Genomic DNA, 82,847 nt, shown 5'->3' on the forward strand with positions numbered 1-82,847 from the left:
TGAGGTGCTGCGGTAGCAGCCTCGAAGCACGCCGCGACGCTTCTCCCGCGGGCCTGTGCCATGGGATCGACCGTTCCGGCGTGCTTCGAGGCCGAGCTGGCGCTCGGCGCCTCAGCATGAGGAGCGATGGCGCGGCCTCAAACCTCCCTTAGGCAAGCACCGAGGCCGGCGTTATTCTCTCACCCAACCTTTGCCGAGAACGCCGCCGCCTTCGCGCGGATCACTTCGGCGGCCCGGTCGATGCCGGCGCGGTCCACGTCGAGATTGGCGGTCGCGCGGATCTGGTGCGTTCCGATCGCCCGGACGCGGACATCCTCCTCCAGGCAGGCGGCGGCGAAGGTCGAGGCGGTGATGCCCAGGCCTTCCACCGTGAAGCACAGGATGTTCGACTGCCCTGCGGTCGGGTCGAAGGCGAGGCCCGGCACGTCGGCGATCGACCGATGCAGGTGGCCCGCATTGGCGTTGTCCTCGGCGAGCTGCGTCATGTGGTGGTCGAGGGCGTAGAGCCCCGCCGCCGCCAGCACGCCCGACTGGCGCATGGCGCCGCCGAGCCGGTACTTCCACTGCCACGCCTGCTCGACGAAATCCCGCGTTCCGGCGAGGACCGCCCCGACCGGGCAGCCGAGGCCCTTGCTGAGATCGATCCAGGCGCTGTCGAAGCCGGCCGCGTATTCCGCCGCCGAGAGGCCGGTGGCGACCACCGCGTTGAGCAGGCGCGCCCCGTCGATATGCGCCTTCAGGCCGCGGGCCTGGGCATAATCCCGGATCAGGCGCATCTCGCCGATGTCCCAGACCGTTCCGCCGGAAAAGCTCGTCGTCTGCTCGATCGAGACCAGCCGCGAGCGCGGGGCCGTGCGCTGCGGAACCCGGATCGCCGCCTCGACCTGGGCGAGGGTGAACAGCCCGACCCGGGTCGGGAGCGCCTTCACCGAGACGCCGCCGATCGCGGCCGCGCCCGCGGCCTCCGTGTTGTAGATATGGGACTGGTCATCGACGATGATCTCGTCGCCCGCCCGGCAATGCACCAGGATCGAGGCGAGGTTGCACATCGTGCCCGACGGCATGAACACGGCCGCCTCCTGGCCCATCATCGCGGCGACGCGCTCGCACAGGGCGTTGGTGGTCGGATCGGAGTTCGACTGCTCGTCGCCGACCTCGGCCCGCGCCATCGCCTCGCGCATGCCCGGCGTCGGACGCGTCTGGGTGTCGCTGAACAGGTCGATCATGGCGCGTCCATTCTTTGCTGGGTCTCGGCCCGCCGGCCCGTGGCAGCCCTCGCAGCCCGGCCCATGAATGCATGAAAAATTCAATCGGCTGCAAGCCGGCCGGGTCCCCGATCGACGATCGTCTCCGGAGGCGCAGCACTTTCCACGGAACTCACGAAGCTGGGAACGGCTACGTATCTCGACAGGCGGTAGCAGCAAGTCTAGGAATTGAGACGCGAAAAATCGCATGTAAAATTCTTTGAGAGCTCGATGAATAGAATTGAGCCCAGTATCGGGATCAGCCGCCGCTACCTTCACGATGAGGTGGCGGACCGGATGCGCGAATTGATCAACGAGGGCGAGCTGGAACCGCGGGCGCGCGTCAACGAGAGCGAGCTGACCGAACGGTTCGGGATCTCACGCACGCCCCTGCGCGAGGCGATCAAGATCCTCGCGACGGAAGGGCTGCTGGAGCTGCTGCCCAACCGCGGCGCCCGCGTCGCGAGCATCTCGCGCACCGAACTCGAGGAGATGATCGAGGTCGTCGCCGGGCTGGAGGCGACCGCCTGCGAGCTCGCCTGCCGGTCGATCTCCGAGGACGAGCTGGGCACGGTCGAGGCGATGCACCGGGAGATGGTGGCGGCGTGGCAGGCCCGCGACGAGGCGAACTACTTCCGCCTCAACCGCGAGATCCACGAGGCCATCATGCTGGCGAGCCGCAACGCCAAGCTGCGCAGCCTCTATCTCGGCCTGACCGGCCGGATCCAGCGCTCCCGCTACAGCGCCCACCAGACCGAGGCGCAGTGGGCGCAGGCGGTGGAGGAGCACGAGCAGATGGTCGTGCTGCTGCGCGCCCGCGACGGCGACGGCCTCGCCGCGCTGATGCGCCGGCACATCCGCTCGAAGAAACCGGTCATCGCGGCGATGTACGGCGAGGAGGAAGACGGAGGAGCGCGCCTCACCGCCCCTTGAAGTTCGGCGGGCGCTTTCCGAGGAAGGCTTCCATCCCCTCGCGAAAATCCTCGCTCATGTAGGTCATCAGGATCAGGTCGTCGCCGGGCCGCTCGCCCTCGGCGGCCTCCGTGGCGCCCTCCTCGGCGATGCGGCGCAGGCCCTCCTTGGTCGCCCGGAGGGTGAGCGGCGCGTGGGTCGCGAGCAGGGCGGCGAGCGCCTCGGCGCGGGCCGCGACGGCGGCGGCATCCTCGGCCACCTCGTTGACGAGACCGATGGCAAGAGCCTCGTCGGCCTCGACGAGGCGGGCGGTGAACAGGATGTCCTTCACCCGCGGACCGCCGATGAGGTTCGCGAGCCGCCTCAACGTGTTCTGCGAGAGGCAGTTGCCGAGGGTGCGGGCGATGGGGAAGCCGAACCGGGCGTCGCGGCTGGCGATGCGCATGTCGCAGGCGGCGGCGATCGCCGCGCCGCCGCCGGTGCAGGCCCCGGCGATCGCCGCGATGGTCGGCACCCGAAGCCGCTCCAGGCCCCCGAGCACCCGGTCCATGAAGCGCTCGTAGCCGAGCGCGTCCTCGGGCTTCGTGAAGCTGCGGAACTGGGCGATGTCGGTGCCCGCCGCGAACGCCTTGTCGCCCGCACCGGTGATGATCACGGCCTTGATCGCAGGATCGGCCTCGATCCGCTCGCACAGCTCGACCAGCCCGCGATACATGGCGAAGGTGAGCGCGTTGCGCGCCTTCGGCCGGTTCAGGGTGATGCGGGCGATGCCCGCCGCGTCCACCGCGAAGAGCAGTTCGTCGGTCGGAGCGGTCTCGGCTTCAGCACGGGCGTCGGCACTGTCGGCACTCATGGGGCGGTTCCTCGTCAAGCGTCTCGGGCCGTCGTCTCGCGCACGACGCCTCGGGCGATGAGATCGTCGATCGCCGCCCCGTCATAGCCGGCCTGGGTCAGGATGGCGCGGCTGTGTTCGCCCAGCAGCGGCGCCGGCCCGTGCACCCGCCCCGGCGTCGCCGAGAACTTGACCGGCAGGCCGAGCGTGCTCATCCGCCCGGCGCGGGGATGCTCGACCTCGACCACCATCTCGCGGGCGCGCGCCTGCGGGTCGGCCTGCATGGCGAGCACGTCGAGGACGGGGCCGGCCGGCACGCCGCCGGCCTCCAGCCGCGCGAGCCAGTCGGCCGAGGATGCGGTGCGGAAAGGCGGGGCCAGCGCCGCGGCCAGGGCCGCGCGGTTCGCCATGCGGTCGCGGTTGGCCGCGAAGCGCGGGTCTTCGGCGAGAGCCTCGGCACCGAGCACCGCGAGCAGGCGCAGCCAGTTGGTCTGGTTGGCGGCGCCGATGGTGATCCAGCCGTCCGCCGTCTCGAACGCCTCGTAGGGAGCGTTGAGCGGATGGGCCGAGCCCATCGGCCCTGGGGCGACGCCGGTGGCCATGGCGATGGCCGATTGCCAGTAGGTGAGGGTGATGCCGGCCTCGAACAGCGAGGTATCGACCACCTGCCCCTCGCCGGTCCTCAGCTTGTGGACATGGGCGGCGAGCACGCCCATCGCCGCCAGGATCCCGGCGGTGATGTCGGTGACCGGCGGTCCGCACTTCATCGGCGGCCGGCCCGGCCCCTCGCCGGTGATGCTCATCAGCCCGCTCATCCCCTGCGCCACGAGGTCGAACCCCGCCCGCTCGGCGTAGGGACCCGAACGGCCGAAGCCCGAGAGCGAGCAATAGATCAGCCCGGGAAACTCCTGCCGGAGCACCTCGTAGCCGAGGCCGAGGCGCTCCATCGTGCCGGCGCGGTAGTTCTCGATCAGCACGTCCGCGTCGGCGAGCAGGCGGCGCAGGATCGCCTTGCCCTGCGCGCTCTTGAGGTCGAGGGCGATGCCGCGCTTGCCGCGGTTCATCATCATGTAGGCCGCGCTCTCGCCCTCGATCGCGGGCGGGACCGAGCGGCGGGTGTCGTCGCCGCCCTCGATCTTCTCGACCTTGATGACCTCGGCACCCATGTCGCCGAGCATCAGCCCGCAGACCGGCCCGGCCATGATGTGGGCGAGTTCGACCACCTTCACCCCGGCCAGCGGACCGGACTTTCGCGCCTCCGTCATGGCCTAGCCATGCTCCGCAGCGGGCCGGTACGCGGACGGCACGTCGAACGGCCCATCGGATGCCTGCCACCGATCCATCGGACGAATCTCCCTTCGCGGCGAGCGCTTCGCGGCGGCGGTCCGGCGGAGACCGGCCTCGTTCGCGCGCACTCGCATTTTGAATCCGTTTTACGGGCCGTCCGGCCGGATAGGCAACCAATTTTGAATGCGATCGTCTCGGCCGGTTCCGAGGCGTGGGGCGTATCCGATGCACGATGGAACGTGCGGGCGCGCTCCCGGTTGTCGGCGTAAGCGTGGCCGTCGCGGATTGTTCCTCGACGGTTCTCGCGGGCGGATCTTGGCGAGCGGAGGGATCGATGCGCGGGTTGAGCACGGCACTCGGACTGGTGGCGGCGCTTGCCGTGACGGCGGCGGGCATCGCCCCCGCGGACGCGTCCTGCGCCCGCCGCATCGTCAACAAGTCCGGCTACGTCGCCCTCGTCAGCCGCGACGGCGGACCCTGGGTCGCGGTGCGGCCGGGCCGCTCGCAGACGATCAACTACTACCAGTCCGGGCGCATCGACGTGGCCCTGACCTGCGGACCCGGAGCCCTGCCGGAGCAGGCCGCCTTCCGGGCGAGCTACGACACGGTGGCGGTGATCGACCGCTGCTACATCCGCTTCGGCGACGGCTTCTTCGAGGAGCAGCTCGGCGGCGGCTTCACCGGCCGCAAGGAGACGGGCCCGCTCGCCCTCAACAACCCGCGCCAGGGCGACCTCGTCGTCGGCCCGCAGGCCGGCGCCTGCCCGGCGACGGAGCGCGCCGCGCTCAGCGCCCGCTATTAGGCTTCGTTCCCGGGGCGTGCTAACCCGCGTGCCCCGTCGTCAGCGACGACGTGCCGAGATCCGAGACAGAATTCATGCGCTCGATCCTTCCCATCGCCGGAGCCATCGTCCTCGCCATGACCAGTGCCGCATCCGCCGCCCAGCCCGTGACGCTGCCCTCGGGCCTCAGCTACACCGACGAGGTGGTCGGAACCGGCCCCGAGCCGAAGACCGGCCAGCAGGTCACCGTCCACTACACCGGCTGGCTCGACGAGGGCGGCGGCAAGCGGGGCAAGAAGTTCGACTCCTCGCGTGACCGCGGCCAGCCCTTCTCCTTCACCATCGGCGCCGGTCAGGTGATCCGCGGCTGGGACGAGGGCGTGGCGACGATGAAGGCCGGCGGCCGCCGCATCCTGACGATCCCGCCGGCGCTCGGCTACGGCGCCCGCGGCGCCGGCGGCGTGATCCCGCCCAACGCCACGCTGATCTTCGACGTGGAGCTGATCGGCTCGCGCTGATCGCCTAGAACCTCGTCCTGGATCCGATATCCAGGACGAGGTTCCAGATCCTTGTTTTCGCATCATCTTTTTCCGAAAGCCGGCAACCACCTTTCGGGACGATGCTCCGAGTCCGGCGCCCGCGCGGGCGCCGGATCGCATCCGCGGACGGCTTCAGATGAGCCGGTGCTCGCGGGCGAGCGCCAGGAGATCCCGCTGCGGCCGGGCGCCGATATGCTCGATGACCTCGGCCGCCGCGAGCGCACCGAGACGGGCCGAGGCCACGTAGTCGATGCCGCGGGTGTAGCCGGCCAGGAAGCCCGCCGCGAACAGGTCGCCGGCGCCCGTGGTGTCGACCACCTCGCGCGCCGGGAAGGCGTCCACCGCCCGCACCTCGCCGCCGCGCACCACCAGCGCGCCTTGCGCCGAGCGGGTCACGAGGCCGAGCAGGTGCGTCCCCTTCACGCCCCGTTCCTCGCGCAGGGCCGCGACCGCGGCGTCCGGATCGTCGGTCTGGTAGAGGCTCTGCAGCTCGCCGATATTGGCGAACAGGATGTCGATGCTGCCGTTGCGGATGAGTTCGAGGAACTCCTCGCGGTAGCGGCCGACGCAGAAGGCGTCCGACAGGGTCAGCGCGACGGCGTTGCCGGCAGAATGCGCGACCTTCACCGCCTTGCGGAACGCGTCCTTGGCGGCGGGCGGATCCCACAGATAGCCTTCGAGATAGGTGACGCGGGCCGAGCGGACGGTGGCCTCGTCCACGTCGTCGGGGGAGAGGCCCTGGCAGGCGCCGAGATAGGTGTTCATGGTGCGCTCGCCGTCGGGCGTCACCAGGATGAAGCAGCGGGCGGTCGCCGGCCCCTCGGTCGCCGGCGGCACGTCGAAGCGCACGCCGGTCGCCTTCAGGTCGTGGCTGAACAGCCGGCCGAGCTCATCCTCGTGCACCTTGCCGACGAAGCCGGTCTTGGCGCCGAGAAGCGCCGCGCCGACGGCGGTGTTGGCGCCCGAGCCGCCGGAGACGACGGTCGCCGGCCCCATGACCTCGAAGAGGTTCTCGGCCCGCGGCTCGTCGATGAGCTGCATCGCGCCCTTCGCCACGCCCTGCTCGACGAGGAACGCCTCCTCGGCATGGGCGATGAGATCGACGATGGCGTTGCCGAGGACAAGAAGGTCGAGGGATTGGGACATCGGGCCGTCCGGTCTCGCGTGACAGATGGGCCGGGCCTGTCGCACCCCGTTCGGCAAGCGTCAAGCAAGGGGGGCGTCAGGGCTCCGCGAACAGGGCCGCCACGGCGAGCGTGAGGCCGGGCGGATCGAGCGAGAGATCGCCGGAGGCGGCGATGCGGGTCTCGATCAGGTCGCCCGTGCTGCGGCGATGGTGAATCACCGTGCGCCGCTCGGTGTCGAGGATGAGGTAGTGCTGCACGCTCGACAATTGGAAGTAGCCCATGAGCTTGGCGCCGGTGTCGATGTGCCGCGTGCTCGGCGAGACGACCTCGATCACGATCACCGGGGCGTCGGCCTCGACGGCGCTGTCCGCGAGACGGTCACCGCACCGCACGAGCGCATCCGGTTCGAACGACGTCTCGGCATCCACGCGAACGACCATTCCGTCCGGAAACATCTCGCAGGGGACACCAGCCGCTAAAATCGCTCGGTCGAGAGCGCGATGAACCCGATACTTGACGCGAGCATGAACCGCCCGCTGGGGCGACATGGCGAAAACTTCGCCATTGAGGAGTTCATGCCGGCCCGGCTGACCTTCAGTCCAGGCCAGAAACTCGTCGACGGTCATGCGGGCCGTCGGCCCGGTCCTGGGCTGCGCGCTCATAGACTCAAACTTATCATCATTGCCGATGCCCGCGAAGACGCGGCTACTGCTGCAGCGCCTTCACCTCGCACTGCGCATAATCTGAACTCGCCTTCACGTAGGCGTTGAGCTTCTGGACGTAAGCTCCTGCGATCGGCTGGAAAGCCTGGGCCTGGGCGTTGTAGGCCTTGATCGCGTCGTTGTAGCTGTAGGCTTCCCAGCCGGGGCAGCCCTCCTTCTTGTCGAGGCAGGCAGGCTTTTCGGGAAGCTTCGGCTTCTCCGGCCGCGCCTCCGCCGGCGGGGGCGTCGGCGGGGTGCAGGGGGCGGCGATGGCCGGTCCTGCGAGGCCGGCGAGCGCCAGCGCCGTGATGATGCGTCCTGCCATGATCCGTCCCCAAGCCGTTGCCGCCACGCTTGTGTCCGTCGAGTTGTGGCGGGAATGGGGTGGGCACGGCACAGCGACGACACGGCCCAGCGTTAACGCTCCGTCGCGTTCGATCGGGTAAAAGGCCGCGCATGCCGCGCACGCAAGATTCCACCGCCGTCGAAACCCTCAGCGAGGACGCCGCCCAGGCGCGCCACGCCGCGCTGTCGCGGGACATCGAGCGGGCGAACCACCTCTACTACAACGAGGACGCGCCCGAGCTGTCGGATGCCGAGTACGACGCCCTGCGCCGGGAGCTGGAGGCGATCGAGGCGCGCTTTCCCGCTTTGACCGGCACCACCGAGGCGAGCGCGGGCGTCGGCGCCAAGCCGACGGAAAAATTCGCCAAGGTCCGGCACGCGGTGCCGATGCTGTCGCTTGGCAACGCCTTCGCCGACGAGGATGTGGAGGAATTCGTCGCCCGGGTGCGCCGCTTCCTCAATCTGACGGCGGAGGAGCCGGTCGCCTTCACCGCCGAGCCGAAGATCGACGGGCTGTCGCTGTCGCTGCGCTACGAGGGAGGAAAGCTCGTCACGGCGGCGACGCGCGGCGACGGCGAGGTCGGCGAGAACGTCACCGCCAACGCCAGGACCGTGGACGACATCCCGGAAACGCTCTCCGACGAGGGTTTTCCGGACGTGCTGGAGGTGCGCGGCGAGATCTACCTGTCGCACCAGGACTTCGCCGACATCAACGCGCGCCAGGAGGCGGCGGGCAAGCCGCTCTTCGCCAATCCGCGCAACGCCGCCGCCGGCTCGCTGCGCCAGCTCGATCCGGCGATCACCGCCTCGCGGCCCCTGCGCTTCTTCGCCTATGCCTGGGGCGAGGTATCGGAGCCCTTCACCGACACGCAATCGGCGGTGCTGGAGCGGTTCCGGGGATGGTGCCTGCCGGTCAATCCGCGGACCAAGCTGTGCCGCTCGCCGCAGGAGATGCTCGCGCATTACCGCGCCATCGAGGCGGAGCGGGCCGGGCTCGGCTACGACATCGACGGCGTCGTCTACAAGGTCGATGACCTCGGCTTCCAGCGGCGGCTCGGCTTCGTCAGCCGGGCGCCCCGCTGGGCGCTGGCGCACAAGTTCGCGGCGCAGGAGGCGATCACCGAACTCCTCGCCATCGACATCAATGTCGGCCGCACCGGCTCGCTAAACCCGCTGGCGCGCCTCAAGCCCGTCACCGTCGGCGGCGTCGTGGTCTCGAACGCGACACTGCACAACGAGGGCTACGTCCAGGGCGTCGGCGCCGACGGCGAGCCGATCCGCGAGGGCCGGGACATCCGCGTCGGCGACACCGTGATCGTGGTGCGCGCGGGCGACGTGATCCCCAAGGTGATGGACGTGGTGCTCGACAAGCGCCCGCCTGAGGCCGTGCCGTACGTCTTCCCCGAGACCTGCCCGGCCTGCGGCAGCCGGGCGGTGCGCGAACTCAACCCGCGCACCAAGAAGCTCGACGCGATCCGCCGCTGCACCGGCGGCCTGATCTGCCCGGCGCAAGGGGTGGAGCGGCTGAAGCACTTCGTCTCGCGCAACGGCTTCGACCTCGAAGGCTTTGGTCAGACCTATATCGAGGTGCTGTTCGAGGCCGGCCTCGTGAAGCAGCCCGCCGACCTGTTCCGCCTTCAATTCGAGCCGCTGAAGGCGGCGATCGTCGCCCGGCGCGAGGCCCTCTCGGCCCAGCGCCGCGCGGAGGGCGAGGCGGCGCCGAAGAAGCCGACCAAGAAGAAGGGCGAGGAGGAGGACAAGGCGATCAAGAACCTCCTCGCCTCGCTCGACGCGCGCCGGACAATCCCGCTCAACCGCTTCCTGTTCGCCCTCGGCATCCCGCAAATCGGCGAGTCGACGGCCAAGGCGCTCGCGAAGCGGTTTCCGGATATGGACGCGCTGATGGCGGCGCTCGCGGCAGCGACCAAGGAGCAGGCGGGCCGCGACTGGCTCGAACTCTCGGCGCTCCCGCGGATCGGCCCCGGCACCCGCGACCGGCTGTTCGAGACCCTCGACCCACTGCCCGGCGAGGCGATGACGGATCAGAGCCTCGGCGCGCGCCTGCGCGGCCGGCTCACGCCCTCGCAGCGCGAGGCGGTGCTCGCCCATTACGGCAGCGAGGCGGAAACGGATGCGGCGCTGGAGCGGGCCGCCTCGCAGCGGCCCGGCGACGCCTACCGGCTCTTCGCCGACGACGGCGAGATCGGGCCCGTCGCAACGGATTCGCTGATCCAGTTCTTCTCCGAACCGCACAACGACGCGGCGGTGCGGGCGCTGCTCGAAGAGGTCAAAACCGAGCCGCTCGCGGCCCCGACCTCCTCGGCGGCGGCTTTTTCCGGCAAGACCGTCGTCTTCACCGGCACCCTCGAGAAGATGACCCGCAGCGAGGCCAAGGCCACCGCCGAGCGCCTGGGCGCCAAGGTCTCCGGCTCCGTCTCGGCCAAGACCGACCTCGTGGTCGCCGGACCCGGCGCCGGCTCGAAGCTCAAGGACGCCGAGCGCCACGGGGTGAGGGTGGTCTCGGAGGACGCGTGGCTGGAGATGCTGGCGGAGTCCTAAATTCGCCATCGAGCCTTGACCCCGCGCCCCCCGCGGCGCAAGCGGGGCGCCGGATCAGCCGGCCGGGCGGCCGCTCCGTCGTCAGACGGGGAGGAAAGTCCGGGCTCCATGGAGAGGCGGTGCCGGATAACCTCCGGCGGGGGCGACCCCAGGGACAGTGCCACAGAGAGCAGACCGCCTTACCGAGGCTCGTCCTCCGTAAGGTCAGGGTGAAAGGGTGCGGTAAGAGCGCACCGCGGACGCGGCAACGCGGACGGCACGGCAAACCCCACCGGGAGCAAGACCGAATAGGGGCGACACGCTCCTCTCCGCGAGGGGAGGGCAGGCCCGCTCTCCAGGCTCGTCGCCCGGGTTGGTTGCTCGAGGCGGCCGGCAACGGCCGTCCCAGAGGAATGGCTGCCACGTCCGTAGGTTCATCTCACGGGCCCTACAGAACCCGGCTTACAGGCCGGCTGATCCACCCGATCTTCGCGAAGAGTGCATTCCATCGTCGGCGCGGCGAAGAGCCGTCCGATCGCGGCGATCCCCGCCTCGCGCGTCCGACGCCGGAAGCATGAGTTGCCGGTGCGCCCGCTGGTCAACCTCAAGAGACCGCGGCCCTCATTGACGCTCGGTTAACCTTGATGCGGTCAGATCACAGCAGCCTGCACGGTCAAGTTCGTTGACGCGTTTCGAGGGCCCATGTTACCCCGAGCCATCCCGTTGACGCCCTGTTCTGGATCGGCCAACACTCGCTCAGGTTGCCGCGCGGGACTGCGTGCGCGTGGCCCGAGCCGCTCGCGGATCGGCGTCGCCACATCCGACAGGACCGCGGTGCGGTCCGCCCACTCAGCAGGCCCTCATGACCCCTCCCTCGCCGGATGGCGCCCGAGCCTTTTCCGGATTCCGCGAGATCGCTGCGGAGGGGTGCCGATGAGCCGGTCGCCGCGCACGACGAAAGCCGAAACCGCGAAGGCCGAGCCCGTCCGCCACATTCCCGTTCTCCTCGCCGAGGTTCTCGCCGGGCTCGCCCTCGACCGGCCGGGCCTGGCCGTGGACGGCACCTTCGGTGCCGGCGGCTACACCCGCGCGCTCCTCGACGCCGCGCCCGAGATCCGGGTGATCGCCATCGACCGCGATCCCTCGGCGATCCGGGCCGGCGCCGCTCTCGTGGACGCGTCCGGAGGCCGCCTGCGGCTGGTGCAGGGCCGCTTCGGCGATCTCGACACGCTCATCGCCGACCAGGACGAGGCGCAGGCCGACTGGGTCGTGCTCGACATCGGCGTGTCCTCGATGCAGCTCGACGAAGCGCATCGCGGCTTCTCGTTCCGCCAGGACGGGCCGCTCGACATGCGCATGGGCGGCGACGGCCCGAGCGCGGCCGACCTCGTGAACGGCGAGGAGGAGGGCACGCTCGCCGACATCCTCTACCATTTCGGCGAGGAGCGCCGCTCGCGGGCGGTGGCCCGCGCCATCGTCGAGGCGCGCCGCCGCGCTCCCATCACGACGACGGCGCAGCTCGCCGAGCTCATCGCCGGCGTGGTGCGCCCCGAACCCGGCAGCCCGATCCATCCGGCGACCCGCAGCTTCCAGGGCTTGCGGATCGCGGTGAACGACGAGCTCGGCGAGCTGGTGCGCGGCCTGCACGCCGCCGAGCGGGTGCTCAAGCCCGGCGGCCGGCTCGCCGTGGTGACGTTCCACTCGCTGGAAGACCGCATCGTGAAGCAGTTCTTCTCCGCCCGCAGCGGCCGGGCGGCTCAGGCCTCCCGCCACCTGCCGGGCGTCGAGCGGCCGGCCCCCAAGAGCTTCCGGCTCGTGACCAAGGGGCCGATCCTGCCCTCGGAGGCGGAGACGGAGGTCAACCCGCGGGCGCGCTCGGCCAAGCTGCGCGCCGGCGAGCGGACCGATGCGCCGCCGCCGCCGCCGTTGAACGCCATCGAGACGCTGGCGAGCCTGCCGGCTCCGCAGGGACGGGGGGCACGGCGGTGATCCGGCTTCTCAACGTGCTGGCGATCGTAGGCCTGATCGGCTCGGCGGTCTACGCCTACTCGATCAAGTACGACACGCTCTATCAGGCGGGTCAGGTCTCCAAGCTGAAGACCGCCCTGCACAAGGAGCGGCAGGCCATCGCGGTGCTGCGCGCCGAGTGGCAGCTCCTGACCCGGCCCGACCGGCTCCAGGCGGCGGTCGAGCGGCATCTCAGCCTCGAACCCATCGGCGACGGGCATCTCGCCCGTCTCTCCGACCTGCCGAACCGGCCCGACCGGGGCGACGAGATCGGCCGGCTCCTGGCCTCCACGGCGACCCCGACCGGCACGCCCAAGGACAAGCCGTCGAGCGCCCGCGACGAGCCGCGCACCACGGGCTCCGTCACCAGCCGCACCGTCTCCACCCGTCCGCCGACGGCTTCGAGGTAGCGTTTCCGTGTCCCAAGACTCGTTCCGCGACTCTTCCCGAGACCCGTCGCTAGATCCGACGCCAGATTCGTCGCAAGACCTCCCGCACGGTCACGCGCCGGAGGGATTGGAGGCGCCTGCGCACGATGCGGCGATGTCCGCGTCGGTCGCGGCGCCGGAGCCGCTCCCGGAGCGGGTGGTGGCGAGCGAGCCGCCGGCCTCGGCGCTGACCCGGCTCGCCCGGATGATGTTCCGCCTCGCGATCGAGCGCTCGCACGCCCGCGTGGCGCTGGTCGGCCTCGCCTTCACGGCGGTGTTCGTCACGATCGGCGTGCGGCTGATCGTGATGGCGGCGACGCCCGCCAGCACCAGCGACGAGCACCGGGTGGCGGCCGTCGCCACCACCACCATCCGCCCGGACATCATCGACCGCAACGGCGAGATCCTGGCCGCCGACATCCGCACCGTCTCGGTCTTCGCCGAGCCGAAGCGGATGGCGCGCACCTTCGACACCGACGAGGCGGTCGAGCTGCTGACCGCGGTGCTGCCCGAGCTGAACGCGGCCGAGCTGCGCGCCAAGCTGTCGTCGAAGAAGGGCTTCGTCTGGATCAAGCGCGAGATCACGCCGAAGCAGCAGCTCGAAGTCCACCGCCTCGGCATTCCGGGCGTCGGCTTCCTGCCCGATCACAAGCGCGTCTATCCGAACGGCGTCGCGGCCGCGCACATCATCGGCGCGACGAACCTCGACAATATCGGCATCGCGGGGATCGAGAAGTACATCGACAACCGGGGCAACAAGGCGCTCAACGAGTTCGGACTCGTCGCCAAGCAGACCGACCTCTCGCCGATCCAGCTCTCCCTCGACCTTCGCGCCCAGTTCGCCGTGCGCGACGAGCTCGTGAAGGGCGTCGAGAAGTTCAAGGCGAAGGCCGGCGCCTCGATGATCCTCGACGTGACGACGGGCGAGGTCGTCGCGCTCGCCTCCTACCCGGATTTCGACCCGAACGAGCCGAAGGACGCGCTCTCGGACGACCGCATCAACCGGATGAATGTCGGCGTCTACGAGATGGGCTCGACCTTCAAGGCGATGACGCTCGCCATGGCGCTCGATTCCGGCAAGTACAATGTGAACTCGACCTTCGACACCCGCGGCGGCGTGCTGCACTGGGGCCGGCAGAAGATCCACGACTACCATGCCACCGGCCGGGTGCTGACCATGCCGGAGGTGTTCACCCACTCCTCCAACATCGGTTCGGCCAAGATGGCGCTCGGCGTCGGCGTGCCCGGCCACCGCGCCTTCCTCAAGAAGATGGGCCTGCTCGACCGGATGCGAACCGAGCTGCCGGAATCGGCCGCACCGATCCTTCCGCCGCGCTGGGCCGAGATCAACACCATCACCATCGCCTTCGGCCACGGCATCGCGGTGGCGCCGATCCAGGCGGCGGCGGCGGTGGCGGCAATCGTCAACGGCGGCGACCTGATGACGCCGACCTTCCTCAAGACCGACGAGCCGACCGCGCGGGCCAAGGCCAGCCACGTGCTCAAGCCGGAGGCGAGCGAGGCGATGCGCTTCATCATGCGCCTCAACGCCACCGAGGGCTCGGCCAAGAAGGCCTCGATCCCGCTCTACTACGTCGGCGGCAAGACCGGCACGGCGGAGAAGGTCATCAACGGGCGCTACGCCAAGAACCGCCTGTTCACGACCTTTATGGCCGCGGCCCCCATGGACAAGCCGAAATACCTGTTCCTGACGATCATGGACGAGCCGCAGGGCCTGCCCGAGACCGGCGGCTACGCCACGGCGGCGTACAATTCCGGCACGGTGACGGGCAAGATCATCGAGCGGGCCGCGCCGATCCTCGGCCTGGCGCCGCGCTTCGACCCGCCGGTGAAGCCGTTCCCGCTGATGGTGAAGCTCGGCGCCTACCACGCGACCATGGTGGACGGGCAGTGACGGCCTCCTGTACCCGGTCGGCCTGACCCGCACGGACTCTTCCGAGGCTTCTTCCCGATGAGCCAGCCGACGCTCGCCGATCTGTTCCCGGAGGCGGATGCGGCGATTGCCGCCCGCCCCGTCGCCGGCCTCACCGCCGACAGCCGCAGGGTCGTGCCCGGCGGCGTGTTCGTGGCGGTGCCCGGCACCGCCGCCGACGGCCGCCTCTTCGCCGCCGCCGCGGCGGCGGCCGGCGCGGTCGCCGTGGCCGGGGAGGGAGCCCGCCCGGCCGACCTGCCCGAGGCGACGGCCTGGATCGCAGTGGCGGAAGCCCGCCGGGCGCTTGCGCTCGCCGCCGCCCGCCTGTCCGGGCGCCAGCCGGAGACCGTGGTGGCGGTCACCGGCACCAGCGGCAAGAGCTCGGTCGCCGACTTCGTGCGCCAGATCCTGTCGCGCCTCGGCCGCGAATCCGCGAGCCTCGGCACCGTCGGCATCGTCACCAATCGCGGCGCGGAATACGGCTCGCTGACGACGCCCGATCCCGTCACGCTCCACCAGACCCTGGCGCGACTGGCGGAGGAAGGCATCACCGATCTCGCCATGGAAGCCTCCTCCCACGGCATCGAGCAGCGCCGCCTCGACGGGGTCGAGCTGACGGCCGCCGCCTTCACCAATCTCGGCCGCGACCACCTCGATTATCACCCGACCATCGAGGACTACCTCGACGCCAAGCTCCGGCTGTTCACCACCCTGCTGCCGAAGGGCCGCCCGGCGATCGTGAACGCCGACGGCGCCTATGCCGAGCGCGTCGTCGGTGCGGCGGACGCGGCCGGCCACGCCATCCGGACGACGGGGCGCGGCGGCGACTTCATCCGCCTGACCGAGGCCGGCACCGAAGGGTTTTCGCAGGCGCTGACGCTGGTCCATGGCGGCCGGGAATACCGCGTGCGCCTGCCGCTCGTCGGCGGCTTCCAGGTCGAGAACGCCCTGGTCGCGGCGGGCCTCGCCCTGGCGACCCCCGCCGGCGCGGCCGATCCGGCCGGCGTCTTCGCCGCGCTCGAAGGGCTCACCGGCGTGCCGGGACGCATGGAGCGGATCGGCGAGGCGAACGGCGGCCTGTGCCTCGTCGATTACGCCCACAAGCCGGAGGCGCTGGAACACGTGCTGGCGGCGCTCCGCCCCTTCGCCAGCGGGCGCCTCGTCGTGGTGTTCGGCTGCGGCGGCAACCGCGACGCCGGCAAGCGTCCGATCATGGGGGCCATCGCCGAACGCCTCGCCGACCGGGTGATCGTCACCGACGACAACCCCCGCAACGAGGAGCCCGCCGCGATCCGCGCCGCGATCCTCGCCGCCGCACCGGGAGCGGAGGAGATCGGCGACCGGGCGGAGGCGATCCGCGCGGGCGTGCGGGATCTGAAGCCCGGCGACGTGCTGGTGGTGGCCGGCAAAGGTCATGAAACCGGCCAGATCGTGGGGCCACGCGTGCTCCCGTTCTCGGATCACGACACGGTACGCGCCGCGATCGCGGAGTTGAACGGATGACCGACGCCTCCCTCTGGACTCCCGCCGCCCTCGAAGCCGCGACCGGCGGCTCGTTGCGCGGCGAACCGCGCCCGATCGCCGGCGCCTCGATCGACACCCGCAGCCTGGAACCCGGCGACCTGTTCTTCGCCATCCGCGGCGAGGCGCGGGACGGGCACGACTTCGTGACGGCCGCCCTGGACAAGGGTGCGGGCGCCGCCGTGGTCGCCGCCTCGCGCGCTGGCGAGTTCGAAAAGATTGGCCCGGTGCTCGCCGTGCCGGAGGAGGGCGACGACCCGGTGCTGGAGGCGATGCGCCGCCTCGGGCTGGCCGCCCGCGCCCGAACCGGCGCAGCGATCGTCGCGGTGACCGGCTCCGTCGGCAAGACCGGCACCAAGGAGGCCCTGCGTCACGTGCTCTCGGCGCAAGGCGCGACCCATGCCTCCGTCGCCTCCTACAACAACCATTGGGGCGTGCCGCTGACGCTCGCGCGGATGCCGGCGGAGAGCCGCTTCGGCGTGTTCGAGATCGGCATGAACCACGGCGCCGAGATCCTGCCGCTCACCGCGATGGTGCGGCCGGACGTGGCGCTGATCACCACGGTCGAGCCGGTCCATATCGAGCATTTCCGCTCGCTCTCGGCGATCGCCGACGCGAAGGGCGAGATCTTTTCCGGGCTCAAGCCCGGCGGCGTCGCGGTGATCAACCGCGACAACCCGAACTACGAGCGGCTGCTGGCCCATGCCCACGCCTCGCGGGCCGGGCGCGTCATCACCTTCGGCGAGCACGCCTCCGCGGATGTGCGGGCGCAGCGCATCCTGACCCGCCCCGATGTCTCGGTGGTCGACGCCACGGTGATGGGCATCCCCGTCACCTACCAGCTCGGCACGCCCGGACGGCACGTGGCGATGAACTCGCTCGGCGTGCTGGCCTGCATCCACGCGCTGGGCGCCGACCTCGCCCGCGCCGCCCTGTCGCTGGCGGCCCTGAAGCCGCCGGTCGGGCGCGGCGAGCGCACGGCGCTGCGGATCGAGCAAGGAGCTGGGGAAGCCGAGGCCTTCCTCATCGACGAGAGTTACAACGCCAACCCGGCCTCCATCCGCGCCGCCCTGGCGACGCTCGCCAGCATCGAGACCGGGCCCAAGGGCCGGCGCATCGCCGTGCTCGGCGACATGAAGGAGCTCGGTGCGGCCGGCGAGACGCTCCACCGCGAGTTGGCGGATGCGGTCGCGGCCAACGGCATCGATCGCGTCTTCGCCGTCGGCCCGCTCATGGCGCACCTGTTCGAGGCGCTGCCGATGCCGGTGCGGGGTGCAGCCGGCCTCACCGCCGCCGACGTCACCGACGCCGTCCTCGCGACCCTGCGGCCGGGCGATGCGGTGATGGTGAAGGGCTCCAACTCCATGCGCATGGTCCGCATTGTCGAAGCGGTCAAAGCCCGCTACGCGGTCGCGCCGGACCCGCGCGAAGCCTCGCTGAACGCGGTCCGCTGAGCTTACCCCACCGGCCGAGCCATCGCGCCCGGCCGTTCCTTCCGGCCGCGCGCGACGCCGTGCCGGGCGTGTCGACAAAGAACCTGCCGCGGACGGACGAACGCATGCTCTATCTGCTGTCGGAACTGAGCGGCACGCTCACGCCCCTCAACGTGTTCCGCTACATCACCTTCCGCACCGGCGGCGCGCTGTTCACGGCGGGCTTCTTCGTGTTCTGGTTCGGACCCTGGATCATCTCGCTGCTGCGCCTGCGCCAGGGCAAGGGCCAGCCGATCCGCGAGGACGGCCCGGCGACCCACCTGACCAAGCGCGGCACCCCGACCATGGGCGGCCTGATGATCCTGGCCGGCGCGGTCGTCTCGATCCTGCTCTGGACCAACCCGCACAACCACTACGTCTGGGTGACGCTCGCCGTGACTCTCGGCTTCGGTGCGATCGGCTTCTACGACGACTACCTCAAGGTGACGAAGCAGTCGCACAAGGGCTTTTCCGGCCGCTTCCGGCTGCTGCTCGAATTCGCGATCGCGGGCGCGGCCTGCCTGCTGATCGCGATCTACTCGCCGCCCGCCCTGCAGAACCAGCTCGCCTTCCCCGTCTTCAAGGACGCGCTGCTGAACCTCGGCTGGTTCTGGGTGCCGTTCGCCGCCTTCGTGATCGTCGGCGCGGGCAACGCGGTCAACATCACCGACGGGCTCGACGGCCTCGCCATCGTGCCGGTGATGATCGCCTGCGCCACCTTCGGCGTGATCGCCTACCTCGTCGGCAACGTCATCTATTCCAGCTACCTGCAGGTGAACTACGTGCGCGACACCGGCGAGCTCGCCGTGGTCTGCGGCGCGGTGATCGGGGCGGGTCTCGGCTTCCTCTGGTTCAACGCGCCGCCCGCGCAGATCTTCATGGGCGATACCGGCTCGCTGGCGCTCGGCGGCCTGCTCGGCTCGATCGCGGTGGCGGCCAAGCACGAGATCGTGCTCGCCATCGTCGGCGGCCTGTTCGTGCTGGAGATCATGTCGGTGATCATCCAGGTGCTGTCGTTCAAGCTGACCGGCAAGCGCGTCTTCCGCATGGCGCCGATCCACCACCATTTCGAGCAGAAGGGCTGGAAGGAGCCGCAGGTCGTGATCCGGTTCTGGATCATCGCCGTCATCCTGGCGCTGATCGGGCTGGCCACGCTGAAGCTGCGCTGAGCGGCCGAGCGAGCGGCAAATCGAGCGGCAACGTGAGCGGCAAGGCACGAGAGACAGATCCATGACGCCAGCCACCACCTTCGCCGGCCGGAAGGTCGCCCTGTTCGGCCTCGGCGGGTCCGGACTCGCCACCGTCCGCTCGCTGCTCGCCGGCGGCGCCGACGTGCTGGCCTGGGACGACAACGCGGGCAGCCGCGACCGCGCCCGCGAGCAGGGCATCACCGTCACCGACCTCAACGAGGCCGACTGGTCGGGCTTCACCGCCCTGGTGCTGGCGCCCGGCGTGCCGCTGACCCATCCCGAGCCGCACTGGACCGTGGGGCTGGCGCAGGCGGCCGGCATCCCGATCATCGGCGACATCGAGATCTTCTGCCGCGAGCGCGCGGCGCTGGCGCCGGACGCGCCCTTCGTCGCCATCACCGGCACCAACGGCAAGTCCACCACCACCGCGCTCACGGCGCACCTGCTGCGCCATGCCGGCCGCGACGTGCAGATGGGCGGCAATATCGGCACCGCGATCCTGTCGCTCGAGCCGCCCGCGGCAAACCGCGTCCACGTGGTCGAGCTGTCCTCGTTCCAGATCGACCTGACGCCCTCGCTCAAGCCCGGCGTCGGCATCCTGCTCAACCTGACGCCGGACCATCTCGACCGTCACGGCACCATGGAGAACTACGCCGCGATCAAGGAGCGGCTGGTCATGGGCGCGGACCTCGCGGTGATCGGCGTCGACGACGCCTACTGCGCGGCCATCGCCGGACGCCGGGCGGGGGAGCGCATCCGCCTCCACGTCGAGGGCCACGGCGACGCGGCGGGCGACTACGTCTGCAGCGCCGGCACGGTGCGCGGACCGGACGGCGCCGTGATCGCGGAGGTCTCCGGCATCCCATCGCTGCTCGGCGACCACAACCTCCAGAACGCCGCCGCCGCGGTCGCCGCCGCGATCCGGCTCGGCCTCACCGGCGAGGAGATCGCGGCGGGCCTCAGGAGCTTCCCCGGCCTCGCCCACCGGATGGAGCCCCTGCGCCGGATCGGCAAGACGCTGTTCGTCAACGATTCCAAGGCGACCAACGCCGATTCCACCGAGAAGGCGCTGCTGGCCTTCCGCGACATCCACTGGATCGTCGGCGGCAAGGCGAAGGAGGGCGGCATCGAGCCGCTTGCGCCGCTGTTCGACCGCGTCGCCCACGCCTACCTGATCGGCGCGTCGAGCGACGCCTTCGCCGCGACCCTGGAGGGACGCGTGCCCTTCACCCGCTGCGGCACGCTGGAGGCCGCGACCGAGGCGGCGGCCCAGGCCGCCGGCGCGGCCGGCACGGAATCCCCCGTCGTGCTGCTGTCGCCGGCCTGCGCCTCCTACGACCAGTTCCCGAACTTCGAGGTCCGCGGCGACCGATTTCGCGCGCTGGTCGCCGCGCTGCCTGGGCAGGCCGAGGCTTGAGGCCCGAACCCGACCGGTCGGACGCGACGGCGATCCGATTGGGACGCGATCACCGGGCCGTTGGCGTCCTTCTGGCCCGCCGTTAAGACGCGTGCGGTGGCCAGGCCCCCCAAACACGGCCTGCAGCCGCAACGAGGTGCCGCCGGATGACCTTGCAAACGTGGTGGCTCTTCGTCGTCGCCGTCTTCGTGCTCTCCGGGACCCCGGGGCCGAACATGCTCCACGTCATGAAGCGGAGCACGGAGGTCGGCTTTCGACGCTCGATACCGACGATGCTCGGCTGCCTGTCGGCGATCCTTCTCGCCCTGCTGCTCTCGGCGATCGGGCTGGCGGCCGTCCTGACGGCACTTCCCGCCGTGTTCGAAGTCCTGCGCTATCTCGGCATCGCCTATCTCGTCTATCTCGGCGTGAGGGCCTGGCGGGAGGACCCGGCTCCCCTCGTTCTCGCCGAAGGCGCGCCTGACCGGGGGAACCCGCTTCCCCTCTGGAAGCTGTACCGGGACGGGTTCCTGATCGGCATCACGAACCCGAAGCTGCTGCTGTTCGCGACGGCGTTCCTGCCGCAGTTCGTCGACAATGCCGCGCCGCAGGCTCCGCAATACGGGATCCTGCTGGCAACCTTCGGAGTGATCGAACTGGGCTGGTACGCCGTCTACGCCTTCGGCGGCCATTCGCTGGCGCGCCACATCCAGCGCCCGCGCTGGAAGCGCCTGTTCAATCGGATCAGCGGCACCGTGTTCATCGGGTTCGGACTGGCGCTCTTCCAGGCGCGGACCGTATAGGCCGGTCCGCGCCGGACCCGTCACCGGCCTGATCGCGGCGCCTCGGCGAGCGCTCCGTCAGGCGCTCTTGCCCACCGGCCGTTTCTCGGCCGGCGGCTCGGCGGGTTTGGCCTCGGGCGCAGGTTCCCTCCCTTTGCCGACGGTACGGCGGGCGCGGAAGGCCGGCCGGGTCTCCGCCTCCTTCCGCTTCAGCATGGTGCGGAACTCGTCGCGCCGCTCGTGGATCGAGGCGATGACGTGGCCCATCGGCACGCCGACATCGACCAGCACCGCCTCCGAGAGCTGGAGCGAGGCCTCGATCGTCTCCGGCACCGCGTCGTCGACGCCCATCTCGTAGAGCTGCGTGGCGTGGCGCGCGTCGCGGGCGCGGGCGACGATGGTGAGGTCTGGCCGCTCGGCGCGGGCGGCCTGGACCACCGCCTCCACCGCGCGGGGGTTGTCGAGGGTCACCACGAGGGCGCGGGCCGTGGCGATGTCGCAGCGGCGCAGCATCTCGGTGTTGGCGGAATCGCCGAAATAGACCGGGCTGCCGAGCCGGCGCTGCTCGGCGACGCGGGCGGGATCGGAATCGAGCCCGATATAGGGGATGGCGTGGCGCTTGAGCATCTCGCCGACGAGCCGCCCGACCCGGCCGTAGCCCGCGACGATCACCCGGTTCTGCTGCGGGTCCGGCACCGGCTCGGCCCGCGCCCGGCCGAGTTGCTCCCTGGATACCCGCCTGCCGATCCGCCGGCCGATCGCCGCGAGGCCGGGGATCGCGATCATGGTCACGGTGGTGACGATGAGGGCGGCCCCGCCCACCGGCTCCGGCACGAGACCGGCGACCATGGCGCCGCCGATCAGCACGAAGGCGAACTCGCCGCCGGGGCCGATCAGCAGCGCCGTCTCCAGGGCGACCGCGCGGGAGATCCCCATGATGCGGGCCCCCGCCAGCACCACGGCGCCCTTGATCAGGAGCAGCGCCAGCGACAGGCCGAGGATCGCGCCCGGTGCGGCGACGAGCTGGGCCGGATCGAGGTTCATGCCGACCGAGACGAAGAACACGCCGAGCAACAGGCCCTTGAACGGGTCGATCGTCGCCTCGATCGCCCGGCGATACTCCGTCTCGGCGAGAAGCAGCCCGGCAACGAAAGCGCCCAGCGTCATCGACAGGCCGCTGCCCGCCGCGACCAGCGCCGTCGCCACGATGACGAGCAGGCAGGCCGCCATGAACAGTTCGGGCGAGCGGGTGCGCGCCACGAGCTGGAACAGCGGGCGAAGCGCCAAGCGGCCGGCCACCACGATCACCACCAGGGCGACCGCCGCCTGACCGAGCGCCAGGGCGAGCGCGCCGCCGAGATCGCCGCCGTCCTTCCGGCCGAGCACGGCGATGGCGAACAGGATCGGGGCCACCGCCAGATCCTGGAACAGCAGGATCGCGAAGCTCGTGCGCCCGGCCGGGGTGCCGAGCCGCTTCTGCTCGGCGAGCACCGGCAGCACCACCGCGGTGGAGGAGAGGGCGAGCGCCAGCCCCACCAGCACCGCCCCGGCCACCGGCTGGGCGAGCGCGACGAGGATCGCGGCGATCACGGCGGCGGAGGCCGCCACCTGGATCGCGCCGAGGCCGAAGACGAGCCGGCGCAGCACCCGCAGGCGTTCCCAGGACAGCTCGATCCCGATCATGAACATCAGGAAGATGACGCCGAATTCGGCGAGATGCGCGATCTCCGACCGGTTGCCGATGGTGAAGGGGGCAAGCCACGGATGCGCGTCGGCGAAGCGCCCGAGGCCGAACGGCCCGAGCAGCGCGCCCGCGCCGATGAAGCCGAGCACCGGGCTGATCCGCAGCCGGTGGAACAGCGGCACGACGATGCCGGCGGTGACGAGGAAGAGGATCGCCTCCCGGTAGCCGCCAGCAAATGCACCCGTCTGCGCGCCCGCTTGCGCGGCGATCTGGGTTCCGGCCTGCACGGGGTCGGTCATCGGGGCTGTACGCTGACACCTGAAAAGGAGGAGGGCGGTCCGGCGCCCTGCAGCGTCGATGCCGCGGGAGGGTCCGGCCGCATCATGGTCGGCGAGCCGGTGGCGGAGCAACCGTTTTCCGTGGCCCGCCGACGGTTTTCGCGTCCCGGCCTCGGCCCGGGCGAACACGCTCCCCCGCCATCCACCGCTCATCGCCTTGGCCGGCACAACTTCGGCACAATACGCGCTTACGCTCGGGTAACGCGATGTTAGGAGGTGGCGGGTCCGCCGCCTCCGGAGGCCCGCAGCAGTCCAAGAAGCGCATGAATTTCCTCCGCAGACAGCCTCCGAACCGGGACGTGCAGCGCGAGCGGCGCGACTGGGTGCTCGACCAGCAGCGCTGGAAGCACGAGCGCGACATCGAGCGCGGCTACCGCATCAAGTGGGGCTACGTCGCCATCGCCTATCTCGTCGAGTTCATGGTGATCGGCGCCTCGCTCGCCGGCGCGTGGCTGTTCGCGGGCTATTACAGCGACGGCGACGACCGGGCGTTCTACTTCATGCTGCTCGCGCCGCTGGTCTACGCCGCCGTGGAGCTGTGCCGCGTGCCGCTCGGCATCCTGGCGCGCACGCAGCGCTCGTGGTTCGTGAAGGGCTTGGCGATCATCGGCATCGTCTTCGCCGCGGGCGTGACCACCAAGTCGGTGTCGCAGCTCGGCGAGATGATGTTCCATCCGCGCCTGATGGATGCGGCCAAGGCCAAGACCGCGCTCAAGGACGCGCAGGCCGACCGCGACAGCATCGACACGCGCATCGCGGCCGCCAATGCCCGCGTCGAGCAGTACACGACCGAGCTGGAGCAGATCGAGCGGCGCTCGGCCGAGAATTCCTCGCAGCTCGCCGGCCTTCCGGCGCAGCGCTGCGAGCGCGTCTACGGCACCAACAGCCGGGGCGTGCGCTACTCCAACCTGAAATGCGTCACCGACCCGCGCACGGCGACCCTCAACGCCGCGGTGTCGAAGGCGGGCGCCGACCGCAGCGCCATCGTCAAGGAGCTGGAGGAGGCGCGCAAGGCGCGGGGCCTCCTCGACCGGGGCGCCGCCGACCGCAAGGTCGCCGATGCCGAGCAGGCCTACCGCAATTCGGTCAACCGCTCGCAGCTCCACTCCTTCACCGCCATGGTCTACGGCGTCGATCCGATCGACGTGAGCGACGCGCAGGTCCACGCCTTCCTGCGCATCTTCGTGTTCGTGCCCGCGCTCTGCGCCGCCTTCGCCTCGACGATCCTGGCGCTCTCGGCGGTCTCGGTGCGCAAGACCTTCATGGACGAGGACGACCTCGGCGCCGCCGTGAACCCGGAGGCCACGCCCTACCTACTCGCCTCCATCGCCGAGGGCGTGCGCCAGGAGATGGCGCTGGCCCAGCCGAGACCGGTGACGCGCGACGCCTCGGTGATCCCGCTGGAGCGGCGCACGGCCCCGGTGGTACCGCCGCCCCCGCCGCCCGCCAACACCTCCGGCAACGCCCCGACCGGCGTGACCGCGTAAGTTCATAAGTCGAGCGCCCGGCCATGAGCATCCACACCGAGGGCACGCACGAGAACATCGTGCTCGCGCAACACGTCAACGGCCGCCTGCGGGCGGAGGCGCGGATGCACTTCGCCCGCGCCTTCCTGCTGCGGTCGATCGGGGCCGGCGCCTTCTCGGCGCTCGCCGGGATCGGGATCGGCGCCGCCTGCTACGGCTACGCCTACATGAACCAGTTCGACTCGGCGGCGGAAAAGATCGCCAGGGCGATGCAGACGGCCCTCGCCGACGTGACCCTCAAGACCAAGGGCGAGGTCACGCTGACCGACAACACCCTGAAGATCGAGGCTCTACCGGCCCAGAAGGCCAACGCCGTCCCGACGCCGACCAAGGCGCAGCTCGGCACCGACGCGGCCCCGGCCTCGCAGGCCCCGGTGAACACGACCTTCACGGTGTTCAAGCAGGTGCCCTATCTCGACGGGCAGATCGTGACGGGCTGGAACTTCAAGGCCAACGAGGAGCGGCCGTTCCAGCAATATTGCTACTTCTCCCGCCGCTCGAACGAGTCGAAGGGCCAGGTCGAGATCAAGATCGACCTCGCCATGGACGGCAAGACCCTGCCGCAGCCGCAGAAGTCGGACGTGAACCTGGGAATCCTGGCCACCAACTGCGTGTGGCATGACGGGAAGACGCTGTAGGCGGAAGGCACCGGAGCTGCCTCTCCGACCTGTTGCCGAGACACTTCGCGTCGGGTTAGTCCGGCCCAAATCCCTCCCCGACGCGAGGCCCCATGCGCTTCACCGGAACCGAGTCCTACGTCGCGCCGCCCGACCTCACCACGGCGGTCAACGCCGCGATCGTGCTCGAGCGCCCGCTTCTGGTGAAGGGCGAGCCCGGCACCGGCAAGACGGTGCTGGCCGAGGAGATCGCCCGGGGCTTGAACGCGCCGCTGCTGACCTGGAACATCAAATCGACAACGAAGGCGCAGCAGGGCCTCTACGAGTACGACGCGGTCTCGCGACTGCGCGACTCCCAGCTCGGCGACCCGCGGGTCTCGGACATTTCGAACTACATCCGCCGCGGCAAGCTGTGGGAGGCGTTCACCGCCCCGGCCCGGCCGGTGCTGCTCATCGACGAGATCGACAAGGCCGACATCGAGTTCCCCAACGACCTGCTGACCGAACTCGACCGGATGGAGTTCCACGTCTACGAGACCGGCGAGACGATCCGCGCGGAAAACCGCCCGATCGTCATCATCACCTCGAACAACGAGAAGGAGCTGCCGGACGCCTTCCTGCGCCGCTGCTTCTTCCACTACATCCGGTTCCCCGACGCCGAGACGCTGAAGGCCATCGTCGAGGTGCATTATCCGGGCATCAAGCACCGCCTCGTCGAGGAGGCGTTGCGGGTGTTCCTCGAAACCCGCGAGGTGCCGGGCCTCAGGAAGAAGCCCTCGACCTCGGAACTGCTCGACTGGCTCAAGCTCCTCGTCGCCGAGGACGTCGCCCCGGAGACCCTGCGCGAGCGGGATGGCCGTAAGCTGATCCCGCCGCTGCACGGGGCACTGCTGAAGAACGAGCAGGACGTGAGCCTGTTCGAGAAGCTCGCCTTCATGATGCGCCGGGAGGGGCGGGGCGGCTGAACCGCCCCGTCCGCCGCCGGTCAGTTCGTCCGGCGCGAGAGCGAGACCGCGTAGGCGGGCGAGCGGATCGCGAACATCGGGTCGTCGGCCGGGCCGGCGATGCCCTCCGGCAGTTCCACCACCGGGTCGAAGGTCCGCGCGTCGCAGGTGGCGTCCGGCTCGATCGCCGTGATCGCGAGCGTGCCGAGCGCCTCGGTCTTCCGCTGCTCCTCCGGCCACTGGGCGGTCGAATCGCCCGTCGGGTCACCCGGCTCGGCCAGGATCGCGACGAGGTCGAAGCGGGCCGGTCCGCGGCCCAGGCGCTCCTTCAGCTCGTCGGCGTAGAAGCTGTCGGGCTTGGCCCTCAGCTCGTCGTCGCTGAGGCCGGCCTTGTCGGCGGACACGAATTTCAACCGCGCGATCGTCGCCTCGCCCTTCGCGTTCGTGAGCGTGTAGGCGTGGACGCCCCAGTAATCGACGCCCGCGAAGCTCGCCGGCACCGGCCGGGCGTTGAGCCAGGCCGCCTGCCGCGTCGCCTCCGGGTTCGCCGCCGCGAAGGCCTTGATCTTCTCGGCATCCGGCTTGCCGTCCGGCCCCGGCGCGCGGGCCTGGAGGGCGGCCAGAAGCTGCTCCGGCGTGCGCGTCGAGAAGACCGGCGCGGAGATCACCACGAAGACCATGTCGCCGGACGGGTCGCTCATCCGCATGGCGAAGCCGCGGGTGACGGGCTTGGCCTTGTCCGAGACCTTCGGGTTGCTGCCGCCCATGGAGAAGCGGGCCGTCACCGGCACCGCCTTCTGGAAATGGGGCGCCTTGGAGAGGGCGGCGGCCCCGGCAGCGGGGGTGAACTCCCCCTTGAGGCAGACGCCCTTGGCGCCGCTGGCGCGCACGCCGGTATGGTTGCCGCCGGCGGCGAACAGCCCGGCGACGATGGCGGCGGGATCGGCCTCCTCGGCCGCGGCCGGGCCGAGAAGTCCGCCGATCGCGGCGGTGCAACCGAGGAGCATGCGAAGCGGGATCATGGGACACTCTCTCGCTCGAGAATCGCGCGGGGCAGGACGCCCCTCTTCATGAGTTGCGCACAATCTTTTTGCAAGCGTGGTGTCCGTCACGGTGTCGTCATAGGGTCTTCGACGCCCGTCATCGCGATGCGCCCGATCCTGCGGTGACGATCCGGGCCGCCGCCCCATGTAAGGGCGCGTCGCCCACCCGCGTGATGCTCTGCCATGAAGACGAAGAAACTCGGCCGCACCGGCCTCGACATCTCGCCGCTCTGCCTCGGCTGCATGACCTACGGCGTGCCGGAGCGGGGGCCGCATCCGTGGACCATGCCGGAAGAGGAGAGCCGGCCGCTGATCAAGCGGGCGCTCGATCTCGGGATCAACTTCTTCGACACCGCCAACTACTATTCCGACGGCACGTCGGAGGAGATCGTCGGCCGCGCGCTGAAGGACTACGCCGACCGCGATGCCATCGTGCTCGCCACCAAGGTCTACTATCCCCTCAGCGATCAGCCCAATGCCGGCGGGCTCTCGCGCAAGGCGATTTTTTCCGCGATCGACGCTTCCCTCAAGCGGCTGGGCACCGATTACGTCGATCTCTACCAGATCCACCGCTGGGACTACGCCACGCCGATCGAGGTGACGCTGGAGGCGCTCCACGACGTCGTGAAGGCCGGCAAGGCCCGCTATATCGGCGCCTCCTCCATGTTCGCGTGGCAATTCGCCAAGGCGCTCTACACCGCCGACCGCAACGGCTGGACGCGGTTTTCCACGATGCAGAACCACCTCAACCTGCTCCACCGCGAGGAGGAGCGGGAGATGATCCCGCTCTGCGCCGACCAGGGCATCCCGCTGCTGCCCTGGAGCCCGCTCGCCCGCGGCCGGCTGACCCGCGACTTCGACGCCGGGAGCGCCCGGCAGGAGAGCGATCTCGTCGGAAAGCGGCTCTACGACGCCACGGTCGAGGCCGACCGGCAGGTGGTCGAGGCGGTGGCCGAGGTGGCGCGGGACCGCGGCGTGCCGCGGGCGCAGGTGGCGCTCGCCTGGGTCGTCCAGAAGCCCGGCGTGGCCGCCCCGATCATCGGCGCCTCGAAGCCGCAGCATCTCGACGACGCCGTCGCCGCCCTCGACCTCGCGCTGACGCCGGACGAAATCGCGCGGCTCGAAGCCGCTTACGTTCCCCATGCCGTAGTCGGGTTCCAATGATGCGCCGCCTGCTCCTCCTGCGCCACGCCAAATCCGCCTACCCGCAGGGCGTGGGCGACATCGACCGGCCGCTCAATCCGCGCGGGCGCGAGGCCGCGCCGCTGATGGGCGCCTACATCGCCCGCGAGTCGCTGACGCCCGACCATGCCATGGTCTCGCCGGCCCGGCGCACGCAGGAGACCTGGGAGGCGGTGCGGGAGGAGCTTCCCGAGACGTCGATGGAGACGGTGCCCTCGATCTACGAGGCGCCGGCCGGGCGCATCCTCGACGCCATCCGCTCCGCCCCGGCGGAGGCGACGAGCCTGCTCGTGATCGGCCACAATCCCGGCCTCGGCGATCTCGCCCTGCGGCTCGTCGGGGAGGGGCCGAAGGCGTTGCGGAACGATCTGCGTGAAAAGTTTCCGACCGCGGCGCTCGCCGTGCTGGAGTTCGACGCGGACGGCTGGGAGTCCATCGCCGAGGGCGGCGGGCGCCTCACCCGCTTCGTGCGCCCGCGCCAGCTCGCGGCGGAGATGGACGACGATTGACGGGTTTCGGCGAGCCCCGCCGAACCCTTCGCCGCCCCGCGCCGTTCCTTGCTGGAACGGCCGAGCTGACACCGCGTGAGGGAAGACCGGCGTGCTCCTCGAAACGCTCCTCGCCCTGACGATCCTGGCGCCGCGGATCGAGCCCGCGATCGACGCCGCGCGGGCGCGCCTGCCGGCCCTTCCCCGCGGGGCGGCGGCGGAACCCGCGCCCGCGCCGAGCTTCAGCCAGGTGGCGCGGGCCGTCTCCAACTGGCGGGATCAGGCCGGCGAGAACCTCGCGCCGGGCTCGCTCGCCTTCGTCGTCCGGCACGCGGCGAGCGAGCCGGGCTTCGTCGCCCGCTGCGTGCGGCTCAACAATTACTGGTGCATCAAGCAGGCGGGCTGGAGCGGCGAACTCGGCGGCGACGCGGAGGGCCATACGGGCTTCGCCACCGCGGCGGACGGAGCGGATGCGGCGGCGCAGCTCCTTCGCCGCTACCAGCGCGATTTCGGACGGCGCTCGGCGCTCGCCATCGTCCGCCGCTGGGCGCCCGCGGAGTGCGGCCTGCCCCGCCCGGCCGCGGCTCCGGCGGCACGGTCGGCACGGCGGGCGACGGGTGCGGTCTCGAAGACGGTCGCACCGCAGGGCATCGGCGGCACGCTGCGCGCCCGCTTCCTCGCGCGGCACGGGCGGGGCGGGGTGGCACGGGCGGCGCCCTCCGCCGCGGGGGGCTTGCGGGTGCAACCCTGGTCGGCCCGGGCGCGGCTCGCCGGACATCCCGGCCGCGCATCCCGTGCCGTGGCGAGACCGGTTGTGGCGAGACCGGCCGTGTCGGTTCCGAAGCCGGCCGCCGACATCGCGACCGGCATCACCGGGACGACCCGCGACGCCGCCGCGACGCCGAAGGTCGCGCATATGGCGGCGGCCACGTCCGCGCCGCCGGCTTCCGCGTTCCGCTCGTCCGCCTCCCCCGGCGCCGCCAACCCCGCCGCCCTGCTCGCGCCCGACCGGCTGGCGGCGGAAGCGGCAGCCTTGCCCTCGATCGCGGCCTCGCTGCCGAAGGGCAGCCTGCTGGATCTCAGCCTGCCGGCCCCGGTCTGCTCCAACGACGAGACCCGCATCCGCAACTACGCCGCGCGGATCGCCGGCAGCGTCGGCCTCAAGCCCGACGACGACCTGCGCCTGTTCCACGACGACGGCCGGCCGACCGCCAACCTTCTGCCGGTGATGCTGGCCATGTCCTCGGTCGAGCTCGGCACGCTGCACGCCTCGAAGGCGCTGGTGAGCGCGGCGATCGCGCGGCTCGAGGCACGCCTCTCCGGCACCGCCTCGTCGGACGCCCGGCCGAACCCCGCCCTCTAGACCCTCACCCCGCGGCGCGCGGCCGTGTCCCGACGCGGAGCGACCAAGGTTAGGGGAGAAGCACTACTCCCAAGGAGGCAGATGATCGGCTTCGTCCCGCTGATATGGTCGCGACATCGTCTGTCGGGAGCTTGAGGGAAACCGGCCGCAAGACCGGCCCGCGCACTCCCGGCGACGCGATGACTCTCCTGCTCGTCGCTCGAAGGCAGGTGTGCCTCATCGGACGCCCGATCGCGCAGAGCGCCCGGTTCGAGCCCGGCGGTGCGGCGGGAGTCCTGTGGGGGATGCCCGGCGGATCGTGCATCCGCCCCGGCCCTCGCCGACGCGCCGCACGGCCAGACGAGGATTCGGGATGTCCTGCATCGACGGCGAGGCTGTCTTCCAGTCGACGGCGATCCGAAGCGCTGCACCCGGTGCGGCCGGGGAGGGGCGGCAATCCGTGCCGCCGGCGACGCTGACGCCGGAGGAGTTGCAGGAGGTCTTCCGGCATCAGCTCGACGCCGTGTGCCGGGTCGTGGAGGAGCAGCTCCGGACGCTCACGCGGACCTTCGCGGCGGAGCGGGCGCCGCGGCCCGAGCCGCGGCCGTCTCCGGCCCTGCCGGCGGCCGATCTCGGTGCGCCGCGGTCCCTCACCGACGGCGAGGCGGAGATCTGGCTCGCCGCGCAGTTCGGCGCGGACGCCAACGCCGCGATGACCGAGATCGTCACCCTGCGACTCGACGGGCCTCTCGACGCCGGTCGCTTCCTGTCCGCGGTGCGGTCGGTCATCGCTCGCCACGGCGCCCTGCGCAGTCGCTTCTCCCCGAGCGGCGAGACGGTGCGGGTCGATCCCGCAGGGTTCGTGCCGGTGCACCGGGCCGACCTGTCGCGCGAGGCCGAGCCGGAGGCCGCACTCTCCGCGCAGCTCCACGCGCTGGCGGGCCTGTCGTTCGACCCCGTCGCCGGTCCGGTGGCGCGGGCCGACTTCGTCCGCCTCGGCGAGCGGCGGCACGTCCTCGTCCTCTCGGCCCACCACATCGCCTGCGACGGCTGGTCCTTCGCGGTCCTGGCCGAGGAGATCGCGAGCGCCTACCGCGCCGGTCCGGAGCGGCTGGCGCCGGCCCCGCGGGCGGAGGGCCGTGCGCCGTCGGAGGCGGGTCGGGCCCTGGCCTACTGGTCCGACGTCTTCGCGCGCCTGCCCGATCCGCTCGACCTGCCGGCCGACCATCCGCGGCCGAAGCTGCGCGGCTTCGCCGGCGACACGCGCAGCGCCGTCCTGCCGCCGCCGCTCGTCGCCGCCCTGAAGGGGCTCGCGTCCCGGCAGGGGCAGACGCTGACCGCCACGCTCCTCGCCGCCTTCCAGGTGCTGCTCGCGCGCCTCTCGGGGCAGGACGACCTCGTCGTCGGCGTGCCGGTGGCCGGGCAGCCGCGCCTCGGCGAGCCCGGCCTCGTCGGGCACCATGCCGACCTGCTGCCGCTGCGGGCCCGGCTCGACCCGGACGAGCCCTTCGCCGCCCATCTCGCCCGCACCGGCGCCGCCCTGGCCGAGGCCGCCGTCCAGGCCGACTGCACCCTCGGGCGTCTGCTGCGCCACCTCGACCGGCCGCACGATCCCGCCCGCCCGCCGCTGGCGCAGGTGCAGTTCAACCTCCAGCGCTTCACGGACGGGCTCGATTTCGGGGCGGGCCTGCACGGCAACCTCGCGCCGGCGCCGAAGCGCTTCTCGACCTTCGAGCTGACGTTCAGCCTCAGCGAGACGGCGGACGGCCTGACCCTCGACGCCACCTACAACCGCGCCCTGTTCGAGGCCGCCACGATCGAGCGCTGGATCGGGCACTACATCACCTTGCTCGGGCATCTGGCTCAGGATCCCGCCGAGGATCCCGCGCAGCCGGTCGGACGCGTCCCGCTGCTTGATGCGGCCGGGCGGCGGACCATGCTGGTCGAGTGGAACGCCACAGAGAAGGCGCATCCGCTCGAAGTCGGGGCGATGCGCGCCTTCCGGCTTCACGCCCGGCGCCACCCGGACCGGATCGCGATCCGCTTCGGCGACGAGACCCTTTCTTACGGCGCCCTCGACCGCTGGGCCGACCGCGTCGCCGCGTCCCTGCAGCGCGGCGCACTGCCCGAGGGCGCCCGCGTCGGCCTCCTCATGCGCCGCTCGCCCGGCCTCGTCGCGGCGATGCTCGGCGCCCTCCGCGCTGGCATTCCCTACGTCCCCCTCGACCCGGCCATGCCGTCCGCCCGCCGCGCGGGGATCGTCGCCGATGCCGGGATCGGCGCGATGCTTACCCTCGCGGCCGACCGCCCGCTCCTGCCGGAGGGCGGCCCGCGGGTGATCGAGGTCGACCGGCTCGACGGGCCGGTGCCGGCACGCTTCCCGCGGGTTCCGGCGGACCGGGCCGCCTACCTGATCTACACGTCGAGCACGACCGGCGCGCCGAAGGGCGTCGAGGTGCTCCATCGCGGTCTCTCGAACCTGCTGTTCGCGATGGCGCGGACGCCGGGGCTCGGCCGCGACGACCGCCTCCTGGCGGTGACGACGGTGACCTTCGACATCGCCGGTCTCGAATTGCTGCTGCCGCTGATCCGCGGCGCCGAGATCGTGCTCGCCTCCGCCGAGGAGGCGCGCGACGGCCACGCGCTCCTCGACCGGCTCGAACAGAGCGCGGCCACCGTGCTCCAGGCGACGCCGATGACGTGGCGGCTCCTGCTGGAGGCGGGCTTCCGCTCCCGCCCGGGCTTCAAGATGCTGTGCGGCGGCGAGGCCCTGCCCCTCGATCTCGCCCGGCGCCTCACCGAGGGCGGCGGCGAGTTGTGGAACCTCTACGGGCCGACGGAGACGACGATCTGGTCGTCGGCCGCGCGGATCGATCCGGGCGAGGGGACGGTCACGGTCGGGCGGCCGATCGACAACACCAGCCTCTACATCCTCGACGGGCAGGGCGGGCCGGTGCCGGTCGGCGTCACCGGCGAGTTGCTGATCGGCGGCGCCGGGCTCGCCCGCGGCTATCTCGGGCGGCCGGACCTGACGCAGCGCAGCTTCATCGCGAGCCCCCTGCCGGAATGCGCCGGGGCGCGGCTCTACCGGACCGGCGACCGTGCCCGCTTCCGGCCGGACGGGCGGGTCGAGATCCTGGGACGGGCCGACCACCAGATCAAGCTGCGCGGCTACAGGATCGAACCGGGCGAGATCGAGGCGGTGCTGCTGCGCCAGGCCGGGCTGCACGCGGTCGTGGTGCTGCGGCCCGACGCGTCGGGCGAGGATCGCCTCGTCTGCTACTTCGTGCGACCGGAGGGCGAGGCGGCCCCGACCCTGCGAAACCTGCGCGCCGTGCTCGCCCGCGAGCTTCCGGACTACATGATCCCCTCGCAATGGGTCCGCCTGTCGGAACTGCCGCTGACGGCGAGCGGCAAGATCGACCGCAAGGCGTTGCCCGCCCCGGAGGCGCGCCCTCACGGCTTGGCCGCCGATGCGGCCGCGGAGCCGGCGGCGGCGGCACCGCTTGCCCTCAAGCCCGCGCCGGAGCCGGTCCGGATGACGGAGGACGGCGTCGAGGCCAAGCTGACGGCGATCTGGCAGGAGGTGCTGGGCCTCGCCGCCGTCGCGCGGGACGACGACCTGATCGGCCTGGGGGCGGATTCGCTCAGCGTGTTCCGCATCGTCGCGCGAGCCCGGCGGGAGAACCTCCCGGTCGGGGCGGGCGACCTGTTCCAGGAGCGCACCATCGCCCGGATCGCGGCCCTGCTCCGCGGACGCCTCGGGGAGGGCGGGGAATCGCCGGATGCCCCGCGCGCACCGATCGCGCCGATCCGGCGCCCCCGGCCCGCGGATGCCGAGCGCGCCGCGGTGGGTCAGGCGTGAGGGCGGACGGAATGCGGCATTTCACCCAGGAGACGCCCGCCGTGGCGGGCGAGGCCCATGGCGGCGAGGCCTTCACCGCCCGCTGCTCCCACAGCCAGACCCGGTTCTGGCTCCTCGACCAGTTGCGGCCGGGCGACCCGAGCCTGCACGTCGCCGCCCGCTGGCGCATCGCCGGGCGGCTCGATGCCGAGATCCTCGTCCGCAGCTTCCGCATCCTTCTCGACCGGCACGAAGCCCTGCGCACCTCGATCGTCGGGGAGGGCGGGCGGCCGGTGCAACGGATCGCCGCGACGGTCGCGCTGCCCTTCTCCGAGATCGACCTCTCGGGCCTGCCCGGCGACCGCCTGGACGAAGCGCGGACCATCGCCGATTCGGAAGCCGGGAAGCCGTTCGAACTGGCGCGCGCGCCGCTCCTGCGGCTGACGCTGCTGCGGCTCGGGCGCGGCGATTCGCTTCTGCTTGTCACCGCCCATCACAGCGTCTGCGACGGCTGGTCGATGGTGGTGCTGGCACGGGAATTCGTCGCGATCTACGGCGCGCTGATCCGCGGGCAGGCTCCGGCTCCGGCGCCGTCGGCCCTGCACTACGCCGACTTCGCCGAGTGGGAGACCGCGCCAACGACCGCCGCAGCAGCGGAGCGCGACCTCGCTTTCTGGGCGCGGTCGCTGCGCGACCTCACGCCGTTCGAACTGCCGCCGGACCATCCCCGCCGCCCCGGCCGCGAGCGCCGCTTCGCCGCCGAGACCCGCCTGCTTCCCGCCGCGCTCGGGTCGCGCCTGGAGGCCTATGCGCGGGAGCACGGCGCCACCCCCTTCGTCCTCGCCTGCACGATCCTGTTCGGGCTCCTGAGCGCGCGCACCGGGCGCGGCGACGTCGCCATCGGCACGCAGGTGCTCGGACGCGACGAGATCGAGTTGGAAGGGGTCGTCGGCAGCTTCGTCAACACGCTGGTCCTCCGGGCCGTTCTCGGGCCGGGGCAGAGCTTCGCCGAGCGGCTCGCGGCGACGCGGCGGACGATCCTCGAAGCCTGCGACCACGCCCTCGCCCCGTTCGACCGGGTGGTGCAGGCTCTGGCGCCCAGTCGCGACGGCCTGCGGCCGCCGCTGATCTCGGTCAACATCCGGCTGCGCCCGGCCCCCGGGCCGCCGCGGCCCCCGGTCGAGGGGACCGCCCCGATCCGCCTCGTCGATCTCGACTTTGCCGCGAGCGGCAGCTTCTTCGATCTCGATCTCGAGCTTGCACCGTCCGAAGCGGGCTGGCGCCTGATCTGCGAGTACGATGCCGGCCTCTACGAGGCGCGGACCGTGGCCGGCCTGCTCGCGGATTTCGAGCGCGCCGCCTGCGCGGCGGTCGGCGCGCGCCTGCCGGATCCGGCCCCCTTCGCGAGCGGTGCCTCGGGGGGTGCGGCGAGGGAAGTCTCCGAGGGTGCCTCTCCGGATCGCCCCGCGGAGGCCGCCCCCTCCGTTGAACGCCGAACCGGAGGGTCTCCGGAAACGGGCGGCGGGTCCGCCGACCTTCTGCCCGGGATACGGGCGATCTGGCGCGAGATGCTGGACCGCCCGGACCTCTCCGACGACGACGATTTCTTCGCCTCCGGCGGCCACTCGCTGCTGGCGGCTCGCGTCGTCGCCCGGATCGAGGCGGAGACGGGCCGTTCCGTTCCGCTCTGGTCCTTCTTCGAGGCGGGCACGGTCGCCCGCCTCTGCGCCCTGCTCGCCGGCGAGGCGACGGCGGGGGTGCGGCACCGCTCGCTCCAGGAGGCGAAGGCCGCGGAACGGCCCGGCTTCACCGCGATCCACCACGCCGCGGCCGACCAGGAGCTCTACCGGCCCCTGGCCGACGCCCTGGGCGCGGACCAGCCCTTCGCGACGCTGCAACTGGAGAGCCGGCTTCCGCCGCACGAGGAGACGCTGGAGCGCCTCGCGAGCGCCTACCGCGACGCCATCGAGGCCGCGCAGCCGCGGGGGCCGATCCGCCTCGTCGGGTTCTGCCGCTCCGGCGTCCTCGCCTTCGAGATCGCCCGGCAATTCGCGGAGGCGGGCCGCGACGTCGCCCTCGTCGTCCTGATCGATTGCTGGGAGCCCGGCTATTTCCGGCGCCTCCCGCCGCGCGAGCGGGGCCGGGCCGTGTCCGCCTACCGGCGCGGGCGGCTCGCCGCGCTCCTCCGCCACCTGCGCCGTGAGGGCGCTGGCTACCTCGTCTCGCGGGCGCATCTCCGGCTGCGCTCGAGCCGGACCTGGCGCCGGGTGCGACGCATCCTGCAACGCGCCGGGCTCGCATCCCCCAATCCGGAGGAGGCGTTCTGGCGGCTGACCGACGATCTCGACGCGCTCGCCCTGGCCTACGAGCCGCGCCCGCATTCCGGGCCTGTGCTGATCGTGCGCAGCGAGAGCATCCCGGTCGGCCCGGCCCTCGACCCGATGCTGGGCTGGCGCGCCTTCGCCGAGAACGGCGAGACCGTCAGCGTCCCGGGCTTCGGCCACGAAGGCGCCTTCTCCACCGCCGGGTGCCGGGTGATGGCCGCCAAGATCAGCCTGATGGCCTTGCGGTGATGCCGGCCGTTGCAGGACGACGCGCCGCTTGCATTCCGCCCATCGCCGTGAGTAGCTTTGGTTAACGAATAGCCAACAAATGGGTGGGGGGCGATGACCGGCGTGTCGCTTGTGCTCTGGGGAGCGGCCGGCATCGGCCTGCTGGCGGTGCTGTTTCTTCTCCGCGAACTCAGGAATGCTCCCTACGACGACGAACCCCAACGGCAGCAGGCGTTCTCGGAAGTCGAGAAGCAGAGGTTGCGCTACCTGTCGCTGGATTAGCGAGGCGGGCCGGGGGGTCGCGCCGCGCGGTCATCGCGGGGCGGAGCCGAAGCGATCCAGGGGTCCGCATTATCCGGAGAGGTCGCGATCTGGATCGCTTTCGCTGAGCCTTGCGAGGACGCAGGAGAGGCCGAAGCAATCAGCCGGACCGCATCAAAGCCGTCTCACCGCTCCTTAAGCGCTCTCGCGCTGAGCCCGCAGGCGCGCGGCGAGCGCCGTGCGATAGATCGACAGCAGCGCGGCGGTCGTCGCCGCCTCGGTCCAGTCGCGCAGATAGGCGGCGCGGGCGGCCCGACCCATCCGCCGGGCCTCCTCCGGCCGGGCGCGCAGCCGTTCGATGGCGTCGGCGAGGGCGGCGGGATCGCCCGGCGCCACCAGGAGGCCGGTCACGCCGTCCTCGATGAGGCCGGCGAGCGCGCCGATCCGCGAGGCGATGACCGGCGTGCCCGCGGCGAAGGACTCGGCCACGACCATCGGCAGTCCCTCGTACCAGAGGGAGGGGACGACGAGGGCGACGGCCCGGCCCATCCGGTCCCGCATCTCCGGGCGGGGCAGGGCGCCGAGAAGGGTGAGCCCCGGCGCGCCCTCCAGCATCGCCCGCAGCGGCCCCTCGCCCGCGACGTCGACCGGTGCGGCGAGCCGCGCGGCGGCCTCCTTCAGGACCTCGACGCCCTTCTCCGGGCTGAGCCGGCCGGCATAGAGGATGCCGTCGCGCGGGCCGTCGTGCGGCGGGCCGGGGTCGGGCAGACCGTTCGGCTTCACGAAGATGCGGTGCGCGGGCAGCCCCGCCGCGACGAAGCGGCCGCGGGCGAATTCGGTGAGTGCGACGAAGGCATCGACGTCCCGCGTCCAGGTGCCGGCCCGGCGGTGCCGGTCGATCATCCGCGCCACGGCGAACGTGCCGATCCGCGAGCCGCGGTAGCAGGCGTGACGCACGGCCGCGTAGGAGGAGCCGGTGAGGCAGGTCTCGCAGGGGGCGCCGTCGCGCATCAGCATGGCGCCGGCGCAGGCGAGGCGGAAATTGTGCAGCGTCTGCACCGTCACCGGCCCGAGCGCCCGCACCGCCCCGTGCATGGCCGGCGAGACCAGGGGGAAGGTGTTGTGGGCGTGGACCACGTCCGGCCGGAAGCGCTCCACCGCCGCGACGACGCGGGCCACGCCGCGGGGCGCGTGCGGCGCCTCGAACGCCGTGCGCAGGCGATCGAGCGGGGTGCGGATGTCGTCGTTGTGGAAGGCCAGCGTCTCGACCGTGCAGCCGGCCGCGGCGAGTGCGGCGGCCTCGTGCTCCACCACCGCGTCCTCGCCGCCCCGGATCTGGTAGTGGTTGTGGACGATGAGGACGCGCACCCCTCCGCTCCCTACGACCGGCGCGGCGCGGGCTGCCGCACCATCTTCCAGAGGAACACAGGGGCCATCACGAGGTAGCGCCGCCACAGCCGCCGGGGCTCGCTGGCGAGCCGGTGCAGCCATTCGAGGGCGAGCACCTGCATGATCTTCGGCGCCCGCTTGACCGCCCCGGAATGGAAATCGAAGGCGGCGCCGACGCCGATCAGGACCATGCCGGGCAGGCGGTCGAGATGGTCGTTCATCCAGATGTCCTGCTTGGGCGTCGACATGCCGACCCAGACGATGTGGGGCTCGGCGGCCCTGATCGCATCGGTGAGTTCCGCGTCGCGCTCCGGCGAGACGGCGCCGAAGGGCGGGCAGGCGAGCCCGCAGACCTGCGTGCCGGGATATTTGCGGGCGAAGTTGGCCGCGACCTGCTCGGCCACCCCCTCCTTGCCGCCGTAGAGGTAGTGGCGGATGCCCGTGTTCTGGGTCGCGGCAAACATCTCTTCCATGAGCGAGGGACCCGGCACGCGGCCGGTGCCGTGGGCGCGGAAGCGGCTGACGATGGTGAGCGGCGCCCCGTCCGGGGTGATCATGCTCGCCCGCTCGTGGGCGGCCCGCAGGTCGGGCTGGTCCTGGGCACACATGATCCCGTGCACGTCGCGCACGCAGACCATGCTGGTGCGCCCCCCCCGCGCCCAGCCGATCAGGGTGCGGACCGCGAACGGCATGTCGATGACGCTCACCGGCACGCCGAGGATGCGGGTCGCCGGCAGGCGGTGCCCCGCCCCGTCGGCGGGGACGAAGTGGGGATCGTTCCGGTTGATCCGCAGCGCGTAGGGGTCCGGCGCCGGGACGGAGGCGGCGTCGCGCATCGGCAGGCTTCCGTCGAACTCAGGCACGATCTCACGCATCGGCGACATGCTCCCGGAACCACGCGTAGGTCGCGGCGATGCCGTCCCGCAGCGGCATCTTCGGCGCCCAGCCGAGCCCTCGCAGCTTGTCCGCGGACATCAGCTTGCGCGGCGTGCCGTCGGGCTTCGTCGGATCGCGGACGATCTCGCCCTCGAACCCGACGACGTCGCAGACGAGGCGGGTGAGGTCGTAGATCGGGATGTCCTCGCCCGAGCCGACATTGACGTGCTCGGCGTCCGAATAGGTCCTCATCAGGTAGACGCAGGCGTCGGCGCAGTCGTCGACGTGCAGGAACTCCCGGCGGGGCGATCCGGTGCCCCAGATCACCATCTCCTTCGCCCCGTCGCGCTTGGCCTCGTGCGCCTTGCGGATCAGGGCCGGCAGGACGTGGCTCGAGGTGAGGTCGAAGTTGTCGCCCGGCCCGTAGAGGTTGGTCGGCATGGCCGAGATGAAGTCGCGCCCGTGCTGCTGGCGATAGGCCTGGGCGAGCTTGATCCCGGCGATCTTGGCGACCGCGTACCACTCGTTGGTCGGTTCGAGCGAACCGGTCAGCAGGCTCGACTCGACGATCGGCTGCTCGGCGAATTTCGGGTAGATGCAGCTCGAACCGAGGAACAGCAGCTTGGCCACATCCTCGCGGAAGGCCGCCTCGATGACGTTGGCCTCGATCATCAGGTTTTCGTAGAGGAAATCGGCCGGGTAGGTCGCGTTGGCGAGGATGCCGCCGACCTTGGCCGCCGCCAGGAACACCGCGTCCGGCCGCCGGTCCCGCATCCAGGCGCGCACGGCGGCCTGGTCGCGCAGGTCGAGTTCCGCGCGCGTCGCGGTGAGGATCTCGCAATCCTCGTCGCGAAGGCGGCGCTTCAGGGCGCTGCCGACGAGGCCGCGATGTCCGGCCACGAAGACGGTCTTGCCCGCCAGGCTGTTCATCGGTTCGGCCCTCACAGAAGCGGGTTGGAATCGGTCGGCGCCGGGTTCTCGCGGTACCACGCGACCGTGCGCTCGATGCCCTGGACCAGGGAGACGGAGGGCGCGTAGCCGATCGCCCGCATCTTGCCGATGTCGGGGCAGCGGCGCGGCGTCGCCCCGGCGGCGGCCGGTCCGGCGACGAGCTCGACGCGGACCCCGAGCGCCTCCGCGGTGATCCGGGCGAGGTCGCGGATCGCCACCTCCTCCATCGAGCCGATGTGGTAGACGTTCATGCTCTCGCCCGAACGCCACATCCGGACGATGCCGTCCACGACGTCGTCGACGTAGCAGAAGGCCCGCGTCTCGCTGCCGTCGCCCTGGAGCGTGATCGACCCGCCATCGCCGGCCGCGACGATCTTCTCGATCAGCTGCGGCACGACGTGCTTCCAGCCCATGTCGGGGCCGTAGACGTTGTGCGGCCGGAAGACCTGGACCTTGCGCAGCTTGTCGCGGCAGTAGTTGAAGGCGATCAGCTCCGAGATCAGCTTCGACCCGCCGTAGGAGTAGCGCGGGTTGAGCGAGTCGGGGATCACCATCTCGATGTCCTCGTCCGTCGGCACCACGCGCGGGGTCTGGTAGACCTCCGCCGAGGAGGCGACGACGAGATCGGGCACGCCGGCCTCGATGCAGGCCTCCGACACGGCGAGCGCGCCGCGCACGCCGACATCGAGCACGAGCTGCGGCTGCTTGTAGAAGTTCTCGGTGCCGTTGACGGCAGCGAGGTGGAACACGCACGTGACGCCCTTCAGCGCCGCGACCAGCGCATCCTTGTCACGCACGTCGAGGGTGGCGCGCTCGATCGCGCCCTGCGCGTCGGCCAGGCGCGAGGCCTGACCGCGGATGTAGTTGTCGATCGCGACGACCTCGTGCCCCTCGGCCAGAAGCGCGCGGGTGAGGTGGGCGCCGATGAATCCGCCCGCCCCGGTGACAGCCAGCCTGCTCATTGAAACTTACCCACGAGGTTGCCCACGGTGACGTAGCGATTTTCCAGAACCTCCGCCGGCATCTCGCTGAGGTTGTTCCAGTAGTCGTAGACGAAGGCGTCGTCCGACATCGTCGCGATGATCTTTTCCAGATCGATCTTCGAATATTCCGGATGGTTGTTGGCGATCACCAGCACGTCGGCGCCCTCGCAGGCGGCGGCGAGGCTGTCGTAGGGCGTCAGCCCAGACGAGATCGCCCGGACATGCTCCATTGGCACGACGCCGTCATAGACGCGGATCTCGGAGAACTGCTCGCTCGCCATCATCTCGCGGATGACGTGGAGCGACATCGATCCGCGCAGGTCGTCGGTCTCCGGGCGGCCCTTGAAGGCAAGCCCCGCGACCACCGCCTTGAACGGCCCGGCGCGGCGCGACCGCAGCCGCTCGACGAGGCTTCCCACGGTCTCCGCCGGCTGGCGCTCGTTGACGAGCCGCGAGGCCGCGGTGATCTCGAGGTTCACCCCCTTGCCGGAAACCGACGAGAGGAGGATGTGCGGGTCCTTCTCCAGGCAGGGCCCGCCGACGAGGCCGGGGGCGGCGACGTTGGTGCGGGTGTAGCCGAGCTTGCCGTAGCGGATCACGTCGTTGGCGTTGATGCCGAGCGCGTCGCAGGCTCGCGCCACCTCGTTGGCGAAGGCGAAGTGCACGTCGCGCGAGGTGTTGTCGACGAGCTTGATCATCTCCGCCGTCTCCGGGCTCGCGACCCGGACGATGGTGTGGGTCAGGCGGCTGAACAGGGCGGCGGCGGCGTCCGAGGCGTCCGGCGTCTCGCCGCCGACGATCTGCGGCAGGTTGATGAGCTCGCGCATGGCGTCGCCCTCGAGCGTCCGCTCGGGGCACATGGCGAGGTGATAGTCGATGCCGGTGCGGTCGAGGATCGGCTTCACCACGCCCGTCGTCGTGCCGATCCGCACCGTCGAGCGCAGGATCACCGTCGCGCCGTCAGAGAAATGCTCGGCCACCTCGCGGGTCGCCTCTTCGATCATGTCGAGGCGCGGCTCGTGCGAGCCGGGATAGAGCGGCGTGCCGACGGTGATGATGTAGTACTCGGCCTGCGGCACGTCCCGCGTCGTGGTGCTGGCGACGAAGCGGCCCTTCTTCACCACGTCGGCGAGCGCCGCCTGGAGCCCCACCTCGGCGAAGTGCGGGACGCCGGCATTGGTCTTCTCCACGACGTCCGGCCGCTTCTCGATGCCGTAGACCTGGACACCGCGGCGCGCGAGGGCGACGGACAGGGTGAGGCCGACGTAACCGAGACCAATGATGACGACGTTGGGAGCTTTTCTCGCGTCCATGATGGGGTCCCGTCTGTGATCGATCTTCGAAATCTCTGACCTGACCTGAAATCCGGCGCGGGGCAGGCGCGGTGTCATCCCCCGGTCCTCGGGCGGCCGGAACCGCCGACGACTGAGTTGTGTCGGTTCAGCAAAGTGCGTGCCTCAGGAAAGTCGTATCAAAACGGGATCGACGGCCCGTTCGCGGACACTCTGATCGCGTCCTGTGAAGATTTTGGGACTTCGAACGGTAAACGATCGGCGTTTGTCGGCCGGAGCATTTGCCCTTTTTTCAATGGAAGCGCGTGAGCGGCCCTGCGCCCCCTCATTCAATCCCGCCATTCCTGCGCGGCCCATAGCCTCAGCCCTGCCTCGCCCCGGCGAGGCAACGCTTCGCCCCGAGCCTCGTTCGTCCTGCCGGAGAGGGCAGGGCGCAGCGGGCGCCGCCCGCACGCGGAGGGAGATGCGGATGCCGGTTCGGATGACCCAGGAAGCGCAGGACGTGATCGACGGCCGGCGGCAGGTGGTGGTGCGGGTTCATTTCGGCCGGCCGGAGGAGGGCCGCGAGGTCGTCGAGGTCGCGGCGACGGTCCGGGTGCCCGCCATCGAGTCGGAGGCTCAGACCGAGGCCGCCGCGCGGCAGATGGCGCGGCGGGCGCTCGAACAGGCGCTGGCGGCCTTCCCGCTCTGAGGACCGCTTCCGGGACGGCGGGCGGGCCTCCCGTCGGAATCGGGCGACAGGCGACGTGTGGTTTCTCACGCCGCGCAACCATCGGGTCGATTTCGCCTTTTCTCGCGCTTCACTTGCGGTCCGACCTTCGGGCATGCCTTAGATGCAAGCATGAGTGCCGCGGCCCCGAGGGCGGACGGCCTCGCTCGCACACGCCGCCCCTTCTCGTCCTTCAGGCCGCTCCCGAGCCTGCATCTCGCCCGGGTTGATGTCGTCCAACGCCCTTCTCGCCGCCGCCGCGATCCTCCCCTTCGCGGGCTCCGTGCTCGCAGGCGCCCTGCCGAGCCATGCGCGCACCGCCGCCGCATTGCTCGCCGGGCTCGTGACGCTGACGAGCCTCGGCTGCATCCTCGCGCTCACGCCGCAGCTGGCCGGCGGCAGCACCGTCGTCCACGCGGTCGAGTGGCTGCCGAGCCTCGGCGTCAACCTCGTCCTGCGGCTCGACGGGCTCGCCTGGCTGTTCTGCGTGCTGGTGCTCGCCATCGGCGCGCTGGTGGTGCTCTACGCGCGCTACTACATGGCCGCCGCCGACCCGGTGCCGCGGCTGTTCTCCTACTTCCTCGCCTTCGTCGGCGCGATGCTCGGCATCGTTCTCTCCGGCAACCTGATCCAGCTCGTCCTGTTCTGGGAACTGACGAGCATCGTCTCGTTCCTGCTCATCGGCTACTGGTACGACAACGCCGCGGCGCGTGACGGGGCGCGGATGTCGCTGACGATCACCGCCGCGGGCGGCCTCTGCCTCCTGGTCGGCACGATCCTGATCGGACGCATTGTCGGCAGCTACGACCTCGCCACGGTGCTGGCCTCGGGCGACGCGATCCGCAACAGCCCGCTCTACCTGCCGGCCCTGGTGCTGGTGCTCATGGGCGCGCTCACCAAGTCGGCGCAGTTCCCGTTCCACATCTGGCTGCCCCGCGCCATGGCGGCGCCGACGCCGATCAGCGCCTACCTCCACTCGGCCACGATGGTGAAGGCCGGCATCTTCCTGATGATCCGCCTGTGGCCGGTGCTGTCGGGCACCGAGCAATGGTACTGGATCGTCGGCAGCGCCGGCATGGCGACCCTGCTCGTCGGCTCGTGGAGCGCGATCTTCCAGCACGACCTCAAGGGTCTGCTCGCCTACTCGACCATCAGCCATCTCGGGCTGATCACGCTGCTGCTCGGCCTGAACTCGCCGCTCGCCGTGGTTGCGGCGATCTTCCACACGGTGAACCACGCGACCTTCAAGGCGTCGCTGTTCATGGCGGTGGGCATCATCGACCACGAGACGGGGACGCGCGACATGCGCCGCCTCTCCGGCCTGTGGCGGGCGATGCCCTATACCGGCACCCTCGCCATGGTCGCCGCCGCGGCGATGGCCGGCGTGCCGCTGCTCAACGGCTTTCTCTCCAAGGAGATGTTCCTCTCGGAGGCGGTCGACAACATGGGCGACCACCCGATCCACATCGCCCTGCCGGTACTGGCGACGCTCGCCAGCGCCTTCACCATGCTCTACTCGCTGCGCTTCATCCGCCAGACCTTCTTCGGCCCGCCCCCGCACGACCTGCCGGAGACGCCGCACGAGCCGGTCCGCTGGATGCGCATCCCGATCGAGCTCTTGGTCCTGACCTGCATCGCCATCGGTCTCGTCCCGAACCTGACCATCGGCCCGGCGCTGGCGCGGGCCGTGAGCGCGGTGTTCGGCGCGGACGCCCCGACCTACAGCCTGGCGATCTGGCACGGCTTCAACCTGCCGCTGGTGCTCAGCCTGACCGCCCTGTTCGGCGGCGTGCTGCTCTACGTCCTGTTCGGCAAGCGCATCGACACCAATCCCCGCGGCGGTCCCTGGCTGATGGACCGGCTCGACGGCGGCCGACTGTTCGAGCGGGCGATGACCGGGCTGACCAAGGGCGCCCGCGCGCTGGAGTTGTGGTTCGGCGCCGAGCGGCTCCAGCCGCAGCTGCGCATCCTGTTCCTCGCCGCCCTGCTGGCCGCGCTGGCGGCGGGCACCGCCCGCGGGCTCGACCTGTCGGCGCCGGGCCGGCTCACCCCCTTCGATCCCGCCTTCGCGCTGATGTGGGTCGTCGGTGCGGCCTGCGCGGTCGGCGCGGCGGAGCGGGCGAAGTATCATCGCCTCTCGGCCACGATCTTCGTCGGCGGGGCGGGTCTGGTGAGCAGCCTGACCTTTCTCTGGCTCTCGGCGCCGGATCTCGCCGTGACGCAGATCCTCGTCGAGATCGTCACCACCGTGATGCTGCTGCTCGGCCTGCGCTGGCTGCCGAAGCGCGACGCGGCGATCCCCGCTCCCCCCTCGGAGCGGGCGCGGGCGCGCCGCCGCCGCATCGTCGACCTCTGCATCGCCGCCTTCGCCGGGCTCGGTCTCGCCGGGCTCGCCTACGCCGTCATGACCCGCCCGGCGGGCGACGGCATCGCGCGCTGGTTCATCGAGGAGGCCTATCCGCAGGCCGGCGGGCGCAACGTCGTCAACGTGCTGCTGGTGGATTTCCGCGCCTTCGACACGCTGGGCGAGATCTCGGTGCTCGGCATCGTCGGGCTCACGGTGTTCGCCCTGCTGCGCCGCTTCCGCCCGGCGCCGGACAGCCTCGAGCGGCCGAAGCAGCAGCACAGTCACGACGCCTACGACCGCGCCCGCGAGGGCCGCAAGCCCGGCGACACCGCCGCCGACGCGCTTCTCGTGCCGCGGGTGGTGATGACGTGGCTGTTTCCCTTCATCATCCTCCTGTCGCTGCACCTGTTCCTGCGCGGGCACGACCTGCCCGGCGGCGGCTTCGCGGCGGGCATCGCGCTCACCATCGCCTTCATCCTGCAATACATGGCCTGCGGCGCGCAGTGGGTGGAGGAGCGCCTGCGGATCCAGCCGATCGCCTGGATCGGTCTCGGCCTGCTGATCGCGGTCGCGGCGGGCGCGGCCTCGTGGGTGTTCGGGCGGCCCTTCCTCACCGCCTACTTCGCCTATTGGGAGCTTCCTCTGCTCGGAAAGGTGCCGGCGGCGAGCGCCCTGGTGTTCGATCTCGGGATCATGGTGCTGGTGGTGGGCGCGAGCGCCCTGATGCTGGTGGCGCTCGCCCACCAATCCCTGCGCCGCACCCGCAGCAGCGAGGCGGAAACGGAACAGGCCGGCGAGGAGACGGCGTAATGGAGATCGTGCTGTCGGCGGGAATCGGCATCCTGGCCGCCTCCGGCGTGTGGCTGATGCTGCGCCCGCGCACCTTCCAGGTGGCGCTCGGGCTGTCGCTGCTGAGCTACGCCGTCAACCTGTTCATCTTCGCCATGGGCCGGCTCACCGTCGGCGCGCCGCCGGTGCTGGGGAAGGGCGCCGAGGTCGTCTCGGTCGACGATCCGGTGCCGCAGGCGCTGGTGCTCACCGCGCTGGTGATCAGCTTCGCGCTCACCGCCCTGTTCCTCGTCGTCCTGCTCGCCGCCCGCGGCGTCACCGGCAATGACCACGTCGACGGCCGCGAGCCGCATCACGCCGAGCCGACCCCGGAGAACCCGCATCCATGACCGCGCCTCTCCTGAGCGGCCCCGGCGCGGTCCTGTGGTCCGACCATCTCATCGTCCTGCCGATCGTGCTGCCGATCGCGGTCGCCGGGGCGATGTTCCTGATGGACGAGCGACGCCACCGGCTGAAGGCGGCGCTCAGCCTCGGCACGGTGCTGGCGATGCTCGCCACCGCCCTCGTCCTCGTCGCCCGGGTGACCGCGGCGCCGGAGGTCTACCGCCTCGGCGACTGGGCGGCGCCCTACGGCATCGTGCTAGTGGCCGACCGGCTCTCGGCCATGATGCTGACGCTGGCGGGCGTGCTCGGGCTGTCCGCCCTCGTCTTCTCCTTCGCCCGCTGGGGCCGGGCGGGGCCGCGCTTCCACGGCCTGTTCCTGCTGCTGCTGATGGGGGTGAACGGCGCCTTCCTCACCGGCGACGTGTTCAACCTGTTCGTGTTCTTCGAGGTGATGCTGGCCGCCTCCTACGGGCTCGTCCTGCACGGCTCGGGCGAGAGCCGCATCCGCGCGGGGCTCGGCTACATCGCGGTCAACCTCGTCGCCTCGCTGTTCTTCCTCGTCGGCGTCAGCCTGATCTACGGCACCATGGGCACGCTCAACATGGCCGACCTCGCCCGGCGGCTCGCCAGCCCGCCGGCGGAAGCCGGCCTGTTCGAGGTCGGCTGCTCCGTGCTCGGCATCGCCTTCCTGATCAAGTGCAGCGCCTGGCCCCTCGGCTTCTGGCTGCCGACCACCTACGCCGCCGCGACCGCCCCGGCGGCGGCAATCCTGGCGATCCTCAGCAAGGTCGGCGTCTACGTCGTGATCCGCCTGAGCCTGCTCCTGTTCGGGGCCGGCAGCTCGGAGGGCTTCGGCCAGGGCTGGATCCTCGCCACCGGGCTCGCGACGATCGCCTTCGGCACGGTCGGCATCCTCGCCGCGCGCGACCTGACGCGGGCGGCGGGCTACGCGGTGATGATCTCCTCGGGCACCGTGCTGGCCGCCCTCGGCACCGGCAGCGCCGGAGCGCTCTCGGGGGCGCTCTACTACCTCGTCGGCTCGACCTTCGCCGCCGCCGCCCTGTTCCTGCTGGCCGAGATCCTCCAGCGCGGCCGCGACCCGGCGGACGCGGCCCAGCCCGTCTTCGCCGACGAGTACCGCGATCCCTTCGACGATGCCGGCGCCACCGAGATCGGCCGGGCGATCCCCGCCACGGTGGCGATCCTCGGCGGCGGCTTCCTCGTCTGCACGCTGATGCTCGCCGGCATTCCGCCGCTCGCGGGCTTCGTCGGCAAGCTGGCGATGTTCTCGGGCCTCGCCTCCGGCACGATGACCGCGCCGGCCTGGTGGCTCATCGCCGTGCTCACCCTGTCGAGCCTCGGCACCCTGATTCCCCTGGTCCGGCTCGGCATCTTCAGCCTCTGGGTGCCCCACGACGACCCGCAGCCGGTGCTGCGCACGCCGGAACTCGCGAGCCTCGGCGTCCTGCTCGCGGCCTGCCTCGCGCTCGCCCTGTGGGGCGGGCCGGCGCTCGCCTATACCGAGGCCACCGTGCGCTGGCTGTCGCAGCCGCAGGACTACGTCCGCGCCGTGCTCGACGCGGGCGTGGGCAAAGGGGCGAGCAAGGGCGCGCCGCAGAGCAAAGCAGGAGCGGGGTCATGAGCGCGCTCCTGCCCCACCCCTTCCTCTCGGCCGGCCTCACCCTGATGTGGCTCGTGCTGAACGCGCCGCCGAGCCCCGGCAACATCGTGCTGGCGCTCCTCATTGGGTTGACCGTCCCGGCCGTGATGCGGGCGCTGCGCCCGACGCCGGTCCGGGTGCGCCGCCCCGGTCTCGCCGTCCGGCTGCTGTTCACCGTCCTCACCGACATGCTGCGCTCGAACATCGACGTGGCGAAGATCATCCTCGGCCTGCACCGCGGCGAGCGGCGCACCGGCTTCGTCTCGATCCCCCTCGACATGACGTCGTCCTTCGGCCTCTCGGTGCTGTCGATCATCCTGACCGCGACGCCCGGCACCCTGTGGGTCCAGTACGATTCCCATAGCGGGCGCCTGCTCATGCACCTCCTCGACGCCGCCGACGGCGAGGACTGGGTCCGCCGCGTGAAGGACCGCTACGAGCGCCCCCTGATAGAGATCTTCGCGTGAGCGCCGCCACCGTCCTCGACTGGGGCCTCGGCCTCGCCCAAGGCATGCTGGTGCTGGCGATGGCGCTGGCCGCGTGGCGGATGCTGCGCGGCCCCCGCGCCCAGGACCGCATCCTCGGCCTCGACACGCTCTACCTCAACGGCATGCTGGCGATCGTCGTCCACGGCATGCGCACCGGCAGCGGGCTCTATTTCGAGGCGGCGCTGATCCTCGGCATGATCGGCTTCACCGCCACCGTGGCGCTCGCCAAGTTCCTGATGCAGGGCGAGGTGATCCGGTGAACGGACCCGACCTGCCCGCCTGGGCGGCCTGGATCGTCGTGGGGCTGGCGCTCGCCGGCGCCGGCTTTTCCCTCACCGGGGCGCTGGGGCTGATCCGCCTGAAGACCTTCTACGAGCGCGTCCACGCCCCGACGCTCGGGGCCACGCTCGGCGCGTTCCTGATCCTGACCGGCTCGATGCTGCTGCTGTCGCTGGTCGAGGGCCACATCGTCCTGCGCGACGTGCTGATCGGCCTGTTCATCACCCTCACCACGCCGGTGACGATGCTGCTGCTCGCCCGCGCCGCCGCGCACCGCGACCGCACTGAGAAGAACCCGAAGGCGCCGCCCGAGCCGTGATGTCTTCGGTTCGCGCCTGACGATCCGGTCCGGGGATCGCGAGGCCCGGCGTCGCGTGCCGATTTGGAGCCTGCCGCGTCGTGGAGCGGGGCGTGTCCGGTCTCGGAAGCGGGCATTAGCGCCGGCTTCGTTCGAGCGATACACTGGTCCAGTCTCAGCAGCACATTGCCCCTTGAGCCATTATACTGTCTTTACGTCGCAAAATTTCGCTTTCATTAATCGGTGTGCATTAGGCTTCCAACGTTCCCTGAAAAGACTGCTAGTCTCCGTGCGGCACGATTGCAGAGGCTGACCATGTTGAAGATCAACAACCTCAAGATCATCATCAAGCTGGCTATTCCAGCACTGATTTTGGCCCTTGCCGCCGGCAGCGTCGTATTCGTCGCGCGCGTCAATCTCACGACGCTTGAGGAGAACACGCGGCACATCATCGACGTGGATTCGACACGCGCCATCGTCGCGCTGCAACTGGAAGCCGCCGTCGATGAGGCGGTCATTCAGGAGAAGAACATCATCATCGAGACCGATGCGGCCGTCATGGCGGAGCATCTCGCGCTGTTCAAGGCGAGCAAGGAGCGCGCTCTCGCGGCCATCGATCGACTCATCGCCCTGGCCGACACCGAGACGCGCCGGACGACGAACATGGGCATCAAAGCGAGCCTGCTCGACTTCTTCACAGTGGCGGAGCGTTCCGTCGCCCTTGGGCTGAAGAACGAAACCGACGCGGCGACGAAGGTGTCCAACCTCGAAGTCCGTCCCGCGCGGACGAAGATCGCCGCTGTGATGAACAAGCGGGTCGAGGCCAACCTCGACGACCTCAAGGCTGCGAAGGCCAGGGCGACGGAGACGGCCGAAGGTGCGCGGCGGATTCTCACGCTCGGCGCGGCGATCGGATTGGTGATCGCGTTCGGCCTGCTCGCCGCGATCGTCATCCTGGGCATCACCCGTCCGCTCGGCAATCTCGTCGCCGTCCTGCAGCGCATGGCTGAGGGCGAGATCGACTCGGAAATCAGAGAGGCCGCGCGGGGTGACGAGATCGGTGCGGTCGGTCGCGCCGTGGAGGGCATCAAGGCCATGGTGGCCCGCAAGGCTGCCGAGGAGGCCGAGGTCAAGCGCCGCGCGGATGCCGCCGCCGCGGCCGAGCGGCGGCGCACGATGATCGAGCTGGCGGACGGCTTCGAGCGCGCCGTCGGCGGCATCGTCGGCACGGTGTCGTCCTCGGCCACCGAGCTGCAGGCCACGGCTCAGCAGATGACGGCGAGCGCCACCGAGACGGCCTCGCAATCCACCACCGTTGCGGCGGCGGCCGAGGAAGCCGCCTCCAACGTCAACACGGTCGCGGCGGCCGCCGAGGAACTCGGCACCTCCGTTGAGGAGATCGGCCGCCAAGTGCACGGTTCGGCGGGCCTCGCACAGGCCGCGGTCGGTGAGGCCGACCAGACCACGCATCTCGTCCAGGCCCTGAAGACGACCTCGGCCCGGATCGGCGACATGGTTGGTCTCATCTCGAACATCGCCTCGCAGACCAATCTCCTGGCGCTGAACGCCACGATCGAGGCGGCGCGCGCCGGCGACGCCGGCCGGGGTTTCGCGGTCGTGGCCACCGAGGTGAAGGAATTGGCCGGCCAGACGGCCCGGGCCACGGAGGAGATCAGCGGGCAGATCGGCGAGATCCAGGGCGTGACGGACCAGGCCGTCTCCGCGATCGGGGCGATCTCGAGCCGGATCCGGGAGATCAACAGCGTGGCGGCCAGCATCGCCGCCGCGGTGGAGCAGCAGGGAGCGGCCACGCAGGAAATCGTGCGCAACGTGTCGCAAGCCTCGGTCGGCACCGCCGAAGTGACGCGCAACATCACCGGCGTCGCGCAGGCCTCGGAGGAAACGGGGGCCGCGGCGAACCACCTGCTCTCGTCGGCTTCGCAACTGTCGCAACAGTCCGAACACCTGTCGGCGGAGGTACAACGCTTCCTCGCCACCGTGCGCGCCGCCTAGAGCCCGCGCTCCGAAACGGCGGACAGGGACGGGTGTCCGACCTGTCCGCACCAAGCTCGGACACATTGCATTTCGTCATCGATCGAAGTGCTTCGGTCTGTCCGCAGACCGGACGCGGCTTCGCCGCGGCGCGCTCTAACCCCGTAGACGCGCCACCGCCGCCTTCCGCACCCGGCTCGCGTAGAACGAGAGAAAGCCGCGCTGGGCGTGGTCGCCGGGGGTGCGCAGGACGAGGCCGGGATCGACCAGCATCCGCCGGCCGGTGGCGGCGGCGACGCGGCGGTTGAAGGTGAGGTGCTCGCAGCGGGCGTAGGCCTCGTCGCGATAGGAGCCGAGGCGGTAATCGGCGCCGCGGTAGAGCGTCAGCCCGTTGAAGGCCGAGCGGCAGGTCGTCTCGCGCTCGCGGGTCAGGGCGCTCTGGGCCGGGTAGATCGTGCCGGAGAAGAAGCGGTAGTAGCCGAGCGCCCCGCGGCGGTGGCGGGCGATGTCGTCGAGGAGATATTCGTAGCTCACCGCCTCGTCCTCGTAGGCGAGCAGGTCGTAATAGTGCGGCTGCGACGCCGCCGAGACCGCGAACAGGTCCGGCCGCTCCAGCTTGGCCAGCGCCGCCAGGACGGCCCCCGCCTCGGGCGGGCGGGCCATGACGTTGTCGATGTCGGCGACGCAGACGAAGGCCGGCGGCGGCCCCTGCGCGTCGAGGACCTGCTTGAGGTGCTCGCGCCCGAGCGCCATCCGGGCCAGCCGGCCGCGGGTTTCGGCCATGAAGCCGGTGGGGACGTGGCGCAGTTCGCCCCGTGCCTGCGCCGCCGCGAGCAGGGCCCCGGTGCCGTCGCGGGAATCGTTCTCGCCGACGAAGGCGCGGCAATCGAGGCCCTCCGCCCGCAGCGAGGCCAGGAAGCACAGGAAGGCCGGCAGCGTGGCGGCGCAGTTGCGCGCCAGCGCCAGGACCGCGATGTCGGGGCGCTCGTCGTCGACCGGGTGATTCATCGCGCAGCTTCCTTCGGGGTGGTGAGCGGGGGCCGGGACTCGGCGGTCCGCCCCGCGATCCGGCAGGCGCAGGCCGGTTGGGCCGCGACCTCGCGCTGCGGATCGAGCGGAAGCGTCCGGTTGAGGGACCAGAGCGTGCCGGGGCAGTTCTTGGCGTCCCACCACGGGTTGGCCCGGCCGGTGCGGGCGCGCCAATCGACGCTGTTCCCGCTCACCGTCACCGTGTGGCAGGGCTCCGCGTACTGGTTCCAGACCGAGATGCCGACATTGGTGAAGGGTTGCGGCCGGGCGATCACCACGTTGCCGGCGATCGTCATGTGATGGCCGCTCGCCACCGCGATCCCGTACTGGCCCGGATCGATCAGCAGGTTGTCGCGGGCCTCCAGATAGGCGCCGCCGCCGTCGCCGAGCATGATCCCGCCGCCGGATTGGCTCGGCCCGCCGCCGACGAGGCGGTTGCGGCTGACCAGGATCGGCTCACCCGGCTCGCCGCGCGACTGGAACAGGCTGATCGCGTCCTCGGGCACGCCGCGGCCGGGATCGTTCTCGCCGATGTTGCAACTGATGCCGTTGCCGGCCCCCGTCACCTTGTCGAACTGCACGAACTGCCCGGCGGGAATCGGCCCGCGCACGTTGCGCACGCTGTTGCAGCGGACCTCGACGCCGGTGGAGGACAGGGCGCGGATGCCCGAGAGGACGTTCTCGATCCGGTTCTCCTCGATTCGAACGCCCTCGCTTCCCTCGACATAGATGCCGACATCCCCGGTCTCGCGGATCGTGAGGTTGCGGATCGTCACGTTGCGCGAGCGTTCCACCCGCACGCCCTCGCCGCCGCAGGGTCCGAGGTCGAGGTTCTCGATGATGCGGTCGGAGGCGTCGCGCAGGACGAGGCAGGGACCGGACGGATCGCTCACGGCGCGGCGAGCCTGATCCGGGCCTGCCCCTTCCGCACGGGCCGGGGCGGCGGGCCACGGGACGAGGAGCGCGAGGCCGGCCAGCGCGCCGAGCGACGCGCCCCGCAGGCGTCCGGGCCGGAGCGGCGGGTCCGGCGGGATGGGAGCGGCCTGCGCCCGGAAGATCATCGCGGCGCCGATGCCGATGCCGATCAGCGTCCAGAACGGCACCGCCAGCATCGGCCCTTCGAGGGCGACGTCGAAGCTCGCATCGATGATGATCGAGGCGACGTAGCAGGCGATGAACAGGAAGAATCCCTCCCATTTCCGCTCGCCGGCGCGGCGCGCCCGCCAGAAGGCGGCGATCATCGCCGCCAGCCAGACCACGCAGGTCAGGACCCACAGGGCGAGGCCCGGCACGCCGCCGCGGGCGAGATAGGTCATGTGGATGCTGTGCGGGCTGCGCAGGGTCGGCCCGCCATTCTCCAGCCCGACCACGTAGCCGTCGGTCTCGGCGAGGTTCGGCCCGAAGCCCTTGCCGGTCCAGAAATACGGGCCGTGCACCGTGTAGCCGACGATGCTGTTCCACCAGCGCAGCCGCCACTGCTTGGTGTCGTCGAGGTTGCCGCCGCTGCTCGGGGCGACGATGCTGACGATGTTGTTGACCACCGCCGCGGCGCTGACGGGCCGGTCGCTGTTGGGCAGTTCGACCTCGAGGTCGAGGGCGGCCGCGGCCCCGAGGAGGCCGGCGCCGAGGATGAGCGCCGCCGCGAGCCGCTTCCACTGGCCGACCGCCACGAGGGCGAGGCAGACCGGCACCGCGATCGCCAGCATCGAGCCGCGGTTCTGCGCGGCGGCGAGCATCGCGCCGAGGCCGACGAAGGCGAACCAGCCCGGCCCGACCCGGACGAGGCCGACCAGGGCGAGGACGACGGCGCCGGTCAGGTGGGTCGCGAGTTCGCCCGCCCGCGCCGCGAAGAAGGGTACGTCGCCGAGGATGAAGGCGATGATCGCGAGCGGGATCGCGTAGCGCGCCAGCCAACCGAACATCCGCATGAGCGCGCCGAGCCGCCGCGGATCGTCGAGGAGGAGGGCGATCAGGACGAAGGCGTAGCCGCCGTAGAGCGCCACCGCGCCGTCGCGCAGGGCATCGACCCGGTATTCCCGCAGGCCGGCGAGCGTCCGCAGCAGCACCCAGCCCATCAGCGCGGCGACGCAAAGCGCGGGCGCGGTGGCGAGCCCGGCCCGGAGGTTGAGGCCCGTCCGCGCCCGGAACACCGCGAGCAGCCCGAGCAGGAACAGCAGCTCGCCGGCATAGAGCGGCGGCAGCCCGAGATAGGCGAAGCTCTTGCCGAAGATCATGTAGCCGGCAAACGCGAACCCGAGCGCGGCCAGGAACAGTTCGGCGAGGCGGCTCTCCCGCGGCAGGGCGTGGGCGGTCGTCGTCGTTGCCATCGTCATCCGCCCATCGACCGTCGCTCGCCGGCCTGATCGGGCGGAAGTCTTGCGGGCGCGGCGGGTCCTGACAATCGAGGCGGCCAGCGCATCGGGAGCGGGCCGGCCCGTACTTCCGACGTACCCCGAACGATCGAGGAATCGGGCCAGCCCCTCCCGATGTCCGCGTGGTGCCCGCGACCGCCTCGTCTAGGGTCGCCGGGCCATCCTTCCGGCCGCCTTCCCGTCACCCGGACACAGCATGCCCGCCCTTCCGCGCGACCTCCCTGCCCTGGCCGGCGCCTGCCGCGCCGCCGTCGGGAGGGGCGCTGCCGGACCGGCCCTCTCGGTGGCCGATCAGGCGCTGGTGAGCGCGTGCAACTTCGCCACCACCATCGTTCTGGCGCACGCGCTCGGTCTGGAAGCGTTCGGCCTGTTCTCGACGGCCTGGATCGCCGTGCTGCTCACCGTCAGCCTGCAGCTCGGCCTCGTCGTCTGCCCGATGATCAGCATCGGCCCGGGACTGGGGGACGAGGCGCGGCCGGCCTATTACGCCATCGTCCTCGTCCACGAGGCCGCCTTCCTGGCGCTCGCCGGCAGCGCCGTCGCGATCGGGCTCGCCCTGGCCTTCGGCGACCGGGCGCTCGCGCTCGCGGCGGGCGCCGCCTGCGCCGCCCATCTCGCCCAGGATTTTACGCGACGCTACCTGTTCGCCCGCGGCCGGCCGCCCGTCGTGCTGGGGATCGACGCGCTCAACCAGGGGGTCAAACTCGCGGGCCTGATCCTGCTCGGCCGGATGGAGATGCTGACGCCGGCCGTGGCCCTCGAGGTCGTCGCCGCCTCGGCCGTCCTGTCCTGCCTCGGCGCGATCCCGTTCCGGGGACGGCTGGCGTGGCGGGCCGGCGCATTCCGCGCGGCGACCCGCCGGCAATTTCATTCCGGCCGCTGGCTGGTGCTGACCGGGCTGATGCAGTGGCTCAGCGGCTATGCCGGCCTGCTCGTCGCCGGAGCGCTGCTCGGCGTGACGCTGATCGGCGTGCTGCGGGCGGCGCAGAGCATCCTCGGCGTCCTCAACCTGATCCGCGACGCCCTGGAGAACATCGTCCCGCCCATCGCCGGCCGGGCCCTGGCCGCGCGCGGCCTCGACGGGTTGCGGCCGGTCATCGGCGTCACCGCCGCCATCGGCTTCGCCGGGGGCCTGAGCTTCACGGCGCTGCTGGCGCTGACCGGACAGAGCCTGCTCGCGACGGCCTTCGGCCCCGACATGGCGGCCTATGCCTGGGTGGTGGCGTGGTACTCGCTGCTGTTTCCGGTCTCGCTCGTGTCCTTCGCGCAGATCTGCGCGTTCCGCGCACTGGAGCGGACCGGCGCGGTCTTCGCCGCCACGGCGGCGGCGGCGGCGCTGAACCTCGCCCTCGTCTACCCGGCGGTGCGCTGGTTCGGCATCGAGGGCCTGCTCGCCGTGGCGATCACCGCGGAAATGCTGGTCTGCCTCGTCCTCGCCGCGCTGCTGCGGCGCGCGCTGAGAGCCCCGTCAACGCCGCTCGGCCGGCTCCAGCCGGCTTGACGATCGGGATTCCAAAGGGGTCACCCCTTTGGCGGGGCGCCGGGGCAGCGCCCCGGCTTCCCTTCACCAGGGCTCTGCCCTGGACCCGCGAAAGGACTCGTCCTTTCGAAACCTGAACTCAGGCGCGCAGCACAGGGTCACAGGCGAAGCCTGCCCCCGGCGATCTCCGCGTACAGGGTCGCGTCGATCCGGCGGTAGGCGCCGTCGCGGTCGATGTAGAGCGGGTCGTCGGTCCGATCCGGGTCGAAGCCGTCCTCGGCCAGAGCGCCCTTCTTCTGCTTGAAGGTCTCGGTATGGCCGAGCTCCGGGCTCAGGCGCAGGAACAGCGGCCGGGCATAGGCAGGAAGGCGGGTCGCCATCTCGGCGTGAAGATGCGCGAGATCGAAACCGGGTCCGACCGCGAGCGCCGCCATGCCGGCGCGGCCCTCCGCCCCCGGCACGGCCACGCCGTAGACGTTGGCCTCGCGCACGCCCGCGACCCGGTGAAGCGCCTCGGCGACCTCGGTGGTGGCGACGTTCTCGCCCTTCCAGCGGAAGGTGTCGCCGATCCGGTCGACGAAGAAGAAGAAGCCCTGCGCGTCGCGGCGCATCAGGTCGCCGGTGCGCATCCAGGCGTCGCCCGGTTCGAGCACGTCGCGCAGCACCTTGCGCGCGCTCTCCTCGGCGCTGGTATAGCCCTCGAAGGTGTATTCGGCCTTGTCCGAGAGCCGGCCGAGCAGCTCGCCCGCCTCGCCGAACTCGGCCGGGATGCAGCGTCCCCGCGCGTCGCGGGCGGGCAGGCCGGTGGCCGCGTCGTGGCGCACGATCAGGGCCGGGGAGCGCCGGGCCATGAAGGAGGGCACGCGCCCCACCGCGCCGACCTTGCCTTCGACGTTGTAGAGCGAGAGCGTGCCCTCGGTCGCGGCGTAGAATTCGAGGATGCGGGGGATCGCGAAGCGGTCCTGGAACGCCTCCCAGACCTCGGGGCGCATCCCGTTGCCGGTGCAGAGCCGCAGGCGGTGCCTCCGCTCGGCCGGGTCGGGTTCGGCGAGGGTCAGGTAGCGGCACAACTCGCCGATATACTGGAACAGGGTCGCGCCGGTCCCGGTCACGTCCGCCCAGAACCGGCTGGCGGAGAATTTTTCGCGGATGACGACCGACCCGCCGCCGAGGAGCACCGAGCCCGGCGCCACCACGCCGCCGACGCTGTGGTAGAGCGGCAGGCAATCGTACATCCGGTCGTCCGGCGTCGGGTCGATCAGGCCGGCGAACCAGTGGGTCCACATCATCACCCGGTGGTGGCTCACCCGCGCAGCCTTGGGCAGGCCGGTGGTGCCGGAGGTGTAGATCAGCAGCGCCGGGTCGCGCAGCGTGACGGGCGGCGCCTCGCCGGGCCCGAGCGGTCCTTCGCGAAAGCCCGCCGAGGCCGCGGCGAGCGAGTCCTGCGCGTCCGGTCCCTGCCACACGATGTGCGGCCGCTCGCTGAGATGGGGCAGGGCGCCGTCGAGCGCCTCGGCGAGGTCGGCCGCGGCGATGACGAGGCGCGGTGCGGCGACCGTGATGCAGTGGGCGAGGCCGGCCCCGCGCAGGTTGGTGTTGAGCAGCGCCACGCAGACGCCGACACGGGTCAGCCCGAGCCAGACCGCGAGATAGTCCGGGCAGTTCCGCATCAGCAGGGCGACGGTGTCGCCCTTGGTGAGGCCCCGCGCCAGCGCCCAGCGGGCGTAGCGGTTGCGGCGGGCGGCGAGTTCCGAATGGCTCAGGATCTCGCCATCGCCGATCAGGGCCGGCGCGTGGGGGCGCTCGACGGCGATGGCGTCCAGCACATGGGGGAAGATGCGCTCCGGGCTCGCATCGATCCGCGCCGTCCGGGCGAGCGCCCCGAGCCAGCCGGCGGTGGAGGAGGCACGCGGCGGGGCCGAACGGTCCGGCTCCGGGCTCCCGGCGAGCGGGTCGGAGGCGGGCATCGCTGGGAAGGACTGGTCCACGGCCGACATCCTCACGCGGCGTGCGCGGCGCTGGCCGCGACCAGAGCGAGCCAGTTGCGGAACAGCCCGGCGGCCCCCTCCTGCCAGCCGGCGGGCCGGGGCGGGGTCTCGGCCATGGTCGGGAAGTCGGCGTGCAGGGCGGGCACGCGGTAGGCGCGCGCCACCGCGGCGAAGGCGTCGAGCCGCCGGGCCGATTCGTCGGTGTAGTAGTTCTCGGGCATCGCTGGGCAGGCGTCGCGCTCGCCGTCGAGGAAGCGGCCGATATCCCGGCGGTACTCGCGGGCCAGCGTGTCGCCGTCATATTCCGGGTGGCCCTGGAGGAAGACCATCGGGGCGCCGCCGCGCCCGTCGCGGACGAACAGGTCGGCCCCGACCGCGTCCGAGCGGCGCAGGATCCGGTAGCCGCGGGCCGTCAGCGCCGCCTCGGGCAGGTCGTTCCAGCGCGAATGCGGCACCGGCACGCTCGTCGGCAGACCCGCCAGCAGCGGGTGGTCGGCGACCACCGTGCAGACATAGACGCCGGAACGCTTGGCCGGCAGCGGCCGGCGCTCGATCCGATCGAGGTGCAGCACGGCCGCGTGGGCGGCCAGGCACGAGAACAGGGTCGGGACCCCGCCCGCGTCCGCCCAATCCACCACCGCCGCGAGCGCCGGGAAGAAGGGTTCGTCGGACAGGTGCCTGGCCTTCGGCTCGGCGCCGGTGACGACGAGGGCGTCGAGCCCGGCCCCGGCCAGCGCCGCTTGCGTCGCGTAGAAGCGGTCGAGATGGGCGCGGGCCAGCGGACCGCGCCGCACCGTATCGAGGCTGAAGAGCTGTAGGTCGATGCCGGGGCCGATCAGCCGGCGGAACTGCCGCTCCGTCTGCACCAGCGCCGAATCGGGCATGTTGTTGAGGAGGCCGATGCGCAGGCCGGGCGCGGGGCGGGCCGGCTCGGACCAGGAAACGCCGTGCTGGCCGAGATCCAGGTCCGCCGCGGGCGAGATCGAGGGGCCGTAATCCAGCATGGCGTGTCTCCTCCGGGAATCGTTGCGGAAGGGTCAGGCCGCGAGCGCGGCGGGAGCGGCCGCCGCGAGCGCCTGGTCGAGGTCTTCGAGGATGTCGTCGATGTGCTCGATGCCGACGCTGAGCCGGATCGTCTCCGGCAGCACGCCCGCGACCCGCTGCTCGTCGCGGGTCATCTGCCGGTGCGTGGTCGAGGCCGGGTGGCAGGCGAGCGACTTGGCGTCGCCGATGTTGACGAGGCGCTTCACCAGCCTGAGCGCGTCGTAGAACGCCTTGCCGCCCTCGAACCCGCCTGCGACGCCGAAGGTCAGGAGTGAGGAGCCCTCGCCGCGCAGATACTTGCGGGCCATCGGATGGTTCGGGCTGTCGGGGAAGCCGGCATAGTTCACCCAGGCGATCTGCGGGTGCGCCCGCAGGTGCTCGGCGACCTTGCGCGCGTTCTCGACATGGCGCTCGACCCGCAGGGCCACCGTCTCGATGCCCTGGAGAAGCAGGAAGGCGGACATCGCCGGCAGCACCGCGCCGGTGGTGCGCTGGTAGACGCTGCGCGCCCGCGCGGCGAAGGCGCCGGGGCCGAAATGGTCGGCGTAGACGAGGCCGTGATAGGAGACGTCCGGCCGCGTGAACATCGGGAAGCGGTCGGCCTGCGCCATCCAGTCGAAGCGCCCGGAATCGACGATGATGCCGCCGAGCGTGGTGCCGTGGCCGCCCATGAACTTGGTGAGCGAGGCGATGACGATGTCGGCGCCGTAATCGATCGGCCGCATCAGGATCGGGGTCGGCACGGTGTTGTCGACGACCAGCGGCACGCCGTGGGCGTGGGCCACCGCCGCCAGCGCCTCGATATCGCAGATGTTGCCGGCGGGATTGCCGATCGATTCGCAGTAGACGGCGCGCGTATCGCCATCGATCAGCGCGGCGATGTCCTCGGCCCGGTCGCTCGCGGCAAACCGGCAAGAGATGCCCTGGCGCGGCAGGACGTGGGCGAGCAGCGTGTGGGTCGTGCCGTAGAGTTGCGGCACGGAGACGATGTTGCCGCCATGGTCTGCGAGGGTGGCGATGGCGTAGTGCAGGGCCGCCTGCCCCGAGGCGACGGCGAGCGCCGAATGGCCGCCTTCCAGCTCCGCTACGCGCCGCTCCAGCACCGCGACGGTCGGGTTGGCGATCCGGCTGTAGCGGAAGCCTTCCTCCTCGAGGTTGAAGAGGGCGGCGCCGTGGTCGGCGCTGTCGAAGGCGTAGGCCACGCTCTGGTAGATCGGCACGGCGACCGCGTGCGTCGTCGGGTCGTGCTCGAAGCCGGCATGAAGGGCGATCGTTTCGCTGCGCATGTCTTGAAGCCGTCCCGAAACCGTAGGGTCGACGCCTTGAGCGCAAGGCCGGGACCAGTCCTCCCCGTGCCGGAACGGGATGGCCGCATGCGAGGATGGGTGCGCGCCGATCCCCGACACGTCGTGGTTGACGCCCCGGAACGTCAGGGGATTGGCGGTTCGAGGACAGGTCGGGCCGCCGCGGCCGGATGGTTCCGGCAGAATCGCCGCCGCCCGCGCCGTGTCTCGAAATGGACCAAGCGTGCCAAATCGAGCCTAGACTTCATACGATGCCAGGTGACGGCGACTTCGACAGTCGTCGCGCGTCCCCGCGTTAGTCATAACGGCAGGATCGACTTGCGATCTGTTCTCCGCCATGCCTTGTGATAGGCCGGGTGCTTCCGGAATGGTCTTGGAGGCCTGCTCCTTCGAACGAGGATGATGTGTCGACCACAGCGATGATTCCGTCCGTGACTTCGGGCGCGCTGCGCTCCGCGCCGATCGAGCCGAGCTGGATCCACGAGGGTCGGCCGGTGGCCCGCAACACCATGCTCTCGCGCAGCGACGACGGCATGGCCTGGACCCTCGTCTGGGACTGCACCGCCGGCCGCTTCGAGTGGCACTACGACATCGACGAGACGATCCATTTCATCGAGGGCTCGGCCACGATCAGCGACGGCGTCTCGCCGCCGAAGACCTTCAAGGCCGGCGACGTGCTGTTCATCCCCCGCGGCGCGGTCTGCCACTGGCATGTCGAGAGCTACGTGCGGAAGGTCGCCTTCTGCCGCAAGACGCAGCCGAAGGTCGTGGCGCTCGCCCTGCGCGCCGCCGGCAAGGCCAAGCGGATGCTGAACCGCCGCGCCGCCTCGGGCGGCCAGCTCGAAGCCGCTTGAGGCAGGCTCCTTCCAGAGGATCGGACGCGATGACGACGCCGGACCACGACACCTGGACCTTCTTCGAGGACGCGTGGCACCCCGGCAATGTCCGGATCATGGGGCCGCGCACCCACGGCGCGTGGCTCGGCTCGACGGTGTTCGACGGCGCCCGCGCCTTCGAGGGGGTCACCCCCGACCTCGACCTGCACCTCGCCCGGGTCAACCGCTCGGCCACCGCGCTGGGCCTCACGCCGAAGGTCGCGGTCGCGGAATGGGCCCGCCTCGTCGCCGAGGGGCTGACGCGTTTCGCGCCCGACGCCGAACTCTACATCCGGCCGATGTACTGGGCCGAGAGCGGGTTCGCCGGCGGCGTGCGCTTCGATCCCGCCTCCACCAACTGGTGCCTGTCGCTCTACACGGCGCCGATGCCGCTGCCGACGGGCATCAAGGCGACGCTCTCGCCCTTCCGCCGCCCGTCGATCGAGGTGGCGCCGGTCGACGCCAAGGCGGGCTGCCTCTACCCCAACGGGGCGCGGGCGCTGACCGAGGCGCTGTCGCGCGGCTTCGGCAACTGCCTGATGCTCGACGGCCTCGGCAACGTCGCGGAATTCGCCAACGCCAACGCCTTCTTCGCGAAGGACGGCGCGGTCTACACCCCGGTCCCGAACGGCACGTTCCTGGCCGGCATCACCCGCGCCCGCGTCCTCGCGCTGCTGCGCGGGGCCGGGCTTACCGTGGTCGAGAAGACGCTGCGCTACGAGGATTTCCTGGGTGCCGACGAGGTCTTCACCGCCGGCAACTTCGCCAAGGTCGCCCCGGTCACCGGGCTCGACGACGTGCGCTTCGAGCCGGGTCCGGTGTTTCGCCTCGCGCGCCAGCTCTACTGGGATTTCGCGCACGGTCGGCTGTCCTAGCGCTCCCGATCCGACGCCGGAACGCGCCGGCAGGCGAGCCCCTCACCCGCGAGACCTGTCCTCGCCCGGCGACGGCGTCTCGTCCCGCGGCGGGTGCCCGAACATGGCCTTGTAGGCCCGGCTGAAGGCCGCCTCGGACTCGTAGCCGACCCGCAGCGCGATCGCGCCGACGCGGGCGTCACGGGCGGCGAGCATGTCCCGGGCGAGGTTGAGCCGCCACTCGTTCTGGTAGCGCAGGGGCGAGCGGCCGACGAGGGCGGCGAAGCGTTCGCAGAAGCTCGACCGCGACATGCCGGCCGCCTCGGCCAGAGCATCGATGCTCCAGCGCTGCAGCGGCCGCTCGTGCACGACCTTCAGCGCACGGGCGATGCGCGGGTCGGACAGCGCGCCCAGCCATCCGGTGGTGTGCCCGCGCTTCACCCAGGTCCGCAGGGTACGGATGACGATCACGTCGATGATCCGTGAGATCATCAGGGCGGCGCCGGGCTCGTCGTCGGTCACCTCGACCATCAGGAAGGGCACGATACCCTCCAGCCATCCCGCTCCCTCCGCGCGCCGGATGTGGATGCGCTCGGGCAGGGCCGCGATCATGCCGCGCAGGCTGTGCGGATCGAACCAGAACCGGCAGACGATCGCCGAGGCCGGCGCCTGCGACGCGACCAGCCGCGCCCCTCCCGGCCCGCGGGGCAGAAGCACGAGGTCGCCGGTGTCGATCACGGCCGCCTCCGCGCTCGCCTCCTCGACTTGAAGCGCGCCCTCGGCGACCACCAGCACGTGGGCCGCCCCGGCCTCCAGATCGAGGCTCTCCGACCGCGCCACGTCCCAGGAGCGGACATGGTCCCCGGTCAGCCGGATCTGCGCCAGCACGTGCGACAGGAGATCGCCGGAGGCGCCGCCGCGCGGCCCGCCATCCGGAAGATCGGTCAAGTTTTCCAGCGATCCGGTCATGGGCGTCGTCGGCTCCCGGCTGTACACAGGCCTCATCGAGCGGCGCCTATCCCTCTGGGAAGACGCGGCTTTCACGCAAGCCGTCCATCCGGCTGGCGGAGCTGTCCCGTGACCGCCCGCTCTTCCGATCCTCCGCCCTCGCCACCCATGAAGGGAACCTCGATGACGAGCGTCCAGCAACCTGACCGCGCGGCTTCGCGCCGCCTGAGTTCCTACTACTTCCTCCGCGCCGCCGTCTCCGCCGGCTGGGTCGCCGCCGCGCTGACGGTCGGAAAGACGATGCCGCCGGCCGCGGCGGTGCTCCTCGTCGCCTATCCCGCCTGGGACGCCGTCGCCAACCTCCTCGACGCGCGGCGCAGCGGCGGCCTGACAGCCAATCCCCCCCAGGCGCTCAACGCGGCGGCGAGCAGCGTCGTCGCCCTCGCGGTCGCCCTCGCGCTCGGCTGGAGCCTGAACGCGGTGCTGGCGGTGTTCGGCGTCTGGGCGGTGCTCTCGGGCCTGCTGCAGCTCGCCACCGGCATCCGCCGCTGGAGCGCGGGCGCCCAGTGGGCGATGGTGCTGAGCGGGGCTCAGTCGGCTCTGGCCGGCGGCTTCTTCGTCAAGCTCGCCGCCGGTGCCGCAATCCCCGGCATCGCCGACGTCGCGCCGTACGCCGCGTTCGGCGCCTTCTACTTCCTGATCTCGGCGGTGTGGCTGAGGGTGGCGCTGTTCCGCAAAACCTCGGCCGAACGTCTCGCGTGACCCGCGTGATCGCGCGCCCGTGAGGCCGGGGCGGTCGAAATCTGCCCTTCCTGTCGTCCGACGCCACGCTTGGTCGGTACCGGCCGGCCAGGGGGCGTGCTCGAACGCACGCGACGCCGGCCCGGGCCGCTCGACAGACCGGGACTTCCGTGGCGAGGTACGGCACCCGATCCGGAACGGCCGGCGCGGGAGGAGGCTGGTCGGCGGGTGCGCGCCAAGACCCGCGAGCGCCCGTCGGTCGTGTTCGCCCCGCGCCCCGTTCCGACGCCGAAATCCGGTCAGGCAGGCGCGCGACGTTATCGATTCCGTGATGAGGACATCAGGCATGTTGAACCGGCGAACCCTGACCCGCTCCCTCGCGGTCGCCACAGCGGCGGCACTGCTGCCCGGCTCGGCCAGAGCCCAGGAGGTGCCCCGCGCCCGCAACGTCGTGCTCGTGCACGGGCTCTTCGCCGACGGGTCGTGCTGGACGGAAGTGATTCCCCGGCTTCAGGCGGCGGGCCTCAACGTCACCTCGGTGCAGAACCCGCTGACCACCTTCGACGAGGCGGTGGCCTCCGCGCAGCGCGTGCTGGCGCGACAGGAGGGGCCGACGGTCCTCGTCGGGCATTCCTTCTCCGGAATGATCGTCACCGAGGCCGGCGCCGATCCGAAGGTCACGGCCCTCGTCTACGTCGCGGCGCGGGCGCCCGATGCCGGCGAGGATTACGCGGCGCTGGCCAAGTCCTACCCGACGCCGCCGGCCTCGGCCGGCATCGTATTCGACGGCGACGAGGGACGCCTCTCGGAGGCCGCCTTCCTGAGGGACTTCGCGGGCGACCTGCCGCCGGAACGGGCGAAGGTGCTGTTTGCCGTCCAGCAGCCGTTTCGCAAGGCGCTGCTCACCGCGCGGACCACGCAGGCGGCGTGGCATTCGAAGCCGAGTTTCTACGCGGTGTCGGCGGAGGATCGGACGATCAACCCTGACCTCCAGCGCTTCATGGCCAGTCGGATGAAGGCGCGGACGATCGAGCTGGCGGCGAGCCACCTGGCGCTGATCTCGCAGCCGCAGGCGATCTCGGACCTCATCCTCGAAGCGGCCGGACAGCCGCAGCGCCGCCCGTGACGCCGCGCATCACGGGTCGATTACACGCCTGCGGGTTCGCCCGAGGCGCCCCGGCGGAGGGGGAAGGTCTCTTATCTCATACGGCGTTCGGCTGATTGGTTCGGTCCAGACCCCACCGCCGTCAGTCCGGGGCGCTGACAAGCGAACCCGGACCCGAAGGGGCGCGCCGGAGGCGTGCAATCCACGACGGGCCTGGACGCCATGTTCCAGCCGCGCATCACAGGTGGATCCCGGGTTCCGCTGCGCGGCCCCGGGATGACGGGAAGCGGCACCGAAGCGGTCAAACGAAAACGGTATCATACGGTTCCTAGCTGATCGCCTCAGGCCCTGCCCACTCCCGTCATCGCGAGGCGGAGCCGAAGCGATCCAGGGCGCGACCTCTCCGGAAAGGTTGCGGACTGGATTGCCACGGCTTCGCCTCGCAAGGACGGGGGAGAAACCGACGCCATCTAGCGGACGCCGTATCACCCGCCCGCCAGCGCCTTCTCGCGGATCGCCGTGAGGCTGGTGCCCGGCGCGATCGCGTCGACCGACATCTTCACGTGGATGATCGCCGGGCGCCGCGCCGCCAGGGCCTCCTCCAGAGCCGCCGGAAAATCCTCCGTCCGCTCCACGGTGAAGCCGACGCCGCCGAAGGCGCGGGCATAGGCGGCGAAGTCCGGGTTCACGAGGTCCGTGGCGCAGACGCGGCCGGGGAAGTCGCGCTCCTGATGCATGCGGATCGTGCCGTAGCTCGCGTTGTCGGCGACGATGCAGACGACGTTCAGGCCGTATTGCACGGCGGTCGCGAATTCCTGGCCGTTCATCAGGAAGTCGCCGTCGCCGTTGATCGAGATCACCGTGCGGTCGGGAAAGACCCGCTTCATCGCCACCGCCGCCGGCACGCCGTAGCCCATCGAGCCCGAGGTCGGCGCCATGTGCGTGGCGAGCCGGCGGAAGCGGTAGAAGCGGTGGATCCAGGCGGCGTAGTTGCCGGCGCCGTTGCACAGGATCGCGTCCTCCGGCAGCGCCTCGCGCAGGTGGACCATCACCTGCCCGAGATTGACCGGGCCCGGCTGCGGCGTCGGGGTCTCGGACCATTCCAGATACGCGGCATGGGCCGCGCGCGTCGCCTCCGCCCAGGGGACGGAGGCCGGCGCGTCGAGCCGGGCGAGCGCCGCCGCCATCCGGGAGGGCGCGGCGGTGATGCCGAGATGCGGCGCGTAGACCCGGCCGATCTCCTCCGCGCCGGGGTGGATGTGCACGAGCCGGGTCCGGGGCGCGGGGATGTCGAGGAGCGCGTAGGTCTGGCTCGCGACCTCGCCGAGGCGGCCGCCGAGCACGATCATCAGGTCGACGGCCTTGGCCCGCGCCACCAGCTTCGGGTTGGCGGCGAGCCCCAGATCGCCCGCGTAGTTCGGGTGGAGCGGATCGAACAGCGGCAGCCGGCGATAGCTGGTCGCGACCGGCAGGTCGAACCGTTCCGCGAAGCGGCGGATGTCGTCGTAGGCCGACTCGCTCCAGCGGCTGCCGCCGAGCAGGAGGAAGGGATTTTCGGCCTCCGCCAGCAGGGCGGCGAGGCGCTCCAGATCCTCCGCGCCCGGCGCCGCCTCGACGGGCGCGAAGGGCGGGGCGAGGGGGCCCTCGGAGGCGTCCTTCAGCATGTCCTTCGGCAGCGCCATCACCACTGGGCCCGGCCGGCCGCCGGTGGCGGTGTGGAAGGCGCGCGAGACGTATTCCGGCACCCGCGCGCCGGTCTCGATCTCGGTCGCCCATTTCGCGATCGGCCCGAAGGCGGCGCGGTAATCGACCTCCTGCCACGCCTCGCGGTCGCGCAAGCCCCGCTCGATCTGGCCGACGAACAGGATCATCGGCGTCGAATCCTGCTGGGCGATGTGGATGCCAGCGGAGGCGTTGGTGGCGCCGGGCCCGCGGGTGACGAAGCAGATGCCGGGCCGGCCCGTCGCCTTGCCGTGGGCCTCCGCCATCATCGCCGCGCCGCCCTCCTGGCGGCAGACGGTGAGCGCGATGCCCGATTCGTAGAGCGCGTCGAGCACCGGCAGGTAGCTCTCGCCGGGCACCGCGAAGACGTGGGTGACGCCGTTGGCCGCGAGCTGGTCCACCAGCGCCTGGGCGGCGTTCCGCCCGCTGCGGCGGGCGGGGAGGGCGGGCTCGGCGCTTCGGGACATCGCTCGGATCTCGCTTGACGGCAGGACGCGTCCCGGTTCGGGACCGGTCCTCGGCACATCCTGCGGTTCGTACCGGAACTGAACAGTTTACGGCCCGTCCGACCGGGCCCTGGACTTGCACAGACACGCCGCGAGGACAGGCAACGACATAGCGATGAACCGATAACGTCCGGTTTCGACCGGACCGGAACGGACCGGTTTCACCAAGCCCCATTCGAGACCGTCGGACGGACTGCGAACCATGATCGCGCACCGGAGATCCCAGGCATCCCGCTCACCCGCCGGTCGACGGGTCGCGTCCGCCCGCGTCGCGGGACGGAGCGCGTGATGGCCGCCGCCGCCCTGCTCCCCGCGCCGTCCGCCGACGGCACGCTGCTCAGGCAGGCGATGCGCCGCCTCGTCGGCGGGGTCGTCGTGGTCACCGCCGGGATCGGCGAGGACCGGGTCGGGCTCACCGCGACCTCGGCCGTCTCCCTCTCCGTCGATCCGCCGACCATGCTGGTCTGCGTCAACCGCGCCTCCTCGACCTGGCCGGTCATCGCCCGGCGGCGGCATTTCTGCGTCAGCATCCTCGGCGCCGGGCAGCAGGCGATCGCCGAGCGCTTCGCCGGCATCGGCGGCCTGCGCGGCGCCGCCCGCTACCTCGGCGCGGATTGGACGATCATGGAATCGGGCGCCTCCGGCCTGACCGAGGCGCAGGCCATCGTCGATTGCACGCTGGACGAGGTGATCGAGCGGCACAGCCACGCCATCCTCCTCGGCGCGGTGCGCGAAGTGCGGCTGAGCGAGAGCGAGCGGCCCGCCCTGACCTATGGCGGAGGGCGCTTCATCGCGCTCGCACCGGCCTGAGGGACGGGCCGGCGGCCGTTTCGACAGTGTCCGGAAAGAATACAATTAACCAATGACATACTTAACACCAAGAAACGCTTTTTCCGCATTCCCGATAAGAGTATTGATAAAACAAGAATTGTATTTCATTCGCAACGATCACTGATCAATCCAGTCGACGACAGCCGAGGGGAACGGAAAACCATGTCACAAGCGGTCACAGCCAGCGTCGCGGATCGCACCATGGGCCTCGCCTGCGCGATCGCCGCCCGCCACGCGATCAAGCCGGAATTCGGCCGGGCGGATGCCCTCGTCGATGTCGGGCTCTCCTCGCTCGATCTCGTCAACCTGATGGTCGCGGTCGAGGCGGAGTTCGACATCATGATCCCGCCGGCGAGCCTCACGCCGAAGAACTTCTACTCGATCGAGACCATCGCGCGGATGGTCGAGAGCGTGCGCGGCCCGAGCGCCTGACCGGTCCGAGCCCCCCAAATCCGCCGCGAGCCCTCCACGAACACCTCTAACGTGCCGCCGGCCCGGCCGGCTTCAGTCCAGCGGAGCCCCGCCATGACCATGCAGCCCACGCCGCAGCCGGACGGTCGCCTCGGCGATGCCGCCGACCTCCCGACCCGCGCCGCCACCGCCGCTTCGATCGCCGCCGCCCATGCCGAGGCGGTGGACCGCGACGGGCGCTTCCCCGAGGAGGCCGTCGCCGCGTTCCGGTCGCAGCGCCTGCTCGGCGCGGCGGTGCCGATCGCGCTCGGCGGGGAGGGCGCCTCGGTCCGGATGCTGGCCGAGGTCGCCTACGTGCTGGGCCGCGCCTGCGCCTCCTCGGCGATGATCTTCGCCATGCACCAGACTAAGGTCGCCTGCCTGATCCGGCACGGACGCGGCGAGCCCTGGCTGGACGGCCTCCTGCGCCGCATCGCCGACGAACAGCTCCTGATGGCCTCCTCCACCACGGAGGGCCAGGGCGGCGGCAATGTCCGCTCCTCCTCCGCGGCGATCGAGTCCGACGGCGAGGGGGTCACCCTGGAGCGGGCGGCCACCGTGATCTCCTACGGCGCCCAGGCCGACGGCGTCGTCACCGTCGCCCGCCGCTCGGCCGAGGCCGGGGCCTCCGACCAGGTGCTCTGCGTCTTCCTGCGTGAGGATTACAGCCTGGAGCGCCTGAGCGGCTGGGAGACCCTCGGCATGCGCGGCACCTGCAGCAGCGGTTTCCGCCTCAAGGCCCGCGGGCTTCCCCAGCAGGTGCTCGCCGCCCGCTACGGCGACATCCACAACCAGACCATGACGCCGGTCTCCCACCTCCTCTGGTCGAGCGCCTGGGCCGGCATCGCGGCCTCCGCCGTCGACCGGGCGCAGGCGTTCACCCGCACGGCGATGCGCGGCGCCGGCGGGGTCGCCCCGCCCGGCGCGCTGCACTACGCCCGCGCCGTCTCCAGCCTGAAGCAGGCCCGCGCCCTCATCACGCAAGCCCTCGACACCTTCGAGGGGGCCGACGGCGATCCGGCCGCGCTCGCCGGCCTCGACGTGCAGACGGCGCTCACCATGCTCAAGGTCGAGGTCTCGGAGCTCGCCGTCGCCACCGTGTCGAGCGCGCTGCGGGCCAACGGGCTCGCCGGCTACCGCCAGGACGGCGACTTCAGCGTCGGCCGGGCGCTGCGCGACATCCTCTCGGCGCCGATCATGATCCACAACGACCGGATCGTGGCCAACCTCGCCACCGCGACGCTGATGTCGCCGGTCGCCGCCTCGCTGAGCGCCTGACCCGAGCGCGCCGCGCTCACCCGTCTCTGCCGAAGGACTTGCCCGCCATGAACATGCCCGTGATGAACGCGCCGGCCTCGCCGCCCGCGACCGACCCCCTCGACGCCCTGTTCGACGCGATGTTCAAGCCGATGAACGCGCAAGGCGTCTACGCCCGCACCGGCGCCTACGAGTCGGTGGTGGAGGCGCTGGCCGCCTTCATCTCGGCCCGGCGCGAGGCCGGCACCGAGGTGTTCCGCTTCCCGCCGGTGATGAGCCGGGCGCATCTGGAGCGGCACGGCTACCTCAAGAGCTTCCCGAACCTCCTGGGCTGCGTCTCCTGCCTCGACGGGAACGAGACGGAGATCCGCGCCTCGGCCGACAAGCACCTCGCGGGCGGCGACTGGACCGAGGACCTGCAGACCGCCGACCTCGTTCTGACGCCGGCCGCCTGCTACCCGGTCTACCCGATCGCCGCCGCCCGCGGCGCGGTGCCGTCGTCCGGCTACCGCTTCGACGTCGCCTGCGACTGCTTCCGCCGCGAGCCCTCGCGCCATCTCGACCGGCTGCAATCCTTCCGGATGCGCGAATACGTCCGCATCGGCACGCCGGAGCAGATCGTCGCCTTCCGCGAGAGCTGGATCGAGACCGCCACCGCCATGGCCGACGAACTGGGCCTGCCCTACACGGTCGAGACCGCGAGCGACCCGTTCTTCGGCCGGCTCGGCCAGATCATGGCCTTCAGCCAGCTCGAACAGGCGCTGAAGTTCGAGCTGCTGATCCCGCTCCGGGGCGCGGCCGCCGGCACCGCCTGCATGAGCTTCAACTACCATCGCGAGCATTTCGGCACGACCTGGGGCCTGAACCTGGAAGACGGCGAGCCCGCCCATACCGGCTGCGTCGCCTTCGGCATGGACCGCCTCGCGGTGGCGCTGTTCGCCACCCACGGCGAGCGCATCGACGCGTGGCCGGACGCGGTCCGCGCGGCGCTGAAGCTCTGACGCGATCGCGCCGGGAGCCGCCGATGCCCCTCGATCCGCATGTCAGCCGCTTCCTCGACATGATGGCGCTCGGGGGCTCGCACGGCATCACCCTCGACGCCCGCCGGGAGGGATTGCGCGGGCTCGCGCGCCTCGCAGGGCTGAGCGCCGAGGGCGTCGAGACTCGCGATCTCGTCCTGCCGGGTCCGGTCGGGCCGATCCCCGCGCGGCTCTACGCGCCGGAGGAGAACGAGGGCGGCCCCGGCCTGGTCTACCTGCACGGCGGCGGGCTGGTGACCGGCGGTCTCGACACCCATGACGGGATCTGCCGGGTGCTCGCCGAAGCCGGCGGCCTCCGGGTCGTCGCGGTCGATTACCGGCTCGCCCCCGAGCACCCGTTCCCGGCGGCTCTGGAGGATGCCCTCGCGGCAACGGCGTGGATCGCCGCGCATGCGAAAAAGCTCGGGATCGATCCGGCCCGGCTCGGGATCGGCGGCGATTCCGCCGGCGCGGGGCTCGCGGCGCGGGTCTGCCAGGAGCGGCGCGACGGAACGATCCGGGCGCAGCTCCTGATCTGCCCGGTGCTCGACGGGCACGGCGCGTCGGCCTCGCGCCGCGACTTCGCCCGCGGCTACTTTCTCGACGAGGCGACGATCCGGCGCGACCTCGCCGCCTGCGGCCCCGCGGCGACCGCGCCGTCGCCCCGTCTCTCGCCCCTGCGGGAGGCGGCGCTCGCCGGCCTGCCGCCGGCCCGCATCCACACCGCGGAGTATGACCCCGTCCGCGACGAGGGCGCGGCCTATGCCGAGCGGCTGGAGAGGGCCGGCATCGAGGCCGCGCACAGGTGCCACGCCGGCATGATCCACTTCTTCTACGGCCTCGGGCGGCTGGTGCCGCGCGGCCGGCCGATCCTGTCGGCAATCGCCCGCGACTTCGCCGAGTGCCTCGCGGGGCACCCCCAGCAACCTGTCCTGAAGGAGAGCCCCCATGTCCCTGCGTGAGACCGTCTTCGCCGAGATCGCCGCCATCGCCGCCGAGCAGGAGAAGGCGATGCCGCCGATCACCGACGACCTCGTGATGCTCGACACCGAGTTCGACTCGCTCTGCTTCGCCCTGCTGGTGGCGCGGATGGAGGATCTCACCGGCGCCGACCCGTTCGGCGAGATGGACGCCTCCGACCTGCCGGTGACGGTGGGCGACCTCGTCGCCCTCTACGAGCGCGCCGCGACCCGGCAGGCGGCCTGACCCCGATGGTCCTGCGCGAGAGACTTCTGGCGGCGGGCGGACTCGAGGGCCTGTTCCTGTCCGACCACCGCAGCCGACACGATCTCGCCGGGATGGTCTCCGGCGAGCGCGACGCCGCCGCGACGGCGGCGCTCGCCGGCCGCCGGGTGCTGCTCGCCGTCGGCGGGCAGATGGCGGCCGCGCGCGCCATGATCGCGCTGGACGGCCTCGCCGCCCGGATCGCCCTCGTCCCGCCGAAGCTCGCGCCGGAGCACATCGCCCGGATCGCGACGGATGCCGAGGCCGAGATCTGCGTCGCCGACGCCGAGGGGCTGGCGCCCGAGGCGCTGCCGGGCCTGCCCCGCATCGACGCCGCCGACGTCTTTTTCCGCGCGGGCTCCGGGATGAAGCGGGAGACCGAGTGGGCGCTGGCCACCTCCGGCACCACCGGCGCGCCGAAGCTCGTCGCCCACACCCTCGACGGGCTGGCCGGCGGCATCAACACCGCCGCGGCCCCGGAGCCCGGCACGGTGTGGAGCACCTTCTACGACATCCGCCGCTACGGCGGCCTGCAGGTCTTCCTGCGGGCGATGCTCGGACCGTCCTCGCTCGTGCTCTCCGACGCGGGCGAGCCGGTGCGCGACTATCTCGTCCGCGTCGGGGCCGAGAACGTCACCCACATCCTCGGCACGCCCTCGCACTGGCGCCTGGCCCTGATGAGCGCGGCGCTCGACCGGCTGAGCCCCCGCTACGTGCGGCTCTCGGGCGAGATCGCCGACCAGACCATCCTCGACGCCCTGCGCGCCGCCTTTCCGCAGGCGCGCATCGCCCACGCCTACGCCTCGACCGAGGGCGGCGTCGGCTTCACCGTCGAGGACGGGCAGGAGGGCTTTCCCGCCTCCCTGATCGGGACGCGCGCCGGGATCGAGATCGCCGTGCGCGAGGACAGCCTGTTCGTGCGCTCACGCCGCACCGGCCGACGCTATCTGGGGGCCACGCCCGAGGCGCTGATCGCCGAGGACGGCTTCGTCGACACCGGCGACCTCGTGGAGCGCCGCGGCGAGCGCTACCACTTCCTCGGCCGGCGCAGCGGCGTGATCAATGTCGGCGGTGCCAAGGTGCAGCCGGAAGAGGTCGAGACGGTCATCAACGTGTTTCCGGCCGTGTCGATGTCCCGCGTGCGGGCGCGCCCGAACCCGATCCTCGGCGCGGTGGTCGAGGCGGAGGTCGTCCTGCGCGCCGATGCCGACGCGGACCGCCCCGCGCTCAAGAAGGCGATCATCGCCCATTGCCGCCCGCGGCTGGCCGGCCACAAGGTGCCGGCGAGCGTGACGTTCGTGGACGCGCTGCCGATCACCTCGGGCGGCAAGCTGGTGCGGAGGGGCGCGTGAACGACGATCTCAAGACCGGGCGCCTCGTCGTCGTCACGGGGGCGAGCCGTGGGCTCGGCCTCGCCATGGCCGAAACGCTCGCCGCCGACGGATTCCGCGTGGTGGCGCTGGCGCGACGCCCGAGCGAGGCCCTGGAGGCGGCGCAGGAGACCGCCGGCCCCGGCCGGATCGCCTTCATGGCCGCCGATCTCGGCGCGATCGACGCGCTCCAGCCGCTCGCCCAGAAGATCCGGGCGGAGCACGGGCCGGTCTACGGCCTCGTCAACAACGCCGCGCTCGGCACGCCGGGCCTGCTCACGACGATGCCAGCGGCGAAGATCGCCGAACTCGTCCACCTCAACACACTGGCGCCGATGGTGCTGACCAAGTACCTCGCCCGCGGGATGATGAGCGCGGGGGCGGGCCGGATCGTCAACGTCAGCTCGATCATCGCGTTCACCGGCTACAACGCGCTCTCGGTCTACGCCGCCACCAAGGCCTCGATGATCGGCTTCACCAAGTCGCTGGCCCGCGAGGTCGGGCGGCTCGGGGTCACGGTGAACGCGGTGGCGCCGGGCTTCATCGAGACGGCGATGACCGGCGAGATGGACGAGGCCGAGCGCGGGCGGGTGGCCAACCGCAGCGCCCTCAAGCGGCTGGCCGAGCCGCAGGACGTGGCCGACGCCGTCGCCTACCTGATGTCGGACCGGGCCCGGAACGTCACCGGCACGGTGCTGACCATCGACGCCGGCAGCACCGCCTGATTCCGTTTTCAATCGATTCCGCCGGTGCCGCCCCGGTTCCATTCCCATTGGCCGCGGTCCCACGTGGCGGCCGAGGCGGATCAATCAGTATTAGCCCGACCTTCTTCCCCGTATAGGAATCCGTTACACCGATCGCATGACGGAAAGAGCAGTCTCCGTCCGGCACGAAGCGGCCGGCATTAATTTCGCTTTATTGTAAGCTCGTCCCGGTGCGGGACGAGAATGCGCCGTTCTCCATGGTTCGATCGCGCGGAGCCGTGGAGCACTTGGGTGCGGGGGAGCGCGACGAGCTTGAGGGGCCACCGATGGTTGGGGTGAACGACGCCGTGGAAGATCTCCCGTCCGCGGGGGAGGGGGGCCGGGCCGCGCGGGCCAAGGTCCGCTGCCGGACGATCGAGGACGACGACCTCGACGCCGTGGTGCGCCTGCTGCGGGTCGGCTTTCCCGATCGGTCGGAAGCCTACTGGCGGACCGGGCTCGAACGGCACCGCAGCCAGCCCCTGCCCGACGACGTGCCGCGCTACGGCTATGTCCTGGAACGGGACGGCGCCATCGTCGGCGTCCTGCTCGCCCTCTACCGCACGGTGACGGACGAGGCCGGCACGCATCTGCGCTGCAACCTGTCGAGCTGGTACGTGCTGCCGGAGTTCCGCGCGCTGGGCACCCTGCTCGACGGCTTCGCCATGCGCGACCGGCGCGTCACCTACACCAACGTCTCGCCCGCTCCGCAGACCTGGCGGATGCACGAGGCGCGCGGCTTCAAGCCGGTCTGCTCGGGCCAGATGCTCGTCATGCCGCTGCTCGCCGGCCTCGGCCGCGGCCGGCGCGTCCGGGCGGCCACGCCCGAATCCCTGCGCCTGCTGCCGGAGCCGGAGGCCCGTCTCGTCGCCGACCACATCGCCTTTGGCTGCATCGGCCTCGTCTGCTCGGAGGGGGACAAGGCCTGGGCCGTCCTGTTCCAGCGGCGCGCCATCAAGCTGCGGCCGGGGGAGACCCGGTGGCCGCGCCTGCCTTGCCTCCAGCTCGTCTACCGCTCGACCGCCCTCGACCTGCCCGCCTTCCTCGGCGCGATCGGCCGGCATCTCATCCTGCGCCACGCCATGCCGTGGTTCGTGCTCGACGCGGTGGGCAAGCTGCCGGGCCTGGCCGGACATTTCTTCGACGGCCGCGCCCCGAAATACGCCCGCGGCCCCAACCCGCCGGCCACCGGCGATCTCACCTACACCGAGGTGGTCCTGTTCGGGTCTTAGAAAGCATTCCGACACTTCGGCGGACGGCTTTACCGAAAAAATCGGCGTGGAGCGGCAGAGTCATAGGGTCGCGCACGGTCCTCACGGCCCGAAAGACGCCATAAACTAAGATTCCACGGAGTCTTGGCGGGCACGGGATCGGCGCGGCACGAGATCGGCTTCCTTCCCATCCGGCCAAGCTCAGGAGACGTCCGGAGGAAACGACCCAAGGACACGCCCTATGGAACCGCCGGAATGCTGAACCTGCTCTTGGTCGTCGCCGTCGCGGTCTGGTTCGCGCTGCTCTACCCGCTGGCGCGCCACCGCCTCGAGACCCGGATGGGACCGCTGAACGGTCCCGTGGCGGTTCCGTTCGCCCTGATGTCGATCTTCGCGCTGCTGCCGCTCGTCTTCAACGTCCCGCGGGACGACGGCAACGCCGTGCTGGATCAGGGGCTCACGGCCTCCAACATCGCCCTCGTCGTCATGACCGGCCTGACCGGGCTCTACCTCGCCGTCCGCATCGCGGTCGACCGGCGCGTTCTGCTGGTGGCCTTCGCGATGCCCTACCTGCCGTTCACGCTGATGATCCTCGTGAACGGCGTCAGCACCGCGTGGTCGGTCGTGCCGACCTACACGGCCTACCGGACGGTCGAGCTCGCGATCTTCACGCTGGCCTCGATCCTGATCTTCGACCGCAGCGACATCGAGCGGCGGCTGCCCAACCTCTTCGCGCTGTTCGTCGTCGTCTGGCTGGTCGCCACGACGCCGATCATCCTCGACAGCCTCGCGCACGGGATCGTCTTCTCCTCGGCGAAGCACAACCTGGTCCCCTATCTCTGCGCCACCTACGCCTTCGTCGTCCTCTTCGACGACCGCATCCCGCACCGGGGCGCCCACCTCTTGCTCGCCTTCGCCGGCTTCGTCATCGCCGGCTCGGCCGCGAGCACCGCCGCGCTCGTCGCGGCGGCACCCGGCATGATGGTGGCGTCGCGGCACCGCCGGCTGCGCCTGCTCGGCTACGCGTCCTTCACCGTCTACCTCGCCCTGTTCGTCCTGCTGATGGGCGCCCTGTCGGCCTTCCCGGCCCTGCTCGACGCCCTATCGGTGGTGCTGCAGAAGCCGCCGGAGGAGCTCGCCGACGCCACGGGGCGCGGCACCTTCTGGCCGGTCTTCATCGAGGCGACCAAGGACCGCTTCGTCGGCGCCGGCTACGCGGCCGGCGACCGCTTCATCCAGCTCCTCATCCCGACCACGGCGCTGGCGGAGACGCTGGCCCGCGACGCGGTGTTCATCTCCAGCTCGCACAACATGCTGCTGAGCGCCTGGGCCGGCACCGGCCTGATCGGGATCGGCTTCTGCGCGATGGTGCTGGGGGCCGCGATGCGCTGGGGGATGAAGCTCGACCGCACCGGGCGGCGCCTCGTCGCCACGAGCGTGTTCTTCCTGATCCTCAACGGCATGACCACGCCGGGCATCTTCCAGGACTGGAACATCCACGTCCTGACCTTCGTGGCCGTGCTGGCCTATGCCCGCGTCGGCGCCCTGCGCCGTGAACCGGTGGAGGCGGTCGCGCCGGCGCCGGAGGTTGCGCCCTTCGACCTGCGCCGGGCGGCGCCCGCATGGCGCGCATCTTGAAGCATGAGCCCGAACCGACACCCGGCCCGCGGCCGATGTCCCGAGACGGGACGGATCATCCCCGCATGATCCGCTCCGGGACGGACGCGACGCACCGGATCGGTTGCAGCGGGTCGGTCGAACCCGCACACGACCTTTGTTCGAAAGTCTTTCGATGACGATGATCGAGCGGATGCCTTCGCGATTCTTCGTCGGCGCCGAGCCGGGCAAGCCCGACGTGACGCCGGAACCGTGGTTCCTCGACCCGCGGGAGATCGGGCGGGCGCTGCGCGCGCGCTGGGCGCTCGTGCTGGCTCCGATGGTCCTGCTGCTGGTGGCCGCGGTGGCGTGGCTCGCCCTGGTGCCGCCGCTCTACGCCGCCGTGACGCAGATCCTGATCGACCCGCGCGGCATCCAGGTGGTCAAGGACGGCGTGACGCCCGCGGATCAGGCGAGCGATGCCAGCCTGCTCCTCGTGGACAGCCAGATCCGCGTCCTGATCTCCGACGACGTGCTGCGGCAGGTCGTGCAGCGGTACAAGCTCGATCAGGACCCGGAATTCGTCCGCTCCGCGTCGCTGCTGGAAACGGTCAAGGGCAGCCTCTCCTCCCTGCTCGGCGCCTCGGGCGCGCCCGCCGACGACGCGCTCACCGCCCTGCGCACCCTGCGCGACCGCACCGCCGCGCGCCGCCTGGAGCGCAGCTTCGTCGTCGAACTCGCCGTCACCACCGACGACCGCCGGAAATCGGCCGACCTCGCCCAGGCGATCGCCGAGACCTACCTCTCTACCGTCTCGCAGGCGCAGGCGCAGGTGACCCGCAAGGCCGGCGAGGCGGTGGCGAGCCGGCTCGGCGAGTTGCAGGACGACCTCCGCGAGGCCGAGGACAAGGCGCAGAAGTTCCGCGCCGCCAACAATCTCGTCGGCACCCGCGGCCAGCTCGTCAGCGAGCAGGCCCTGACCCAGCTCAACCAGCAGCTCGGCGCCGCCCGCGCGCGGGCCGGCGAGCTGCGCGGGCGCCTCGCCCAGATCGAGGCGGTGGCCAACGGGCGGGCCGACCTCAACTCGGTGACCGAGATCGTCCAGTCCACGACCATCGCGCAGCTGCGCAGCCAGCTCGCCCAGATCGAGGCGGCCCGGGCCGACACGGTGTCCAATCTCGGGCCGCGCCACCCCACCCTGCGCACCAGCGAGCTGCAGGTGCAGACCCTGCGCAACGACATCAACGCGGAGATCCGACGCATCGCCGCGGCCACCCGCAACGACTACCGCTCGGCGGTCGCCAACGAGGCGTCCCTCGCCGCGACCCTGGAGAGCCGCAAGAAGGAGGCTCTGGCCGTCGACAAGAGCTTCGTGCGCCTGCGCGAGCTGGAGCGGCAGGTCGAGGCGAGCCGGGCGGTCTACGAGGCCTTCCTCGTCCGCGCCCGCGAGCTTCAGGAGCAGCAGCGCCTCGACACCTCGGCCTCGCGCATCATCTCGCCCGCCTCGCTGCCGGCGCGCCGTCTCGGTCCGCCGATCCCGGCGATCCTCGCGGTGGCGGCGGCGGCCGGCCTCGGCCTCGGCGTCGGGCTCGCCCTCCTCGCCGTTCCGGTCGCGGGGCGGATCGGCTCGCGCCACCGGCTGCAGCAGATCGCGGGGCTTCCGGTCGTCGCGGTGCTGCCGGCCAAGGCGCGGACCCGGACGCGGGGCAAGGCCGGCGGCGAGGCCCTTCGCGCCGACACCGCCTACGACGTGGCCGTGGCGCGGCTCGGCGGCCGACTCCAGCGCGACGTCTCGACCACGCGGCCGACGCTCGTCCTCATCACCTCGGCGGACGACCGCACCGGCAAGTCGGAGCTGGCGCGCAGCCTCGCCGCCTCGGCGGCCCTCGACGGCCAGCGGGTGCTCCTCGTCGATGCCGATCCCGAAGCGATGATCTCCCGCGACCTGCGGACGGCGCCGAAGCGCGGCGTCGCCGAGGCGCTGCGGGCGCGTTCGGGGCTCGGCGACGCGCTGGTCGACGGGCCGACCGGGGTCAAGATCCTGCCCTTCGACGACGCGGCCCTGAGCCTCGGCACCGGGGCCTATACCGGCGCGATCCTGACCGCGGCGGCATCCTTCGACACGGTCTTCATCGATATCGGGCTGATCGGCACCGACATCGCCGCCGAGCGCCTCGCGCAGGATCAGCGCTTTCCCACCCTCCTGCTGACGGCGAGCGCCACCCGCAGCGGCGTCGCCCGGCTGCGCCGGTCCCTCGATGCCCTGGGCCGTGATCCGCGGGTGCATCTCGTCATGACCGACGCGGACGCCGAGGCGTGAGCCTCGGGCCGCGCCGGCCCGGCGCCGCGCGCCTCGCCGTCGTCGCGGGCCTGCTCGCCTTCGCCCTGGCCGGTCCGGTCCAGGGCGGCGATGCGCGGGCGCCGCTGGTGCTGCGGGTCGCTCCCACCGGGGCGACCGGCGCCGGCCAGAAAGACCGCTTCGCCGACCTGCCCCTGGCTCTCGCCCGCGTCGCGGCCCTGCGCCGCCAGGGAGAGGGCCGCGCGATCGTCGTGGAGCTGGAGCCCGGCACGCACCGGATCGCCGCGCCCGTGCGGATCGGCCCCGAACAGTCCGGCAGGGCCGGGGCGCCCCTGATCCTGCGCGGCGCGGCCGACGGGTCGAGCCGGCTCGTCGGCAGCGTGCCCCTGGCGCCCGCGTCGCTGCCGCCGCGCCTGCGCGATCGCCTGCCCGCGGCGGCGCGCGGGGCGGTGCGGGCCTATCGCCTGCCCGAGGCGCTGCGCCGGGAAGCGGCCTTCCGCGCGCCGCGGCGGCTGCGCGAGACCCACCCGCGCGTCACCGAGATCTTCGATGCCGGCGGCGCCCTGCGCCCGGCGCAATGGCCGAACCCTGGGTGGGCGACGGTCGCCGGCGTCGAGGCCGGCGGCCTGGACTTCACCCTGAAGGACGCGCCGGGCCTGCCCGACCTGTCGCAGGAGCGCGACCTGTGGGTCGAGGGCTTCTGGCGCTGGGACTGGCTCCTGGAAACGCTCCCCGTTGCGCAGGTCGATCCGCGCCGCCGCCGGCTCGAACTGGATGCCCCGCCCTACGAGGGCATCCGCGAGGGCGCGCGGATGCGGGTCGTCCACGCGCTCGCCGCCCTCGACGAGGCCGGCGAGTGGTGGAGCGACCGCCAGAGCGGCCTTCTGCTGGCCTGGCCGTCCCCCGGCGCGGCCGAGCTGGAAGCGAGCCTCGCCGAGACGCTGATCCAGGTGGACGGCGCGCGGCACCTGCGCCTCGAGCGGCTTCGGCTGGAGCGCGCGCGCGGCGACCTCGTGACCGTGCGCGGCGGCGAGGATATCGAGATCCGGGCGAGCGACCTGGGCTGGGCGGCGGGCCGCGCGGCGGTGTTCGAGGGCGTGACCGGCGGCGGCGTCTCCGGCAGCGCGATCCACGATATCGGCGCGAGCGCGGTCCGCCTCGTCGGCGGCGACCGCGCCACCCTCCGGCCCGGCGGCCTGTTCGTGCGCGATTCCCGCTTCACCCGCTTCTCGCGGCTGAGCCGCACGCAGAGTTCGGCGATCGAACTCGACGGCGTCGGCGCGGAGGCGAGCGGGAACCTCATCACCGACGCGGTCGGCTACGCGGTCTACCTGCGCGGCAACGATCACCTGTTCCGCCGCAACGAGGTCGCCCGCCTCATCCACGGCCTGAGCGACACCGGCGCGATCTATGCCGGCCGCGACGTCACCGCCCGCGGCTCGATCATCGAGGACAACTACGTCCACGACATCCGCACCGATCCGGGGAGAGAGGTGAAGGGCGTCTACCTCGACGACATGGCGAGCGGCTTCACCATCCGGCGCAACCTGTTCGTCGATGTCCAGCAGCCGGTCTTCATCGGCGGCGGCAGCGACAACATCGTCACCCGCAACGTCCTCGTCGCCTCGAGCCCGATGGTCGCCCTCGACGCGCGGGGGCTGACCTGGATGAAGCCGTCGCTCAACGAGGCGGATTCGGAGCTCCGCGCCGCCTTCGCCGCGATGCCGCTCGATTCACCGCCCTGGCGGATGCGCTACCCGAAGCTCGCCGAGGCGCTGTCCGACGATCCGGGCCGGGCACGCAACAACCAGATCATCGACAACGTGGTGATCGGCGGCGGCGACCTCTTCGCCTTCACCGAGAAGGCCGAGGCGGGTCGGCAGATCATTTTGTACAACACCCGCCTCGACGGGCCGCCCCCGCCATCCGGCGACCTCGCCGCGCTCGCCCGCTTCGCCGCCTCGCGCGGCGTCACGCTCGGGCTCGATCCGCCGACCCTGCGGCGGGACGGGTTGCCGGCCTCGCCGTTCACGGATGCGCGCCGCTGACGCGCCTCCCGCTAGGACGCCTCAGGCGCCCTTCCTCACGCAACCTTGGACGGCATCTCGGTGAGGACCGAAAACTCGCTGACGATGGCCTCGTGCACCTGCTTCAGCCAGTCCTCGGCGATGCGTGCCCGCTCCTCGGCCGCCTCCGCCCGCTCTTCCGCCGCGCGGATCCGCTGCTCGGCCTGAGCCTGCACGTTGGCCGCCCTGGTCTCGGCCGCCCGGACCCGCTCGCTCGCCAGCTTGATGTCGTCGCGGACGCGCTCCAGGAGCTCGTGCACCCGCTGCTCCTGCTCCTGGGCCTGCGCTTCGACCTCGCGGGTCCGGTGAGCGGCGGCGCGCACGCGCTCGATCAGGTTCGCCCAATCCTGCGAAGATGAGGGCGGCGCCATCACGGACACGCTCGCATCGGCATCCGTTTGAACGAGGCGCAGGATACTGGTCAGGCTATCGGTCGGCTTCGGAGCGTCTTGAGATACGACAGGCATATTTTGAGACTCGGAGAGATCAAAATCAAGCGGACGCTCCCAGCGCATCTTCTTGACAATGTCCATCTTGAAAAGCTTCCAGCGAGACATGGAGGCACGGCGGATACATGCGGGCGAGGTATGATCCGCAAAAACACGATCATTCAAAACAATCGTCTGAAGCAAGACAAATTTTTAACAATGAAATTGCCAAGTTTGCCTTCCGGATCGATGTTGTAAAAATATCACAACATGGTTTATGCATACTTTCATACATAAGCCCTGTCGATTTCTTCGTCTTGGCCGCTCGGATGTCGTGGTGCGGCAACCAGAGGCGATCGACTGCATCGCAATTCTGGCGCGACCCGTCGCATCAACGATTGACTTCGCTGAAGTCGGGTCTCTCGACTGTTTGCGAGACCGGCAGATCGGTTTCTCGTGTCTTCGGCGGCCTTGGGCGAGGCGAGGCCCGCGTTCCGCACACCGCCGCCGAACCGGCATCGCGGTCAGGCGCGGTCTGCCAGAAGCGGTTCGAGGGCGTCGAGGTAGCCCGCGACGGCCGCCTCCACGGTGAAGTGCGGAAGAGCGCGCGCCGCCGCGCGCCGCAAGTCCTGCCGGCGGCTCTCGTCGTCGAGGAGATGCAGGGACGCCGCGGCCCACTCCGCCACGATCATCGGCCGCACCTCGCCGCAGCCATAGGCTTCGAGCAGGCCGCGGGCCGCGCCGGAATGGGGCGAGGCCAGCACCGGCGTCCCGCTCTGGAGCGCCTCCTGCACCACGATCCCCCAGACGTCGCCGCGGCTCGGGAACAGGAAGAGCCGCGCCGAGGCGTAGACGTCGGGCAGCGCCTCCTGGGCGAGGAAGCCGTCGAAGCGGGCGACGATTCCGGCCTGCGCGAAACGCGCCTCCATCTCCGCCCGCAGCGGTCCGTCGCCCGCGACCCGGACCGACAGGCGCCGGCCGCGGTCGCGGCAGGCGAGCACGACGTCGGTGAAGAAGCGGGCGCCCTTCACCTCCTCGTTCAGCATGCCGCAGAACAGGAGGTCGTAGGGACGGGCGGCGTCGGGCGGGGGC

The 82,847-nt window shown here is 71.4% G+C and carries 68 protein-coding genes and 1 other RNA gene; 47 read left to right on the forward strand and 22 right to left on the reverse strand.

What is annotated here, in order from left to right; all coding sequences use genetic code 11:
* Positions 1-179 precede the first annotated feature (179 nt).
* The gene (locus ABS772_RS16690) at positions 180-1,226 is read right to left on the reverse strand and encodes a threonine aldolase family protein (RefSeq protein WP_350395929.1); all 1,047 of its coding nucleotides are present in this window, start codon (positions 1,224-1,226) and stop codon (positions 180-182) included.
* Positions 1,227-1,475: 249 nt separating this feature from the next.
* Between ABS772_RS16690 and ABS772_RS16695 the strand changes: the two genes are divergently transcribed.
* Complete coding sequence (locus ABS772_RS16695) at positions 1,476-2,177, forward strand: GntR family transcriptional regulator (RefSeq protein ID WP_350395930.1); 702 nt, start codon at positions 1,476-1,478, stop codon at positions 2,175-2,177.
* Here ABS772_RS16695 and ABS772_RS16700 read toward each other — a convergent pair.
* Together ABS772_RS16700 and ABS772_RS16705 are read right to left on the reverse strand one after the other, a co-directional pair.
* Positions 2,164-3,009 (reverse strand): enoyl-CoA hydratase, encoded by an 846-nt coding sequence (locus ABS772_RS16700; RefSeq protein WP_350395931.1) that lies wholly within the window; start codon positions 3,007-3,009, stop codon positions 2,164-2,166. The two genes, ABS772_RS16695 and ABS772_RS16700, sit on opposite strands and share 14 nt — an antisense overlap.
* Positions 3,010-3,023: 14 nt before the next feature.
* Positions 3,024-4,253 (reverse strand): CaiB/BaiF CoA transferase family protein, encoded by a 1,230-nt coding sequence (locus ABS772_RS16705; RefSeq protein WP_350395932.1) that lies wholly within the window; start codon positions 4,251-4,253, stop codon positions 3,024-3,026.
* Positions 4,254-4,609: 356 nt separating this feature from the next.
* Between ABS772_RS16705 and ABS772_RS16710 the strand changes: the two genes are divergently transcribed.
* Together ABS772_RS16710 and ABS772_RS16715 are read left to right on the forward strand one after the other, a co-directional pair.
* Entirely contained in the window at positions 4,610-5,077 is a 468-nt protein-coding gene (locus ABS772_RS16710) for a hypothetical protein (protein ID WP_350395933.1), read from the forward strand.
* A gap of 74 nt (positions 5,078-5,151) precedes the next feature.
* Entirely contained in the window at positions 5,152-5,574 is a 423-nt protein-coding gene (locus ABS772_RS16715) for an FKBP-type peptidyl-prolyl cis-trans isomerase (RefSeq protein ID WP_350395934.1), read from the forward strand.
* A gap of 153 nt (positions 5,575-5,727) precedes the next feature.
* On the opposite strand, the gene ABS772_RS16720 is transcribed toward ABS772_RS16715, so the two are convergent.
* From ABS772_RS16720 to ABS772_RS16730, 3 genes are all read right to left on the reverse strand, one after another.
* Complete coding sequence (locus ABS772_RS16720) at positions 5,728-6,741, reverse strand: adenosine kinase (protein ID WP_350395935.1); 1,014 nt, start codon at positions 6,739-6,741, stop codon at positions 5,728-5,730.
* 76 nt (positions 6,742-6,817) lie between these two features.
* The gene (locus ABS772_RS16725) at positions 6,818-7,384 is read right to left on the reverse strand and encodes a Uma2 family endonuclease (protein WP_350395936.1); all 567 of its coding nucleotides are present in this window, start codon (positions 7,382-7,384) and stop codon (positions 6,818-6,820) included.
* A gap of 43 nt (positions 7,385-7,427) precedes the next feature.
* The gene (locus ABS772_RS16730) at positions 7,428-7,748 is read right to left on the reverse strand and encodes a hypothetical protein (RefSeq protein ID WP_350395937.1); all 321 of its coding nucleotides are present in this window, start codon (positions 7,746-7,748) and stop codon (positions 7,428-7,430) included.
* Between the two features lie 131 nt (positions 7,749-7,879).
* Between ABS772_RS16730 and ligA the strand changes: the two genes are divergently transcribed.
* The 10 genes from ligA (at position 7,880) to ABS772_RS16780 (ending at position 21,056) form a co-directional block, all read left to right on the forward strand.
* Positions 7,880-10,327 (forward strand): NAD-dependent DNA ligase LigA, encoded by a 2,448-nt coding sequence (gene ligA / locus ABS772_RS16735; protein WP_350395938.1) that lies wholly within the window; start codon positions 7,880-7,882, stop codon positions 10,325-10,327.
* Positions 10,328-10,381: 54 nt separating this feature from the next.
* Positions 10,382-10,787: RNase P RNA component class A (gene rnpB, locus ABS772_RS16740), an RNA gene on the forward strand.
* Positions 10,788-11,239: 452 nt separating this feature from the next.
* Positions 11,240-12,295 (forward strand): 16S rRNA (cytosine(1402)-N(4))-methyltransferase RsmH, encoded by a 1,056-nt coding sequence (gene rsmH / locus ABS772_RS16745; RefSeq protein WP_350395939.1) that lies wholly within the window; start codon positions 11,240-11,242, stop codon positions 12,293-12,295.
* The gene (ftsL, locus tag ABS772_RS16750; RefSeq protein WP_350395940.1) at positions 12,292-12,723 is read left to right on the forward strand and encodes a cell division protein FtsL; all 432 of its coding nucleotides are present in this window, start codon (positions 12,292-12,294) and stop codon (positions 12,721-12,723) included. The genes rsmH and ftsL overlap by 4 nt, the downstream gene beginning before the upstream one ends.
* Before the next feature lie 133 nt (positions 12,724-12,856).
* The gene (locus ABS772_RS16755; RefSeq protein ID WP_350395941.1) at positions 12,857-14,656 is read left to right on the forward strand and encodes a peptidoglycan D,D-transpeptidase FtsI family protein; all 1,800 of its coding nucleotides are present in this window, start codon (positions 12,857-12,859) and stop codon (positions 14,654-14,656) included.
* A gap of 57 nt (positions 14,657-14,713) precedes the next feature.
* Positions 14,714-16,177, forward strand: coding sequence for a UDP-N-acetylmuramoyl-L-alanyl-D-glutamate--2,6-diaminopimelate ligase (locus ABS772_RS16760; protein ID WP_350395942.1), 1,464 nt, complete (start codon positions 14,714-14,716; stop codon positions 16,175-16,177).
* Complete coding sequence (locus ABS772_RS16765) at positions 16,174-17,649, forward strand: UDP-N-acetylmuramoylalanyl-D-glutamyl-2,6-diaminopimelate--D-alanyl-D-alanine ligase (protein ID WP_350395943.1); 1,476 nt, start codon at positions 16,174-16,176, stop codon at positions 17,647-17,649. The genes ABS772_RS16760 and ABS772_RS16765 overlap by 4 nt, the downstream gene beginning before the upstream one ends.
* Before the next feature lie 104 nt (positions 17,650-17,753).
* On the forward strand, positions 17,754-18,836 hold the full coding sequence (gene mraY / locus ABS772_RS16770; protein WP_238257989.1) for a phospho-N-acetylmuramoyl-pentapeptide-transferase: 1,083 nt from the start codon (positions 17,754-17,756) through the stop codon (positions 18,834-18,836).
* A 61-nt stretch (positions 18,837-18,897) separates the two neighbouring features.
* Positions 18,898-20,274: a UDP-N-acetylmuramoyl-L-alanine--D-glutamate ligase gene (gene murD, locus ABS772_RS16775; protein ID WP_350395944.1), complete on the forward strand. Its 1,377-nt coding sequence runs from the start codon at positions 18,898-18,900 to the stop codon at positions 20,272-20,274.
* Positions 20,275-20,420: 146 nt separating this feature from the next.
* Positions 20,421-21,056 carry a LysE family translocator gene (locus tag ABS772_RS16780; RefSeq protein WP_350395945.1) on the forward strand — a complete coding sequence of 212 codons (636 nt, stop codon included), beginning with the start codon at positions 20,421-20,423 and terminating at the stop codon, positions 21,054-21,056.
* A 57-nt stretch (positions 21,057-21,113) separates the two neighbouring features.
* Here ABS772_RS16780 and ABS772_RS16785 read toward each other — a convergent pair whose 3' ends face one another.
* Positions 21,114-23,018 (reverse strand): cation:proton antiporter domain-containing protein, encoded by a 1,905-nt coding sequence (locus ABS772_RS16785; RefSeq protein WP_350395946.1) that lies wholly within the window; start codon positions 23,016-23,018, stop codon positions 21,114-21,116.
* A gap of 302 nt (positions 23,019-23,320) precedes the next feature.
* Between ABS772_RS16785 and ABS772_RS16790 the strand changes: the two genes are divergently transcribed.
* The 3 genes from ABS772_RS16790 (at position 23,321) to ABS772_RS16800 (ending at position 26,165) form a co-directional block, all read left to right on the forward strand.
* Complete coding sequence (locus ABS772_RS16790) at positions 23,321-24,544, forward strand: ATPase (RefSeq protein WP_238253860.1); 1,224 nt, start codon at positions 23,321-23,323, stop codon at positions 24,542-24,544.
* Between the two features lie 23 nt (positions 24,545-24,567).
* Positions 24,568-25,221, forward strand: a complete 654-nt coding sequence (locus ABS772_RS16795; RefSeq protein ID WP_350395947.1) for a glycoside hydrolase family 25 domain-containing protein — start codon at positions 24,568-24,570, stop codon at positions 25,219-25,221.
* Between the two features lie 92 nt (positions 25,222-25,313).
* The gene (locus tag ABS772_RS16800) at positions 25,314-26,165 is read left to right on the forward strand and encodes an AAA family ATPase (RefSeq protein ID WP_350395948.1); all 852 of its coding nucleotides are present in this window, start codon (positions 25,314-25,316) and stop codon (positions 26,163-26,165) included.
* A gap of 20 nt (positions 26,166-26,185) precedes the next feature.
* Here the strand turns inward: ABS772_RS16800 and ABS772_RS16805 are convergent, their stop codons facing one another.
* Positions 26,186-27,166, reverse strand: coding sequence for a catalase family peroxidase (locus tag ABS772_RS16805; RefSeq protein ID WP_350395949.1), 981 nt, complete (start codon positions 27,164-27,166; stop codon positions 26,186-26,188).
* Positions 27,167-27,370: 204 nt separating this feature from the next.
* On the opposite strand from ABS772_RS16805, the gene ABS772_RS16810 reads away from it, so the two are divergent.
* The 6 genes from ABS772_RS16810 (at position 27,371) to ABS772_RS16835 (ending at position 36,877) form a co-directional block, all read left to right on the forward strand.
* The gene (locus tag ABS772_RS16810) at positions 27,371-28,351 is read left to right on the forward strand and encodes an aldo/keto reductase (RefSeq protein WP_350395950.1); all 981 of its coding nucleotides are present in this window, start codon (positions 27,371-27,373) and stop codon (positions 28,349-28,351) included.
* The gene (locus tag ABS772_RS16815) at positions 28,348-28,878 is read left to right on the forward strand and encodes a SixA phosphatase family protein (RefSeq protein WP_350395951.1); all 531 of its coding nucleotides are present in this window, start codon (positions 28,348-28,350) and stop codon (positions 28,876-28,878) included. Before ABS772_RS16810 ends, ABS772_RS16815 begins: the two co-directional genes overlap by 4 nt.
* 91 nt (positions 28,879-28,969) lie before the next feature.
* Positions 28,970-30,220: a hypothetical protein gene (locus ABS772_RS16820; protein ID WP_350395952.1), complete on the forward strand. Its 1,251-nt coding sequence runs from the start codon at positions 28,970-28,972 to the stop codon at positions 30,218-30,220.
* A gap of 352 nt (positions 30,221-30,572) precedes the next feature.
* Positions 30,573-34,064 carry a non-ribosomal peptide synthetase gene (locus ABS772_RS16825; RefSeq protein WP_350395953.1) on the forward strand — a complete coding sequence of 1,164 codons (3,492 nt, stop codon included), beginning with the start codon at positions 30,573-30,575 and terminating at the stop codon, positions 34,062-34,064.
* 11 nt (positions 34,065-34,075) lie between these two features.
* Complete coding sequence (locus ABS772_RS16830; protein WP_350395954.1) at positions 34,076-36,616, forward strand: condensation domain-containing protein; 2,541 nt, start codon at positions 34,076-34,078, stop codon at positions 36,614-36,616.
* Between the two features lie 93 nt (positions 36,617-36,709).
* Positions 36,710-36,877 carry a hypothetical protein gene (locus ABS772_RS16835; RefSeq protein ID WP_238256768.1) on the forward strand — a complete coding sequence of 56 codons (168 nt, stop codon included), beginning with the start codon at positions 36,710-36,712 and terminating at the stop codon, positions 36,875-36,877.
* Between the two features lie 174 nt (positions 36,878-37,051).
* Here ABS772_RS16835 and ABS772_RS16840 read toward each other — a convergent pair whose 3' ends face one another.
* Genes ABS772_RS16840 through ABS772_RS16860 form a run of 5 tightly spaced genes read right to left on the reverse strand, consistent with a single transcriptional unit; the run spans position 37,052 to position 42,368 of the window.
* The gene (locus ABS772_RS16840; RefSeq protein ID WP_350395955.1) at positions 37,052-38,224 is read right to left on the reverse strand and encodes a glycosyltransferase; all 1,173 of its coding nucleotides are present in this window, start codon (positions 38,222-38,224) and stop codon (positions 37,052-37,054) included.
* Positions 38,225-38,235: 11 nt separating this feature from the next.
* Positions 38,236-39,120 carry a WecB/TagA/CpsF family glycosyltransferase gene (locus tag ABS772_RS16845; RefSeq protein WP_350395956.1) on the reverse strand — a complete coding sequence of 295 codons (885 nt, stop codon included), beginning with the start codon at positions 39,118-39,120 and terminating at the stop codon, positions 38,236-38,238.
* Positions 39,113-40,051: a GDP-L-fucose synthase gene (gene fcl / locus ABS772_RS16850; protein ID WP_350395957.1), complete on the reverse strand. Its 939-nt coding sequence runs from the start codon at positions 40,049-40,051 to the stop codon at positions 39,113-39,115. Before fcl ends, ABS772_RS16845 begins: the two co-directional genes overlap by 8 nt.
* Positions 40,052-40,062: 11 nt before the next feature.
* Complete coding sequence (locus tag ABS772_RS16855) at positions 40,063-41,034, reverse strand: NAD-dependent epimerase/dehydratase family protein (protein ID WP_350395958.1); 972 nt, start codon at positions 41,032-41,034, stop codon at positions 40,063-40,065.
* Entirely contained in the window at positions 41,031-42,368 is a 1,338-nt protein-coding gene (locus ABS772_RS16860) for a nucleotide sugar dehydrogenase (RefSeq protein WP_350395959.1), read from the reverse strand. The genes ABS772_RS16855 and ABS772_RS16860 overlap by 4 nt, the downstream gene beginning before the upstream one ends.
* A gap of 448 nt (positions 42,369-42,816) precedes the next feature.
* Here ABS772_RS16860 and ABS772_RS16865 point away from each other — a divergent pair, with 448 nt between their 5' ends.
* From ABS772_RS16865 to ABS772_RS16900, 8 genes are all read left to right on the forward strand, one after another.
* Positions 42,817-43,038, forward strand: a complete 222-nt coding sequence (locus ABS772_RS16865; protein ID WP_350395960.1) for a hypothetical protein — start codon at positions 42,817-42,819, stop codon at positions 43,036-43,038.
* A 247-nt stretch (positions 43,039-43,285) separates the two neighbouring features.
* The gene (locus ABS772_RS16870) at positions 43,286-46,213 is read left to right on the forward strand and encodes a monovalent cation/H+ antiporter subunit A (RefSeq protein ID WP_350395961.1); all 2,928 of its coding nucleotides are present in this window, start codon (positions 43,286-43,288) and stop codon (positions 46,211-46,213) included.
* Positions 46,213-46,581: a Na+/H+ antiporter subunit C gene (locus ABS772_RS16875; RefSeq protein ID WP_096487404.1), complete on the forward strand. Its 369-nt coding sequence runs from the start codon at positions 46,213-46,215 to the stop codon at positions 46,579-46,581. The genes ABS772_RS16870 and ABS772_RS16875 overlap by 1 nt, the downstream gene beginning before the upstream one ends.
* On the forward strand, positions 46,578-48,218 hold the full coding sequence (locus ABS772_RS16880) for a monovalent cation/H+ antiporter subunit D (protein WP_350395962.1): 1,641 nt from the start codon (positions 46,578-46,580) through the stop codon (positions 48,216-48,218). Before ABS772_RS16875 ends, ABS772_RS16880 begins: the two co-directional genes overlap by 4 nt.
* Positions 48,215-48,703, forward strand: a complete 489-nt coding sequence (locus tag ABS772_RS16885) for a Na+/H+ antiporter subunit E (protein WP_350395963.1) — start codon at positions 48,215-48,217, stop codon at positions 48,701-48,703. Before ABS772_RS16880 ends, ABS772_RS16885 begins: the two co-directional genes overlap by 4 nt.
* Positions 48,700-48,984: a K+/H+ antiporter subunit F gene (locus tag ABS772_RS16890; protein ID WP_238257158.1), complete on the forward strand. Its 285-nt coding sequence runs from the start codon at positions 48,700-48,702 to the stop codon at positions 48,982-48,984. The genes ABS772_RS16885 and ABS772_RS16890 overlap by 4 nt, the downstream gene beginning before the upstream one ends.
* Positions 48,981-49,322: a monovalent cation/H(+) antiporter subunit G gene (mnhG, locus tag ABS772_RS16895; RefSeq protein WP_238257159.1), complete on the forward strand. Its 342-nt coding sequence runs from the start codon at positions 48,981-48,983 to the stop codon at positions 49,320-49,322. Before ABS772_RS16890 ends, mnhG begins: the two co-directional genes overlap by 4 nt.
* A gap of 294 nt (positions 49,323-49,616) precedes the next feature.
* Positions 49,617-51,314, forward strand: a complete 1,698-nt coding sequence (locus ABS772_RS16900; protein WP_350395964.1) for a methyl-accepting chemotaxis protein — start codon at positions 49,617-49,619, stop codon at positions 51,312-51,314.
* A 135-nt stretch (positions 51,315-51,449) separates the two neighbouring features.
* On the opposite strand, the gene ABS772_RS16905 is transcribed toward ABS772_RS16900, so the two are convergent.
* Both ABS772_RS16905 and ABS772_RS16910 read right to left on the reverse strand, forming a co-directional pair.
* Positions 51,450-52,301 (reverse strand): glycosyltransferase family 2 protein, encoded by an 852-nt coding sequence (locus ABS772_RS16905; RefSeq protein ID WP_350395965.1) that lies wholly within the window; start codon positions 52,299-52,301, stop codon positions 51,450-51,452.
* Complete coding sequence (locus ABS772_RS16910) at positions 52,298-54,649, reverse strand: right-handed parallel beta-helix repeat-containing protein (protein WP_350395966.1); 2,352 nt, start codon at positions 54,647-54,649, stop codon at positions 52,298-52,300. The genes ABS772_RS16905 and ABS772_RS16910 overlap by 4 nt, the downstream gene beginning before the upstream one ends.
* Positions 54,650-54,890: 241 nt before the next feature.
* On the opposite strand from ABS772_RS16910, the gene ABS772_RS16915 reads away from it, so the two are divergent.
* On the forward strand, positions 54,891-56,195 hold the full coding sequence (locus ABS772_RS16915; protein WP_350395967.1) for a lipopolysaccharide biosynthesis protein: 1,305 nt from the start codon (positions 54,891-54,893) through the stop codon (positions 56,193-56,195).
* Positions 56,196-56,332: 137 nt separating this feature from the next.
* Here ABS772_RS16915 and ABS772_RS16920 read toward each other — a convergent pair whose 3' ends face one another.
* The 3 genes from ABS772_RS16920 to ABS772_RS16930 are packed head-to-tail and all read right to left on the reverse strand — an operon-like array spanning position 56,333 to position 60,492.
* Positions 56,333-58,141, reverse strand: coding sequence for a long-chain-acyl-CoA synthetase (locus ABS772_RS16920; RefSeq protein ID WP_407942998.1), 1,809 nt, complete (start codon positions 58,139-58,141; stop codon positions 56,333-56,335).
* Between the two features lie 32 nt (positions 58,142-58,173).
* The gene (gene metA, locus ABS772_RS16925) at positions 58,174-59,166 is read right to left on the reverse strand and encodes a homoserine O-succinyltransferase MetA (RefSeq protein ID WP_350395969.1); all 993 of its coding nucleotides are present in this window, start codon (positions 59,164-59,166) and stop codon (positions 58,174-58,176) included.
* A 33-nt stretch (positions 59,167-59,199) separates the two neighbouring features.
* Positions 59,200-60,492: an O-acetylhomoserine aminocarboxypropyltransferase/cysteine synthase family protein gene (locus tag ABS772_RS16930; RefSeq protein ID WP_350395970.1), complete on the reverse strand. Its 1,293-nt coding sequence runs from the start codon at positions 60,490-60,492 to the stop codon at positions 59,200-59,202.
* 437 nt (positions 60,493-60,929) lie between these two features.
* Between ABS772_RS16930 and ABS772_RS16935 the strand changes: the two genes are divergently transcribed.
* The gene (locus ABS772_RS16935; RefSeq protein WP_350395971.1) at positions 60,930-61,364 is read left to right on the forward strand and encodes a cupin domain-containing protein; all 435 of its coding nucleotides are present in this window, start codon (positions 60,930-60,932) and stop codon (positions 61,362-61,364) included.
* 29 nt (positions 61,365-61,393) lie between these two features.
* Complete coding sequence (locus ABS772_RS16940) at positions 61,394-62,260, forward strand: branched-chain amino acid aminotransferase (RefSeq protein WP_350395972.1); 867 nt, start codon at positions 61,394-61,396, stop codon at positions 62,258-62,260.
* A 42-nt stretch (positions 62,261-62,302) separates the two neighbouring features.
* On the opposite strand, the gene ABS772_RS16945 is transcribed toward ABS772_RS16940, so the two are convergent.
* Positions 62,303-63,208: an AraC family transcriptional regulator gene (locus ABS772_RS16945; RefSeq protein ID WP_350395973.1), complete on the reverse strand. Its 906-nt coding sequence runs from the start codon at positions 63,206-63,208 to the stop codon at positions 62,303-62,305.
* 162 nt (positions 63,209-63,370) lie between these two features.
* On the opposite strand from ABS772_RS16945, the gene ABS772_RS16950 reads away from it, so the two are divergent.
* A complete protein-coding gene (locus tag ABS772_RS16950) occupies positions 63,371-63,949 on the forward strand; it encodes a DUF308 domain-containing protein (protein ID WP_350395974.1) in 579 nt (192 codons plus the stop codon).
* Positions 63,950-64,274: 325 nt separating this feature from the next.
* Positions 64,275-65,054 (forward strand): alpha/beta fold hydrolase, encoded by a 780-nt coding sequence (locus ABS772_RS16955; protein WP_350395975.1) that lies wholly within the window; start codon positions 64,275-64,277, stop codon positions 65,052-65,054.
* A gap of 464 nt (positions 65,055-65,518) precedes the next feature.
* On the opposite strand, the gene ABS772_RS16960 is transcribed toward ABS772_RS16955, so the two are convergent.
* Positions 65,519-67,222: a thiamine pyrophosphate-binding protein gene (locus ABS772_RS16960; RefSeq protein WP_350395976.1), complete on the reverse strand. Its 1,704-nt coding sequence runs from the start codon at positions 67,220-67,222 to the stop codon at positions 65,519-65,521.
* A gap of 327 nt (positions 67,223-67,549) precedes the next feature.
* Between ABS772_RS16960 and ABS772_RS16965 the strand changes: the two genes are divergently transcribed.
* The 12 genes from ABS772_RS16965 to ABS772_RS17020 all read left to right on the forward strand — a co-directional run bounded on the left by ABS772_RS16965 (position 67,550) and on the right by ABS772_RS17020 (position 81,309).
* Positions 67,550-68,071, forward strand: coding sequence for a flavin reductase family protein (locus ABS772_RS16965; RefSeq protein ID WP_238255745.1), 522 nt, complete (start codon positions 67,550-67,552; stop codon positions 68,069-68,071).
* Between the two features lie 183 nt (positions 68,072-68,254).
* Positions 68,255-68,524: a phosphopantetheine-binding protein gene (locus tag ABS772_RS16970; RefSeq protein WP_238255744.1), complete on the forward strand. Its 270-nt coding sequence runs from the start codon at positions 68,255-68,257 to the stop codon at positions 68,522-68,524.
* A 93-nt stretch (positions 68,525-68,617) separates the two neighbouring features.
* Positions 68,618-69,820 (forward strand): acyl-CoA dehydrogenase family protein, encoded by a 1,203-nt coding sequence (locus ABS772_RS16975; RefSeq protein WP_350395977.1) that lies wholly within the window; start codon positions 68,618-68,620, stop codon positions 69,818-69,820.
* A 47-nt stretch (positions 69,821-69,867) separates the two neighbouring features.
* On the forward strand, positions 69,868-70,800 hold the full coding sequence (locus ABS772_RS16980; RefSeq protein WP_350395978.1) for an amino acid--[acyl-carrier-protein] ligase: 933 nt from the start codon (positions 69,868-69,870) through the stop codon (positions 70,798-70,800).
* Between the two features lie 23 nt (positions 70,801-70,823).
* Positions 70,824-71,780 carry an alpha/beta hydrolase gene (locus tag ABS772_RS16985; protein WP_350395979.1) on the forward strand — a complete coding sequence of 319 codons (957 nt, stop codon included), beginning with the start codon at positions 70,824-70,826 and terminating at the stop codon, positions 71,778-71,780.
* Positions 71,767-72,024 (forward strand): acyl carrier protein, encoded by a 258-nt coding sequence (locus tag ABS772_RS16990; protein ID WP_350395980.1) that lies wholly within the window; start codon positions 71,767-71,769, stop codon positions 72,022-72,024. The genes ABS772_RS16985 and ABS772_RS16990 overlap by 14 nt, the downstream gene beginning before the upstream one ends.
* A gap of 5 nt (positions 72,025-72,029) precedes the next feature.
* Entirely contained in the window at positions 72,030-73,394 is a 1,365-nt protein-coding gene (locus ABS772_RS16995; protein ID WP_350395981.1) for a class I adenylate-forming enzyme family protein, read from the forward strand.
* Positions 73,391-74,137: an SDR family NAD(P)-dependent oxidoreductase gene (locus tag ABS772_RS17000; protein WP_350395982.1), complete on the forward strand. Its 747-nt coding sequence runs from the start codon at positions 73,391-73,393 to the stop codon at positions 74,135-74,137. The genes ABS772_RS16995 and ABS772_RS17000 overlap by 4 nt, the downstream gene beginning before the upstream one ends.
* 305 nt (positions 74,138-74,442) lie before the next feature.
* The gene (locus tag ABS772_RS17005) at positions 74,443-75,387 is read left to right on the forward strand and encodes a hypothetical protein (protein ID WP_350395983.1); all 945 of its coding nucleotides are present in this window, start codon (positions 74,443-74,445) and stop codon (positions 75,385-75,387) included.
* Positions 75,388-75,621: 234 nt separating this feature from the next.
* Positions 75,622-77,004 (forward strand): O-antigen ligase family protein, encoded by a 1,383-nt coding sequence (locus tag ABS772_RS17010; protein WP_238257400.1) that lies wholly within the window; start codon positions 75,622-75,624, stop codon positions 77,002-77,004.
* 172 nt (positions 77,005-77,176) lie between these two features.
* Positions 77,177-79,282 carry a GumC family protein gene (locus ABS772_RS17015; RefSeq protein WP_350395984.1) on the forward strand — a complete coding sequence of 702 codons (2,106 nt, stop codon included), beginning with the start codon at positions 77,177-77,179 and terminating at the stop codon, positions 79,280-79,282.
* Positions 79,279-81,309: a right-handed parallel beta-helix repeat-containing protein gene (locus ABS772_RS17020; protein ID WP_350395985.1), complete on the forward strand. Its 2,031-nt coding sequence runs from the start codon at positions 79,279-79,281 to the stop codon at positions 81,307-81,309. Before ABS772_RS17015 ends, ABS772_RS17020 begins: the two co-directional genes overlap by 4 nt.
* Positions 81,310-81,344: 35 nt before the next feature.
* Here the strand turns inward: ABS772_RS17020 and ABS772_RS17025 are convergent, their stop codons facing one another.
* Together ABS772_RS17025 and ABS772_RS17030 are read right to left on the reverse strand one after the other, a co-directional pair.
* Entirely contained in the window at positions 81,345-81,860 is a 516-nt protein-coding gene (locus ABS772_RS17025; RefSeq protein WP_238258197.1) for a hypothetical protein, read from the reverse strand.
* 419 nt (positions 81,861-82,279) lie between these two features.
* Positions 82,280-82,847 (reverse strand): glycosyltransferase family 4 protein (locus tag ABS772_RS17030; RefSeq protein ID WP_350395986.1); only part of this gene is annotated, 568 nt, incomplete at its 5' end.

The sequence above is a fragment of the Methylorubrum podarium genome (genome assembly GCF_040270385.1).
In the GTDB taxonomy this organism is placed as follows: Bacteria; Pseudomonadota; Alphaproteobacteria; order Rhizobiales; family Beijerinckiaceae; genus Methylobacterium; species Methylobacterium podarium.

Coding starts and splice junctions, on each gene's coding strand:
- ABS772_RS16690 (WP_350395929.1), bottom strand. CDS start 1,226: ATGATCGACCTGTTCAGCGACACCCAGACGCGTCCGACGCCGGGCATG.
- ABS772_RS16975 (WP_350395977.1), top strand. CDS start 68,618: ATGACCATGCAGCCCACGCCGCAGCCGGACGGTCGCCTCGGCGATGCC.
- murD (WP_350395944.1), top strand. CDS start 18,898: ATGACGCCAGCCACCACCTTCGCCGGCCGGAAGGTCGCCCTGTTCGGC.
- ABS772_RS16980 (WP_350395978.1), top strand. CDS start 69,868: ATGAACATGCCCGTGATGAACGCGCCGGCCTCGCCGCCCGCGACCGAC.
- ABS772_RS16835 (WP_238256768.1), top strand. CDS start 36,710: ATGACCGGCGTGTCGCTTGTGCTCTGGGGAGCGGCCGGCATCGGCCTG.
- ligA (WP_350395938.1), top strand. CDS start 7,880: ATGCCGCGCACGCAAGATTCCACCGCCGTCGAAACCCTCAGCGAGGAC.
- ABS772_RS16960 (WP_350395976.1), bottom strand. CDS start 67,222: ATGTCCCGAAGCGCCGAGCCCGCCCTCCCCGCCCGCCGCAGCGGGCGG.
- ABS772_RS16940 (WP_350395972.1), top strand. CDS start 61,394: ATGACGACGCCGGACCACGACACCTGGACCTTCTTCGAGGACGCGTGG.
- ABS772_RS16730 (WP_350395937.1), bottom strand. CDS start 7,748: ATGGCAGGACGCATCATCACGGCGCTGGCGCTCGCCGGCCTCGCAGGA.
- ABS772_RS17025 (WP_238258197.1), bottom strand. CDS start 81,860: ATGGACATTGTCAAGAAGATGCGCTGGGAGCGTCCGCTTGATTTTGAT.
- ABS772_RS16935 (WP_350395971.1), top strand. CDS start 60,930: ATGATTCCGTCCGTGACTTCGGGCGCGCTGCGCTCCGCGCCGATCGAG.
- ABS772_RS16715 (WP_350395934.1), top strand. CDS start 5,152: ATGCGCTCGATCCTTCCCATCGCCGGAGCCATCGTCCTCGCCATGACC.
- ABS772_RS16880 (WP_350395962.1), top strand. CDS start 46,578: ATGACCGCGCCTCTCCTGAGCGGCCCCGGCGCGGTCCTGTGGTCCGAC.
- ABS772_RS16720 (WP_350395935.1), bottom strand. CDS start 6,741: ATGTCCCAATCCCTCGACCTTCTTGTCCTCGGCAACGCCATCGTCGAT.
- mraY (WP_238257989.1), top strand. CDS start 17,754: ATGCTCTATCTGCTGTCGGAACTGAGCGGCACGCTCACGCCCCTCAAC.
- ABS772_RS16810 (WP_350395950.1), top strand. CDS start 27,371: ATGAAGACGAAGAAACTCGGCCGCACCGGCCTCGACATCTCGCCGCTC.
- ABS772_RS16930 (WP_350395970.1), bottom strand. CDS start 60,492: ATGCGCAGCGAAACGATCGCCCTTCATGCCGGCTTCGAGCACGACCCG.
- ABS772_RS16825 (WP_350395953.1), top strand. CDS start 30,573: ATGTCCTGCATCGACGGCGAGGCTGTCTTCCAGTCGACGGCGATCCGA.
- ABS772_RS16945 (WP_350395973.1), bottom strand. CDS start 63,208: ATGACCGGATCGCTGGAAAACTTGACCGATCTTCCGGATGGCGGGCCG.
- ABS772_RS16990 (WP_350395980.1), top strand. CDS start 71,767: ATGTCCCTGCGTGAGACCGTCTTCGCCGAGATCGCCGCCATCGCCGCC.
- ABS772_RS16865 (WP_350395960.1), top strand. CDS start 42,817: ATGCCGGTTCGGATGACCCAGGAAGCGCAGGACGTGATCGACGGCCGG.
- ABS772_RS16705 (WP_350395932.1), bottom strand. CDS start 4,253: ATGACGGAGGCGCGAAAGTCCGGTCCGCTGGCCGGGGTGAAGGTGGTC.
- fcl (WP_350395957.1), bottom strand. CDS start 40,051: ATGAACAGCCTGGCGGGCAAGACCGTCTTCGTGGCCGGACATCGCGGC.
- ABS772_RS16725 (WP_350395936.1), bottom strand. CDS start 7,384: ATGAGCGCGCAGCCCAGGACCGGGCCGACGGCCCGCATGACCGTCGAC.
- ABS772_RS16780 (WP_350395945.1), top strand. CDS start 20,421: ATGACCTTGCAAACGTGGTGGCTCTTCGTCGTCGCCGTCTTCGTGCTC.
- ABS772_RS16755 (WP_350395941.1), top strand. CDS start 12,857: ATGTCCGCGTCGGTCGCGGCGCCGGAGCCGCTCCCGGAGCGGGTGGTG.
- ABS772_RS16710 (WP_350395933.1), top strand. CDS start 4,610: ATGCGCGGGTTGAGCACGGCACTCGGACTGGTGGCGGCGCTTGCCGTG.
- ABS772_RS16900 (WP_350395964.1), top strand. CDS start 49,617: ATGTTGAAGATCAACAACCTCAAGATCATCATCAAGCTGGCTATTCCA.
- ABS772_RS17010 (WP_238257400.1), top strand. CDS start 75,622: ATGCTGAACCTGCTCTTGGTCGTCGCCGTCGCGGTCTGGTTCGCGCTG.
- ABS772_RS16860 (WP_350395959.1), bottom strand. CDS start 42,368: ATGGACGCGAGAAAAGCTCCCAACGTCGTCATCATTGGTCTCGGTTAC.
- ABS772_RS16760 (WP_350395942.1), top strand. CDS start 14,714: ATGAGCCAGCCGACGCTCGCCGATCTGTTCCCGGAGGCGGATGCGGCG.
- ABS772_RS16885 (WP_350395963.1), top strand. CDS start 48,215: ATGAGCGCGCTCCTGCCCCACCCCTTCCTCTCGGCCGGCCTCACCCTG.
- ABS772_RS16790 (WP_238253860.1), top strand. CDS start 23,321: ATGAATTTCCTCCGCAGACAGCCTCCGAACCGGGACGTGCAGCGCGAG.
- ABS772_RS16915 (WP_350395967.1), top strand. CDS start 54,891: ATGCCCGCCCTTCCGCGCGACCTCCCTGCCCTGGCCGGCGCCTGCCGC.
- ABS772_RS16985 (WP_350395979.1), top strand. CDS start 70,824: ATGCCCCTCGATCCGCATGTCAGCCGCTTCCTCGACATGATGGCGCTC.
- ABS772_RS16815 (WP_350395951.1), top strand. CDS start 28,348: ATGATGCGCCGCCTGCTCCTCCTGCGCCACGCCAAATCCGCCTACCCG.
- rsmH (WP_350395939.1), top strand. CDS start 11,240: ATGAGCCGGTCGCCGCGCACGACGAAAGCCGAAACCGCGAAGGCCGAG.
- ABS772_RS16970 (WP_238255744.1), top strand. CDS start 68,255: ATGTCACAAGCGGTCACAGCCAGCGTCGCGGATCGCACCATGGGCCTC.
- ABS772_RS16995 (WP_350395981.1), top strand. CDS start 72,030: ATGGTCCTGCGCGAGAGACTTCTGGCGGCGGGCGGACTCGAGGGCCTG.
- ABS772_RS16700 (WP_350395931.1), bottom strand. CDS start 3,009: ATGAGTGCCGACAGTGCCGACGCCCGTGCTGAAGCCGAGACCGCTCCG.
- ABS772_RS16800 (WP_350395948.1), top strand. CDS start 25,314: ATGCGCTTCACCGGAACCGAGTCCTACGTCGCGCCGCCCGACCTCACC.
- ABS772_RS16845 (WP_350395956.1), bottom strand. CDS start 39,120: ATGCGTGAGATCGTGCCTGAGTTCGACGGAAGCCTGCCGATGCGCGAC.
- ABS772_RS16965 (WP_238255745.1), top strand. CDS start 67,550: ATGGCCGCCGCCGCCCTGCTCCCCGCGCCGTCCGCCGACGGCACGCTG.
- ABS772_RS16910 (WP_350395966.1), bottom strand. CDS start 54,649: ATGGCAACGACGACGACCGCCCACGCCCTGCCGCGGGAGAGCCGCCTC.
- ABS772_RS16805 (WP_350395949.1), bottom strand. CDS start 27,166: ATGATCCCGCTTCGCATGCTCCTCGGTTGCACCGCCGCGATCGGCGGA.
- ABS772_RS17015 (WP_350395984.1), top strand. CDS start 77,177: ATGCCTTCGCGATTCTTCGTCGGCGCCGAGCCGGGCAAGCCCGACGTG.
- ABS772_RS16785 (WP_350395946.1), bottom strand. CDS start 23,018: ATGACCGACCCCGTGCAGGCCGGAACCCAGATCGCCGCGCAAGCGGGC.
- ABS772_RS16870 (WP_350395961.1), top strand. CDS start 43,286: ATGTCGTCCAACGCCCTTCTCGCCGCCGCCGCGATCCTCCCCTTCGCG.
- ABS772_RS16765 (WP_350395943.1), top strand. CDS start 16,174: ATGACCGACGCCTCCCTCTGGACTCCCGCCGCCCTCGAAGCCGCGACC.
- ABS772_RS17005 (WP_350395983.1), top strand. CDS start 74,443: ATGGTTGGGGTGAACGACGCCGTGGAAGATCTCCCGTCCGCGGGGGAG.
- ABS772_RS16955 (WP_350395975.1), top strand. CDS start 64,275: ATGTTGAACCGGCGAACCCTGACCCGCTCCCTCGCGGTCGCCACAGCG.
- ABS772_RS16875 (WP_096487404.1), top strand. CDS start 46,213: ATGGAGATCGTGCTGTCGGCGGGAATCGGCATCCTGGCCGCCTCCGGC.
- ABS772_RS16950 (WP_350395974.1), top strand. CDS start 63,371: ATGACGAGCGTCCAGCAACCTGACCGCGCGGCTTCGCGCCGCCTGAGT.
- ABS772_RS16855 (WP_350395958.1), bottom strand. CDS start 41,034: ATGAGCAGGCTGGCTGTCACCGGGGCGGGCGGATTCATCGGCGCCCAC.
- ABS772_RS16920 (WP_407942998.1), bottom strand. CDS start 58,141: ATGCCCGCCTCCGACCCGCTCGCCGGGAGCCCGGAGCCGGACCGTTCG.
- ABS772_RS16905 (WP_350395965.1), bottom strand. CDS start 52,301: ATGAATCACCCGGTCGACGACGAGCGCCCCGACATCGCGGTCCTGGCG.
- ABS772_RS16695 (WP_350395930.1), top strand. CDS start 1,476: ATGAATAGAATTGAGCCCAGTATCGGGATCAGCCGCCGCTACCTTCAC.
- metA (WP_350395969.1), bottom strand. CDS start 59,166: ATGCTGGATTACGGCCCCTCGATCTCGCCCGCGGCGGACCTGGATCTC.
- ABS772_RS16830 (WP_350395954.1), top strand. CDS start 34,076: ATGCGGCATTTCACCCAGGAGACGCCCGCCGTGGCGGGCGAGGCCCAT.
- ABS772_RS16795 (WP_350395947.1), top strand. CDS start 24,568: ATGAGCATCCACACCGAGGGCACGCACGAGAACATCGTGCTCGCGCAA.